This is a genomic window from Acidovorax sp. SUPP3434 (genome assembly GCF_030159015.1).
Classification (GTDB): Bacteria; Pseudomonadota; Gammaproteobacteria; order Burkholderiales; family Burkholderiaceae_C; genus Paracidovorax.
Map to the genome: position 1 here is coordinate 396,682 of NZ_BQXL01000001.1, position 112,317 is coordinate 508,998.

The following is a 112,317-nucleotide window of genomic DNA, read 5'->3' on the forward strand; positions in this document are numbered from 1 at the left end:
CCGGTACACGGCCTTGCGCGCCTCGGCGATGCTGCCCATGGGCATGTGCTCGGGCAGGGCATGCCAGGGGTTGTAGGCCAGGTTTTCGCCGTAGCCCGACTGGCCGCGGGCGTCCAGGTCCTGCTGGGGCAGCTCCAGGATGCCGACTTCGATCGGCATGCTGGCCTGCTCGCTCCAGCGCACCGTGGCGGCGTCGAGCGGCATGTCGTGGTCGTTGGTCTGGAACTGCACCAGGAAGCGAAAGCGCGCCGGGCCCTTGCGCAGGCGGGCATGCAGGTCGGCCCGCAGGTAGAACGGGTCGTCGAAGTCCGGCGGCGCGTCGGCCGGCGGCGCCTGCACCGGCTCGATCTTGTATTTGACGAAGCGGCCCTGGCCGAAGCAGGAGGGCAGCACGCTCCAGTAGTCGGTGGCCAGCACGGAGTCCACCGTCTTTTCCATGTCGTTCAGGATCTGCGCGGTGACGGGATGTGCCTTCAGGTAGGCATCGCCCCGGCCGTGCAGCGATTCGCAGGTGAACTCGCACATGTCCCGCGCGGTGTCGGTGAAGAACACGTCGTGGTTCTGCAGGATGAAGTCCTGCGTGGTGGCGTCCTGATCGGGCTCCAGCAGCTTGCGCCCCTGCACCCCGAAAAGCTTGATCGCGATGCCCGTGGTGCCCTTGAGATCGGGGTTGCCGGGCTGCACGTCGGCCGAGAAGCGCACCCACACCGGGTACTGCGGCGCCTGTCCGAATACGCCGACCCGCAGCTCGGGCGGCAGGTTCGGATCGATGGTGAACTGGCCATGCGCCACGCCGTGCAGTCGCAGGAACACGGGCCGCGTGGCCGGGTCGCGGCCCGCCGCCATGCCCTTGCCCTGGAAATAGTCCACGAACAGCTGTTTGAGCCCGGCCACCGGATCGCTGTCGCAGCAGCAGGGGCTGGGCGGCAAGGTCGGGGGCAAGGTGATGGGTGTGCCGGCGCAGGTGCTGGTGGCGGCCGACGGCGCGGGTGGAACTGACGTGCTTTTCATCGCAACCCTCCTTTGTTTTATGGATCGTCCTGGACGATGTAACGCTCCCTCCCGAAAAGGCCGGCGTGAACGCCGTGCGCTTTGGGACCCGAACATTCTGCGGGGGAATGGCAGGAGGAATATTCAGGGTTTCCACCCGGTGGAAAAAGAGCGACACCACGGCGTGGCTTGCATGGCAGGCGCAAATCCCACAAAACCCTGCGCAAAACCGTGCCATCATTTTGGCGAATGAAAATAATTATCATTTCGAAAACCAGGGTTTTCTGGGCGGGCCGCCGTCCAGAGCCCGTTCCCAGGTCGCCCGGTCACCCGTTTCCGCTCCCTTTTTAGAAAGTGAAAACCATGCCCCATACGCTTCCCGCTCTGCCCTATGCCTACGACGCGCTCGAACCCCACATCGATGCGCAGACCATGGAAATCCACCACACCAAGCACCACCAGACCTACGTCAACAACCTGAATGCCGCGCTGGAAGGCACGCCGCAGGCCGACCTGTCCATCGAGGCGCTGGTGGCCCAGGTGCAGACGCTGCCCGAGAAGCTGCAGGCGCCCGTGCGCAACAACGGTGGCGGGCATGCCAACCACAGCCTGTTCTGGACCGTGATGGCACCGGCGGGCCAGGGCGGCGGCGGGCAGCCCTCCGGCGCGCTGGCGCAGGCCATCGATGCGGAGCTGGGCGGGTTCGACGCCTTCAAGGAGGCCTTCACCAAGGCCGCGCTCACGCGCTTCGGCAGCGGCTGGGCCTGGCTCTCCGTCACGCCCGGCGGCCAGCTTGCGGTGGAGAGCAGCGGCAACCAGGACAGCCCGCTCATGGCAGGCCTGCTGTCGGGCAACACGCCCATCCTGGGCCTGGACGTGTGGGAGCACGCCTACTACCTGAAGTACCAAAACCGCCGCCCGGAATACATCGCCGCGTTCTATAACGTCGTGGACTGGGCCGAAGTGGCCCGCCGCTACGCGAAGGCCCGCGGTTGACGCCCGGGGACGGCCGCAGCGATTCTTCGTTCTGACGGCGCTCCCCGTTTCCGACCCATCGATCCACCCTCCGACCAGGGCCTTGCACATGAACGCTGACGACACACTCACCGGACGCACCGGCTGGCGCATGCGCAGATGGCTGGGAGTGGCCATCGTGCTGGCCGGCGTCCTGGTGCTGGGCCGGCAGTTCTTCCAATTCCTGGCCGACAACCCGCGCGTGGAGCAGGCCTGGCACGGGGGGCTGGTGGCGGCCCTGGCGACCGCGCTGGGCACGCTGCCGGTGGTGTTCTCGCAGCGGCTGTCCGAGCGGGTGCAGGACACGCTGTTCGGCTTCGGCGCCGGGGTGATGCTGGCGGCCTGCTCGTTCTCGCTCATCATTCCCGGCATTGCCGCGGCCCAGTCGGCGGGCGCGGGGGCCTGGGGCGCGGGCGGCATCATCGGCGCCTCGATCCTGCTGGGCGGCCTCGCGCTGCTGGTCATGGAACGGCTGCTGCCGCACGAGCATTTCATCAAGGGCGTGGAGGGCGGCCCGTCGCCGCGCACGCTGCGGCGCACCTGGCTGTTCGTCTTCGCGATCGCGCTGCACAACCTGCCCGAGGGCCTGGCCATCGGCGTGGCCTACGGCGGGGCCGATGCGCTGCGCGCTGGCACGCTCACGGCCGGCATCGCCATCCAGGACGTTCCAGAGGGGCTGGTGGTGGCCGTGGCCCTGCTGGCCGCCGGCTACAAGCGCTGGCTGGCCGTGGCGCTGGGCATGGCCTCGGGCCTGGTGGAGCCGCTGGGCGCGGTGCTGGGCGCCACGGTGATCGGCTTTTCCGCCAACCTGCTGCCGTGGGGCCTCGGCTTTGCGGCCGGTGCGATGCTGTTCGTCATCAGCCACGAGATCATTCCCGAGTCGCACCGCAAGGGACACGAAGCCTGGGCCACGGGCGGGCTGATGATCGGCTTCGTGATCATGATGATCCTGGACACCGCGCTGGGCTGACCCCGAGGGATTGAAGCCAAAAAGGCCTCCAGCGCAATATCCACTAGGGCATTGTGCTATTGATTTGGTAGCAATTGCTACCCGTGGCGGATCGCCACCGTCTTGAGGGTGGTGAAGCCGTACAGCGCCTCGAAGCCCTTTTCGCGCCCGTGGCCGCTCGATTTCACGCCACCGAAGGGCAGTTCCACCCCGCCGCCCGCGCCGTAGTTGTTGATGAAGACCTGGCCGCTGGCGATGCGCCTCGCCATGCGGAACTGGCGGGCGCCGTCGCGCGTCCACACACCCGCCACCAGGCCGAAGCGCGTGGCGTTGGCCAGCTCCACCGCGTGGTCCTCGTCCTCGAAGGCCATGGCCGAGAGCACCGGGCCGAACACCTCTTCCTGCGCCAGGCGGTGGTCCACCGGCACGTCGCGCAGCAGCGTGGGGGCCTGGTAGAAGCCGGTCTCGGGCGCCTCGTCCACCACCGTGCCCTGCGCCACCAGCGGGATGCCGGCCACCTGGGCATCGGAGAGGAAGTCCCACACGCGCTGCTGCTGGCTCTGGCGGATGAGTGGGCCCACGTCCAGGTCCATCGCCGCGGGGCCCACGCGCAGGGCCTCGAAGGCACGGCCCAGTCGCTCCAGCAGCGGCTCGTAGATGAGCGAGTCGATCATCACGCGCGAGCCGGCCGAGCAGGTCTGCCCGGCGTTCTGCACGATGGCGTTGATGACCACCGGCACCGCCGCATCCAGGTCGGCGTCGGCGAAGATCACCTGCGGGCTCTTGCCGCCCAGCTCCAGCGTGACGGGGCAGTGCCGCTCCGCCGCCGCCTGCTGGATCAGCGTGCCGATGCGCGGGCTGCCGGTGAAGCTGATGTGGTCGATGCCCGGGTGGCGGGCCAGCGCGTCGCCCGCCTCGTGGCCGTAGCCGGTGACGATGTTGATGGCCCCCGCCGGAAAGCCCGCCTGCGTGGCCAGCTGTGCCACGCGCAGCAGCGAAAGGCAGGCGTCCTCGGCCGGCTTGACCACGCACACGTTGCCCGCCGCCAGCGCGCCGCCCACGCAGCGCCCGAAGATCTGCATCGGGTAGTTCCACGGCACGATGTGCCCGGTCACGCCGTGCGGCTCGCGCCAGGTGAGCACGCTGTAGCCGTCCAGGTAGGGCAGGGTCTCGCCGTGCAGCTTGTCGCAGGCGCCGGCATAGAACTCGAAGTAGCGCGCCAGCGCCTGCGCATCGGCCCGGGCCTGCCTGGTGGGCTTGCCGCAGTCGCGCTGCTCGATGGCGGCCAGTTCCTCGGCATGCTCGGACACCAGCACCGACAGCCGCATCAGCAGGCGGCCCCGCTCGGCCGGCGCCAGCTTGCGCCACACGGCCTCGTGGCACTGTCGCGCCGCGTGGACCGCCGCGTCGATGTCCTCCTCGGTGCCGCGCTGGATCTCGTCGAAGGGCTGGCCGTCGGAGGGGTCGATCACGGCGATGGTGCGGCCGGAGGACGAGGCCACGGGCGCGTTGGCGATGTAGTGGAGCTGCATGGGCGGATTGTGCGCCAGCAGGGCCCGGGCGGCGCCCGCGAAGCCCGCAGGCTGGCAGCGGTCGAGGGGCCTGCGCTCAGCCGCCCGCCGCGCGCAGCGCCGGCAGGTCGCACACCTCGATCTCCCCGCGGTGCACCTGCAGCAGGCCGCGCGCCTGCAGGTCTTTCAGGATCTGGTTGATGGTCTGGCGCGACAGCGCCAGCATCAGCGACAGCTCCTCCTGCGACAGGGCGATCACGCGCCGCGACCGGCCCGCGTCCGTCCATTGGCCGTAGCCTTCGGCCATCAGCGCCAGCCGCCGCGCCACCCGCTGCGGTGCGGGCAGCAGGGCCATCTCTTCCATGGCGACCAGCGCGGTGCGCAGCTTGTCGGTCAACAGCAGGGCCAGCGCATGCCAGTGCTGCGGATTCCGCGCCAGGTAGGCCAGCAGCGGCTCCTGGGGCACGTGCAGCAGCGTGGCCTGGGTGGCGGCGTGCGCATCGTGCGTGCGCACCGAGCCGTCGAACAGCGCGATCTCGCCGAACCAGGCCGGCGCCTCCAGCCGCGTGAGCAGCGAGGCGCGCGCCTTGTCGCTCTGGCCGCCCACGCCCGAGATGTCGATGGCGCCGCGCACCACGGCGTAGAGCCCGCACGGTGCGTCGCCGCGCAGAAACAGGGCCTGCGCCGGGGCCAGCGACCGCAGCTCGGCCCGCGCCATCAGGGCCTGCGCCAGATCGGCGGGCAGCGCGGCGAACCAGCGGCCGGAGCGCAGGGTGGGCAGGTGGTCGGCGGGGGAGGTCATGAAAGAGGAGGAGGGCGGTGCCCGGAGCGTGTTCGCGGCCCCCAGCCGTGGCCCGTTGTGTCGGCTGGCCGACAGACGCCCTGGCCGCACTGGCGCGATTATTCCGTGCAGCGACGACGCACAGACCCCGGAGACACCCTATGAAAACCCTGATCGACCACCTGTCGGGCTATGCCGACTACCACCGCGACCCGCGCAACATCCAGACCCATTTCATCGGCGTGCCCATGATCATGCTGGCCGTGACGGTGCTGCTGTCTCGCCCCGCAGCGATGCTGGGCGGGCTGCCCGTGTCGCTCGCGCTGCTGGCGGCGCTGGCCGCGTGCGTCTTCTATTTTCGGCTCGATGCGCGCTACGGCGTGACCATGGCGCTCGTGCTTGCCGCCATGCTGGCCGTGGGCCAATGGCTGGCCGCGCAATCCACGGCGCTGTGGCTGGGCGCGGGGCTCGGTCTGTTCGTGGTGGGCTGGGTCATCCAGTTCGTGGGCCACTACTACGAAGGCCGCAAGCCGGCATTCGTGGACGACCTGGCGGGCCTGATCGTCGGGCCGCTGTTCGTGGCGGCCGAACTGGGCTTTGCGATGGGCTTGCGGCGTGAGGTGCAGGCGGCCATCGAGGCGCGCTCGGGCCCGGTGCGTTTGCGCCCGCACGGGCAAGGCACCGCTGCCTGACGCGCCGTTGGGGTTTCTTTTTATGCAAGGTTGTGATTCTCTATTTGTTGGGCATACGCCATGCCCAAGTAAAAAATAGAAGCACTAATGCATTTTTAGAGAAATTGCCAATTGATTTCAATGGCGTTTGGGTTTTGTTGCGCTGAATGGCATAAAGGTGTAACTGAGTGAAATTGCTCCAGTCATTGGTTGCGCCTCGCATAGGCTACGGGCCTTTCCAAAACCTGCGCGCAACCATGAATCGTCCAGAAACCAAAAATCTTTCCAACATCTCTGGCTCTTTCGGAATTTCCAAAACCACCACCAAGGTATTCGGGGTCATCGCCCTGTGCGTTTTATCGGCCTGCGGAGGCGGAGGGGGTGGCGACAGCAGCACCGGCACCACGGGTGGCACCACCCCCGTGACGCCCGCCCCAGGCGATACGGCACCCGCAACGCCCACCACCCCTTCGACCGTCGCCAGCGATTGCGGCGAGGACGGCCATGTCCTCACGGTGGCCGGCAATACCGCCCAGATCGACGCCAACGTGTATTACACCGACGGCACCACGGTCATTTCCACCCAGCAACGCAAATTCGCCACGTCGAATGGCGCGAGCTTTCGCGGCAGGACCGGGCTATTCCTGGTGAACCAGGTCAATACCACCACTTACAGCAACGCCGCCGTTAATGGATCCTTCGGCGGCAGCGTCATGACCACGACCGAAAACAATTATTCGAGCGTCGTCAGTGACGTGCGGCAGACCTACGGTTTGACCGTCTCCAATCTCTTTCAGGGTACGACCACCACGGCCAGCAGCTATTTCACGCCCTACGCCTATACGGGTGCGCCGCTGAACCCCGCCTTGGACACAGCCTACTCGGCCAGTTATTCCACCACGACGGAAAGCGGCGGGACCACGCAGCCCGCGCTGGCGCAGACCAGCATCACCACCTATTCGACAGAGTCGGTCAGCGTGCTGGCCGGGACGTTTCCCGCCTGCAAGGTCAAGATCGAGGTGACCGGCGGCGCGACGACGGCCAACGTCAGCTACACCTGGCTGGTCGCCTCGGGCCGGTACAAGGGTCTGGTCGTGCGCACGGCCAATGCCAGCGGCGTCAAGACGTCGGAGGCGACGCGCCTGCTGGTGAACGGGCAATAGGCCCCAAGCCGTTGGGCTCCAGGCCGCTTCCCAGCCGGGGCGGGCTCACCCTCCGTGAAACCGCACCACCAGCGGCACGATCAGCAGCGCCACGATGTTGATGATCTTGATGAGCGGGTTCACCGCCGGGCCGGCGGTGTCCTTGTAGGGGTCGCCCACGGTGTCGCCGGTGACGGCGGCCTTGTGCGCCTCGCTGCCCTTGCCGCCGTGGTGGCCGTCCTCGATGTATTTCTTGGCGTTGTCCCAGGCGCCGCCGCCGGTGCACATGCTGATCGCCACGAACAGGCCGGTCACGATGGTGCCCATCAGCAGCCCGCCCAGCGCCTTCGGCCCCAGCAGCAGGCCCACGGCGATGGGCACCACCACCGGCAGCAGGCTGGGGACCACCATCTCCTTGATGGCGGCGGTGGTCAGCATGTCCACCGCCTTGCCGTATTCGGGCTTGCCCGTGCCATCCATGATGCCGGGGATGGTCTGGAATTGGCGGCGCACCTCGACCACCACCGCGCCCGCCGCGCGGCCCACGGCCTCCATCGCCATGGCGCCGAACAGGTAGGGGATGAGCCCGCCGATGAACAGGCCCACGATCACCATCGGGTCCGACAGGTCGAAGCGGATGGCCTGGCCATAGGCCGAGAGCTTGTGCGTGTAGTCGGCGAACAGCACCAGCGCCGCCAGCCCTGCCGAGCCGATGGCGTAGCCCTTGGTGACGGCCTTGGTGGTATTGCCCACGGCGTCCAGCGGGTCGGTGATCTCGCGCACGCTGGCGGGCATTTCGGCCATCTCGGCGATGCCGCCGGCGTTGTCGGTGATGGGGCCGTAGGCATCCAGCGCCACGACGATGCCCGCCATGCTGAGCATGGCCGTGGCCGCCACCGCAACGCCGTACAGGCCCGCGAGCGCATACGACACCAGGATGGCCAGGCACACGCACAGCACCGGCCAGGCGGTCGAGCGCATCGATACGCCCAGCCCCGCGATGATGTTGGTACCGTGCCCCGTGGTGGAGGCCTGTGCGATGTGCTGCACGGGCGAATACTGCGTGCCGGTGTAGAACTCGGTGATCCACACCAGCGCGGCCGTGAGCACCAGGCCCGTCGCGCAGGCGCCGAAGAGCCGCATCTGGCTGCCGCTGGCCGCGATGGCGTTGTCCGGCACCAGCCACGCCGTGACGAACCAGAACGCGATGAGCGAGATCACGCCCGCGATCGCCAGGCCCTTGTACAGCGCCGGCATGACGTTCTTCATGCCGGGCGAGGCCTTGACGAAGAAGCAGCCCACGATGGACGCGAGGATGGACACCGCCCCCAGCGCCAGCGGGTAGGTCACCGCGGCCACCGGCGCGGCCGCCACCATGAGGGCGCCCAGCACCATGGTGGCAATCAGCGTGACGGCGTAGGTCTCGAACAGGTCGGCGGCCATGCCGGCGCAGTCACCCACGTTGTCGCCCACGTTGTCGGCGATCACGGCGGGGTTGCGCGGGTCGTCCTCGGGAATGCCGGCCTCCACCTTGCCCACCAGGTCGGCCCCCACGTCCGCGCCCTTGGTGAAGATCCCGCCGCCCAGCCGCGCGAAGATCGAGATCAGCGAGGAGCCGAAGGCAAAGCCGATCAGCGGGTTGAGCAGCGCTGACAGATCGGCGGTGGCGGTGAACTGCCCGCGCCCCACCAGCAGCCAGCAAAAGCCGGTCACGCCCAAAAGCCCCAGGCCCACCACCAGCATGCCGGTGATGGCCCCGCCGCGAAAGGCCACATCCAGCGCCGGGCCCATGCCCTGCGTGGCGGCCTGGGCGGTGCGCACGTTGGCGCGCACCGACACGTTCATGCCGATGAAGCCGCAGGCGCCCGACAGCACCGCGCCGGCCACGAAGCCGCCGGCCGTCATGGCATCGAGGAACAGGCCGATGAGCACGGCCAGCACCACGCCCACGATGGCGATGGTGCGGTACTGGCGCGCCAGGTAGGCGGCCGCGCCGGCCTGGATGGCGCCGGCGATCTCCTGCATGCGGGGGTTGCCCGGGTCTCTGGACAAGATCCAGTGGCGGGCCCAGAGGCCGTAGGCCACCGCGATCAATCCGCAGACCAGGGCCAGTATCAGGGGAGGGTTCAACGCTGCCGGGTTCGCCATGCTCTTTCTCCTTGGGGTGTCGATTGCACGGAAAGGAAACACAACGCATCGGTGGTGCTTCCGCTGCGTTGCTTCCTCGTGCCCCGGGGCTTGCGTGCGAGCAGGCGGAGACGATTGGCCAACGGACCCAATTTACTGCCAAGGGCGCGTGCGGGCAAGCACAGCCGGGCGTGCGCCTAAAATCGCGCCACCCCCGGCCCGGCGCGGGCTGGTCCCGCGGCCGCCGGAGCCCATCACCTCCTCAACCTTCAGAGATCCATGTCCCTCAACAACGTCACCCCCGGCAAGAACACCCCTGAAACCTTCAATGTGGTCATCGAGATTCCCATGGACTCGGACCCCATCAAGTACGAGGTGGACAAGGAATCGGGCGCCATCTTCGTGGACCGTTTCATGACCACGGCCATGTACTACCCCTCCAACTACGGCTACGTGCCGCAAACGCTGAGCGGCGACGGCGACCCGGTGGACGTGCTGGTGATCACCCCCTATCCGCTGCTGCCCGGCGTGGTCGTGCCCTGCCGCGCGCTCGGCATCCTGAAGATGGAAGACGAAGCGGGCGTTGATGGCAAGGTGCTGGCCGTGCCCACCACCAAGGTCCTCAAGATGTACGAGAACTGGAAGACCGTGGACGACGTGAACCCGATGCGCCTGAAGGCCATCAGCCACTTCTTCGAGCACTACAAGGACCTGGAAGAAGGCAAGTGGGTCAAGGTGCTGGGCTGGGAAGGCATCGAGGCGGCCCACCAGGAAATCGTGGAAGGCCTGGCCAACTACAAGAAGTGAGAGAGGGCGCTTCCCTTTCGCTCCTTTTCCCCAGGTTCCTCAGTTCCGGCCGCCACCCTGGTGCCCGGGGCCGAAACTTCCAAAAGCCTGCCGGCCTGCGTGCCCGCAGGCTTTTTTCATGGGGCGGTATCTGCGGATGGCACTGGGCCGCAACGGATTCGAATACTGTATATTTAAACAGTCTTCGATGCCCACCCCATGTCCCGCCTTGCCCTTGCCTCCCTCCCGCCGGACGCCACCGCCCGCAGGGAAAGCGCCGCCCGCCTGGAACTGCCCGGCGTGTGGCAGGGCGATGCGCTCACGGCGCAGCACGGGCGCGTGCAGCCTTCCGGCCATGCGCTGCTGGATGCGGCGCTGCCCGGTGGCGGATGGCCGCTGGGGGCCATGACCGAGGTGCTGCAGCCGCCGCAGGGCGGGGCGGAGTGGCCCCTGGTGCTGCCGGCGCTGGCCCGGGCGGCGGCGCAGCGGGGCGGGCAGGTGGTGCTGGTGGCGCCGCCCGCCGAGCCCTTCGCCCCCGCGCTGCAGGCCGCGGGCCTGCCGGCCGACCGGCTGTGCCGCGTGCGCCCCCTGCCTTCGCGGCACGACCAGTCGGCCGCCTGGGCCAGCGAGCAGGCCCTGCGCTGCCGCGACGTGCTGGCCGTGCTGGCCTGGCTGCCCCAGGCGCCGCCCGAAGCGCTGCGCCGCCTGCAGCTGGCTGCGGCCCAGCAGGCGGCGCTGCTCTGGGTGTTCCGCCCGCAGGATCTTCGCCGGCAAGCCTCGCCCGCGCCGCTGCGGCTGTGGGTGGTGCAGGGCGTTCCAGCGATCCAGAAGATTCAGGGGGCCGAAGGTTCGCCAGCGCTGGGGCGCGCGCAGGGGCTTGCGGCCCCGGCGCAAGTCCCGGGATGGCCGGACGGGGGCAGGGCGCCCGGTGTGCTTCAGGTGCATGTTCTCAAACGGCGCGGGCCGCCGTTGATGCAGCCGGTGCCGGTCTGTGCGCATGCGTCCGCGCTGTCCGCCGTGCTGGCGGCGATGCGCGCATTGAAGGCGCGCCGGTTTCCGGGCGATGCCTCCGCGCCGGCTGCGCAGCGGCCGGTGCCCGTCGCGCCACAGGGGGTGGCGGTCCATCAGGAGCGGGTCCATGCACTGGATCGCCGTGCCTTCGTCGCTGGATGAGCTGCCGCCCGGCGCCCCGGCCGCCTCGGCGGGCTGGTGGGCGCTGCGCTTCACGCCCCGGGTGGCGCTGCTCGACGAAGCCCTGCTGCTGGAGGTGGCCAGCACCGAGCGCCTCTGGGGCGGCCGGGCCCGGCTGCTTTCGCTGATCCGGCAGCACCGGCCGGGGTTCTGCGGGCATGCCGAACCGGCAGAGACCGCTGCAGCGCAGAAGGCGCCAGAGCCCGAACGGTCCGGACCAGGATCAGGGCCAGGCGCAGAAAAAGACAGGGACAAGGCCGCCGGTCGCCCGCCGCAGCCCTCCGGCGGCGACCCGGCACTGGCCCAAGGCGCCACGGCCTTCGAAGCCCTGGCCCTGCTGCGGCTGGCCCAGGCCGACCCTCCGCATCGCCCGCCGCGCCGGTTGCCGCACGACCTGCCCCTGCGCACCCTGGCGGCCCTGCGCCCGCACGCCGCCAGCCTGGAGCGCATGGGCTGCCGCACGCTGGGCGCGCTGCGGGCCTTGCCGCGGGCGGGCGTGGCGCGCCGGTTCGGGGCCGATGTGCTGAGGGCGCTGGACCAGGCCTTTGGCGACGTGCCCCATCCCTTGCCCTGGATCGAGCTGCCCGAGCGCTTTTCGCTGTCGGCCGAGCTGCCCGCGCTGGCCGAATCGGCCGGCACCTTGCTGTGGTCCGCCAACCGGCTGCTCGGGGTGCTGCACGGCTGGCTGCAGGCGCGCCAGCAGGGCGTGCTGGCGCTGGAGCTGGCCTGGCGACACGACCTGCGCCGCATCGACGGCGTGGACCTGCCGGCCCAGCAAAGCCTGACGGTGCGAACGGCCGAGCCCACGCAGGACCTGGCCCATCTGCGCCGCCTGCTCGCCGAGCACCTGGGCCGCCAGCGCCTGGCCGCGCCGGTGAACCAGATCACCCTGAGCGGCACCGACACCCGGCCCTGGGCCGAGGCCAGCGCCAGCCTGCTGCCGCCCAGCCCCGAAGACGCACGGCGCGCGCAGGGCGAGCCCTGGCACCAGTGGGTGGAGCGGGTTTCGGCCCGGCTCGGTGCGCAGCAGGTGCAGGTGGTCGTGCTGCAGGCGGACCACCGGCCGGAATGCATGCTGCGCTGGGAGCCGGCCGCGGGCCAGGCTGTCCCGGCGCAGGAGCCTGCCGGCACGCGCTCCCCCCGGGCGCGCTCTGGAGGGGGGGCCGCGACCACGGCGGGGGCGGGCAGGGCGGTCGATGGCCGTGCCACGGGGTCGGCCCGCCACGACGGCGGCGCAGGGAGTGCTGGCAGCGTCAGCACTGCCAGCCACCGCGACCCCCGGCCCGCCGCCGTGGCCGCCGATGCCGCGCTGTGGCCCGGCTGGCTGCTGCGCCCGCCCCAGCGCCTGGCTCTGCAGGGCAGCCGCCCGCTGTGGCACGGCCCGCTGCGCCTGCTGGCCGGTCCCCACCGCTTCGATGGCGGTTGGTGGGACGCCTCGCAGCACCTGGAGCGGCGCGACTATTTCGTGGCCCACAACGACACCGTGGGCACGGTGTGGATCTTTCGGCAATGGGCGGGGACGCGTGAAGCGGGCCGGCACGATTGGTTCCTGCACGGGGTGTTCGGATGAGCGGCGTCACCGCCTTCCCATCCCCGGGTGGGCCACCGACCCGGCCCACGCATGCCCTGCCGGACTATGCCGAGCTGCATTGCCTCACCAACTTCAGCTTCCAGCGCGGCGCCTCGCACCCCGCCGAACTGGTGCAGCGCGCGGCGGAGCTGGGCTACGCGGCGCTGGCGATCACCGACGAATGCTCGGTGGCCGGCGTGGTGCGGGCGCACACCGTGGCCAAGCGGCTCGGCCTGAAACTCATCGTGGGCAGCGAGTTCGCCTGGGGCGATCTGCGCCTGGTGGCGCTGGCGCGCGACGCCGAGGGCTGGGGCAACCTGTGCGAGTTCATCACCGCAGCGCGGCAGGCCGCCCCCAAGGGCGAATACCGCCTGCACGCCGGCACCGACTTCGCGATGCTGCGCGGCTGCGAGGTGTTGCTGGCGCCGCGCCGCGATCGCCTGAATGCTACTGATTTGATAGCTATCGAGGCATGTTTTTCTAGGGCATTGGCCCAATTGAACCCGTGGGGCATCGCCCCCTGGCTGGCCGTGGAGCAACCCCTGGCCCCCGACGACAGCCTGTGGCTGACCACGCTGGAGCAGGTGGGGCAGACGCTCGGACTGCCGCTGGTGGCGGCGGGCGACGTGCACATGCACGTGCGCGGCCGCAAGCGCCTGCAGGACGTGGTCACCGCCGTGCGCCTGGGGCGGCCCGTGGCCGAATGCGGCTTCGCGCTGCAGCCCAATGCCGAGCGACACCTGCGCGCGCGCATGCGGCTGGCCGCCATCTACCCGCCTGCGCTGCTGGCGGCCACGCTCGCCGTGGCGGCGCGCTGCACCTTCAGCCTCGACGAGATCCGCTACCGTTACCCGAAGGAAACCGTGCCGCCCGGCATGACCCCGGGCGAAGCCCTGGCCTGGTACACCGAGCAGGGTGCCCAGGGCCGCTACCCTATGGGCGTGCCCGACGCCGTGCGCACGCAGATCGCCAGGGAACTCGATCTCATCGCCCACTGCCGCTACGAGATGTACTTCCTCACCGTGCACGACATCGTGCGCTACGCCCGCAGCCGGGGCATCCTGTGCCAGGGGCGGGGCTCCGCCGCCAATTCGGCGGTGTGCTTTTGCCTCGGGGTCACGGCGGTCGATCCGACCAAGACGCGGCTGCTGTTCGAGCGCTTCATCAGCAAGGAGCGCGACGAGCCGCCCGACATCGACGTGGACTTCGAGCACGACCGGCGCGAAGAGGTCATCCAGTACATCTACGACAAGTACGGCCGCGAGCGGGCGGCCATCGCGGCCGTGGTCATCAGCTACCGCACGCGCAGCGCGCTGCGCGACGTGGGCAAGGCCCTGGGCGTGGCGCCCGCGCTCATCGATGCCTTCGCCAAGGACCACCACTGGTTCGACGAGGCCATCGCCACCGAACGCCTGCAGGAACTGGCCGAGGCCGTGGACGAGCCGCTGGCGCCACACATCGCCGACCTGTGGCTCAAGCTGGCGCGCGATCTGAAGGGCTTTCCGCGCCACCTGAGCCAGCACGTCGGCGGCTTCGTGCTCACCGAGGGCAAGCTCACGCGGCTGGTGCCCGTGGAGCCCGCCAGCATGGATGGCCGATCCATCATCCAGTGGGACAAGGACGACCTGGACGACATGCACCTCATGAAGGTGGACGTGCTCGCCCTGGGCATGCTGAGCGCGCTGCGCCGCGCCCTGGACCTGCGCGCCCTGCTGCGTGGCGAGCACTGGGACCTGGCCGGCATCCCGCGCGAGGACGGCGCCACCTACGACATGATCTGCGCGGCCGACACCGTGGGCGTGTTCCAGATCGAAAGCCGGGCGCAGATGAGCATGCTGCCGCGACTGCGCCCGCGCGAGCTGTACGACCTGGTGGTCGAGGTGGCCATCGTGCGGCCGGGGCCGATCCAGGGCGGCATGGTGCACCCGTACCTGCAGGCCCGGGAGCGGCGGTTGCGCGGCGAGCCGCTGGAACTGGAGCACGAAGAATTGACAGAGGCCCTGGAGCGCACGCTGGGCGTTCCCATCTTCCAGGAGCAGGTCATGCAGATCGCCATGATCGCTGCCCGCTTCACGCCTGGCATGGCCGATGAACTGCGCCGCTCCATGGCCGCATGGAAGCGCACCGGTGGCGTCCACCATTTCGAACAGCCGTTCATGGAAGGCATGGCTGCCAACGGCTATCGCGAAGATTTTGCCCGGCGCATTTTTCAGCAGATCAAAGGGTTCGGCGAATACGGCTTCCCGGAGAGCCATGCCTACAGCTTCGCCATGCTGGCTTATGCGAGCAGCTGGTTCAAGTGCCACGAACCCGCCTGCTTCTTGGTGGCGCTGCTCAATTCGCAGCCCATGGGTTTCTACACGCCTTCGCAACTGGTGCAGGACGCCGTGCGCCACGGCGTGCGCGTGCTGCCCATCGATGCGGTGCACAGCGACTGGGACGCGACCCTGGAGGGCGAGCCCCAGCCCGTGCGTGGCGTGGCCGACCCGCAGCCGGCCGTGCGCATGGGCCTGCGGCTGGTGGCTGGGCTGGCCCAGTCCACGGCCGAGCGGCTGGTCGCGGCGCGCGCGGTCCAGGCGTTCGCCGGCACCGAAGACCTGGCCCTGCGCGCCCGGCTGGACCGCCCCGCGCTGCAGGCATTGGCCGCAGCCGATGCGCTGCGCTCCCTGTCGGGCCACCGGCGCCAGCAGGCCTGGGACGCCGCGGCGCAATGGCGCGCGCCGGCCTTGCTGCAGGACGCGGCGGTGAACGAGGCGCCCCTGGCCCTGCCCGAGGCACCCGAAGGCGAGGAGATCCTGTTCGACTACGCGGCCACGGGCCTCACGCTGCGCCGCCATCCGCTGGCGCTGCTGCGCGGCCGGCTGGAGCGCTGGCGGCTGCTGACCGCCCTGGCGCTGCGCGACATGCCCAACGGCCGCCGCGTGCGCGCCTGCGGCATCGTCACCGTGCGCCAGCGGCCGGGATCGGCCAACGGCACCATGTTCATCACGCTGGAGGACGAGACCGGGCCGGTCAACGTCATCGTCTGGCCGTCGCTCGTGGAGACCTGGCGCAATGCGCTGTTGCGCTCGCGCCTGCTGGCGGTGGAAGGCCTGTGGCAGTCCAGCCCGAACCCGCCGGGAACGCCGCCAGGGCAGGGCGCGGTGCGGCACCTGGTCGCCCAGCGCTGCAAGGACATGACCCCCTTGCTCGGCCGCCTGGCCCAGGCGCTGGACGGCAGCCGCGATTTCCACTGAGGCGTGGGCGAGGTTCCCGGGGATGGGTGTGGTGCAGCACCTCGGCCTGCCTCGCTACCACTGCTGCGCGGTGTGCCGATGCCAACAGGCGCCGCTTTTCAGGCACCACCACGGCGCTCTCTCTCACGCAGGGTAGCGCGACAGGTCCGGCTCGTCGAGCTGGCGGTTCATCAGCTTGGCGAACGCATCGCGCACTCCTGGCAGGCTGGCCAGATGCAGCGCGCCGTGAAGCAGGTGAATGCCCAGCCGGCTGTGGGGGTTCATCAGGCGGGGACCGATCTTGGGCACGTTCTGGCCCTGTTCGACCATCGGCCGCATGGCTTTTTCATAGGCGGCGAAAACCTCTTCGAGCCTGCCACCGTCGCCAGCCCGTGCGATTTCACCGGCCAGCACATAGGCGCCCGTGAGGGCCAGCGTCGTGCCGATGCCTGCCAGCGGGGTGGCGCACCAGGCGGCGTCGCCCGTCAGCACCACACGCCCACGGTGCCAGCGCGCAAGGCGCACCTGACGCAACGCGTCGAAGTAGAAATCGCTGGTCGTCTCCATGCCCGCCAGCACGCGCGGGGCCTGCCATCCGGCATCGGCAAACTGTTCGCGCAGAAAGCGCTTTTGCCTGTCCATGTCCCAGTCCTGCTCGCCCTCCGTGGGGCGCTGGATCGTCAGCATGGCGCGCGTGGTGCCGTGCCGGTCGGGCCGCAGCGAGACGCTTCGACCGCCGGTGGTGTGATACCAGCGCCACATCCGGTCGTCGTCCGGTGCACGGGCGATGGTGAAGTAGGCGAGCGTCAGGCCCATCCAGCGCGGTTCGTTTTCGCCGGAAAACACCCGTTCGCGCGTGGTTGAACCCACGCCCTCGGCGACGACGACCGCATCGAAGCGCTCCTGCTGCCCGCCAGCGAAGCGCACGGTCGCCGCCGTGCCATCGTCTTCGATGGCCGCCACATGGTCTCCGAACCGGTAATCGGCCCGCTTGCGCGATGCGTCGTACAGCAGCCGGGCGAGGTCGCCGCGCAGGATTTCCATCTCGGCGGCGGGCCCGTCGCTGGACAGTTCGTTGGTCTTGAACTCGGCGACGGCATGGCCATCCTCGTCGATCCAGGCCGTGCCTTCCTCGCCCGTGCCCTGGTCCAGCGCTGCCTGCTCCAGTCCCATCCGGCGTAGCACCTCGCGGCCTGCACCGCGCACGTCGATGTTCTGCCCGCCGTCGCGAAATGCCGGCGCCCGTTCGACCACGGTGACCTTGCAGCCGGACCGCGCCAGGGCCCAGGCGGCGGTGTTGCCGGCGACGCTCGCGCCGGTGATCAGGATGTGCCGTGGCATGGGGTTCTTTCCAGATGGATTTCTCGAGACCGCTGTGCGCAGGGAAAGCGCGCTTATGGGATGCGGGTCAAAAATGGCTTCGGCGCATATTGATCTAAGGGGTTATGCTATTAAAAATATAGCAATCATGCCCGCCTTGGAGCGCTTCAACGAACTTGAGCCTCCCTTTGCACGTCTCAGCGCGCCTTGGCCGGCGTGGAGACCGGCGGCTTCGGGGCTGCCCCTGCGGCACCGCCCTGCACCTTGTCCCCGGCGTGGGCCAGCAGCACCGCGCAGTTCTCGTCGTCGTCCGCCGCAGGCACCGTGATGGGGGCCAGCGCCAGCGCCACCGGCGCGACCACGGCGGCCGCCACGGCGGCGCCCGCGCGCAGCAGCAGCGGGCCGGCTTCCAGGCCCACCTTGGGATCGGCGAACGGGCCCTTCACATACAGCGGCGTGCGCAGGGAGAAGAACTTCCACTGCAGCGATTCGGGCTTGATGCGCAGGTCGATGTGCTCGCGGCCCAGGTCGGCCGTGCCGGTGGCTTCCACCGTGGCCTCGTTGGTGCTCAGCTTCACCGAGCGGGTCTGTGCGATGCCGTCCTTCACCGCAAAGTCGGCCACGGCGCAGCGCAGCTGCACTTCCTTGTCGTCGCCGAAGAGCTTGGCCACCACCACGCTGCCCACGTTGAGCGCCGCCAGGTCCAGCATCTGCTTGCTGAAACGGCCATCCCGGATGTACAGGCGGGTTTCGCCGCTGGCGCTGCCCAGCATGCTGGCCACCGACTGGCCGCTGCCGTTCAGGGCCACGGCACCGTCGAGCCGGCCGAAGCTCTTTTCCATCAGCTCGACCTTGGGAAACAGGCCCGACAGCCGCAGCCCTTCCACGCTGCCGCGCAACTGGGCCTTGAGCGGCTTGGTGCGGCTGTCCAGCACCACGGTGGAATCGATCTTGCCCTGCGCCACGCCGAACTGCAGGGGCGAGAGAGTGAGCATCGCGTTGTCCATCACCGCATGCACGCGCAGGTTTTCGATCGGCAGGCTCTCGTCGCGCACGATCTGCTGGCCGCTGAAGGTCAGGTCCAGGTCCATCGCGTTCCAGCGGTCGGTGGCGAACGCCACGTCGGGCAGCACCTTGCCGGGGCGCTTGGAGGTGCCTTTTTCCGCCTTGCCTTCGCCCGTCGGCGCGCCCAGCACGGGCCCCAAGTCGGCCAGGCGCAGCTTCCTGGAGGTCATCGTGCCCTTGAGGCGGGGGCGTGGCTTGGCCGACGTGTAGGTCAGGCTGCCGTGCAGGTCGCTGCCCCCCACGGTGCCGTCGAAATCGCGGTACTCCCACACCGCGTTGTCCGGCTCCAGGCTGCCCACCAGCCGGCCGCTCGTGCGAAACGGCGGGGTGTTCGGCAGCACCAGGCCGGTGAGGTCGTACAGGTCGGCCATGCTCTCGGCCTTGAGCATCACCTTCAGGTCCATGCCCGACAGCGCGGCCGGGTTGGACAGGATGCCTTCCACCTCGGCTTCCACCGTGCCGGCCTTCGCCTTGAACCGCAGCGGGTAGTCCACGACCTTTTCCCGCAGGTCCATCACGTGCCCGCCTTCGCCCCGGCCCTGGATGCGGGCCTTGGCGTAGCGGCCCCGCACCTCGAAGCGCACGCCGTACGGGCCGGGCGCCTGTCCGGCGGGCGTGTCGATGGTTCCGAGCTTGGCGGTGAAGGCCAGGTCTTTCACGGCATCGGCATAGGCCAGTTGGCCATCGCGCACCACGAGCCGTCCCACGCTCACGCTCCAGGGATTGGGCTTCGCCGGCCCGCCGTCCTTGGCGGGGCGGTCGAAGGTCCAGTTGTTGCTGCCGTCGGCCTTGCGGGCCAGCGCCACGTCGGGCACGGTGAGCACCAGCGTGTCGATGGCCACATGGCGAGACAGCAGCGGCAGCAGCCTGAGCGATGCGCTCACGCTGCCCAGGGTGGCCATGGGTTGGCCGGTCGCGGGCACGGAGGCCGTGCTGTCGGCCGGTGCAGTCTGGGCGGGTGCGGAAGGCGCCGATGCTGTGGATGCCGAGGGCGTGGCCGATGCGGCCGCTTTTTCGGCACGCGCCTGCACCGTGGCGGTGGAGGCATCGTCCGTCTGCACATCCAGGGCCCCGAAGTGGCCGAAGTCCGCCCGGTTGTCCATCACCAGACGGTCCGCCTGCACCGTGACGCCCGGCACCCAGCGGCGCCAGCCGGTCTCCACGGGCTGCGGCCACTGCCAGTGGGCGGTCAGATCGCCCTCGATGGCAAAGCGCCGACCGGTGGCCTCGCTGACCTGCTGGTTGATCCAGGGCTTGGCCCGGTTCCAGTCGAACCACGCCACGAAGGCCAGCAACAGCAGCAGCACGACGAGCAGCCCGGCCACCGCGGCAAGGGGCAGCCGCGACCGCCGCCGAGGGGGGACGGGCGCCGCAGGGGTGGGCGAAACGGAAGGAGGCGAGGTCTCAGGGGGCATGGTCATAGGCGTTTTCTTCGGGCCATGCTAGCCCGCGCCTGCGCTACCGGGACTCGCCGATGCTCGTTTACCGTTGTTGTCCTACAGGTCCCGGAAGGCTCGATCAAGCCTCTCCAAACCCTCTCATCTGATCTGGAACGCTTCGTGAACGGATGAGCGAAGCATTACCCAATCGACATTGACGATGGACGTTCATCCATGACGTCGGTGGTGCCGTGATCAAAATGCAGGATCGGCGTGCACATTCGTCGTGGAATTCATCAAAGACTGAATCTTCAGACCAAAAACTTCCAACTGAAAAGGTTTCGTCAACACCTGCATCCCTGACGGAAGTTGACCGTGGCTGAGAACGGCATTTTCGGCATAGCCAGTCACAAACAGAACCCGCATGGACGGATGGATCTTGCGAGCAGCATCCGCCAGCTGCCTTCCATTCATACCCCCAGGAAGACCAACATCGGTGACCAGCAGTGCGATGGACGCATTGTTCTGAAGCACTTGAATTGCACTGGAACCGGCTTCTGCTTCCAACACGTGGTAGCCCAGTTCCTGCAACATCTCCACCATGAACATTCGAACCGAAGCTTCATCATCGACCACGAGAATGGTCTCACCCAAGCCGACGGTGGAGATAGCAGGGGCACGATCCAGCGCATCCTCCGCCAAGATATCCTTGCCTGCGTACCGCGGGAGAAACATGCGGATCGTTGTTCCCGCGCCCATTTCGGAATGGATCCGCGCTTGTCCTCCGGATTGGCGCGCAAAGCCATAGACCATCGAAAGCCCCAGGCCCGTGCCTACGCCAATCGGTTTCGTCGTGAAAAACGGGTCGAATGCCCGGGCCACCACATCTGCAGTCATGCCGGTGCCGTTGTCGCTCACGGAAATGCACACGTATTGGCCAGGCGACATCTGCTCCTCACCGGCTGCTCGCTCATCGAGCGTTCGATTGGCAGTCTCGACCACCAGCTTGCCACCATCGGACATGGCATCGCGGGCATTGATGCACAAATTCAAGAGTGCATTTTCAAGCTGACTTGGATCGGCATGAATGGGCCAAACGTCGATTCCGCATTTCACTTCCAACATGACGTGGGGGCCGATCGTGCGGCGCACCAGGTCTTCGAATCCACTGATCAACTGGTTGACTTTCACCACTTTGGGTTCCAGCGTCTGCTGGCGTGAAAACGCCAGCAGACGGTGTGTCAAAGCCGCCGCGCGCTTCGTGGCCGTCTGTCCGACAGTGACGTAACGCATCGCCCCAGAATCCTCGCCGAACCGCCGCTTGAGTAACTCCAGACTGCCTGAAATGGCTCCGAGAAGATTGTTGAAATCATGTGCCAAGCCACCCGTCAATTGGCCGACAGCCTCCATCTTCTGGGACTGCCGCAGCGCGGCTTCCGACTTCATCAACGCCGTGGTTCTCTCTTGCACTTGTTGTTCAAGCGAGTTTGCAAGGGCGTGCAAATTCTGCTCGGCGCGGCGGCGTTCCACTGCGTGCCAGGTTCTGTGCGCCACTTCACGAACAAGGTTCAGTTCCTCTGCGGTCCAATGGCGCGGGGCCGCATGGTGCAGGTAAAGCATCGCCACCTGATTTCGATCTTCGCCGACCGGCACATTGATAAGCGACTGGGCATGGATTGCAATAAATGCATCCGCATGATCGCGCGTGCGCGGATCGGTACGCACATCTGCCAGCACGAGGGCGTCGCCTCGCTGTAGGTTCTCGGTGTAACTGCCGAAATCGCGGCAGTTCAGGGTTCCCGCCAATGTGGAGATTCCCGGCGCATTCCAGTCGCGCTCGATGGCGATGGTTTGGGTGTTACGGTCCAGCAGTCCGTAGCCTGCACGGCTCACATCCAGAGCGCGGCCCAGGGCCTCTGCTGCGTGATAAGCGATATCACCAGGCTCACGGGTCGGTCCGTAGACCTCGCGATCCAGCAGTTCCAGCAATTCAGCGCGCCGCCTGCCCAGCATGGCATGGGTGATTTCTTGAGAGATGCCTGCAATGTAGGAGGGGCGGCCTGCCGCGTCATATTCCAGGCGCCCTAGTATCCTGACCCATGCCAATTGTCCATCCGGGCGAAGGATGCGATATTCGATTCGGTAGTCTTTGCCAGTCGCAATGGTTTGAGCCACCGCCTCACGCATCCGCATCAGATCATCGGGATGTACTGCGTTCTGCAACTCCTCGTAAGTGAAAGGCAAAGACTCATCACGTCCGAAATTGCTCTTGCAATGGTTGGACGCAATCAGCTCTTGCGCAGTCAGATCGAGTTGCCAGACACCCAAGCCTCCTGCATCGGTTGCTGCCCGCAGGCGGGCTTGTCCCGTCTCTATTTCTCGAACACGCTCGGCAAGCTCTATCGTCAATTGCTCGGCTTTTTCCTTCGCGTCTCGCAGTTCTGTCTCTGCCGCAATTCGAGCCGATCGCTCTGCCACTTCCCTTAAAGCGCGTTCCAGCACAGACGCCAATCGAGACAGGCGGCCCTTGCTCACATAGTCAGTCGCTCCCTGCTTGAGCAGTTCGACGGCATTGTCTTCGCCGATGACTCCGGACACGAAGATGAAAGGAATCATCGGTACCCGTTGGTGCGCCAGGCGAAGCGCATCGGTGCCGCTGTAGCTTCCCAAATCATGGTCTGACAAGATCAGATCGAATCCACCTCGCCCTAACGCTTCTGAAAAACTCTCTGCGTCCCTGACCCATTGCAAATTGGCATGCGGATAACTATGCAGCAAGGACTCTTGAAGCAGTTCTGCATCGAAAGCGGAGTCCTCCAGCAGTAGCACACTCAAAGGCCGCTCTGCGAGCGGGATGGACTCTGCGAGTTCACTCATACCGGCGGGTCGCACGCAGGGAGCCGGGCGGCGGTTCGTTGAGAACGGCCCAGAACACTCCCAAATCGGCAATCGCGGAAACGAATTGCTTGAATTCCACAGGCTTGACGACATAAGCGTTGACGCCCAACTCGTAGCTGCGCAGCAAATCGCTCTCTTCCTGGGATGAGGTCAGCATCACCACAGGAATACTGCGTAGCACCGGACTCTTTCGCACGGCCTCCAGTACCTCCAGTCCATTGACCTTCGGCAGCTTCAAATCGAGCAGGATCACGGCCGGATTGCCCTCGTCACGGCTGGCGTGGGCTTCTTCGCGACGCAAGTAGTCCAATGCCTCGGCACCATCGCGAAGCACTACCACGTCGTTGGCGAGTTGGCTTCGTTCCAGGGCAAGCAGCGTCAATTCCTGGTCGCGTAGATCGTCCTCGACGAGAAGAATAGGTTTAAGCATGATCGGATGTATTTCCGATGGGTGAAGTAAGAAGCGCATTTTGCCCGGACTCGGGCAAGACGAAACCGAACGACGCACCTTGGCCTGGCTCGCCATGGGCCCACACCTTCCCGCCGTGCCGCTCCACGATCCGCTTGACGTTGGCCAGCCCGATGCCGGTACCTTCGAACTGCTCTGTCTGGTGCAAACGCTGAAAAACCTGGAACAGTTTGGTCACGTACTGCATCTGGAAGCCGACACCATTGTCTTGTACCTCCAGGCCTTCGCCTTCGGCGTTTCTCACGGCCTTTACCGTGACAACAGCTGGATTGCGATCACGGCTGTATTTGACGGCATTCGCAATCAGATTGCGTACCGCCACTTGCAACAACAATGGGTCTGCAACCAATACAGGCAGATTGGCTTCCACCTGCCATTCGATTTTGCGATCGCGCTCATGCCGAGAGATCTCGCGCACCAAGCCTTCAACCAGGCCGTTGCTATCTACCCGTTTGAGTTTCAGCGCCGTCCGACCCATGCGTGAAAAATCCAGCAGGGCGTCCACCAGTTGCCCAGCGAAAGCCGCTGCGTCTTTGACATGTCCCATGTAGCGGTGGGCACGCTGGCTCAGAACCTTGCCCTCCGTGTCCATCACCAAGTCCACATAACCTGCGATATGGCGCATTGGAGCGCGCAGGTCATGGGACACGGTGTATGAAAAAGCCTCCAACTCCTTGTTGACCCGGCCCAATTCGCTTGCGATGGCCGCCAATTCTTCGGCGCGCCGTAGCACGATACCGATCAGGGCTTGGCGCAATTCGCCAGCAGCGCTGACTTGCGCCCCGGACCATGGCAGGCATCGGCCGCTGATCTGTTCAACCCAGTTGTCGAAACTGCGGCGCGGATGGATCCGTCCTGCCGCATCAGGATGCAGGTCCTTGCGCGGGTCTCCGGCCCAGGTGACGGTCTGCACGATCTCCGGCCGGAACCACAGAATCACATGGCGATGCACTTGGGAAATGGAAATGGCCAATACGCCCGCTGCGGTGGACTGCCACTGGGCTGCCATTGGGAAATGGGCCGCCAACTCACTGCTCTCGTAGACGTCGCGGCCCATCCCTGCGATCCACCCTGCCAACTCAAGCAGCATATCCGTCGCAGGCGTATCGCCGGCAATCCATGCTTGGTCGTCCAGCACCACTGCAGCACCTGTGGCCCGGGACATGCGCAGCAGCAGGGCCGGCTCGTGCACGATGCTGCGCAGGCTGGCATCGCTGTCAGACAATTGAGAGACGAGTTGCAGGGTGAGCTTGCGTAACTCCAATCGTGCCGCCACCTCGGCATTGGCCTGTTTTCCTTCGATTTGCATCGACAGCAACTGCCCCAGATGGCTGCACGCAGCCCGCATGCCCGCATCCAGATTGCGGGGCTCATGGTGATGGCAAGACGCCAATCCCCACAGCTTGCCATCGACCACGATGGATAACGACATGGACGCAAGCGTGCCCATGTTTCGCATGTACTCGAGATGCACTGGCGATACGCTGCGCAGAAACGCATACGACAAGTCGATGCCTTGTGCAATCGAACCCTCTTCAGCTGCCAGCAGCGGCACTGCCTCATAGTTGGCATCCGGGATCAGCCTGAAGCGGTTGGCCAGGTAGAGAGCGCGGGCTTGCTGCGGAATGTCGGTTGCCGGAAAGCGCAGACCCAGGTAGCTGTCGTAACCGGGCAGTACGACTTCCGCGAGTACCTCTCCATGTCCTTGGTGATCAAACCGATAGATCAGGCTGCGGCCAAACCCCGTCAATCGCTGAAGCTCTTGCGCAGCCAACTGGGTTAGATCATCTACCGTTTCAGCCGCTTGAAGTTTTGGAAGAAAATCACGCGCCACACCGTAGATCGGCTCTTCCGGACGCATCACTTTGGACTGCGGCTCGCACTCCACGATCAACTGCGTGGCGTGTCGGTGGGCCCAGCAGATGTGTCTTTCCTGTGCAAATTCCAGCATCCCGACCTGCACTGAAGTGCCATCCGGCGGAACCGAACGAAGCGCTTCTCGTTCGAGTTGTGCCAAGGCTGCCACAGCAAGGCCTGTCCAGTTTGCACTCCACGCCCGCAGGGCCAAAGTGTCTCCGTCCAGTACCAGCATATGGCCATGAGACTGTATGGCGCCTGGGATTTGGATGGGCTCTCGGTCGCAAAGCGTAAGGTCAGGGCTTGAATTCAAGGCGTCATCAAGGTCAGCTGAAACGTTGGGAAAGCAGAACGCAGCGCGATGGGCCCTGGGTTTGCCTGTCAAAGAATATTTCTACCACGAGAAGGCATTCCATGCCTGAATTCGTCATCGATCGATGCTGGCCTGCAGGCGGTACGGGCTTCGATCGTTGACTGGTCATTTGCGATGACACAGTGATACGCGGGCGGGATGGAAGGAAAGAGCGCGCTTCGTTCGAAGCGCTGAACAAGCGGATGCCGATGATTGGCATGTGGAGACTTCACTCGCCAATTTCCAACCGATGAATGAAGACTGAGCGGAAGTCAGACTTTTACATCGATGGAATCGCGATGGATCAGCAGGTAGCCAGAAGTGGAGCGGGTGAAGGGAATCGAACCCTCGTATGAAGCTTGGGAAGCTGCCGTTCTACCATTGAACTACACCCGCAGCGGTGCGGATTATAGGCACGGCGGGGCGCGGTTCGATCAATCCACCCCTCCGTCCAGCGGCCGCAGTTCGCGGGCGCTGTCGAAACGCCGCGCGGCGCCCGTCACCGGATCGTCGAACGCCAGCGACCGCGCCAGCAACTGCAGCGGCTGCGAAAAGTCGCCCTCGGGCGGATCGTTGACCACGGGATAGAACGCGTCGCCGCGCAGCGGCAGCCCCAGCGCGGCCATGTGCACGCGCAACTGGTGGCGCTTGCCCGTCACGGGCGACAGGTGGTAGCGGGCCCAGGCGCCGGCCACCTGCAGCACCTCGATGCGCGTGAGCGTGTTGGGTTCTCCCGGCACTTCCTGCATGCGAAAGAACTGCGGGCTTTCCTCCATGCGGCTGGCGTGCTCGCGGGGAAAGGCCAGGTCGTCGCGCCACGGCGCGACGGCTTCATAAGTCTTGGCGATGCGGCGGTCACGGAAGAGGGCCTGGTAGGCGCCGCGCGTTTCGCGCTGCACCGAAAACAGCACCAGCCCGGCCGTGTCGCGGTCGATGCGGTGTACGGGCGTGAGGTCGGGCAGGTTCAGGCGGCGCTTGAGCCGCACCAGCAGCGTGTGCTGCAGGTAACGGCCCGTGGGCACCACGGGCAGGAAATGCGGCTTGTCGGCCACGAGGATGTGGTCGTCCCGGTAGAGCACGGCTTCCTCGAAGGGGATGGCGGTTTCCTGCTCCAGGGCCCGGTAGTAGTACAGCCGGATGCCGGGGGCGAAGGGCCGCTCGGCCGTGGCCGGCACGCCGAACTCATCCACCACCTCGCGTGCGGCCATGCGTTGCAGCCAGCCTTCACGGCCCACGGCGGGCAAGCGCTCCACCAGGAAGTCCAGCAGGCTGCCTTCGCCAGTCGAGGGCAGTGCCACGCAACTGGGGCTCACCCCGTCGCGCATGGGCAGGACGCGGGGATCGTGGCGGTTGTGCATGGCGGGCCGATTGTAGTGAGCCGCTCCGCCTGGGCCCGGTGCCGCCGCGCCATGCCGATTTCGTGGCGCCCCCACCGAAGGGGGGTTGGCTGGAATGGCCCGGCATGGTCCATTAGGGGCCCGAAATCTCTCACCCGAAGGAACCGCCATGCCAGCCAGCGCGACGCCACTCCGTTGCAGGATGCGATGGCCCGCGATGGGCGTGGCGGCCGGTCTGGCCTGCGTGCTGTCAGGCTGCGCGCTGACCGGCACGGCCGGCTATCCGCCGAGCGCATCGCGGGTTCTGGCCGTGCCCGCCGACCTCTCCAACCCGCAACTTTTCGACTGCGCCGCGGCCAGCCTGGCGCGCATGTCCGAGACCAGCAGTGCGTGGCCGGGGATCACGCGCAGGGACGATGCACAGGGCCTGCTGGAGTCGGGCCACTTTCAGGAGTGGAACCGCAGCGGCTTTCGCGTGCGCATAGAGCGCCCGCCCGGGGGCGGCGAGGCCACGCTGGCCCTCAAGGCCGGCGGTGCCTACCTCGCCGACCTGGGCGCGGCGCAGGCGATGAACGACTTCGAGGCGGTGTTGAGGCCCTGCATTGACGCCGCAGGCGGCGGCAGAACTCAAGGCTGAAAGCTTGAAGCCTTTTGGGCCAGATGCCCTAGGGTTTCATGCCTGTAATGCTATCAATTGAATAGCAAATCCTTCAGGCGACCGCAAAGCCGTGCGTGCCGTCGCGCGCCAGTTGCTCCACCAGCCCGAACTCCCAGTCCAGATAGCCCTGCATGGCTTCGCGCGGGGCGTCGGTGCCTTCATAGGGGCGGCGGTAGCGGTCGATGCGTGGGGAGGCCAGGCGCGTTTCGCCTTGTTCCAGCGGCAGGCCTTCAGTGATCCAGGCCTGCGTGCCCCCCTGCAGCACGGCGGTGGGCGCACCGGTCAGCCGGGCGACGGCTTCGGCTGCATGGCGGGCGAGGGCGCTGGTGCCACAGGTCAGCACGTAGCGGCTGCCGGCCGGTATGTGCGCCAGCGCCTGGGCCAGTTGCGACCGCAGGACGAACCAGGCGCCCGGAATGTGGCGCCGCACATAGGCGGCACTCGCGGTGAAGTCCAGCACCACCGTGTGTCCCTCGGGCTCCTCGCGCAGCCAGCGGGCGAGCTGCCGCGGCGCGACCCAGGTCAGCGGCCCGTGCGGCTCGGGCGCGAGCGGCGGGGGCTGGCCCGTCTCCAGCGCGGCGGCAGGATCGGCGCCGTCCAGCACCCACACGTCCCAACCCATCTGGGCGAGCCAGGAGGCGGTCATGTTGGCGCGGGCACCGTCGTCGTCGGCCAGGACGATGCGGGCGCCGCGCACGGGCGCCGCATGGTCGGTTTCCTGCACGAGCTGGCCGCCCGGCGCGCTGCGAAAACCGGGCAGGTGCCCGGCCTCGTACTCCTCGGGCGTGCGCACGTCGAAGCGGTAGGTGGTGCGGCCGGCCTCGGCGGCGAAGCGGGTGAGATCGGCCGGGCTGGCCCGGCGCACGCCAGCGCGGTCCGCCACCGCACGGGCGCGGGCGGCGGCAGCAGCGCGCTGCTCCGGCGGCACCGGCAGGAAGCGGCGGTCGGCGCCATGCTCCAGCGTCTGGCCGGCCAGCAGCCAGCCGATGGTGCCGTTGCGCAGCGCGGCCACGGGGTTGGGCAGGCCCGCGTTCACCAGCGACTGCGTGCCGATGATGCTGCGCGTGCGCCCGGCGCAGTTCACGATGATGCGGGTGGCCGGATCGGGCGCGAGCGCCTGGGCGCGCAGCACCAGCTCCGCGCCGGGCACGCTGATGCCGCCCGGGATGTTCATGGTCTGGTATTCGTCGAAGCGGCGCGCATCCAGCACCACCACGTCGGCCTTGGCCTGCAGAAGCGCCTGCACCTCCTCGGCCGGCAGCGAGGGCGTGTGGCGTTCGCTCTCCACCAGTTCGCCGAAGGCCTTGCTGGGCACGTTCACGTCGATAAAGAGCTCGCCGCCGGCCTCCTTCCAGCCCTGCAGGCCGCCTTCCAGCAGCGACACGTCGGTGTAGCCCAGCGCGCGCAGGGTGCGCGCCGCGGGCTCGGCCAGGCCTTCGCCATGGTCGTACACCACGATGGGCGTGGTCCGGCGGGGAATGCGGGTCCAGGCGTCCAGCTCGATCCGCCCGGCGGGCAGGTTGGCGGCGAAGAGCGGGTGGCCTTCGGCGAACGGGGCCTCTTCGCGCACGTCGAGCAGTGCGATCTCCTGCTGGTCGAGCAGGGCCTGGCGGACCTGTTGGGGGCGGGTGGTGGCAAAGGCGGTGGTATCGGTCATGGCACTCATGGGGCGGCGGAGGCGGAGGGAGCGGTGTGGGAGGCCGGGCCGGCGAGCGGCTGGTTCCAGAGGTTGGGCAGGGTGGCGTTGCTGTAGCCGGAGACGAAGGGGCGCACGGATCCGTCCTCGCGGTACACCGACCGCTGCACGGCCCCGATGTTGGCGCCGTACACGTGGATGCTGATGGATGTCTCGTCGGCCAGCGCGTTGCTCACGCGGTGCACGTCGCCGATGGTGGGCGAGACGGCCTCGGTGTCGCCCGGCTGCAGCCGGTGGGGGGCGCCGCGGGGCTGCCACCGGCCATCGCCGTCCTGCCCGTAGGCCTGAGACAGTTCCGCGCCGCGCAGCATGCCCACCAGGCCCCACACCGTGTGGTCGTGGATGGGCGTGGCCTGGCCCGGCCCCCACACAAAGCTCACCACCGAAAAACGCCCCAGCGCATCGGCATGCAGCAGGTATTGCTGGTAACGCTCGGGATCAGGCTGGGCATATTCCGGCGGCAGCCAGTCGTCGTGCGAGACCAGGTCGGCCAGCAGGGCACTCCCGCGCGCGAGGAGGTCGGGCTCGGCCGGTCGGGGCTCCAGCAGGGCGGCGATCTGCTGCACGAAGTGGCGCAGGCGGGCCGTGTTGGGCGGGTTGTTCACGGGGGCGGTGGGCGAGGGGGCGGTTGGCATGCCGCCATTGCACCAGCCCGGCCACCGGCAAGGGAAGCGGGTTTTTCATATGCATGCATGTTTTTCTTCTTTCCTCCAGCGCCCCGGACCGACAGCGCCCCCCGGCAGAAACCGAATGACCACAGGCGTTTTTCTTCGTTGGCGCGGGTGGGCGCGGTGCCCATCATCGGTGGCTCGCTGTCTGTCTCACGTTCCTTCAAGGAGTCTCCATGGGTGTCCAGTTCATCGGCATGATCCAGCCGCACGAGGTGTCAGAAACCATCGCCCGCAAGGGCCCGGCCGTGGACCCGGCGTACGTGCGGGCCTTTGCCCAGGCGCATGAGCACGCGGGCTTCGACCGCATCCTGGTGCCGGCCAGCGGCACCGGCCCCGACACGCTGCTGACCGTGGCCTACGCCGCCTGGGCGACGCAGAAAATCGCCTTCCTGCTGGCGCACCGCCCCGGCTTTGTGGCGCCGACCCTGGCCGCGCGCCAACTGGCCACGCTGGACCACTACACCGGCGGCCGTGTGGCGGTGCACTACATCTCGGGCGGCTCCGATGCCGACCAGCAGCGCGACGGCGATTTCCTGGGCCATGACGAGCGCTATGCCCGCACCGACGAATACCTCACGCTGCTGCGGCGCGTGTGGACCGAGGACCGCCCCTTCGACCACCACGGCACCTACTACCAGGTGAAGGGCGCCGCGTCCGAGGTCAAGCCGCTGCAGGCGCCCTATGTGCCCATCTACTTCGGCGGCGCCTCCGCGCCCGCGCTGAAGGTGGCCGGCAAGCATGCCGACGTGTATGCCCTGTGGGGCGAGTCGCTCGCCCAGGCCGGCGACCTGGTGCGCCAGGTGCGCGCCGAGGCCGCGCAGCATGGCCGGCACATCGAATTCAGCATCTCGTTCCGTCCCATCCTGGGCCGCACCGAGGAAGAGGCCTGGGCCCGCGCAGACCAGATATTGGAAACCACCCGCCGCCTGGGCGTGCCCCAGGGCCACGCGCGCGGCACCGGCCCGCAGCAGAGCGAGGGCGCGCAGCGCCTGCTGGCCGATGCAGCCAAGGGCGACCGCGTGGACGAGCGGCTGTGGACGGCCATCGCGCGCGAAACCGGCGGGCGGTCCAACTCCACCTCGCTCGTGGGCACGCCCGAGCAGGTGGCCGACGCGCTGCTCAGGTACTACGACTTGGGGATCACCACGTTCCTGATCCGGGGCTTCGACCCCCTGGTGGATGCGATCGAGTACGGCCGCGAACTGTTGCCGCTGGTGCGTGCGAAGGTGGCCGAGCGGGATCGGGTGAATGCGAACCGGGCGGCGTTGAAGGTGGCCTGATTCCGTTGTGTCCCGTTTCCCCGAGCGCGGTGTGCTCGGGGCAGCCCACCGCGCTCGCCGTTCTGGATCACCAGCTGTAGCGCGCCGTCAGATAGACGCTGCGCCGCTCGCCGTAGTAGCACCCCGTGGATGCGATGCACGAGGCCACGTAGCGCTTGTCGGTGAGGTTGGCCACGTTCAGTGCCAGCCGTACGCCCTTGAGCGATGCCTGCACCCGGCCCAGGTCCCAGCGGATGGCGGCGTCGAACAGCGTGACGCTGGGCACGAGGAAGAGGTTGGCGTTGTCCCCATAGCTGCTGCCCGTGTGCCGCGCACCCGCGCCCACCGACAAGCCGGCGAAGTCTTCGCTTTGCAGCGCATAGTCCAGCCACAGCGCCGCCTGCTGCCGCGGCACGAAGGCGAACCGATGGTTCTGGATGCTGTTGCCGGCCGCGTTGGCGTTGGCGCGTGTCACGCGGCTGTCGGTGTAGGCATAGGACGCAATGGCGTCCAGGCCCCGGGCGAGGGGGCCACGCGCCTCCAGCTCCAGTCCGCGCACCCGCACCTCGCCCGTCTGCTCGTTGAACGACCGGCTCAGCGGATCCGGCGTGAGCACATTGCGCTGGGTCAGCTCGTAAACGGAGGCCGTGAACAGGGCGGACGATCCCTGCGGCTGGTACTTCACGCCCACTTCGGCCTGGCGCCCGGTCGTGGGATCGAAGACCCCGCCGAGGCGGTCGGTGCCGGCCGCGGGCTGAAACGAGGTGGAGTAGCTGATGTAGGGCACCACGCCGCTGTCCAGCGTGTACATGAGCGCGGCGCGGCCGGTCCATTGGCCGTCTTCCTGGTCCGTGGCCACCGACCGGCCGGTGGCCGTGGTCAGCGTGCGGGTGGCCGTGTCTGCCCGGTCGTATCGGCCGGCGAACACGCCGGTCCAGCGCTGCCACCGCATCTGGTCCTGCGCATAAACACCCACCTGGCGACGCTTTTGTTCGATATGGGTGCCTACCGTCGGCACCACGCCGCTGTCGGTGCCGTACACCGGCTGGTAGGCGTTGAAAGGCTTGGCAAGCACCCGCAGGTTGCTCTCGTCATAGGTCGCCCGCTCGTCCGAAAAGTCGATGCCGGCCAGCACGGTGTGCGCGACCGAGCCGGTGCGGAAATCGGCCTGCGCCTGCGTGTCCACCGTCCACAGGTCCACCGCTTCCGGAAAAGCCCAGGCATAGCGTGCCAGGGCCGCGGGGTTGCAGGCGCTCTGGCAAAAGGCCTGGATGCGGCGCGTTTCTGCGGTGACCTTGCCGTAACGCAGGTTCTGCCGCAGCGTGAGGTCGCTTGCAAGGCGGTGCTCCACTTCGTAGCCGACGAAGCGCTGCCGATTCTGGTAGCGGTCGAAGCCTGGCTCGCCGACGAAGGTGCGGGTCGGCAGCGCGGCATACCTGCTGGTATCCAACGTGCCCGCAGCGGGCAGGGCGGGTGCCCCGCCTCCGCCGGGCGAATCGAGGGACTGCCACTGGCCCAGCAGGGTGACCTGGGTCGCATCCGCCGGGCGAAACGTCAGTGACGGGGCGAAGTAGGTCTTCTTCTCCGATACCGCATCGAACGAGGTGTCGGCTTCGCGGCGCAGGCCCACCAGCCGATAGCTCCAGACGCCGTCGGCGTCCAATGCCCCGCCGAGGTCGAAGGCGGCCTGCTTGCGCTCGTGGCTGCCCGCCTGCAGTTCGATCTCGCGCACCGGCACCACGGTCGGGCGCTTGCTGACCATGTTGATGAGCCCGCCTGGCGCGGCTTGCCCGTACAGAACGGACGACGGTCCCTTGACAACTTCGGTGCGCTCCAGTCCCCAGGGTTCGATGCGGGGCTGCGAATAGCCACGCGCACCGAAGGGAAGGCGCAGGTTGTCGAGGTAGCGCGCCGGCGGGGTGAAGCCGCGCAGGGTGAACCAGTCGTAGCGCAAATCGGTGTTTCCGTACTGCGCGACGATCCCCGGCGTGTAGCGCAGGCTTTCCACCAGCGTGGTGGCCCCCTGGGATTCCATCTGGCCGCGCGTGACGACCGAGATGGACTGGGGTGTTTCCATCAGCGGCGTGTCGGTCTTGGTACCGCCGGTGGCCCGGCGTGCGACGAAACCGGTGCCTGGCCCCTTGCCCGACTCCACCTCTGCGGCAGCGGTGACGGTCACCGGCGCCAGGGTCGCAGCGCTCGCTGCCGGACGTTGGCCTGTGACGCGGACTTCGGGCATGGCAGCAGTGGGTGCGCTGCGTTGCAAGGTGTAGATCCCGCCGGGGGCCGCCACAGCCCGCAGGCCGGTGCCTTCCAAAGCGAGGGCCAGGCCCTCGTCCACGGTCAGGCGCCCGCGCACGCCCGCGCTGGCAATGCCCTCGGTGAGCGCTGCGTTCGACGACAGCAAGATACCGGACTGGCCCGCGAACTGGCTCAGCACTGTGCTCAATGGACCGGCGGCGATGGCGTAGTCCCGTGCGGCAGGCGCCGCGGTTTGGGACTGCACCGGCATGGCCGCGATGCAGGCCGCGAGAGGCACCGCCGCGACTGCGGCGAACCGCAGCGCACGGGGGCGCACTGGGCGCAGCAGGGGTGAAACCGAAAGACGGCGTGGCAAGGTCGGGTAGGCAGGCATGGTGGCGGTGGGTTCAGAAAAAAGTTGGGTCGGCATGGGGTATGCCAATCCAACCCGCGAAAGGGGAACCCCGCTGCCCAAAAAAATCAACGCGCGGCAGCTCCTGCGGCCGGACTGGCGCGGGCCTCGACCACGGTCCACCAGGGCATGGGCTGGCGGACTTGCACCGGCAAGGTGGCCTGCAGGGCCGACAGGATGCGGTCGGTATCCGCGAGCGGGTAGGAGCCGACGATGCGCAAATCCGCCACCTCCGGCGCGCAGGCCAGGTAACCGCGCCGGTAGCGGCGCAGCTCGGCAATGAAGTCGCCCAGCCGCATGCCGTCAGCCACCAACATGCCGCGCTGCCAGTCCGGTAGCGCGCCTGCCTGTCCTGGCGTCAGGTCCACCCGGTCGTGAAGCAGCAGCGCGCCACGCCCTGCAGGGACGACGACCGGCTCGCCTCGGCCTCGGGGCGCCACGCGTACCGCGCCCTCGAACACATCCATGCTGACACCGCCGTCATCTTGGTAACGCACGGAAAAACGGGTGCCCAGCGCCGTGAGCCTTCCGGGTGCCACGTCCACCACCAAGGGTCTTGGCGGACTGGAAGGGTCATGGCCGGAGGTGATGAGCACCTCCCCCTGATGAAGCACAAGGCGGCGCAGCGTGGCGGAGTAATCAACATCCAGGGCCGTCGCCGTGTTGAGCCACAGTTCGCTGCCGTCGGACAAGGCGACGGCGCGCTGCTCTCCCGTGTCGGTCCGATAGGCAGCGACCCATCCGCGCCAAGGGCCAAACTGCGACAGCGTCCAGCCGGCAAGGACCGCTGCGGGCGCCACCAGCAGGGCGCGTCGCACGGTGCGCCGTTGCCGCGATACGGCAGGGCGGCGCTCCAGCACCTGCCGCGCCAAAGGGTTGGCAGCGCCGGCGAAGACGTCCGACACGGCCAGCACCTGGTCCCAGGCCGCACGTTGGCGGGGCCCGATGTCCAGCCAGCGCTGCCATTCCTGCCGTTCCTCTTCGCTGACTGCGCCGCCCTGCAGCACGGCGAACCAATCTGCCGCCTGCTGCAGGTCCTCGAAGGAGGGGGACGCCTCCCCCGCCTCCGTCATTCGCCTGCCAGCAAAAGACACTGCAGCATCGCCTGGGCCATGTATTTCTTGACCATCCGCTCCGATACCCCGAGTTGCTCGCCGATCTGGGCATAGCCCAGGCCGTCGAGCTGCGATAGCAGGAAGGCGCTGCGCGCCTTGGGATTGAGCCGATCGAGCATTTCGTCGATGCGGCACAGCGTCTCGAGCGCCACCGCGCGCTCCTCCGGGGACGGGGTGACCGGCTCAGGCTGAGCCGAGACTGCCGCGGCCCAGGCACGCTCGATGTCGATCCGCCGCCAGTGGTTCACCACCACGCCATGCGCCAGGGTGCGCAGGAAAGCACCCGGTTCGCGCAACGCCGCCACATCGCGCGACGCCATCAGGCGAAGGAAGGTGTCGTGCGCAAGATCGGCCGCCTGGCACGCGCTGCCCAGCCGCCGCTGGAACCAACCGAGAAGCCAACCGTGGTGGGACCGATAGATCGCGTCAACGGTGGCGACGACCGCAGGGTGCAGTGAAGTGGGCATGTGGGCAAGCGAAGGCGGAGGGCAGGGATGCGAACTATTCGCATTCTATTCGTCCTGGTAGGCCGGCCCTGTCACCCGGCTCCGCCTGGCGCTCGCATGCCGGTCAAGGTTGGCAGGGTAGCGCGCATCGCATCCAGAAACCGCCGCAGCCGCGCCGGGTAGAACCGCGCATGTGGATACACCAGGTACACCGGCAACGGCGCCGCCTGCCACGCGGGCGCCAGGTGCCGCAGGCGGCCCTGGCGCAGGTCGGCCTCCACCGCCCAGGCGGAGGCAATCGCCGCGCCCAGGCCCGCCAGCGCCGCGCTGCGCAGGGCATAGAGGCTGTCGGTGCCCATGCGCGGGTGGATGGCGAAGCGCTCCACCGCGCCGTCCGGCACGCGGGTGAGGGACACCTCGCGCTGGTAGTAGGTGCGCAGGGCCAGCCAGGGAAGGTCGCGCAGCGCGCTCGCGTGCTCGGGCACGGCGCCGCCCGGCAACAGCTGCGGCGCCGCGACGACGATGCGCGGCACCTCGGCCAGGTGGATGGCGACGACCGAGGGGTCGTCCACCGCCCCGACCTGCACCGCGCAGTCGATGCCCTCGGCGATGAAGTCGGGCCGGCGGTCGTGCAGCAGCCACTCGACCGACACCTCGGGATACTGCCGCAGGTAGTCCACCAACGGCGCGATGAGCTGCTCCTGCCCGAAGGCGTGGGGCACCAGCACGCGCAGCGTGCCGCGCGGGGCATCGTGCGCGCCGCGCAGGTCGGCCTCCATCGCGCGCCAGTCGTCCAGCAGCGCCTTGGCATGCGCGAAGCAGCGCTCGCCGTCTTCGGTGAGCTTCATGACATGGGTGGAGCGCTGCAGCAGCCTGAGTCCCAGCGACCGCTCCAGCGCCTGCAGACGCCGGCTCACCGTGGGTTGTGTGGTGCCCAACTGCTGCGCGGCGGCCGACAGGTTGCCGGCCTCGACGATGCGCACGAAGGTCTGCATCAGTTCGATGCGGTCCACGCCGGCAAGGGGTGTGGCGGCAGATGGGGTGGCGGCTCGCTTCATGCGCCAAGCGTATAGCAGATCTGCGCCGCAGCCCACTACCCAGACGGGGTTGCATCGCACACACTCCGCCCCATCGCTTTTCATTCAAGGGTCTTCCCCATGTCTTCCATTCCCAACGCGCATGCAGCCCCCGGTGGTGGTTCCACGGGCGTGCCGGCTCCGCTGTTATTGCTGCTGGCCACGGCCGCAGGCCTGAGCGTGGCCTCGCTCTACTACAGCCAGCCCATGCTGGGCGTGCTGGGCGCGGACATCCACGCCGGCGACCGGGCGGTGGGCCTGGTGCCCACGCTCACGCAACTGGGCTATGCGCTGGGCATCCTGCTGCTGGCCCCGCTGGGCGACCGCTACGACCGCCGCCGCATCATCCTGGCCAAGGCGGCGGTCCTGGCCCTGGCCCTGCTGCTGAGCGGCTTCGCGCCGGGCATCGGCTGGCTGCTGGCCGCCAGCCTGGCCGTGGGACTGTCCGCCACACTGGCCCAGGACGTGGTGCCGGCCGCGGCCACCCTGGCGCCCGTGGCGCACCGCGGCAAGGTGGTGGGCACGGTGATGACCGGGCTGCTGCTGGGCAGCTTGCTGTCGCGCGTGGTGAGCGGTTTCGTGGCCGAGCATTTCGGCTGGCGTGCGGTGTATGTGGCGGCGGCGGGCGCCATCGCACTCGTGGGCGTGGCCGCATGGCGTGGCCTGCCGAAGTTCGAGCCCACGACCACGCTGCCCTACCGGGCGCTGATCGGTTCGATGGTGGCGCTTTGGCGCCGCCATGGAGCGCTGCGCCGCGCGGCCTGGGCGCAGGGGCTGCTGTCGATGGGGTTCAGCGCGTTCTGGTCCACGCTGGCGGTGATGCTGCACGGCTCGTTCCACCTGGGCAGCGCTGCGGCCGGGGCCTTCGGGCTGGCGGGGGCGGCGGGTGCCCTGGCCGCGCCGCTGGCCGGCCGCATCGCCGACCGCAGCGGCCCGGAGCGGGTGACGCGGCTCGGCGCCGGGCTGGCCGTGGTCTCGTTCGCTGCCATGGGCTTGGCCCACTGGCTGCCGCCGCAAGCCCAGTTGGGGCTGATCGTGGCGAGCGCCATCGGGTTCGACTTCGGGGTGCAGGCCACGCTGGTGGCGCACCAGACCATCGTGTACGGCATCGAGCCCGCCGCCCGCAGCCGCCTGAACGCGCTGCTGTTCACCGGCATGTTCGTGGGCATGTCGGCCGGTGCGGCGCTGGGCAGCCTGGCGCTGGCGCAGTGGGGCTGGCTGGGAGTGGTGGCGCTGGCCACCGCCGCATCGGCCACGGCCCTGGCCGTGCGGTGCCTGCCGGGCCGCGGGGCCGCCACCGCTGCGGCGGTCTGAGCGTGTGGAGCGCGGCGCTCAGGCGGCGGCGGGGTCCGCCCCCGCCAGCACCGGGCCGAAGCTGCGGTCCCACAGCGGCGCCACCTGCGCCTTGCCGTCCAGCACCCCCAGTTGCTGAAAGGCATCGGCCACGGATTGGTGGCCCTGCACCACGGCATCGGTCACGGGGCGCAGGTCGTAGTCGGTGCTGCGGTTGTTCCACAGCTCGATCAGATCGCCCACCGGCACCCGGGTTTCCGCGGCCTGGGCCCGTGCGTAGTCCAGGTAATTGCCGTTGGCCCACAGGTAGGCGCGGCGCAGCCGCTGCAGGTAGTCGGCCAGGGCCGCATGGCGCAGCGGATCGGCCACCGCGCGCGGGTTGGCATAGAGCGGAAAGTTGCCCGACAGGTATCCCACGCCGGTCTTAAGCACCCGTGCGCCGTAGCGCAGCCGGGCGATCTGGCCGTTGTAGCCGTAGATGGCCCAGGCATCCAGATCGCCCCGGTCGAAGGCCGACAGGCCATCGGACGGCGTGAGGCTGACCGGCGTGATGTCCGCAAACGACAGGCCCGCCTCGGCCAGCTGGCGGCTCAGGAAGTAATGCGAGGTGGTGGCCCGCACATAGCCCACGCGCTTGCCCTTCAGATCGGCGATGCGCTGGATGGATGCATCCTTTCGGGCGAGCGTGACCTGGTTGTTCAAATCCTCGCGCGTCACGGCCACGAAGCGCACCTGGGCCTTCTGCCGCGCCGCGAACAGCGCGGGAATCTCGCTGCCCGACCCCAGGTCCAGCGCATCACCGTTGATGGCCTCGATGTGCAGCACGCCGTTGTTCAACTCGCGCCACTCGATGCGGTAGTGCGTGTTGGCCAGGCCGGCCGCGCTGATCAGCGGGCGCCACAGGCCCTTGTAGGTGCCGATGCGCAAGGTGACGCCGGACAGGTCGGGCCCCGCGGCCGATGGCCGCGCCAGGGCCGGCAGGCCCAGCGCGGCGGCGGCACCGGCGGCCAGCGAGCGTTGCAGCAGCGCACGGCGCTGCGGGAACGGGGGATGGGTGGCGGTGTCGGGGCGCATGGAAGGTCCTCGCTTCGGGCGGTTGGATCGAAGGCCCGAGCGTGCGGCCGGCGGGTGCCGTCGCCAACGACGGATCCGTAGCAAGCTCATGCGGAAAAGCCGCGCCGGCCCCTGGGTGCGCCTCATGCCGAAACCGCATGTGTTCACGCGCTTTTCTTCGTTGGTGGGGGCGCCGCACGCTCCTAAGGTGGGCGCAGTTCCATCCCTCGTTCCCGACCGAAAGCCCATCCCACGATGTCTGCCGTTCTCTCGCTCCCGACCACCGCGCTGCAGCGCCGCCCCGATCCCCAGCGCAAGGACTGGTTCGACGCGCCGCCGCCGCGCCCCACGGTCGAGGCCGAGCGCCGCCACCGGCAGGAGCAGCTCGCGGTGGCGTTTCGCCTGTTCGCGCGGCATGGCTTCGACCACGGGCTGGCGGGCCACATCACGGCGCGCGATACCGAGTGGCACGACCACTTCTGGGTGAACCCGCTGGGCCTGCACTTCTCGCGCATCCGCGTGTCGGACCTGCTGCTGGTGAACGCGCGCGGCGAGATCGCCATCGGCGAGGGGCCGCTCAACCGCGCGGCGTTCGCCATCCACGCCGCGCTGCACGAGGCGCGGCCCGACATCGTGGCCGCCGCGCACACGCACTCCACGTACGGCAAGGCATGGTCCACGCTGGGGCGCACGCTCGATCCGCTGTCGCAGGACGCCTGCATCTTCTACGAAGACCATGCGCTGTTCGACGACTTCACGGGCGTGGTGTGGGAGACGGACGAGGGCTTTCGCATCAGCGAGGCGCTGGGCGCGCGCAAGGCGGTCATCCTGAAGAACCACGGCATCCTCACGGCCGGGCCCAGCGTGGAGTCGGCCGCGTGGTGGTACATCGCGCTGGAAAACGCCTGCCACACCCAGTTGCTGGCCGAGGCCGCGGGCACGCCGCAGTCCATCCGCCACGAGGTGGCGCGCCATACCCATGGCCAGATCGGCGGGCCGGGCGGGGCGCATTTCACGTTCAAGAGCCTGTTCGAGACCGTGGTGCGCGAAGACCCCGGGGTGCTGCAGTGAACGCACCGCTCACCGCCGGCCAGCGGGCCCGCACGCTGGCCGCCGAGTTCGGCGCGCGCGCGGCGGCGCACGACCGCGAGGCCAGTTTTCCGCACCAGAACTTCGCCGACCTGCAGCAGGCCGGGCTGCTGGCGCTCGCCGCACCCCGGTCCCTGGGCGGGCAGGGCGTGAGTGCCGCGCAACTGGGCGAAGTGATCGGCGCGGTGGCGCAAGGCTGCCCCGCCACGGCCCTGGTGCTGACGATGCAGTACATCCAGCACCGCGGCATGGGCCGGCCGGGCACCGCGTGGCCGGTGGAGCGGGCGCGCCAGCTGGTGCAGGAGGCGGTGCAGGGCGTGTCGCTCATCAACGCGCTGCGGGTGGAGCCCGAGCTGGGCTCGCCCGCGCGCGGCGGGCTGCCGGCCACCGTGGCGCGGCGCACGGCAGAGGGCTGGCGGCTCAGCGGGCACAAGGTGTACAGCACCGGCGCGCCGGCGCTGCGCTGGTACGTGGTGTGGGCGCGCACGGACGATGCCGAGCCGCGCACGGGCTCCTTCCTCGTGCGGGCCGGCCAGCCCGGTGTGCGCATCGAGGCCACATGGGACCACCTGGGCCTGCGGGCCAGTGGCAGCCACGATGTGCTGTTCGATGAGGTGGCGGTGCCCGCCGACCACGTGCTGGAGCTGCGGCTGCCCAAGGACTGGGCGCGAGGCGAGCCCGCCATGCAGGCCGAGATGGCGGTGATGCTGGGCTCGCTCTACACCGGTGTGGCCCGTGCGGCGCGCCACTGGCTGGTGGGTTTTCTGCAGGAGCGAAAGCCGGCCAGCCTGGGCGCGCCGCTGGCCACGCTGGCGCGCGCGCAGGAGGCGGTGGGCCGCATCGAAGGCCTGCTGTTCACCAACGACCGGCTCATCGCCGGGCTGGCCGCCGCGCTCGACACCGGCGCTCCGCTGCCCTCCGAGGAGAGCGGGCTGGTCAAGGCCACCACCACCCACAACGCCATCGAAGCGGTGCAGTCGGCCCTGGTGCTGACCAGCAACCACGGCCTGGCGCGCAAAAACCCGCTGGAGCGCCACCTGCGCGACGTGCTGTGCGGCCGCGTACACACCCCGCAGGACGACAGCGTTTATCTCGCCGCCGGGCGCCGCGTGCTGGGGCTGTGATCGCTGGCACGCCGGGCGCGGTGGCGCCGTCTCCTTCCTTTTCCTCTGCCTTTTTCTTCCCTTTCAGAACACGGAGCTTCCATGGCCTTGCAACGGCGACATTTCCACCGCTTCATGACGGCCTCGGTGGCCGCGGCGTCCTTTCTCTCGCCCGTGCTGGGGCACGCGCAGCAGCGGATCGCACTGCGCGCGGGCGACCAGAAAGGCGGGCTGCGCGCGTTGCTGGAGGCGGCGGGCGAGTTGAAGGGCCTGCCCTACGACATCCAGTGGAGCGAGTTCCCGGCCGCCGCCCCGCTGGCCGAGGCGCTGAACGCGAACGCGGTGGACTTCGGTCCCATCGGCGACGCGCCGCTGCTCTTCACCCTGGCGGCCGGCAGCCAGGTGCGGGCATTCGCCGCCAACCGCTCCGACCCGTACGGCACGGCGGTGCTGGTGCGGCCCGACTCGCCTTTGAAGACGTCGGCCGACCTCAAGGGCAAGCGCATCGCCACCAACCGCGGCTCCATCGGCCACTTCGTCACGCTCAAGGCGCTGGAGTCCGCGGGCCTGAAGGGTGCGGACGCCGACGTGCGGTTCATCCCGCCGGCCGACTCCAAGCTGGCGCTCACCCAGGGCTCGGTCGATGCCTGGGCCACCTGGGAACCGTACACGGCGCTGGCCGAAACAAGCGGGCACGCGCGGGTGCTGGTCAACGGGCGGGGGCTGTCGAGCGGGCTCAGCTTTCTCGCGGCCACGCAGGGGGCGCTGGACACCAAGCGCGAGGCCCTGCGCGACTTCAAGGAGCGCGTGGAGCGCGCGCAACTCTGGTCGTACCGCAACGCCCGGCCGTTCGCCGAATCGCTGTCGCGCATCATCGGCATCCCGGTGGAGGCGGCGCAGCTGCAGTTCGAGCGCCGCGCGACGAAATGGGTGGACATCGACGCCGCGGTGGTGGCCGACCAGCAGCGCACGGCCGACTTCTACCTGGGGGCCGGGCTGCTGCGCCAGCGGCTGGACGTGCGGCAGACCTTCGATACGGGGTTCAACCGGGGCCAGGCGTGAGCCGGGGCCTTGGCTGGAGTTTTGGATGAAATATGCCTCCAGCACAATATCCACTAGGGCATATTGCTATAAAATAAATAGCAATTGAATCCATCCGGTGTCGGGCGGGCGTGGTTCGAGGCCCGCTGCGACCCACCGCCCGGCCATCCCGAACGGCCCGAAACCCCAGCGCGGGAAAAGATCGTTTTGCCACGACTTCGGCGCGGCTACATAACCGCAATGTCTTAGCACCCAATTTCAGGGTCGTTGGCGTTTGGGGTGCAAGCCCGTACATTCCCGCATCCGCATTTTTCCTTTTCAGCGCCGCCGCGGCCTGCGGGCCCCGGTGGCGCCATGGCATTTTCATGATCGATTTACGGGGTATCACCCAGATTTACCAGGGCTCGCAGGGGCCGGTGGAGGCGCTGCGCGGCATCGACCTGCACATCACGCCGGGCGAAGTGTTCGGCATCATCGGGCGTAGCGGTGCGGGCAAGAGCTCGCTGGTGCGCGTCATCAACCTGCTGAACCGACCCACCCGGGGCGAGGTGATCGTGGCGGGTCGCGACCTGACCCGGCTCAATGATGCGCAACTGCGCGAGGCGCGGCGCGACATCGGCATGGTGTTCCAGCATTTCAACCTGCTGTCCTCGCGCACGGTGTTCGAGAACGCGGCCCTGCCGCTGGAACTGGCCGGCATGGACAAGGCCGCCATCCGCGGCCGGGTCGATCCGCTGCTGGAACTGGTGGGCCTGTCGGCCCTGCGCGACCGCTATCCAGCGCAGATCAGCGGTGGGCAAAAGCAGCGCGTGGGCATCGCCCGGGCACTGGCCAGCCGGCCCAAGGTGCTGCTGTCGGACGAGGCCACCTCGGCCCTCGACCCGGAAACCACCCGCTCCATCCTCGCGCTGCTGCGCCAGGTGAACCAGGAGCTGGGCCTGACGGTGGTGCTCATCACCCACCAGATGCAGGTCATCAAGCAGGTGGCCGACCGCGTGGCCGTGATCGATGCCGGCCGCATCGTGGAACAGGGCCCGGTGCTGGACGTGTTCACCCGGCCCCAGCAGCCCATCACCAAAAGCCTGATCGACGAGATCGTGCCGCAGGAACTGCCCGCCAGCGTGCTGGACCACGTGCGCCACCTGGCGTCGCAGCTGCGGGCTGCGGGCCAGGGCGGCGTGGGCCAGTTGCTGCGCCTGTCGTATGCCGGCGAGCGCGCCTACCAGCCCATCCTTTCGCGCCTGATCCGCGAGCACGGGCTGGACCTGTCGATCCTGCACGGGCAGATCGACGAGATCCAGGGCCAGACCTTCGGCTCGCTCGCGGTGTATGCCAGCGGCGATGCCGCGCGGCTGGCCACGGCGATCGCGCAGTTGCGCGCCGAAGGGGTGGTGGTGCAGGAAGTGCAAGCGAGCGAAGAGAGCGGGGTCTGAGATGTTCGAGAATTTTTCGGAAATGATGCTGGAGCTGTTTGCCACCTCGCTGTGGGAGACGGTCATCATGGTGGGCATCTCGGGGGTGGTCGGCGCGCTGCTGGGCATCCCGCTGGGCGTGTTCCTGCGGCTGACCGACCGCGGCGGCGTGCTGGAGAACGGCCCGCTGAACAAGACGGTGGGCTGGATCGTGAACGCCGTGCGCTCCACGCCGTTCATCATCCTGCTGGTGGCGATCATCCCGTTCACGCGGCTCATCACGGGCTCGTCCATCGGCACGGCAGCCGCCGTGGTGCCGCTGACCCTGGCCGCGGCGCCGTTCGTGGCGCGGCTGGTGGAAGCCTCGCTGCGCGAGGTGGACAACGGCCTGATCGAGGCGGCCCAGGCCATGGGCGCCACCACCGGGCAGATCGTCTGGAAGGTGCTGCTGCCCGAGGCGCTGCCCGGCATCGTCGCGGGCCTGACCATCACCTTCGTCAGCCTGACGGGCTACTCGGCCATGGCCGGCGCGATCGGCGGCGGCGGCCTGGGCGACCTGGGCATCCGCTACGGCTACCAGCGCTTCCTGCCCGACGTGATGCTGGCGGTGGTGGTCGTGTTGATCTTCTTCGTGCAGGCCGTGCAGAGCCTGGGCGACTGGGCGGTGCGCCGGCTGAGCCACCGCTGAGCGGCCCGCAGGGAGGGCGCGCGGGCCGGATTGCGTGGTCCGGCGGCCGCCCGCATCAAGGGGTGGATCCAGGGTGTGCCGGCACCCGGTAGTGGTAGCGGTAGGTGTCGGTGAACCCCAGCGCGGCGTACAGCCGCCGGGCCGTGGCATTCTCGCCGCGCACCTGCAGGTAGGCCGAACCCGCACCGCCCGCGCGGCCCCATTGCATCAGCGCCTGGACCAGCGCGCGGCCATGGCCCTGACCGCGGTGCGCGGGCGCCACCACGATGTCGAACAAACCGACGGTCCCGCGCTCGCGCACGCCCAGGCCGAAGCCCACGGCGCGGCCCTGCTGGCGCACGGTGGCGAAGGCGCAGGGCAGGGCGATCGACTGCACCATGGCATGGTGCGTGGCGTGGTGCGCCGCTGCCACGCCGTTGGCGGCGGCGAACCCGTCCAGCCATTCGGCCGTCGGCGCCTGCGCGATTTCCACCGAGGGCTGCAGCGGCGCGCCCTCCGGCAGAGGCGCCTGCATGACCCACGTGGGCTCGAAAAGCGCATAGCCCGCGTCCTGCAGCGACTGTTCGGCGCTGGCGCTCACCAGCGGCGAGATCCGGAACACGGGCCGCAGGCCCTGGCTGGCGTAGAGCGCTTGCGCTGCCTCGCGCACGCCGTCGAACGGCATTCCTGGCTCCAGCGCATTGACCGAATTGGCCCGCTTGGTGAAACCGCCGGACAGGCGGAACACCCAGCCCTGATGGAAAACGGTCTGCCGGGCGGGCCAGGCATTGAATGCGCGTTCTTCCAGGGCGCGCACGGTGGGCAAGTCGAAATCCGGAGCAGAGGTGGCATGGGAGGGCATGCAGGATTTATAGCAGCGCCATCTGCCCTTGTTTTTATGTCCACCCGTAGTAAGGAAATGAAAACGTATTCTTATGGGTTTTATAAGGCAAACCCTAAGATGCCGACATCTCTTCTCAAAAGGTGTTTTCCGTGAACAAGCGTTTCCTGCTGCAATCGACCCTCGCTTTGGCCCTGGCCGTTGGCTTTCAAACCGGCGCGCTGGCCCAGGACAAGCCGCTGAAGATCGGCGTCACCGCCGGCCCGCACGCGCAGATCTTCGAGCAGGTCAAGAAAGTCGCTGAAAAGGACGGTCTCAAGCTCCAGATCGTCGAGTTCAGCGACTACGTGCAGCCCAATGCGGCGCTGGCTTCCGGCGACCTGGATGCCAACAGCTACCAGCACAAGCCCTACCTGGACGCGCAGGTCAAGGACCGTGGCTACAAGCTCGTGTCGGCGGGCTACACGGTCAACTTCCCGATCGGCCTGTATTCCAAGAAGGTCAAGAAGCTCGAAGACCTGAAGGAAGGCGCCAAGTTCGGCATTCCCAACGACCCGACCAACGGCGGTCGCGTGCTGCTGGTGCTGCAGGACAAGGGGCTCATCAAGCTCAAGGAAGGCGCCGGCCTGAAGGCCACGCCGCTGGACGTCGTCTCCAACCCCAAGAAGCTGAAGTTCGTCGAACTCGATGCGGCGCAACTGGCCCGCTCGCTGGACGATCTGGACGCCGCCGCGGTCAACACCAACTTCGCGCTGTCCGCCGGCCTGAACCCCGCCAAGGACGCCATCGCGCAGGAAAGCGCCAAGAGCCCCTACGTCAACCTGATCGCCGTGCGCGAGGCCGACAAGGACAAGCCCTGGGTCGCCAAGCTCGTGAAGGCCTACCAGTCGGAAGAAATCCGCCAGTACATCCAGACGGAATTCACGGGCGCCGTGCTGCCGGGCTTCTGATCGGCCCGCGTTCGATCAAGCCGCCAGCGCCTTCCCGGGTGCTGGCGGCTTTTTTCATGGCTGCGGGGCGCCGAGGTGGGCCGTCAACGAGTCAACGGGCTGCTTAGATGTTTTTCGATGGAGAAACCGATTTTTTATTCGTTGGATTCGCGCCGGAGCGGTTCTACATTGGCTTGGACGGCCAGGCCCCGCCAAACGGACGGCTGCAGCCACCCATTCACACAGGTTCAAAGGAACGATCCATGTCCACCGCTGTGCAAGACACCGAACTGCCCTCCGCACTGCAAGCCGCCCACAACGACGCCCAGGCCTCGGGCCTGGCCCACGCCGGCGGCGTGCCGCCCACGGTTGCGTGGGACCTCTTCACCGCGGGCCAGGCCCTCCTGGTGGATGTCCGGTCAGGCGAAGAGCGCAAGTTCGTCGGCCATGTGCCGGGCAGCCTGCACGTGGCCTGGGCCACCGGCACGGCGCTCACCCGCAACCCCCGCTTCGTGCGCGAACTGGAGGCCGCCATCGCCAAGGCCGCCACGCGCGATGCCCCCGTGCTGCTGCTGTGCCGCAGCGGCAAGCGCTCGGTGCTGGCGGCCGAGGCCGCGGCCAAGGCGGGCCTGCAGAATGTCTTCAATGTGACCGAGGGCTTCGAAGGCGAGATCGACGACCGCCAGCAGCGCGGCGCGTCGGACGGCTGGCGCCATCACCGCCTGCCCTGGGTGCAGGACTGACGGCGGCCTCGCGGCCCCACCGGCGGCCCGCTGAGGGCCGCCATTTTTTCATCCCAGGCAGGAGGCCTTGATGGCTGTCTTCGAGATCGATCACATCGTGCAGTCGCTGCACGCCGTCCGCCGCGAATGGCGCGATTCCCAAAAGCGCTCCCAGGAACTCGGCGGGCGCGAATTTCCGTCGCGCGATGCGCTGGCACAGGCGCTGGAGCAGCTGAAGGGCGCGCTCTTTCCCATGCGTCTGGGGCCGCACGACCTGCGCCAGGAAAGCGAGGACTGGTACGTGGGCCACACGCTCGACCTGGCGCTGCACACCTTGCTGGCGCAGATCCGGCTGGAGCTGCGCTACGTCGCGCGCCAGCAGGGCTCGGGCGACGGCACGGCCATCGAGCCGCAGGCGCTGGAGGCCGCGCAGGCGTTCGCCGCATCGCTGCCGGACATCCGCCGACTGCTGGACAGCGACGTTCTCGCCGCCTACCAGGGCGACCCCGCCGCGCGCAGCGTGGACGAGGTGCTGCTGTGCTATCCAGGCGTGCTGGCCATGATCCACCACCGCATCGCGCACCGCCTCTACACGCTGGGCCTGCCGTTGCTGGCGCGCATCGTGGCCGAACTGGCGCACGGCCAGACCGGCATCGACATCCATCCGGGCGCGCAGATCGGCGCGGGTTTTTTCATCGACCACGGTACAGGCGTCGTGATCGGCGAGACGGCGGTAATCGGCGAGCGCGTGCGCCTGTACCAGGCCGTCACGCTGGGCGCCAAGCGCTTTCCCACGGATGCCGACGGGACTTTGCAGAAAGGTTTGCCGCGCCATCCGATCGTGGAGGACGACGTGGTCATCTATGCGGGCGCGACCGTGCTGGGCCGGGTCACTCTGGGGCGTGGGGCGGTCATCGGCGGCAACGTGTGGGTCACCCACGATGTGCCGCCGGGCGGCAACGTCACGCAGGCGGTGTCGCGAGAAGGGTAGGTGCGGCGCAGCCCCCGAAAACAGGGCGCAGCGCTGTAAAAGTATCAGCAAAAAGAAACAGGGAAACGCATGTCTGTACTGATCAAGAACTTCGGGGTCGCGGTGCGCCAGTCGCGTGAGGCGCAAGGCTGGTCGCAGGAACGGCTGGCCGAGCATTCGGACCTGAACCGCTCCTACGTCGGGGAGATCGAGCGGGGCGCCGCCATCGCCTCGCTGCTCACGGTGGAAAAGCTGGCCGGCGCCCTGGGCGTGCGGCCCTCGGCGCTAGTCACGCGGGGCAAGTCGATCGGCCATGCGAATCTCGTGCGGGGACTGCAATTGACGGCTATAGCCTGTTGAGCGATGCGTTGGAAGCTTTGACACTGCCCAGGCTTTCTTTAACAACGCACGGAGTTTTCCATGTCTGCAACTGTGGGCGGTACGACCGCCTTGGGTGACAACGCCGCACGGCAATTGGCCAACGCGACCAAGACGGTCCCCCAACTCGAAACCATCAGCCCCCGCTGGCTCACGCACCTGCTGCAATGGGTGCCGGTGGAGGCGGGCATCTACCGCCTGAACAAGGTCAAGAACCCGGAATCCATCCGCGTCACCTGCACGGCCAAGGAAGAAGAAAACCAGCTGCCGCGCACCTTCGTCGACTACGAAGAAAACCCGCGCGAATTCTTCCTGAACGCCGTGAGCACGGTGCTGGACGTGCACACCCGCGTGTCGGACCTGTACAGCAGCCCGCACGACCAGATCAAGGAGCAGCTGCGCCTGACGATCGAGACGATCAAGGAAAACCAGGAAAGCGAGCTGATCAACAACCCCGACTACGGCCTGCTGGCCCAGGTGACCGATGCGCAGCGCATCTTCCCGCTCACCGGTGCCCCCACGCCGGACGATCTGGACGAGCTACTCACCAAGGTATGGAAGGAGCCCGCATTCTTCCTCACCCACCCGCTCGCCATTGCCGCCTTCGGCCGCGAAGCCACGCGCCGCGGCACGCCGCCGCCCACGGTGAGCCTGTTCGGCTCGCAGTTCATCACGTGGCGCGGCATTCCGCTCATCCCGTCCGACAAGGTGCCGGTGGCCGACGGCAAGAGCAAGATCCTGCTGCTGCGCGTGGGCGACAAGCGCCAGGGCGTGGTGGGCCTGTTCCAGCCGGGCCTGGCGGGCGAGCAGGGGCCGGGCCTGTCGGTGCGCTTCATGGGCATCAACAACCACGCCATCGCGTCCTACCTGATCTCGCAGTACTGCTCGCTGGCCGTGCTCACCAGCGATGCGCTGGCCGTGCTGGACGATGTCGAGGTGAACAAGTACCACGACTACCCGGACACCTACAAGTGAAGCGCAAGGAGCGGCCATGACCCTCGCTTCCTTCTCGCCGGGCGCCGACGCGTCCGGCGCCCCCATCGACCCGGCGCTGATCGCGCGCATGGCCAATGCCCTGTTCTCGGCGCTGCCGGGCGAGGCGGCATCGCCTGCGGGCGTGCATTCAGCGGGCGGCCTGCCTTCGGTGCCGCCTTCGTCCGTGCCAGGCCTGGGCGCCGTGCCGCCGGGCGTGCAGGCGCCGGCCAACATCGCGCCGCCCGGCTCGCCCCTGGCCAGCCCCGCCGGCTTCGGGCCCAGCGTGCCCGGAACGCCGATCCCGCAGGGCCAGGTGCCCGGCACCAACCTGCTGCCGGCTTCGCCCACGCAGGTGCTGTCGCTCGGCCACCGCGCCCCCGCGCTGCTGCCGCACGCCACGGCGGCCAACGGCCTGCCCGACACGGTGGTGAGCACGCTGCCGGCCTACGAGCCGCGCCTTGGCAGCGGGGTGCTGGGCGTGCCCGAGGCCTCGGGCGCGAGCGCGTCGCAGGCCGCCGCCCATCCGGCAGCGCCTGCCTCTCCTGCCTCGCCGTACTACTTCGTCGGCGAGCGCCAGGCGCAGCCATCGCCCCGGGGCGCGCCGGTGCCCACGGCGCCGTCCGGCGACCGGCTGGATGCACTGGCGCGCCTGCCGTTCGCGCAGCCGCAGGCAGCGCAGGCGGGCCAGGCACCGGCCGCACCGGCCGGCCTGGCGGCTGCGCCGTCGTCCGATCCGAAGTTCTACTTCGTCGACGCGGTGGTGCTGCCCAGCGGCTACGTCACCCCGGCCAAGCCCGCGCCGCACGGTACCGTGCCGCTGGCGGGCCAGGGGCAGCACCCGCCGTTCGACGTGCACGCCATCCGGCGCGACTTTCCCGTGCTGTCCGAGCGCGTGAACGGCCGCCAGCTGGTGTGGTTCGACAACGCGGCCACCACGCACAAGCCGAAGGCGGTGATCGACCGCATCAGCCACTTCTACGCGCACGAGAATTCGAACATTCACCGCGCGGCGCATGAACTCGCCGCCCGCGCCACGGATGCCTACGAAGGCGCCCGCCAGCGCGTGAAGACGTTCATCAACGCGCCCGACGTGAACGAGGTGATCTTCGTGCGCGGCACCACCGAGGCCATCAACCTGGTGGCCAAGAGTTGGGGCGGCCAGCACGTGGGCGAGGGCGACGAGATCATCGTCAGCCATCTGGAGCACCACGCCAACATCGTGCCCTGGCAGCAGCTCGCTGCCGCCAAGGGGGCGAGGCTGCGCGTGATTCCGGTGGACGACTCCGGCCAGGTGCTGCTCGATGAATACCAGAAGCTCCTGAACGACCGCACGAAGATCGTCGCCGTCACGCAGGTCTCCAACGCGCTGGGCACCGTGGTGCCAGTCAAGGAGATCGTGGCGCTGGCCCACCGTGCGGGCGCGAAGGCGCTGGTCGATGGCGCGCAGTCGGTCTCGCACATGCGGGTGGACGTGCAGGACATCGGCGCGGACTTCTTCGTGTTCTCGGGCCACAAGGTGTTCGGGCCGACCGGCATCGGCGTGGTCTGGGGCAAGCGCGAAGTGCTCGAAGACATGCCCCCCTGGCAGGGCGGCGGCAACATGATTGCCGACGTGACGTTCGAGAAGACCGTGTTCCAGCCGATTCCGAACAAGTTCGAGGCCGGCACGGGCAACATCGCCGACGCGGTGGGCCTGGGCGCGGCGATCGACTACGTGAACCGCGTGGGGATCGAGAACATCGCGCGCTACGAGCACGAGTTGCTGGTGTACGGCATGCAGCAGCTGCGCGCCATCCCGGGCGTGCGGCTGATCGGCACGGCCGACGACAAGGCCAGCGTGATGTCGTTCGTGCTGGCCGGCTACTCGACCGAGGAAGTGGGCAAGGCGCTGAACGACGAAGGCATCGCCGTGCGCACCGGGCACCACTGCGCGCAGCCCATCCTGCGGCGATTCGGCGTGGAGACCACCGTGCGGCCGTCGCTCGCGTTCTACAACACGTTCGACGAGATCGACCGGCTGGTGCATGTGGTGCGCCGCCTCGCCGGCCAGCGCCGCGCCGGGTAGGACAAGCGCGCGTTTGCGCCAGGCCCCGCACCCCCGGATGCTGCGCTGCAGCGCCGGGGGTGTTTTGCTTGAAAAGGGCGCCAGCGCAATTAATACTAGGGCATGTAGCTACAAAAATAATAGCAAATGGCGTTTTGGCGTTCCTCGAAAGCGGGCCCTGAAGGCGCCGCGCGCAGCGCTGGAACGCCGCAGGCCGTGTCTATCATGGCCCGTTGCGGCCCCGCGCCGTTCCGTCTTTTTGGCTGTTTCACAAGGAGTGCTCATGGACCAATACCAGATCGCCGTCATCGTCGGCAGTCTCCGCAAGGACTCGTTCAACCGCAAGCTGGCCACGGCGCTGGCGCGGCTCGCGCCGCCGGACTTTCACTTCACGCAGCTGCGCATCGACGACCTGCCCCTGTACAACCAGGACGACGACGCCCATCCCGCTCCCGCCGTGCTGCGCCTGAAGACCGAGATCGCCCAGTCGCAGGGCCTGCTGTTCGTCACGCCCGAATACAACCGGTCGATTCCCGGCGTGCTCAAGAACGCGCTGGACCACGCCTCCCGCCCCTATGGGCAGAGCGCCTGGGGCGGCAAGCCGGCTGGCGTGATCGGGGCGTCGATCGGCGCCATCGGCACGGCCATGGCCCAGCAGCACCTGCGCAACGTGCTGGCCTACCTAGACGTGCCCACGCTGGGCCAGCCCGAAGCCTTCGTTCAGGCCAAGGATGGCTTGTTCGATGACGACGGCAACATCGGCGAGGCCAGCCGCCAGTTCCTGCAGGGCTGGGTCGAGAAGTACGTGGCCTGGGTCAAGCAGCACGCCAAGCTCTGACCAGCCCCTGGTTTTCAGCGCCTCCAGTCCGGCCGCCCCGCCATGGGCGGCCGGACTTTTTTATTTGCCTTTCGTGTTTTTAATTGCTAAAGTCAATCAATTGTTTGATGAAGGCAAATGAACATGGCGTCAGATCCCCAGGTCGCTCCCGTGCCCGCGCCCGTCCCCGCAGCAGCGGTCAAGGCGCTTCGGCAGTTCAACCGGTTCTTCACGCGCCGCATCGGCGTGCTCGATGCCTATCTGGGCAGCGACCTATCTCTGACCGACGTGCGCGTGCTCTACGAGCTGGCCCACCGCACCGAGCCCGTCGCCACCGACATCGCCAGGGACCTGGGCCTGGACGCCGGCTATCTGAGCCGCATCCTGCGCCGGTTCGAGAAGGCCGGCTGGCTGGAGCGCCGCCCGGGCAAACGGGATGCGCGCCAGAGCCTGCTGCGCCTGACCGATGCCGGACACGCCGCGTTTGCCCCGCTGCAGCAGCGCTCGCGCGACGAGGCGGCGGCCATCCTGGCGCGCTTGTCGCCCGTGCAGCAGGCCGATGCGCTGGCCGCCATGCAGCGCCTGGAGACGCTGCTGTCTCCCGAGCCGTCCGGCCGCCCCCGCCTCGTGGTGCTGCGCGACCCGGTGCCCGGTGACATGGGCTGGGTGGTGCAGATGCATGGCGAAATCTACTGGCGCGAATACGGCTGGAACCAGGCGTTCGAGGCCATGGTGGCCGAGATCGCCGCGCGGTTCGTGCGCGAATTCCAGCCCGGGTTCGACCGGTGCTGGATCGCCGAGGTGGATGGCGAGCGCATGGGGGCGGCCTTCGTGGTGCGCGAGTCCGACACCACCGCCCGGCTGCGCATGCTGATCCTGGCGCCCCAGGCGCGGGGCATGGGGCTGGGCGGCCGGCTGGTGGACGAGTGCATCGCCTTCGCGCGGGGCCAGGGCTACGCGGAGATGACGTTGTGGACCAACAGCTGCCTGGTCGCGGCCCGCCACCTGTATGCGCAGCGCGGCTTCACGCTCGTGGCCTCGGAGCCTTATACCGCCTACGGCCAGTCCCTGGTGGGCGAGACCTGGACGCGTGCGCTGTAGGCGCCTTGCGGCGCACGCAAAAAAGCCGGCGCAAGGCCGGGTTTCTGGGGACAGTACAGTCCTTCGGTGGATCAGGCGGCTTCGGCCACCGCTTCCTGGCGGGATTGCGCCACGTGGGCCCGGATGTCGGAATCCGCGCTGTCCAGGGCCTTGGACTTGGCGTCCGGGCCCATGGCCACGCCTTCGGCGCGCACGAAGCGCACGTCGGTGATGCCGAAGAAGGCGAACACGGTCTGCAGGTAGCTCTCCTGGTGTTCCATAGCGCGGCCGGCATCGCTCGTCGAATACACACCGCCGCGGCTGGAGGCGACGATCACCGTCTTGCCCTTGGCCAGGCCCTGCGGGCCCGTGGCGGTGTAGGTGAACGTGCGGCCCGGCTGGGCGATGCGGTCGATCCAGGCCTTGAGCTGCGTGGGAATGCCGAAGTTGTAGAGCGGCGCGCCGACCACGACCACATCGGCCGCCAGGAACTGGCTCACCAGCTGTTCGGACACGGCGTTTTCGCGGCGCTGTGTTTCACTCAGGCCTTCGGTCTGGCCGGTGCGCGGCGCCATGGCCTCCATCGTGAAATGGGCCGGTGCCTGGGCGACCAGGTCCAGGTGCTGCACTTGCGTGCCGGGATGGGCCTCGACCCACGCCGCCACGGTGCGGGCGGTGAGTTGGCGCGAGACGGACTGGTCGCCGGTGATGGCGGAATCGATGTGCAGCAGTTGCATGGAAGGTTCTCCTCGGGATGGGGGCCGCACCCGGTGTGCAGCGTTGGATAGATTGTGCAGATGAGCGCATTGATTGATAAGCCAGCCACTTTGCGATAGATTGTTCTATGGGTGGAACAATCTGCGAGGGATGACGGTGCAAGATCTCAACGACATGCTGTATTTCGCCGAGGTGGTCGAGCGCGGCGGGTTCGCCGCCGCGGGCCGGGCGCTCGGTATCCCCAAGTCGCGCCTGTCGCGCCGCGTCTCCGATCTGGAGGCGCAACTGGGCGTGCGGCTGCTGCAGCGCACCACGCGCAAGCTGTCGCTCACCGAGGTGGGCGAGGCCTATCTGCGCCACTGCCAGGCCATGCGCGAGTCCGCGCAGGCGGCGGCCGACACGGTGGCCCACGTCCAGGCTGAGCCGCGCGGCACGATCCGCGTGGTGTGCCCCGTCACGATCGCGCAGACCCTGCTGGGCGAGATGATGCCGGTGTTCATGGCGCGCTACCCCCTCGTGCGGGTGGAGATCCAGGTGAGCAACCGCGTGGTCAACCTGGTGGAGGAGGGCATCGATGTGGCGCTGCGCGTACGGGCCAAGCTGGACGACAGCGGCAGCATGGTCATCAAGCGGCTGAGCGAGGGCGACCTGCTGCTGGTCGCCAGCCCTACCCAACTGGCGCGCCAGGGCACGCCGCACACCCTGGAGGAACTGGCGCGCATGGACAGCATCGCCATGTCGGCCGCCGACGGCCGTGCTTCGCTGCGGCTGGTCGGCCCCGGAGGGCAGGAGGCGGTGTGGCAGCACAGCCCGCGCTACGTGGCCGACGACCTGCTCACGCTCAAGCTGGCCGCGGAAGGCGGCGTGGGCATCTGCTGGCTGCCCGACTACATGTGCCAGGACGAATTGCGCAGCGGCCGATTGGTGCACCTGCTGCCCGAATGGGCCCCGGAGCGTGGGGTGATGCACGCGGTGTTCCCCTCCCGCCGCGGTCTGACGCCCGCGGTCCGACGGTTTCTGGACTTTCTGGGCGAGACGCTGCAAGGCGCGACGACGGCGGTGCTGGCATCCGAGACCGAGGGCCTGGGCAGCGCGGCGTCGGTCGCTTCTTAAGATCAATTCGTGATTAATTCAAAAGAATATATTCGTTTGGGTTTTAAGGGCGGAATCGCAGAATGGGCCGCATCCACCGTTGAGGAGCCTGTTCCATGGCCACTGCACTGTCGTTCCGCACCTCCCGTGGGGTTCGAATCTTTCCCTTGTTCCATGCCCTGGCCACCGTGCCTTGCCGGCCATGAGCAGTAGCGCACCCACGCCTTTGTCCGAATCCGGGCGGCCGGTCGGCCGGCTCGAGGGCGCAGCGCCGCAGGCGGCCCCGCCCGCACGCACCGCTGCGGGCGGCCCGGTCTCGGTGGTCATCGTCCCGGGCTGGCGCGATTCCGGACCCGGCCACTGGCAGAGCCTGTGGGCGGAGCGGCTGCCCGGCGCACGGCGCGTGGTGCAGGACGACTGGGTCACGCCCGCGCGGGCGCCCTGGGTGGCGGCGCTGGAGCGCACCGTGCTGGAGGCGCCGCACCCGGTCGTGCTGGTGGCGCACAGCCTGGGCTGCATCACCGCGACGCACATGGGCGAGCCGGCCGCGGCCCGGGTGCAGGGCGCCTTGCTGGTCGCCCCGGCCGATCCGGAACGCCGGGCGGTGCTGAGCGACTTCGCCCCCGTGCCTTATGCGCCGCTGCCTTACCGCAGCATCCTGGTGGCGAGCAGCAACGATCCCTACTGCCCCATCCGCCTGGCCGGCGCCTACGCGAGGGCCTGGGGCAGCGAGTTCGTTCGCCTGCCGCAGGCGGGGCATGTGAACGTGGACTCGGGCCATGGCGAATGGCCCCTGGGCTGGGCACTGCTGCATTCGCTGGTGGATGGCGCGGAGTGGGGCCTCGGCCAGGGTGCCACGGAGACCCGTTCCGCCGCCTGATAGGTTTGCTATTGTTTTTGTAGCTATGCGCCCTGGTATCCATTGCACTAGGGGCCTTTTTGGCTGAAACCTGCTGCACCGCCCCTTGTTTTTGCCGGGGTTCTATATTCTGGAAGTCGATTAATTAACAAGAATATATTCTTTTGAGTTTTAAGCGCTGCCGCCCACAATCGGTTTCACTTTTTCAGTAACGAGGGCGCAGACATGACTTCCCGGACAAAACTCAAGACTTTCCTGGCCGTAGTGGCCCTGGTGGCCGGCGGCGTCGCGTCGGCACAGACGTCCACGCTGCTGAACGCTTCCTACGACGTGGCCCGCGAGTTCTACAAGGACTACAACCCCGCCTTCGCCGCCCATTACAAGAAGACCACCGGCAAGGACGTGAAGATCGACCAGGCCCATGGCGGCTCCAGCGCCCAGGCCCGCGCGGTCAACGACGGCCTCGACGCCGACGTGGTCACGATGAACACCACCACCGACATCGACTTCCTCGCCACCAACGGCGTGGTCGCCAAGGACTGGGCCAAGCGCTTCCCCAACGATGCATCGCCCACCACCTCGACCATGCTGTTCCTGGTACGCAAGGGCAACCCCAAGAACATCAAGGACTGGGACGATCTCGCCAAGCCCGGCGTGCAGGTCGTGGTGGTGAACCCCAAGACCGGCGGCAACGGCCGCTACGCCTACCTGGCGGCCTGGGGCAGCGTGCGCGAGAAGGGCGGCACCGACGCCCAGGCCGCTGAGTTCGTGGGCCAGGTGTTCAAGAACGTGCCCGTGCTGGGCAAGGGCGGCCGCGACGCCACCAGCATCTTCCTGCAGCGCAACACCGGCGATGTGTTGATCACGTTCGAATCCGAGGTGCTGTCCATCGAGCGCGAATTCGGCAAGGGCAAGGTCGATGCCGTTTACCCGTCCAGCAGCGTGCTGGCCGAAAACCCCGTCGCGGTGGTCGAGCGCACCGTCGCCAAGAAGGGCACGGGCGAGCTGGCCAAGGCCTATCTGGACTACCTCTACTCCGATGAGGCGCAGGAGATCGCGGCCCGCCACGCGCTGCGTCCGCGTTCCGAAGCGGTGCTGAAAAAGCACGCCGACCTGTTCAAGCCCGTCAAGCTGTTCACCGTGGCCAAGTACTTCGGCTCGCTCGGCGAGGCACAGAAGGTGCACTTCAACGATGGCGGCCAGTTCGACAAGCTCTACACCCCCGGCGCCAAGTAAGACATGAACGCTGCGACCTCTGCCTTGCCCGGCGCCGCCGTGGCGTCCACGGGCGGGGCCCGGCGCAGCCCGAAGCGGGTTCTGCCCGGCTTCGGCCTGACGCTGGGCTACACCATCTTTTACCTGAGCATCATCGTGCTCATCCCGCTGTCGGCGCTGGTCTTCAAGACCTTCACGCTGACCTGGGACCAGTTCTGGACCGCCATCAGCGCGCCGCGCGTGCTGGCGTCCTACCGTCTCACCTTCGGCGCGTCGTTCATCGCCGCAGTGGTCAACCTCGTGTTCGGGCTGCTGATCGCCTGGGTGCTGGTGCGCTACCGCTTTCCGGGCAAGAAGATCGTCGATGCCCTGGTGGACCTGCCGTTCGCGCTGCCCACGGCGGTGGCGGGCATTTCGCTCACCGCCTTGCTGGCCGGCAACGGCTGGGTGGGGCAGTACCTGGAGCCGCTGGGCATCCAGCTGGCCTTCAAGCCCGCCGGTGTGGTGATCGCGCTGATCTTCATCGGGCTGCCCTTCGTGGTGCGCACGGTGCAGCCGGTGCTGGAAGACGCCGAGAAGGAACTGGAAGAAGCCGCCACCAGCCTGGGCGCCACGCGCTGGCAGATCTTCACGCGCGTCATCCTGCCCGCGATCACCCCGGCGCTGCTCACGGGCTTTGCCATGGCGTTCGCGCGGGCGGTGGGTGAATACGGCTCGGTCATCTTCATCGCGGGCAACATGCCCATGATCTCCGAGATCACGCCCCTCATCATCATCGGCAAGCTGGAGCAGTACGACTACGCGGGCGCCACGGCGGTCGCGGTGGTGATGCTGGTGATCTCCTTCGCGCTGCTGCTCGTCATCAACGCATTGCAGGCCTGGCAGCGCCGCCACGCAGGAGCCCCGGCATGACTTCCACCGCTTCCAACTCCGGCGGGCGCAACGTGGTGCGACGCGCCCAGGCCGGCACGACCGAGGCCCCCTGGGTGCGCTGGACGCTGATCGGCATCGCGCTCGCGTTCCTGCTGCTGTTCCTCGTGCTGCCGCTGGCCGCCGTGTTCACCGAGGCGCTGCGCAAGGGCTTCGGCGCCTACGTGGCGGCGCTCAAGGAGCCCGATGCCTGGGCCGCCATCCGGCTGACTCTCATCACCGCGGCCATCGCGGTGCCGCTGAACCTGGTGTTCGGCGTGGCGGCGGCCTGGGCCATCGCCAAGTACGAGTTCCGGGGCAAGGCGTTCCTGACCACGCTGGTGGACCTGCCGTTTTCCGTCTCGCCCGTGGTGGCGGGCCTGGTGTACGTGCTGATGTTCGGCGCCAACGGATGGTTCGGCCCCTGGCTGGCGGCGCACGACGTCAAGATCATCTTCGCCGTGCCGGGCATCGTGCTGGCGACGATCTTCGTGACCTTCCCGTTCATCGCGCGCGAGCTGATTCCGCTCATGCAGGCCCAGGGCAGCGACGAGGAGCAGGCGGCCATCGTGCTGGGCGCGAGCGGCTGGCAGACCTTCTGGTACGTGACGCTGCCCAACATCAAGTGGGGCCTGCTGTACGGCGTGATCCTGTGCAATGCGCGCGCCATGGGCGAGTTCGGCGCGGTGTCGGTCGTCTCGGGCCACATCCGCGGGCAGACCAACACCATTCCGCTGCACGTGGAGATTCTCTACAACGAATACCAGTCCGTGGCGGCGTTCGCTGCGGCCTCGCTGCTGGCCCTGCTGGCACTGGTCACGCTGGTCATCAAGTCCATTGCCGAATGGCGCAACGAGCAGGAGCGCAAGGCCGCGGCCGCGCTGCCGCCCGAGCGCCCCGCACCCGCCGCCGTGGGCGCGCGCTGAACGAAAGCACACCATGAGCATTGAAATCCGCAACATCAGCAAGCAGTTCGGCAGCTTCCAGGCACTGCGCGACGTGAGCCTGGACATCCAGTCCGGCGAACTCATCGCGCTGCTCGGCCCCTCGGGCTGCGGCAAGACCACGCTGCTGCGCATCATCGCGGGGTTGGAGACGCCCGACTTGGGCACCATCCATTTCTCGGGCGAGGACACCACCGACGTGCACGTGCGCGACCGCGGCGTGGGCTTCGTCTTCCAGCACTATGCGCTGTTCCGGCACATGACGGTGTTCGAGAACGTCGCCTTCGGCCTGCGCGTGAAGCCGCGCGGCGAGCGCCCGAGCGATGCGCAGATCAAGCAGAAGGTGACCGACCTGCTCAAGCTCGTGCAGCTCGACTGGCTGGCCGACCGCTATCCGTCGCAATTGTCCGGCGGCCAGCGCCAGCGCATCGCCCTGGCGCGCGCCCTGGCGGTGGAGCCCAAGGTGCTGCTGCTGGACGAGCCCTTCGGCGCGCTCGATGCCAAGGTGCGCAAGGAGCTGCGCCGGTGGCTGCGCCGCCTGCACGACGAACTGCACGTGACCAGCATCTTCGTGACCCACGATCAGGAGGAAGCCCTGGAAGTGGCCGACCGCGTGGTGGTCATCAACCAGGGCCGCATCGAGCAGAGCGGCTCGCCCCAGGAAGTATGGGACCAGCCGGCCAGCCCGTTCGTCTATGGCTTCCTGGGCGACGTGAACCTGTTCCGGGGCCGCGCCCACGAGGGGCTGGTGCATGTGGAAGGCATGGCCATCGATTCGCCCGAGCATGCGGGCGCCCAGAACGCCAGTGCCTTTGCCTATGTGCGTCCGCACGACCTGGACGTGCAGCGCTACTCGCCCGGCGAAGGCGTGGACGCCGACGGGCGACCGCGCGGCATCGTCGCGCAGCTCAGCCGTGCCATCGTCGTGGGGCCGATCGCGCGCCTGGAACTTATTCCCGATGCCGACCACAAACCAGCGGACAATGCGAGCCCCGACTCGGTGATCGAGGCGCAGATTCCTGCGCAGCAGTACCGGGAGATGGGTTTCAGGGAGGGTGAAACGCTGGTGGTCACACCGCGCCGCGCCCGCGTTTTTCTGGACCACGCCGCCGGTATCTGATGCAGCCTTCGAGGGCTGCCGACCGCGGCCTTCAAGGACAAGAACAATGGTGTTGAACTGGTTGGATGCCGCGCCCCGCCGCGTGCTGGGCCTCATCGCGGCGGCCTGCGTGGCCATGCTGGCTTTTGGCATGTACCTGCAGCATGTCGTGGGGCTCGAGCCCTGCCCGATGTGCATCGTGCAGCGCTATGCGCTCATTGGGGTCGCGGTGTTTGCGGCCCTGGCCAGCGCCCGGGGCACCCGGGGCTGGTGGATGTCGTGGGCCTTCCTGGCGCTGCTGTCGTCGGGATTCGGCGCCTTCGTGGCGGCGCGGCAAAGCTGGCTGCAGTGGTACCCGCCCGAGATTGCCACCTGCGGGCGCGACTTCTACGGAATGATCGAGCACTTCCCCATCGGCCGCGCGATCCCCATGATCTTCCGCGGTTCGGGCGACTGCGCTGCGGTGGACTGGACCTTCCTCGGCGGCTCCATCGCCAACTGGTCGTTCATCTGCTTCGTGCTCATGGCCGTCGTGCTGCTGGTGCTGCTGGCCCGTGGCGGGCGAGGGGGCGCCAACCGCCGCTCTCTGGCTGCGGCTTGAAACCCGCCTGAACCCCGTTGAATGAAAAAGGCGCCCTGAACAGGCGCCTTTTTCTTGGGCGTTGCAAATCCTTCAGATCGGTGCCGGCGCTGCCACGGGCTCCTGGGCGGGAAACACCGGGCCCCGGGTTCCGGGCACCCAGGGCGCCCTCTTGTCCATCACCTGCGTGAACGCCGTGCTGGCCTCCCACGCTGTCAGCCACTTTCGCACATGGGGCCAGGGGCCCGCCTGCCAAGCCATGGCGTCGATGCCCGCAAACTGGCGCACGAACGGCATGATGGCCACGTCGGCCAGCGTGGGCTGCGGACCGCACAGGAAGGCGTTTTGCGCCAGCCGCGCATCCCACTGGGCCAGGAACGCGGTGGCGGTGGCCTGGGGCATTGGTGCGTCATTCGCGCCGTTTACCGTGCCGGTCTGCTGCGGATAGCGGTTCGGGTACTTGCAGCGGTCCAGGGCCTGTTTGAAGGTGCCGTCGCAGGCCGCGATGAGCGCATCGGCGTCCCGGGCCGTTGCGGCATCTTCGGCCATCCAGCCCTGTGGATCGTGGCGAGCGAGCGCCCAGCGCATGATCTCCAGGCTTTGTTCCAGCACCCGGCCATCGGGCAGCACCAGCACGGGCACCGTGGCTTTGGGCGATGCGTCCCGCAACGCCTGCGGCTTGTCGCGCAGCACCACCTCGCGCAATTCACAGGCCTGTCCGCTGGCCGCGATCGCCATGCGGGCGCGCATGGCGTAGGGGCAGCGGCGAAAGGAATACAGCACGGGCAGGCCGTTGGACGTGTCTGAGGGTTGATCATCGTCGGACTGCGCCACACCTGAGGAGGAGCCCAGGCGCGCACCGATGTGGTCCTGCCCGCGCTGCCGCGCGAGCACCATCTGTTGCTCGCGCTCGGCCAGGGCGCGCTCCTGCTCGGGCGTGCGCGTGCCATGGCAATAGGGGCAGCTCACGCCGGGGCGGTACTGGGGCGATGCGAGCTCGGCCTCGCCCAGCGGCATGCGGCAGGACCGGCACAGCTGGTGCCGGCCTGTGGACAGGCCGTGGCCGACCGACACGCGTTCATCGAACACGAAACAATCGCCGTGCCAGCGGCTGTCTTCGGCGGGCACGTCTTCCAGGTACTGCAGGATGCCGCCGTCCAGGTGGAACACCTCGTCGAAGCCCTGCGACTTGAGCAGGGCGGTGGACTTCTCGCACCGGATGCCGCCCGTGCAGAACATGGCCACCTTGGGCCGGTGTGCCAGCACGCCGCCCGGCGCGCGCTGCTGCTCCACCCAGGCCGGAAACTCCGTGAAGCTGCGCGTGCGCGGGTTGATCGCCCGGGCGAAGCTGCCGATGCCCACTTCATAGTCGTTGCGCACGTCGATCACCACCACCTCGGGGTCGTCGATCAGGGCGTTCCATTGCGCCGGCGGCACGTGCGTGCCGGCATTGCGTGCCGGGTCCAGTCCGGTCACGCCCAGGGTGACGATCTCGCGCTTGAGCCGCACCCGCATGCGGTAGAACGGCATGCGGTCGCCCAGCGCCTCCTTGTGGCGCAGGCCGGCCAGCCGCTCATCGGCACGAAGCCAGGCCAGCACGGCCCGCACGCCTGCGGGCTCCCCTGCGATCGTGCCGTTGATCCCCTCTGGCGCCAGCAGCAGCAGGCCCCGCACGCCATGGGCCTCGCACACGGATTGCAGTGGTGGCTGCAGTGCGGCGCAGTCGGGCAGATCGACGAAATGGTAGAGGGCGGCGGTGAGGATCTCGGGCATGGGGTGGCGATGATAGCGGGGCATCTGGAACGGCCGGGGCGCGGGCGGCCGATCAGGCCGGGTTGCTCGATGCACTGCCGCAGCCGGCCAGCAGCCAGCCGCGAAAGGCCTGCAGCGCAGCACTGGGCGGGCGGGATTTCAAGCGCGTGAGCCAGTAGGCACCCAATGCGATGTGCGTGCCAAAGGGCTGCACGAGCCGCCCCTGTTGCAACTCCCTTTGAAAAAGCCGCACCGGCAGCAGCGCCACGCCCGCGCCCTGCGCGGCGGCCTCGGCCAAGGCCAGGGAGGAGTCGAACACCGTGCCCCGCACGAGCGGGCAGGGCACACCGGCCGCGCTGAACCAGGCGGCCCACTCGTCCGCGCGGTACGAACGCAGCAGCGATTCGTGCGCCAGGTCGGCCGGCGCTCGCAGCCGCGGGGCGATGGAGGGCGCGCACATGGCGGACAGCGGCGCTTCCAGCAGGCGGTCGGCCTCGGTGCCATGCCAGGCGCCGTCCCCGAACCGGATGGCGCAGTCCAGTCCCTCGCCCGCGATGTCCACCCGGTTGTTGTGCGTGAGCAGGCGCAGGTCCACGAAGGGACATGCCTGCTGGAACTCGCGCAGCCGCGGCAGCAGCCACCCCACGGCGAAGGTGCCCACGGCGCCGACGGTGAGCACTTCGCGGGGGCGGGTGTCGCTGAACTGCTCCAGGGCACCGGCAATGCGGCCGAACGCGTCGGCCAGCACCGGCAGCAGGGCCAGGCCTTCGTCCGTCAATGCCAGCCCACGCGGCAGGCGCCGAAACAGCGGTTTGCCCAGGCGCTCTTCGAGGTTGCGGATGTGCTGGCTCACCGCGGTCTGGGTCACGCACAGTTCCTGGGCCGCACGGGTGAGATTGAGGTGGCGCGCCGAGACCTCGAAGGCGCGCAGGGCATTGAGGGGCAAGTGCATGGCGTCGGAATCAGGCGGGCAAGTAGCAAGCAGTTTTTCTTGGGGCTCTTCCCGATTATTGTCGATGGTGCTCTGGCCGACATGTCTCTATCGTTCGGGTCTTCTTGCTTTCAACGACAGGTTCATTCCATGCAAAGACGCCAGTTTTCCTTTGATCTCTTCGCCGCCGTGGCCGCCGCTTCGACGGCCGCCTTGTGGGCCGGCCCGGCCCATGCCGCCGCGCCTGCGGGCCAGCGCAACGCGCGGGAGGTGGCCTGGCAGGCCGCCATGCAGCGGCTCGAATCGGCACTGGACGGCCACCCCAACGCGCGGCTCGGGGTCGCCATGCTCGACACCGGCTCCGGGCTGTCGCTGGGCTGGCGCCAGGACGAGCGCTTTCCCATGGCCAGCACCTTCAAGCTGCTGCTGGCCGCGTGGATGCTGGAGCGGGTCGACCGGGGCCAGGAGGCGTTGGACCGCCGGGTGCATTTCGACGCGTCGGCGCTCGTCGCCTATTCGCCGGTGACGGAAAAGCGGGTGGGCGACGTCGGCATCACGGTCGGCGAGCTGTGCGAAGGCACCGTCACGCTGAGCGACAACACCGCGGCCAACCTGCTGCTGTCGCGCCACGGCGGCCCGCAGGGCTTCACCGCCTTCGCGCGGAGCCTGGGCGACACGGTGACGCGGCTGGATCGCACCGAGCCCACGCTGAACGAGGCCATCGCGGGCGATCCGCGCGACACCACCACGCCGCAGGCCATGCTGCAGTCGCTGCGCAAGGTGGCCTTGGGCGATGCGCTGAGCCCGGCCTCGCGCGCCCAGCTGGTCGAATGGATCGTGGCCACGAAGACGGGCGACAAGCGGCTGCGTTCCGGCGTGCCGGGCTGGCAGGTGGGCGACAAGACGGGCACGGGCAACCAGGGTTCGTCCAACGACATCGGCGTGCTGTGGCCGCCCGGCGGCGGTGCGCCCATCGTGGTCACCTGCTACATCACCCAGACCACCGCCACGCCGGAAAAGCGCGATGCCACCATCGCCGAGGTGGCGCGCCAGGTGGCCCGGGCGGTCGCCGCCTGAGCGGTGTGGCCGCAGGCCGGGCCGCCGCCTACAGTTTCTTGACGAGCACCTGGCTGCGGCGGTCCCAGTTGTACTTGCGCTTGCGGGCCTCGGGCAGCCACTCGGGGTCCACGGGCTGGAAGCCGCGCTTGATGAACCAGTGCATGGTGCGCGTGGTGAGCACGAAGAGGCTGGTCAGGCCCATGCCCCGCGCCCGCTGCTCGATGCGCTTGAGCAGCTTTTCGCCGTCGCCCGTGCCCTGGCTGTGCGGCGACACGGTCACGGCCGCCATCTCGGCCGTGCTGCCCTCCGGATAGGGGTAGAGCGCCGCGCAGCCGAAGATCACGCCGTCGTGTTCGATGATGGTGTAGTTGGCGATGTCGCGTTCGATCTCGGTGCGGTCGCGCTTGACGAGCGTGCCATCCTTCTCGAACGGCTCGATCAACTGCAGGATGCCGCCCACGTCGTCCGGCGTGGCCTCGCGCAGTTCTTCCAGCTTCTCATCGACCACCATGGTGCCGATGCCGTCGTGCACGTAGATCTCCAGCAGCAGCGCACCGTCCACCGCGAAAGGAATGATGTGGCTGCGCTCCACGCCGTTCTGGCAGGCCTTCACGCAGTGCTGCAGATAGAACGCGGTGTCGGTCGGCCGCTGGCTGGGCGGCACGCGGGCCAGCATCTGCCGGGCCTGGGCCAGCGGCAGTTCCGTGTCGATCGGGTTGTCGTCGCTCTCGGGCTCGTCGGGGTTCATGCGGATGCCGGGCACCTCGCACACGAAGACCAGCTTGTCGGCCTTGAGCGCGATCGCCACCGAGGTCGCGACCTCTTCCATCGTCAGGTTGAAGGCCTCGCCGGTGGGCGAGAAGCCGAAGGGCGACAGCAGCACCAGCGCGTCCATGTCGAGCGAGCGCCGGATGCCCGCCACATCCACCTTGCGCACCAGGCCCGAATGCTGGAAATCCACCCCTTCCACGATGCCCACGGGCCGCGCCGTCAGAAAGTTGCCGGAGATCACGCGCACCGTGGAGCCCGCCATCGGCGTGTTGGGCAGGCCCTGGCTGAAGGCGGCCTCGATCTCGTAGCGCAACTGGCCCGCGGCCTCCTGCGCGCAGTCGAGCGCTACCGAATCGGTGACGCGGATGCCGTGCGAATATTTCTCGGCATGCCCCTTGGCCGCAAGCTGCTCGTTCACCTGCGGGCGAAAGCCATGCACGAGCACGATCTTCACGCCCATCGCCTGGATCATGGCCAGGTCCTGCGCGATGGCCTGGAGCTTGCCGGCCGCGATGGCCTCCCCCGTGAGCCCGATCACGAAGGTCTGGTGGCGGAACTTGTGGATGTACGGCGCAACCGAGCGGAACCAGGGGACAAAGGTGAAGTTGAAGACGGCGGACATGGCGAAAGGGTGAAGGGAGCGGGGACTGCACCCTGCGGGGTGGCGCAGGTTGCGTGGGGAGGGCGGGTCGTTTTCCGCTGCGGCCGAATTATCGTCGCCATCGCTGCGGACGGAACGGCGCCAGGTCGATCTCGGGAAGCTGCCCGTCCATGCACTGCGCCACCACCCGTCCCGTGCGGGCCGAAGCGCCCAGGCCCACATGGCCGTGGCCATAGGCATGGATGACGTCAGCACAGGCGCTGGCGGGGCCGATGCAGGGCAGTCCGTCGCTGGTGCTCGGACGCCGGCCCATCCAGAATCGGGCGCCGTCCTCCAGTGCGGCGCGGGGCAGCGAAGGGTACAGATCGAATACGTGTCCCAGCAGGATGCGGGCGCGGCGCCAGTCGGGTGCGGCGTGCAGGCCGGCGATCTCCACCTGGCCCGCCACCCGCAGGCCGTGCGCCATCTGGTGCACGATGAGTTTGCGGTCCATCACCATCGTGGAGGTACGGGGGCCGGCGGGCGGGCGCTCCCCGGCGCGGGCCTGCACGTCCAGCATCGCGTGGTACCCGCGCTCGGTGTCCAGCCACACACGGTCGCCGGCGGCTCGGGCCAGCGGCCGCGAATAGGCGCCCGCCGCGATGACCGCACCCTGGCAGGGCAGGTCGCCCTGGTCGGTCCGAACGGCGTGCAAGCGGCCTGCCTCGATGTGCAGCCCGGTGGCCTGGCCCGTGACCCATCGCGCGCCGAGGGATTGCGCATGGGCCACCAGGGCAGCGAGGTAGGCGCCGGGGTTGGCGCAGTGTCCGGCTTCGGCCACGCGCACGCCGAAGCCGTAAGCCGAGGCCAGGTCGGGCTCCTGCGCGCGCAGGCTGGCGCCTTCCACCGTCTCGAATGCGATGCCTTCCTCGCCGCGGAGCCGCCAGCCCAGCGCATCCGCTTCGAAGTCCGCCCGCGAGCGATAGGCGTGCAGCAGGCCGCGCTGGGCCACCAGATGCGGGACGCCGGCTTCGCCGGCCAGCCGGGCATGCAGCGCCGGCGCATCGCGCAGCAACTGGCGCAGGGCATGCGCGGTGCGGGCCACGTGCGCGGGCGTGCGGCCCGAGCGCAAGAAGCGCCACAGCCACGGCAGGGCGCGGGGCAGATAGCCCCAGCGCACGGTGAGCGGGCCCTGCGGGTCCAGCAGGTAGCCAGGCACCTGCTTCCACATGCCGGGCCCTGCGGGCGGAAGAATGGAATGGGAAGACAGCCAGCCCGCATTGCCATAGCTGGGGGCTTCTTCGCCGGCGGGGGCATGGGGGTTGAGCAGCGTGACCTGGCGGCCGGAGCGCAGCATCTCGATCGCGCACACCGTGCCCACGATGCCGGCCCCGATCACCACGACGTGCCGGCGCCGGTCGGCAGGCCCGGCCGCCCTGGCCTGGGTGGCGTGTTCGGCAAGGGCGGGAGTGGCGGAGGCTGTGGCGGGCATGTGTGCGGCTGCGCAGGGCAGCGAGGAGAAGAGGGGGGTGTGGGCCGGACCCGGTCGTGTCATTTTTCCACGAAAGGGTCCGGTCCACGGTGCCCTGCCGGCCTGGTGCCCGGTGAGCACCGGCGGATCAGCCTTCCGCGCCGCGGCGCACGGCACGCTGCAGCGCCATGCGGTCGGCGCGGCGCTGCGCGCCCTGGCTGCGGATGTGCTTGCCTGCCGCGGCGCTGGCGCCGCGCGCCGCCAGCGCGCGGGCCACCGGGTTGCGCGGCGGTGCGCTGGCTTCGAGGTGCAGCACCATCGGCTGCTTCATGCGGCGCAAGGCCTTGACCCGGCCTTGCTGGAAGGCGCGGGAACGTTTTTGAGCACTCATGTGCGATTCCTGAAAAACAAAAAGCCCCGGCTGAGCAAGCCAGGGCTTTTGTGCGGCGCACCCCGTTCGAATGGGGCGGGGGAGCGCAGCCACCTTGGCTGAACGGTGTGTGAGCGACACGGTTCAGCCGGGGCAAGGAACCGTGTTCAGTGAGGGGGGGTGAACAAATGAGGCATGGAAAAAAAGCTCCTGAAAGGTGCGCAGCAAGGGTGCTCGTTGCAGCGCTGGTGAAGCGAAGGCGCGATTATCGAAGCGGCTTCGCGGGCGTGGCAAGGCCTGCCGTGGCCCCTGGCGGCCCTTGTTGTGCAGGGCCAACGGCGGGCTCGGATAATGCAGCCCTTCATGACCGAATCCGCGCCTTCCTCTTCTTCCCCTTCTTCCTCCACCGCCGGTGCGCCCAGCGCGCCGTTGCGCATCACCTTCCCGCCGTCGCTGCCCGTCTCGGCGCGGCGCGACGAAATCATGGCGGCGATGCGGGAGCACCAGGTCATCATCGTGTGCGGGGAGACCGGCTCGGGCAAGACCACGCAACTGCCCAAGATCGCGCTGGCATTGGGGCGCGGCAAATGCAACGCCGCGCCGGGGCAGAAAGGCCAGCTCATCGGCCACACGCAGCCGCGCCGCATCGCCGCCAGCAGCGTGGCCAAGCGCATCGCCGAAGAGCTGCAGACACCGCTGGGCGACGTGGTGGGCTACAAGGTGCGGTTCCAGGACCGGCTGTCGCGCGACGCCTCGGTCAAGCTCATGACGGACGGCATCCTGCTGGCGGAGACCCAGACCGACCCCCTGCTCAAGGCCTACGACACGCTCATCATCGACGAGGCGCACGAGCGCAGCCTGAACATCGACTTCCTGCTGGGCTACCTGCGGCAGATCCTGCCGCGCCGGCCCGACCTGAAGGTGATCGTCACCTCGGCCACCATCGATGCCGACCGATTTGCCAAGCACTTCGCGCTGCCGCGGCGCCTGACCGGCCGCTCCAGGTCCGGCGAGGGGCCGCAGGGCGATGCGGCGCAGGCAGCCGGGCCGCAGGGCGCGGAGCTGATTCCGGCGCCCATCATCTACGTGTCAGGCCGGACCTTTCCGGTCGAGCAGCGCTGGCGCCCGTTCGAAGAGTCGCGCGACTACGGCCTGAACGAGGCCATCGCCGACGGCGTGGACGAGCTGTGGGCCGGCAACGCGGGCGGCGACATCCTCGTCTTCCTGCCCGGCGAGCGCGAGATCCGCGAGGCGGCCGATCACCTGCGCAAGCACCTGGCGCACCAGCCGGTGATGCGCAATGCCGAGGTGCTGCCCCTGTTCGCGCGGTTGTCGCAGGCCGAGCAGGACCGCATCTTCGACGGGCACACGGGCCGGCGCATCGTGCTGGCCACCAACGTGGCCGAGACCTCGCTCACCGTGCCCGGCGTCCGCTACGTGATCGATGCCGGCACCGCGCGCGTGAAGCGCTACAGCTTCCGCAGCAAGGTGGAACAGCTGATGGTCGAGCCCGTCAGCCAGGCCGCCGCCAACCAGCGCGCGGGCCGTTGCGGCCGCGTCGCCAACGGCATCTGCATCCGGCTCTACGACGAGGCCGACTTCAACGGCCGGCCCCGGTTCACCGACCCAGAAATTTTGCGGTCCTCGCTGGCCGGCGTCATCCTGCGCATGAAGTCGCTGCACCTGGGCGACGTGGCGCAGTTCCCTTTCATCGAGGCGCCTTCGGGCCGCGCGATCGCCGACGGCTACCAGTTGCTGGGCGAACTGGGCGCGGTGGACGAATCCAACGAACTCACGCCGATGGGCCAGGAGCTGTCGCGCCTGCCGCTCGACCCGCGCGTGGGCCGCATGATCCTGGAGGCGCGTGAGCGCCAGGCGCTGGACGAGGTGCTCATCATCGCCAGCGCCCTGAGCGTGCAGGACGTGCGCGACCGCCCCATGGATGCGCAGCAGCAGGCCGACCAGGCCCACGCCAAGTTCGACGACGAAAAGAGCGAGTTCAGCGGCTACCTCAAGCTGTGGAAATGGATCAACGAAGCGCGCGGCGGCGCGACCACCCTGCCGTCGGCGCGCATGCAAAAGCAGGCCGCACGCAAGGGCGCACCCTCGCAGGCCGTGCTGCCCGTGGCACAGCGCATGGCCGCGGCGGCCGTGATGCCGCCAGCGGCCACCGAGGCCGCAGCGGCTGCGCCCACCCACAAGCTCAGCAACCGCCAGTACGAATCGCTGCTGCGCCAGAACTTCATCAGCGTGCGCCGTCTGCGCGAGTGGCGCGACATCCACACGCAATTGCTGACCGTGGTGACCGAACACCGCTGGCGCATCAACGACCGCCCTGCCAGCTACGAGCAGATCCACCTGTCCATGCTGGCCGGGTTGCTGGGCAACATCGGCGTCAAGAGCGACGAGGACGACTGGTACCTGGGCGCACGCGGCATCAAGTTCTACAAGCACCCGGGCGCGCACCTGTCCAAGAAGCCCGGGCGCTGGATCGTCGCGGCCGAGCTGGTGGAGACCACGCGCCTCTTCGGCCGGGGCATCGCGGCCATCGAGCCGCAGTGGATCGAGCAACTGGGCGGGCACCTGCTCAAGAAGCAGCTGCTCGACCCGCATTGGGAAAAGAAGGCGGCCGAGGTCAATGCGCTGGAGCGCGCCACGCTGTACGGCATCGTCATCTACAACAACCGGCGGGTGAACTTCGGCAAGGTGGACCCGTACGCGGCGCGCGACATCTTCATCCGCGAGGCGCTGATCGGCGGGCAGTGGGAAACCCGGCTGCCCTTTCTGGCCGCCAACCACAAGCTCATCGCCAAGGTCGAAGAGCTCGAACACAAATCGCGCCGCCAGGACGTGCTGGTGGACGACGAACTGATCTATGCCTTCTACGACCAGCAGTTGCCGGCCGACGTGTGCAGCGGGTACAGCTTCGAGGCGTGGTACCGTGAGGCGAGCGCGTCGAACCCCGACCTGCTCAAGCTGACGCGCGAAGAACTCATGCGCCACGAGGCCGCGGGCATCACCGGCAATGCCTTCCCGCGCACGGTGCGGCTGGGCGGCGTGGATTGCGCGGCGAGCTACCTGCACGAGCCGGGCGATGCGCGCGACGGCATCACGGTCACCGTGCCGCTGTTCGTGCTCAACCAGGTGAGCGACGAGCGCTGCGAATGGCTGGTGCCCGGCATGCTGCAGTCCAAGATCCAGGCCCTGCTCAAGAGCCTGCCGCAACGCCCCCGCAGCCGGTTCGTGCCGCTGCCCGACAGCGCAACCCGGCTGGCCGGGCTGCTCGGCACGCCCGAACGCTTCGGCCTCGGCAGCCTGGTCGAGGTGCTGCTCAAGCAGGTGCGCGATGAGACCTCGCTCGACGTCAAGCGGGCCGATTTCAAGCTCGACATGCTGAGCCCGCACCTGTTCATGAACTTCCGCGTGGTGGACGAACACGGGCGCCAGCTCGGTCATGGGCGCAACCTGGGTGCCCTCAAGGCCGAATGGGGTGCGAAGGCGCGCGGCGCCTTCCAGGCCCTGGCGGGGCTCAAGCTGGGCGGCGATGCCAAGGGTTTTGAAGAAAAACAGGCTCCAGCACAAGAAGTACTAGGGCATTCTGCTATCAAAAGTGAAGCGCCTCCCGCTGCAGCGGGGCGCCGCGGCCCTGCAGTGGTGACGGCGCCGGCCGCTTCGGCCCGGCAGGCGCCCGCCGGTCAGCGCCACACCGCATGGACCTTTGGCGAGCTGCCCGAGCTGATGGAGATCCGCAAGGGCGGCCAGACGCTGATCGGTTTTCCCGCGCTCATCGACGGTGGCGATGCCGTCACCATCGAGGTGTTCGACGAGCCCGAACTGGCCGCCGCCCGGCACCGTGCGGGCCTGCGCCGCCTGTTCGCGCTGCAGATCAAGGACGCGCTCAAGTACCTGGAAAAGAACATTCCCGACCTGCAGAAGATGGCCGTGGCCTACATGCCGCTGGGCACGCAGGAAGAGCTGCGCAGCCAGATCATCGACGTGGCGCTGGACCGGGCCTTCCTGCTCGACCCGTTGCCCACCGATGAGGCCGCATTCAAGCGCCGGGTTGACGAGGGACGCGGCCGGCTGACCCTGATCGCCAACGAGGTCGCGCGGCTCGCCGGCACGATCTTGCTGGAGTACGCTGCCGCGGCCCGCAAGATCAAGGACACCAAGAACGCACCCGAAGCCGTGCAGGACGCGCAGCAGCAACTGCAGCGCCTCATGCCCAAGGCGTTCCTGGCCGCGGCACCGTGGGCGCAACTGGTGCACTTTGCCCGCTACCTCAAGGCGATCACGCTGCGGCTGGACAAATACCGTGCCGATCCGGCGCGCGACGCCGCCAAGCTTGCCGAACTGCGCCCGCAGGAGCAGCGCTACTGGCGCCTGGTGGCCGAACGCAAGGGCGCGGTGGATGCGCGCATGCAGGAACTGCGCTGGCTGCTGGAAGAGTTGCGGGTGAGCTTTTTCGCCCAGGAGTTGCGAACCCCGCAGCCGGTGAGCGTGAAGCGGCTGGACAAGCTCTGGGCGCAACTCAACAGCTGAGGCGGGCAGCCAGGCTGTGCCGCGCGGCGCTTCGCATCGACACCGGTACGGTGGGCGGCGGGGCACGGGACCCATGGTGGATGACTTGCCCAACGCTGCTTGTACCCATTCATCGCGGAGCGGCTTCTCCTGAGCACCCACCAAGCACCTCCGGGTGCTTCAGCGCTGCCGGGCTTTCGGTGCGGCCGGGATGTGCGGCCTCAATGGGGCGCCTGCAAGGCCGCCTCGGCCCGCACGAGGCGGTCCAGTTCCGCGCAGACATCGGCCATGCGGCCGGAGATCAGCACGCGCGCCGCCGCACCGGGACCGCGGCGATCCAGCACCCGCAGCGGGCGCACAGCGGGCCGGGGGCGGCTGCAACCCGCAAATGCCGCACTGTCATTGGCGCTGGTACTGGACCATGCCCGTGCAGACGGGGTGGCCGCCGGCGTGGGAGGCCATGCTGAAACGGGCTGGTCGGGCGGTACCTGCCGCGGCCGAACCACCACGAAGCGCCGGGGCAGCGGAGCAAGCGCTGGAGGACACGGCAGGCCCTCTGCCGCCGCACTTTCCAAGGCGGTGCATGGCAGCGGTTCGATGGCTGCCCGCCGCGTGGCGGACGGGCCGATGGCGTCGGCATGGAGGCCCGGGGCAACGGCATGCACCGTGCCTCTGCCGCTGGCGCCGCCGCCCGGCTGGCCTGCGGCGGCCCTGCGGTCCTGCTGCGGAGGGCGGCAGGCAGGGGCACGCAGCCACCGCGCCAACGCATTCAGCGGTTGCGAAAAGGAAGAAAAAGCGAGCAGGGCAAATCCCATGTGAAAACTCCAGCGAAGTGCGAGGGGGTTGAACACAGGCAGGATTGCCGAGGAAAAACACACTGCCGCAGGGTTGGCTGGCCAGGGCTTCATGCCCCTGGCCGCCAGACGCCCGCCACCTGCGGCGGTGTGCGCTGGGCTACATCAGCATGGTGTTGCGGATCAGGCCCACGGCGAGCCCTTCGATTTCGAAAGGCTCGCCCGGATGCACGGTGATGACGGGGTAGTCGGGGTTTTCGGGCAGCAACTCGATGGCCGTGGCCGTGCGGCGCAGGCGCTTGACGGTGACGTCATCGCCCAATCGGGCCACGATGATCTGGCCGTTGCGCGCCTCGCGGGTGGATTGCACGGCGAGCAGGTCGCCGTCCATGATGCCCGCATCGCGCATGGACATGCCGCGCACCTTGAGCAGGTAATCCGGCTTGTGCTGGAACAGGCTGCCCTCCACGCTGTAGGTCTGGTCGACATGTTCCTGCGCGAGAATGGGCGACCCTGCCGCCACCCGCCCCACCAGGGGAAGCGATAGCTGCGACAGGCCTGGAATGGGCAGGTTGAACTGCGTGCCGCGGGCGGCATTGATGGAGCGCACCGTGTCGCTGCGCAGCCGGATGCCGCGCGACGTGCCGCTGACCAGTTCGATGACGCCCTTGCGGGCCAGGGCCTGCAAGTGCTCTTCTGCCGCGTTGGCGGATTTGAAGCCGAACTCGGCGGCAATTTCCGCCCGGGTGGGGGGCGCGCCGGTGCGGGAGATGGCGGTCTGGATCAGATCGAGGATCTGCTGCTGGCGGGCGGTGAGCTTGGGACTGTCGAACATGAGTGACTCCGGTGCTGAACGGATAGGCAGAGAGAGGCCTGTTTTTTAATCCAGTCACTGTATTTTTAACCAGTTTTTTGGAGCGTGCAAGTGGGCACAGGAAAAATCGTGGTGCTGGGCACCGGCGGAACCATCGCGGGCAAGGCCGCCGAGGCCGGAGACAACATCGGCTATACCGCCGGGCAGGTGGGCGTGGGGCAGTTGCTGGAGGCGATTCCCGGGTTGGCGCAGGCGGCCCGTGGCCGGATCGAAGCCGAGCAGATCGCGCAGATCGACAGCAAGGACATGGATTTCGCCGTATGGCGGCAACTGGCCCACCGCTGCACGCAGTTGCTGGCCGATCCCGATGTGCGCGGGGTGGTGGTCACGCACGGAACCGACACGCTGGAGGAGACGGCGTGGTTCCTGGACTCGGTCCTGGACACTGCCGAACGCCCCGTGGTGCTGGCCTGCGCCATGCGGCCGGCAACGGCGATCGCGCCGGACGGTCCGCAGAATCTGCTCGATGCGGTGGCACTGGCGGCCACGCCCGGGGCGCGCGGGGTGCTGGCGGTGGTGGCAGGCACGATCCACACCGCGCGCGACGTGCAGAAAGTGCACCCCTATCGCGTGGATGCCTTCAGTTCAGGAGACGCCGGGCCGCTGGGCTGGGTGGAGGAGGGCGCGGTTCGCCTGGCCCATGGCTGGCCGGCCCCTTCGGTTGCGCGATTGGATGCGTTTCACCACATCGCCAACACTTACCTGTGGCCGCGGGTGGAGGTGCTCATGAACCATGTCGGCGCCGACGGCCGCATCGTCGACCTGCTGGTGCTCGACGGCGTGGATGGCCTCGTGGTGGCGGCGACGGGCAACGGCACGTTGCACCATGCCCTGGCCAAAGCGCTGGAGCGCGCGCACGAGAGCGGTGTGGAAGTGCGCGTGGCCACCCGCTGCCCGCTGGGCCGGGTGCTGCCCAAGCCGGGGGACGCCTTGCCCCACTCGGAGGGGTTGAGCCCGGTGAAGGCCCGCATCAGCCTGCTGCTCGATCTGCTCGCCCGGCCTCGGCGCCCCTGAAACGGAAACGCCCCGCAGAGCGGGGCGTTTCCGTTTCAGGCACGGCCGAGGTGCCGTGCGGGTTCAGCCAGCAATCAGCCGGCCAGTGCAGCCAGCGCGCGCTGGGTGATCTCTTCCACGCTGCCCGTGCCGCTGATGGCGCGGTATTTGGGAGCGCCGGCCGGATCGGCCTTGGCCCAGCTGGAGTAGTACTCCACCAGCGGACGGGTCTGGGCGCTGTACACATCCAGGCGCTTCTTGACGGTGGCTTCCTTGTCGTCTTCGCGCTGGATGAGGTCTTCGCCGGTCACGTCGTCCTTGCCTTCCACCTTGGGTGGGTTGAACTTGACGTGGTACGTGCGACCGCTGGCCGGGTGGGAGCGGCGGCCGCTCATGCGTTCGATGATGGCATCGAAGGGCACGTCGATCTCGAGCACATAGTCGAGCTTGACGCCCGCGGCCTTCATGGCGTCGGCCTGCGGGATCGTGCGGGGAAATCCGTCGAACAGGAAGCCGGACGCGCAGTCGGGCTGTGCAATGCGCTCTTTCACGAGATTGATGATGAGGTCGTCGCTGACCAGCGCACCCGCATCCATGACGGCCTTGGCCTGCTGCCCCAGTGGCGTGCCCGCCTTGACGGCAGCACGCAGCATGTCACCGGTGGAGATTTGCGGAATACCGTATTTCTGGCAAATGAATGCGGCCTGCGTGCCCTTTCCGGCGCCGGGTGCGCCCAAAAGAATCAGTCTCATGGATGTCCTCTAAGTGTTGAATTCGGCTGGCGCCACTGGCCACGGGCTTGCCTCCGGCCCGGGATGCGGCGCTCTGATCGCGGGCAAGGATAGCACGTGGGTCCACGCGCTTTCCTGACACGGCGGGGACTCTGAAAACGCTAGGAAAACAGCGCTCGCACGCGTTCCAGATCCTGGGGGGTGTCCACGCCGGGGCCGGGTGCCGAAGCGGTCACATGCACGGCGATGCGGTGGCCGTGCCACAGCGCCCGCAACTGCTCCAGTGCCTCGACCGCTTCGGTGGGCGCGGGCGGCAGGGCCGGAAACTGCCGAAGGAATGCGGCGCGGTAGCTGTAGAGGCCGATGTGGCGCAGCGGCGCATACCCTGGCGGCACGCCGGTGGCCGCGCCATCGGGCCCCTGCGTCCACCAGGCAGCGCCGGCATGGTCGCGTGCATGCGGAATGGGCGCCCGGCTGAAGTAGTGCGCCAGACCGCGCGCATCGAGCACGACCTTCACGACATTGGGGTTGGTGTAGTCGGCCAGCGTGTCGATGGCATGGGCGGCGGTCCCCATGCTGGCGTCCGTGCGGGCAGGCAGCAGGGCGGCCACCGCATCGATCAGCGCGGGGTCGATCAGCGGTTCGTCGCCCTGCACGTTCACCACGATGTCGTCGCCTGCCAGGCCCAGCTGTTCGCAAGCCTCGGCCAGGCGGTCGCTGCCGCTCGGATGGTCGGGCCGCGTGAGCAGGGCCTGCACGCCATGCGCCTGGCAGGCTGCAAGGATGCGGGCATCGTCCGTGGCCACGACCACGCGGGTGGCCTGGCTTTGCGCCGCGCGTTGCGCCACGCGCACCACCATGGGCAGTCCGGCGATGTCGGCCAGCGGCTTGTCGGGCAGCCGCGTGGAGGCCAGCCGCGCCGGTATCAGGATGGTGAAGGGCCTGGCGGATACGGTCACGCCTCCAGCTCCTCGTCCGTCAGGGTGCGTGCTTCGTTTTCGAGCAGCACCGGAATGCCGTCGCGCACCGGGTAGGCCAGGCGGGCGCTGCGCGACACCAGTTCCTGCCGCTCCCGGTTGAAAGTGAGCGAGCCCTTGGTGACGGGGCAGACCAGCAGTTCGAGCAGTTTGGGATCCATGGCGGTAGTGGCTTCGGGGTCAGTCGGAGGGCGATGATAGCGAGCGGCGTGCGGCAGCCCGCAACCGCTCGTCCAGCAGGGAGAAAAAAGCGCTGTCGATTTCCAGGTGCAGCGGCACGGCCAGCGCCTGGGGGTGGAGTCGCCACAGCTTGGTGGCGTCTTTTTCGGTGCAAACCAGCGTCATGCCGGCGTTTTGATTGTCTTTCCAGCTATCAAAATCATAGTGATCGGGCAAGGCGGTGGTCTGCTGCAGCGTGAGTCCTCTTGCCCGCAGCATGGCAAAGAATTCCTGTGGCCTGGCGATGGCGGCCACGGCATGCAAAGGCCGGCCGCGCCACTGCGCCAGGGGCTCGGTGCTGCCGTCCGCACGCATGGCGTCCGGCCCGAGCGAGCGTCTCAGGGAGAACGCCGGCGATGTGCCGGCCGGAGCCCGTCCGGCATGGAGCACGCAGTCGACCTGGCGTGGCCAGGGTTCGCGCAGTGGTCCGGCCGGCAGGAGGAATCCGTTGCCCACGCCGTCGTCGTTGAATACGCAGATTTCGATGTCGCGGGCCAGCGCCAGATGCTGCAGGCCGTCGTCGCAAACGATCACATCGGTGCGGGGATGCTGTGCCAGCAGTGCGCGCGCCGCCTGCGCCCGGTGCCGCGCCACGAACACGGGAACGCCCGTGCGCTTCGCGATCAGCAAAGGCTCGTCGCCCACTTCGGTCGCGCGGCTGTCCGCGCACACTTCGCGACAGTCGTCGGTGGACCGCCCGTAGCCGCGCGACACCACGCCAGGCTGCCATCCGCGCGCCACCAGATGTCGCACGATGGCCTGCGTGACCGGGGTCTTGCCCGCCCCTCCGGCGATCACGTTGCCCACGACGATCACCGGCACCGCCACGCGCTCGGCGCGCAGGACGCCCAGCCGATAAAGCGCTCGCCGAATGGCTACCGCGATCCGATACAGGCAGGACAACGGCCACAGCGCCCAAGCCAGCGGCCCACGCCGTTTCCAGGCCGCTTGCAGGGTGGATGCCTGGGTATGGGGGGCGGTGGAAGAGGGTGCAGAGGGCGGCTGCGGCCCGGCGGCAGCCATCGCGGCTACTTGCCGGCGCTGGCCGTGGACTGGGTGGCGAAGGTGATCTGCGACAAGCCCACGCGGCGCGCGGCTTCCATGACGGTGACCACCGCCTGGTGCGGCGAATTGGCGTCGGCACTGATGATGACGACGCTGTCCTTGCCGGCGCTGGCCGCCGCGGCCAATGCCTGGGCCACCACGTCCACGCTCTTGCCCTCGACCGCCAGCTTGTTGATGGCATAGCGGCCATCCGCGGCAACCGCCACGATCACTTCCTTGGGATGGTCGCGCTGCTGCTCGGCATCGGCCACGGGCAGGGTCAGTTGCAGTTCGGTGAACTTGCTGTAGGTGGTGGACAGCATCAGGAAGATGAGCACCACGAGCAGCACGTCGATGAACGGAATCAGGTTGATTTCCGGCGCTTCGGTGGGGCGGGAGCGAAAGTTCATGTCCGTTCAGCCGATGGGGTGTGGGCCATGATTCACTTGCGAAGCCGGCTGATGTGCCGCACGAACTGCTCGGAGGCCAATTCGAGGGTCAGCAGATAGGCGTCCACGCGGCTGCGGAAGTAGCGCCAGAAGATCAGCGCCGGAATGGCCACGATCAGGCCGAACGCCGTGTTGTACAGCGCAATGGAAATGCCCTGCGCCAATTGGGCCGGGTTGCCGCCGCCGGACTGGCCGGCCCCCGCTTGGGAGCCGAAAATCTCGATCATGCCGATCACCGTGCCCAGCAGGCCGAGCAACGGGGCAGCGGACGCGATGGTGGCGAGCGCACTGAGGTATTTTTCGAGGCGGTGCGCCACGGCCCGGCCGGAACTCTCCATCGCCGCGCGCACGTCGGCTTCGGTGCTTTGCGGATTGCTGTTGAGCGTGCGCAGGCCGCTGGCCAGCACCTCACCCAAGGCGGAGTTCTGCGCCAGCTGGTTCACCACATCGGGTGTGGGAACGGAGCGGGAAGACACGGTGATCGCTTCATCCAGCAGCTTGGGAGGTGCGACCCGCGCGGTTTTGAGGGCGATGAAGCGCTCCACGACGAGTGCCAGCGCCAGGACGGAGCAGGCTATCAAGGGCCAGATCGGCCAGCCTGCGGCTTGTATGATCGACAGCAATTCTCTCTCCGCGCAGATGGAAGCAATCCGCGATTATGGCCCAGTTGATGCGGTGGTCCGTGCCGAAAAACGGCCGGACGACCCGGCCCGTTCTGCGCCTTCCCATCCCCTGCCGTCACCCACATTTTCTGTGGATAACTTTGTGGGCAACCGGGCTGCGATGGCCCGCCAAGCGGCACCAGCCCTTGAATTTGACAGATTGATGAAAAATAACGCACCGAAAAAACGTTTGAAATCAATGGGTTGCACGTATCTGCTAGCGATGCGCGGGGATGTGTGCGTGGATGCCAGGCAAATAGGCCATCCTCACGCGCTGTGGACTAGTGCCCCTTGGCAATGGCCTGCAACCCCTTGCGCCATCGGTGTCTGACGGCATGAACCTCGCAACGGCGCCACGTATCTGGCAGGTTGGGGCGCTATGCCGCGCCATTGCTGACACCCTGGAGGCTCGCTTCAATCCCGTGGCCGTGCAGGGCGAGATCACGGGCTTTTCGCGCGCGTCCAGCGGGCATTGCTATTTCACGATCAAGGACGGCCAGGGCCAGATCCGCTGCGCCATGTTCCGCCGTGCCGCCCTGTTGCTCGACTTCGCCCCGCGGGACGGGGAACTGGTCGAGCTGCGCGGCCGCCTGGGGGTGTACGAGGCGCGCGGCGATCTGCAACTCATCGTCGAAAGCATGCAGCGGGCCGGCCAGGGTGCCTTGTTCGAGCAGTTCCTGCGGCTGAAGTCGCAACTGGAGGCCGAAGGGCTTTTCGACAGCGCGCGAAAGCGGCCCTTGCCTTTGATGCCGCGTGGCATCGGCGTGGTCACTTCCCCGGGCGCGGCGGCCCTGCACGACGTGGTGACCGCCCTGCGCCGGCGCGTGCCGCACATTCCGGTCACGCTGGTGCCCGCGCTGGTGCAGGGCGCCAATGCCCCGGCGTCGATGCGGGCCGCGCTGTCCAAGCTCTACGCACTGGTGGACGCGGGCAACGGGGCGCAGGGCACGGCGTCCCGCCAGCCCCCGTGCACCATCGATGTCATCCTTCTGGTGCGGGGCGGCGGGTCCATGGAGGACCTGTGGGCATTCAATGACGAGCAGTTGGCTCGCACCATCGTCCAGAGTCCGGTGCCGTTGGTTTGCGGTGTCGGGCACGAAACCGACTTCACGATTGCCGATTTTTGCGCCGATCTGCGCGCACCGACGCCGACCGCCGCCGCTGAACTCATCTCCCAGCCACGGGCCGTCTGGCTGGGCGCCATCGATCTGTTGGCCGATCGCTTGTCGGACGGTGTTCAGGCGCAGTTCGATGTGCGCCATCAACGCCTGGACCTGGTGGCCCAGCGCCTGGGCCGGCCTTCCGGCCTGGTGGCGCGCCAGCAGACGCGTCTGGCACGGCTGGCGGAGCGCATGCGCCACAGTGTGCTACTGAAAATGCAGCACCTGACTCAGCAGCAGCAAGCGCTGGAGGCACAGTTGCCGCAAATCCTCCAGCGGCGAATGGGCCGCCAGTCCGAGCGGCTGGACCGTGCGGCGCTGCGCCTGCAGTTGCTGGATCCGCATCTCGTCCTGCAGCGGGGCTATGCACTGCTCACCGATGCGCAAGGCCACCCGGTGACGAAGGTGGCTCAGGTGCGGCCAGGCGACGCCGTCCGGGCGGCGGTGACCGATGGTGAGATCGATCTGCAGGTGTCACCGCGACGGTTGCTGTGAATGGAGCGGTTGGGGCGCTTTTTCTGCCATTGGCCCTCGCCTACAGCAGGCGCTGCTATTACTTTCTACAATGCCCGTTCGGACCGCGCCAGCCCCTGGAGGGCAGCGGTCCCATTCCAAGAATTTCAACCCACGAAGGACTGCACCATGGAACATACCCTGCCACCGTTGCCCTATGCGATCGACGCACTGGCGCCTCACTACAGCCAGGAAACCCTGGAATACCATCACGGCAAGCACCACAACGCCTACGTGGTGAACCTGAACAATCTGCAAAAGGGCACGGAATTCGAGAGCATGACGCTTGAGGAAATCGTGAAGAAGTCCAGTGGCGGCATCTACAACAATGCAGCCCAGATCTGGAACCACACCTTCTTCTGGAGTTGCATGGCTCCCAGCGGCGGCGGCGAGCCGTCCGGCGCACTGGCCAATGCCATCAACGCCAAGTGGGGCAGCTATGCCGCCTTCAAGGAGGCTTTTGTGAAGAGTGCCGTGGGCAACTTCGGCTCCGGCTGGACGTGGCTCGTGAAAAAAGCCGACGGCAGCGTCGATATCGTGAACACCGGCGCGGCCGGCACCCCGTTGACCACGGCCGACAAGGCCCTGCTGACGGTCGACGTGTGGGAGCACGCGTACTACATCGATTACCGCAACCTGCGCCCCAAGTTCGTCGAAACCTTCTTCGACAAGCTGGTGAACTGGAAGTTTGCTGAAAGCAACTTCGCCTGAGCGTTCCGCGCCCAATCAAAAACGGCCCGTTGGGCCGTTTTTGTTTTTGGCATTCCTTCTGTCTCTAATGGAGGGCTTGTGAACGTGCTCAGCTGGTCAGCGGCGGGCGAAGGGCGTGCCGGACAGTTTGAAGCCCGCCTTGATCCCCTTTTTCGAGAACCAGCCCTGGTTCATTTCCAGCACGTAACGCACCGGCTTTTCGGAGCAGTGTGAATCTTCGGTCTGCGGCTTCATGTCCGCCAGATTGACGATGGTGCCGTCGTCCGCGACGAAAGCAGCGGTCAAGGGCAGGATCGTGTTTTTCATCCAGAAGCACTGGACGGCAGGCGCTTCGAACACGAACAGCATGCCTTCCTGCTGGGGCATCTCCTTGCGATGCATGAGGCCGATCTGCCGCTCTTGCGGAGACACCGCGACCTGGGCGTCGATGCGGTGCATGCCGGCACCCAGTTCGACGCGCTGCAGGTTCATCTGGGGTGATTCCTGGGCGCCTGCCGCCGTACAGACGGAGAGGACGAGCGCAGCCAAAAGCGGGGCAAGGGCTTTTTCAGAACCGTGCGCCCCGCGCACGAGAAGGGATTTCATCATCCGGCTTTCCATAAATGCAATGGGAATCGAAAGGGTAGCAGCCAAAGGCAAAAAAGCCCGCGGAGGCGGGCTTTTTTGGAGGGCGTCGGCACGGGCTGAAGGCCTTGCCGACGATGGTGCTTACTCTTTAGGCAGCCGTCTTGGCGTGCTTCTTGGTGGCCTTCTTGTGGGCGACCTTGTGGGCTGCAGGCTTCTTGGCCTTGGCCTTGGCGTGCGCCTTGGGGGCGGTGGCGGCTGGCTCGGCGCTGGGGGCGGAAGTCACGGCGGGGGTTGCCGGTGCGGCTGGCGTTGCGCCTTGTGCAAAAGCACCAGCGGCGAACAGACCAGCAACCAGGACAGCGAGGAGTTTTTTCATATATGCCAATTCCTTGAAGAGGTTCGGATGGGAGCCGCGCGAAGTGCCGCGAAGCACCTCCACAACGGCGTCGTCACGGAGGCCGTTGACAGGAAATATGTGATTTTTTAAAGGCTTAGAATCGCCGGCTGTACCGCGTTTGCCCAACCAGCTGAAGCCCCTTCATCGTTTCACCGGAGAGACCCGCTCAATGACCAGCTACCAGCACATCAAGGTGCCCGCCGAAGGCCAGAAAATCACCGTCAACGCCGACATGTCGTTGAACGTGCCGGATCAGCCCATCATCCCGTACATCGAGGGCGACGGCACTGGTTTCGATATCACTCCCGTGATGCTGAAGGTCGTGGACGCTGCGGTGGCGAAGGCCTATGGTGGCAAGAAGAAGATCCACTGGATGGAAGTGTTCGCTGGCGAAAAGTCGACCAAGGTCTACGGCCCCGACGTGTGGCTGCCGGAAGAAACGCTGCACGCCGTGCGCGACTACGTGGTTTCCATCAAGGGCCCGTTGACCACCCCCGTGGGCGGTGGCATCCGTTCGCTGAACGTTGCGCTGCGCCAGGAGCTGGACCTGTATGTCTGCCTGCGCCCCATCCAGTACTTCAAGGGCGTGCCCTCGCCGGTCAAGGAACCCGAAAAGACCAACATGGTGATCTTCCGCGAGAACTCGGAAGACATCTATGCCGGAATCGAGTTCGAAGCCGAGTCCGAAAAGGCCAAGAAACTCATCAAGATCCTGCAGGAAGAATTCGGCGTCAAGAAGATCCGCTTTCCCGACACTTCCGGCATTGGCGTCAAGCCCGTGTCCCGCCAAGGCACCGAGCGCCTGGTGCGCAAGGCGATCCAGTACGCCATCGACAATGACAAGCCCAGCGTGACCATCGTGCACAAGGGCAACATCATGAAGTTCACCGAGGGCGGCTTCCGTGACTGGGCCTACGCGCTGGCTGCGAAGGAGTTCGGTGCCGAGTTGATCGACGGTGGCCCCTGGATGAAGTTCAAGAACCCCAAGACGGGCAAGGACATCACCATCAAGGACAGCATTGCGGACGCCTTCCTGCAGCAGATCCTGCTGCGCCCCGCCGAGTACAGCGTGGTGGCCACGCTCAACCTGAACGGCGACTACATCTCGGACGCTCTGGCGGCCCAGGTGGGTGGCATTGGCATCGCTCCTGGCGCCAATCTGTCCGACACGGTGGCGATGTTCGAAGCCACGCACGGCACCGCGCCGAAGTATGCCGGCAAGGACTATGTGAACCCCGGCTCTGAAATCCTGTCGGCCGAAATGATGCTGCGCCACATGGGTTGGACGGAAGCCGCGGACCTGATCATCCGGTCCATCGAGAAATCGATCGCCAGCAAGAAGGTCACCTATGACTTCGCCCGACTGATGGAAGGCGCGACGCAAGTGAGCTGCTCTGGCTTTGGCCAGGTCATGATCGACAACATGTAATCACGTCAGCGGGTGCCGGGAGGCATCGGCTGGCTGGTGCGGAAACCCTCGAAGTCCTGTCCGGACTTGGAGGGTTTTCTTTTTGGCTAGAGCGCGTTTCTGGCAGATGGATGGATGGTTGGTTGGTGGCCGGTCAGCGTTTGGCCAGCCGCTGGCCTTGGTTCGGCAGGGATTCCAGCGCCCGCTCGGCATTGACCATCCATGGCTTGCCCACACTTTTTTCGCTGTCCAGCAGGAGGTTCTTGATCGTCGTGATGTCGAGTTGCGGGGCACTGGATTGGAGCAATGCAATCATCCCGCTCACGTGGGCCGCGGCCATCGAAGAGCCTGTGGCGAAGTCATAGCGCCCCTGGGGTTGCAGCGTGAGCACGTCTTTTCCGGGGGCAGCCAGAACCCCCTTGGCCGCCAGATTGGCGTTGTCGGCCATTCCCACGACGATCACACCGGGCACTCCGGCGGGAAAACCCGTGCGTTCTCCGCTGGACGGCAGCGCTGCGACCACCGCACGGCCTTGTTTGACCAGTTGGCCCAGCAGCGTGCTGAGCAACGGGTCCTCCGGGCCGCCCAGGCTCATGTTGATGGTGCGCGCATCGGACGACATCACGGCCACGAGCGCCTTGGCCAGGGTGAAGGAGTTGCAGCGTGCCCCGGCCGAAGGTTGATGCGCCGGATACCAGCAGGCTTTGTAGAGGCTTACCTTCGCCTCGGGCGCGACACCCACGATGCCCTGCAGGTTGTTGCCCACCGCAGCGATGATGCCCGCGACCTGGGTCCCGTGCTGATCTTGCTGAAAGCCCGCGGCATTTTCATCGACGAGGTTGTAGGCGGCATCGATCTGCCCGCGCAACTCCGGATGCTCCGTCTGGGCACCCGTGTCGATCACGGCAATGTGCGCTCCTTTGCCTGTGCTGAGCTTGTGCGCCCGTGCCACCTGCATGTCCACAAAGCCCTGTTGCAAGGGCATGTAGGGGTCGTTGTAGGCCACGGCCGAAGCCTCCGGCTCCGGGCCTGCATTGACCGAAAAATCCTGCAGGGGCTGCGCCAGTTGCACGCGGGCATCGCGCGAAAGCGCATGCAGCAGCGCTTCGCGGGACGTGGTGGCGCTGATCTCGAACACCACGCAGTGCGCATTCATCGGCGGGATCGGCCAGGCAGTCACTTCCCGCAGGCCGTAGTCCACGGCGATGGCCTGGACTGTCCTTGCCGCACGATTGCCCATGGTGTAGCGCGGCGGGGCGCCATAGCTGGACAGGCTGGTGCCCGCGCGGCCCGGCACATGTTCCAGTGGATTGGGAACCGCCACGATGATGTAGCGGGTGCTGTCGGCACGCATGCCCGCCTCACCGGAAGGCCGCATCGTCGTGGCGTCAGGAGGGAGTTCTGCCGGCACGCTGCTGCAACCAGCCAGCATGCATGCCAGCAGCAAGGCCGCAGTCAGAAGACGGGTGGTCATGGCGGGCCTCCGATGGGTTCGACCATCTGCATTCCCGGGGTGCTGCGCAGCCGCTCCAGGGCCTGGGTATTCGATTGGCGCATGTCTTTCGCGGACACCGCATAGGCCCCCATCGCGTTGGGGCCACTGACCACTTGCAGGTTCAACGAATCCAGCAACGCCTTCCAGTCTGCCAGGGTGATGCGTCCATCGGGAACGACACGGATGGCGTTTGGCTGACCGACGCCCGCAGCGCCCGGGGCGGGAGGGCTGCTCAATGTCTGGAACGCCGATGGTTCCTGTTCGGACAAGCGATGTCCCATGAAGGCCAAGGCAACGGCTTGCAAGACGGCGAAGGTGGCCAAGGCATAGGTGAGCCGGCCACCCTGCCGGCGTGCAACTGCGGCGGTTTTGGGCAGCGGTTGATCGCACAGGGCATCCAGTTCGATGCGCGCCAGCAGCTTGTCCAGGCCCGCCTGTTCATCGGGCACGCGTGTGGGCGGCAATGCCATGGCTGCCTGCACCTGCTGCTGTGTCTGGAGTTCGTCCCGGCAGTCGGCGCACTGGGCCAGGTGATTTTCCACTTCTGCGCGCTGTTCATCGCTGGCACGGCCGTTGACGATCCAGGGCAGGGCCTCCTGGGTGAGCAAATGTGAGCGGTCCTGGCTCGGGGAATCTGGGAAACGGGAGGGCATGGTGCAATCCTATTGAGCGATGCTGCGGGTGGCCAAGGCCGGCAGCAAGTTGCGCAGCTTCACGCGCGCGTGGAACATGCGCGCTTTGACCGTTCCGACGGGTGACTGGGTGATGACGGCGATTTCTTCCAGCGAATGCCCGCCCGTATAGGCCAGCTCCAGCACCAGACGCTGGTCCACCGAAAGCCGCTCCATGCCCTTGTCGAGCCAGTTGCGCAACTCCCTTGCCTCGCCAGGGTCGGTGGCCAGATCGGGCTGGACTTCCGGATCGTCGTCCGCAACGGACGGCATGTCCGCCCCTCCGTCCTGCCGCAGGGCCTTGAGCCCGCAGCGATAGGCGATGCCCATGATCCACGTGGAGACTTTCGACTCTTCACGGAAACTGCCCGCTTTCTGCCAGACGATCCAGAAGCAATCGTTGACGATCTCTTCGATCAGGTCGGACCGGCGGGTCAGGCGGGTCAGAAACTGACAGAGCCGGCGGTGGTATGCCCGGTACAACGCTGCCAGGGCTGCGCGATCGCCGGATGCGATGCCATGCAGCAGTTCGAGATCGGCTGAATCGTCAGGAAAGGAGAGGGCAGCCATGGCGTAGAAGCGGGCGGATGGACGTCTTGGAGGGTTGAATCTTGCGACGTGTGTGCCTGCAATGCACCAAAAGGTTGCGGATGCTTCAAAAAGAACGGGCCCACATGAACGACCAATGGCCGCCCGTGTTGCCCGGATACACCGACTGGGCCCGATCGTCGGTCGCCAGATAGCTGAGGGAGGCGCGCCAGGGTCCTTGGCGCCAGGCGGCGCCGACGCTGCCATACGCATACCGGCCTTCCGGGCGGACCTGGGCCAGGCCGATGGTGCCCGTCAAGGAAAATTGCTCGTCGATCGGTAGCCGGCCGCCCAGATCCACGGCCCAACGCATGGGCCGGGCGGCATCCTGGGTGTGGGGATAGCGAAACACCGAGGCCCCCGCCGTGATCAGATCGCGGTAGCTGAAGCTCAGCGCCGTTTCCAGCCGGTCCGTCAGTCGGGCGGTTGGATTGTCCGGATAGGCGTAGTACTGGGTGACGGCCTGATATTGCCAGTCATTGGAGAGTACGCCGTCATAGGCGAGGCGGACGATGGCCCGGCCGTAGCGGCGGCCGTTGGTCTGCATCCCCAGCACGGCACCTGCCGACCAGCCCGTCGCATCGTAGAGCGTGATCAGTCCCTGGACGATGGGGCGCCTGATGGGCGTCTGGAAACCACGTTCGGTCAGGTCGCTGCTGACGGCGATCTCACCGGTGACATCACGGGTCTGTGCGCCGCAGCCGGCTGTCGCTCCCAAAAGGATCCAGGGCAGCAGGCTCCGGGCGGTGCTGTCAGGCCATGCATGTGAAAAAGGCATGACAGCAGTTTAGGCCAGCCTGGCGGGTCAGCGAACGAGGCAAGGGCGCTTGGGATCGAACTTCCAGCCGGTGTGAAGGTACTGCATCGCGATGCTGTCGTCGCGCGCCCCCAGCCCGTGCTGCAGGTAGAGCTGGTGCGCGCGCTCCACGGCCGCCATGTCGAGCTGAACGCCCAGGCCCGGGGTGGCCGGCACGGTCACATGCCCGTTCACGATCTGCAGCGGCGATTGCGTCAGGCCCTGGCCGTCCTGCCAAATCCAGTGGGTATCGATGGCCGTGACCTTGCCGGGAGCCGCGGCCGCCACATGCGTGAACATTGCCAGCGACACGTCGAAATGGTTGTTGGAATGCGAACCCCAGGTCAGGCCCCAGTCGCGGCAGGTCTGGGCCACGCGCACCGAGCCCGCCATGGTCCAAAAGTGCGGGTCGGCCAGCGGAATGTCGACCGACTGGAGCGAGAGCGCATGCACCATCTGGCGCCAGTCGGTAGCCACCATGTTGGTGGCGGTGGGCAGCCCGGTGGCGCGGCGGAACTCGGCCATGATCTCGCGCCCCGAGAAGCCGTCTTCGGCACCGCAGGGGTCTTCCGCATAGGCGAGCACACCGTGCAGGTCTCGGCACAGGCGCACGGCGTCCTTGAGCAGCCAACCGCCGTTGGGGTCGAGGGTGACGCGCGCCTTGGGAAAGCGCTCGTGCAGCGCCCGAATGGCCAGCACTTCGTCCTCGCCGCGCAGCACGCCCCCCTTGAGCTTGAAGTCGTTGAAACCATAGCGTGCGTGCGCGGCCTCAGCCTGGCGCACGATGGTCTCGGGCGTGAGGGCCTGCAGATGGCGCACGCGGCTCCAGTCGCTTTCGGGGGCATCCACATCCTGGGCCCGCACGTAGGGCAGATCGGTTTGGCCGGCATCGCCCACGAAGAACAGATAGCCCAGCATTTCCACGCGGTCGCGCTGCTGGCCTTCTCCGAGCAGTGCGGCCACCGGCACGCCCAGGTGCTGGCCCAGCAAGTCGAGCAAGGCCGACTCCACGGCGGTGACGGCATGGATGGCGATGCGCAGGTCGAACGTCTGCAGTCCACGCCCGCCGCTGTCGCGCCCTGCGAGCGCGGCCTGCACCCGCTGCAGCAGCGCCAGATGGTTGCCCACCGGCTGCCCGACGAGCAGGGGCCGGACATCTTCCAGGGCCTGCCGGATCTTTTCGCCGCCCGGCACTTCGCCCACTCCGGTGCGCCCGGCACTGTCGGTGAGGATGAACAGGTTGCGGGTGAAGAACGGGGCGTGCGCGCCGCTCAGGTTGAGCAGCATGCCGTCGCGCCCGGCGACCGGAATGACACGGACTTCGGTGACGGTAGGGGTGTGCATGGCAGTGGGCATGGGTGTGGGCTTCGGAGAGTGGCGGAGCGAAATGGGTTCAAGCCGTGCCGGTGCCGGGCACCGGGGCGCGGACAGCACCTGTGGCATAGAAGGCGTGCAGGTTGTCCAGCACCATGTCGGCCATGGCGCGGCGGGTTTCATGGGTGGCGCTGGCGGTGTGCGGTGTCAGCACCACGTTGTCCAGCGCCAGCAGCGCGGCCGGCACCGACGGTTCGTTTTCGAACACGTCGAGGCCCGCACCCGCGATGCGGCGTTCCGCCAGGGCCTCGATCAGCGCCGCCTCATCGACCACGCTGCCCCGTGCCACGTTGATCAGAAAACCGCGGGGGCCGAGGGCCTCCAGCACGGCCCGATCGACCAGATGGCGGGTTTCCGCCCCTCCGGCCACGGTCAGCACCAGGTAGTCGGCCCATCGGGCCAGTTCAAGCAGCGAGTCGAAATAGGGCAGGGCGGACTGGGCGCTGGGCCGGCGGTTGTGGTAGCCGACCTCCATGCGAAAGCCCGAGGCCCGTTCGGCCACGGCCTGTCCGATGCGGCCCATGCCGACGAGCCCCAACCGCTTGCCGGATACCCGGGTCTGGGGCGCGAACCGGGCGGTGGTCCAGTCGCCGCGCCGCACGAAGCGGTCGCTGGCGCTGACGCCGCGCGACACATCCAGCAGCAGGGCAAAGGCCAGGTCTGCCACGCAATCGTTCAAGACGCCGGGCGTGTAGCCCACCTGGATCCTCCGCGCGCTGGCCGCCGGGATGTCCAGCGCGTCGAAGCCCACGCCGAAGCTGCTGATGACCTGCAAACGCGGCAAGGCGTCGATCACTTCGCGTTTCAGGCCAATGGAGGCGGAGGTGACCACGCCCGTGAAATCAGCGCCGCGTTCGGCAAGGAAAGCGGCGGGATCGGGTTGGTCGGACAGGCAAACGATGTCGAACTGCGCAGCCAGGTCGGCTTCGAGCGCCGGCAAGGGCAGGCGGGCGATTTGCAGAAGGCGGGGCCGGGGTGTGGTGCTCATGGGCGGGGATGGTACGGCGGCGCATCCAGGGCCTTGGGGTGCAGGCCGGTGTGAAAGCGGTCGCAGGGAGCAAAAAGATTCGAAGCCCCAAGAGAAAGCCGCTCGCGCGGCCCCCTCGTGGGCGGGAATCAGGGCGCTGCGCGGACGGCTTGGCGGGCCAGCAGCTTCCAGTCGGCGCCTTGCTTTTGCCAGACGCCCAGGATCTTGATCTGCACCTTGCCGGGCTTGCCCGAGTCGTTGGTGTCGGCCGTCAGGGTGTGGCGGACGATGGCCACGTCGCCGACCACCTTGATGGTCTGGTCGCTGATGACGATGGTGACGAAGTCCGACTTGCCGTCGAGCAGGTCGCTGATGAAGCTGGCCTTGGTGTCCACCCGGCCTCCCGAGTGGCCATAGCTCAGGTCGTCGGCCACGAGCTGATTCAATGCGGCGGGGGACGGGTCGATCATGGCGATCCGCAGGCGCTCGGCCGCGGTGGCGACCGACTGCGGCGCATCGGTGCCCGCGCCGGCCGGTGCCGTGGCGCAGCCACCCAGGGCCAGCAGGGTGACGGCCGTGGCCGCGGCCAGGAACAGTTTCTTGTACATCTCTTGTCTCCGTTGTGGTGTGGTTTTATGGATGCCCCGTGCGGATGGTTTGACCCACCGGCGCCCGTGCACGGCCGGGCGCCGGATCTTCAGCCGCGGCGCCTTATTGCGGGCCGAGCTTGTCGATGAGTGCCTTGAGTTCCTGCATTTCGCCGGGCTTGAGGTCCGTGAGCGGGGCGCGGACGGGGCCGGCGTCGTGGCCGACGATCTTCGCACCGGCCTTGACGATGCTGACGGCATAGCCGGCCATGCGGTTGCGCAGTTCGAGGTAAGGCATGAAGAACTCGCGCAGCAGGTGGTGCTGCGTCGCCAGATCGTCGTTGGCCACGGCCTTGTAGAAGTCCATCGCCGTCTTGGGGATGAAGTTGAACACGGCCGACGAATACACGGGCGTGCCCAGTGCCTTGTAGGCCGCGGCATACACCTCGGCAGTCGGCAGGCCGCCCAGGTAGGCGAAGCGGTCGCCCATCTTCATGTAGATGGAGTTCATCAGCTCGATGTCGCCCACGCCGTCCTTGAAGCCCACCAGATTGGCGTTGCGCTCGGCCAGGCGTGCCAGCGTTTCGGGGGTGAAGCGGCTCTGGCCGCGGTTGTAGACGATCACGCCGAACTTCACGCTCTTGCACACCTCTTCGACGTGCGCGGCCAAGCCTTCCTGGCCGGCTTCCGTGAGGTAGTGCGGCAGCAGCAGGATGCCGTGGGCGCCGGCCTTCTCGGCCGCCTGGGCGCACTGGATGGCAAAGCGGGTGGGGCCGCCGGCGCCGGCGATGATCGGCACCTTGCCGCGGCAGGTGTCCACGGCGGTCTTGATGATGCCGGGATACTCGTCTGCCGTGAGCGAGAAGAACTCACCCGTGCCGCCTGCCGCGAACAAAGCGCTGGCACCGTAGGGGGCCAGCCATTCCAGGCGCTCCGCGTAGCCCTTGGCGTTGAATTGGCCCTGGGCGTCGAAGTCCGTGAGCGGGAACGACAGGAGGCCGGAGCCCATGATGGTCTTGAGTTCTTGAGGTTGCATGGCGGTACGGGGTAGTGGGTGGAAAAAGGGAAAAGTGAAAAATCAGTCGAGCCGGATCTGCGCCGCCGACACCACACTGGCCCAGCGTGCGCGCTCCTTCTCGAAGAACTTGTCTTGCTCGGCGGAGGCCATGGTCACGACCTCGGCGCCCTGGCCCGCGAGGCGGGAGCGGATTTCCGGCGTGCGGATGACGGAGATGAGGGCCGTGTTCAGGCGCTGCACGATCGGATCGGGCGTGCCGCGCGGCACGAGGATGCCTTGCCAGGTGCCGGACTCGAAGCCGGGGATGCCCTGCTCGGCAATGGTGGGCACATCGGCCAGCAGCGGCATGCGCGTGGCCTTGGACAGCGCCAGCACCTTGAGCTTGCCGCTCTGCACGTGGGGCAGGGTGGCGAGCATGCCGTTCATCAGCACCTGTGTCTGGCCGGCCATCGTGTCCTGGATGGCGGTCACGCCGCCCTTGTAAGGCACATATTGCCAGCGGGCGCCACTGGCGCGCTCCAGCGCCACGCCGGCCAGGTGCGGTGCGCTGCCCGTGGCGGTGACGGCGAAATTCAGGTCGGCCGTCTTGGACAGGGCGATCAGTTCCTTCAGGTTGTTGGCGGGCACGGACGGGTGCACCACCAGCATGTGCGGCGAGTAGGCCAGCATGGTCGCGCCACGCAGGTCCTTGGAGGGGTTGAATGGCAGCTTTGTATAGACCGAGGGGCTGATGGCCAGCGCCCCCACGTCGCACAGCAGCATGGTGTAGCCGTCGGGCTGGGCCTTGGCGACGAAGTCAGCGCCCAGGTTGCCGTTGGCGCCGGGCTTGTTTTCCACGATGACGTTCTGCTTGAGCAGGTCCGACAGCGGCTGGCTGATGGCGCGCGCAATGATGTCCGAACTGCCGCCGGGCGGGTAGGGCACGATGAGGCGCAACGTTTTCGTGGGCCAATTGGCGGTCTGGCCCATGGCCGTGGTGCTGGCCAGGGCGGCGGCACCATAGACCATGGCGTGGCGGCGGTTCAAAGTCATTGCATGTCTCCTTGCTTGGGTTGGGTCACTTTTTGTTGTACGTCATCATACAACTTAAAAATGGCAAGACACAAGCGCCGGAGGATGCTTTTCCGCGGCTCTTCGGGTTAACGATGACCCGCGCTGCCCGGCCTTTGGGCGAGTGGCTGGGTTTCAGGCTTCGGGTGTGGCGGCGGGGGCTTGCACCGGAGCCGGCGGTGTTTTGGCCGCCTCCTGCGCCAAGCGCAGGCGCTCGCGGCTGTTGGTGAGGTGGATGCGCATGGCCGCGCGCGCCGACTCGGGGTCCTTGCGGGCGATGGCCGAATAGATCTCTTCGTGCTCGCGGTTCACCCGGCTCAGGTATTCGTGGCCCCGCACTGCGTTGCGGATGCCCGAGATGCGGGTGCGCGGAATCAGCGTGGTGCCCAGGTGGTTCATGATGTCGGCGAAGTACGGGTTGCCCGTCGCCTCGGCGATCTGCAGGTGAAAGCGGAAGTCGTGCCCCACCGTGTCGCCGCCCATGGCCACGTTGCGCTCGAAGTCGTCCAGCGCCTGGCGCATGGCCTGCAGGTGGGTCTCGCTGCGGCGCATGGCCGCAAGGCCGGCCGACTCGGTTTCCAGGCTGATGCGCAGTTCCAGCACGGCCAGAACGTCCACCGACGCCGTGAGTTCGGAGGGGTCCAGCCGGAACACGCCGCCGGCGCGCGGGGGCAGCACGAAGGTGCCGATGCCGTGCCGCGTTTCCACGAGGCCGGCGGCCTGCAGCTTGGACAGGGCCTCGCGCACCACGGTGCGGCTCACGTCGTGGGCGCGCATGATTTCCGATTCGGTGGGCAGCTTGTCGCCCGGCGTCAGCAGCCGGTCGCGGATCTTTCCAGAGAAGTCTTCCACCACGGCGTTGGCCAGTCCGCGGGCGCGCCGGACCGGCGCCGGGGACAGGACCGGGGCCGTTGATTCGGTGGGGACGGGGTATGCGGGTAATCCCTTTATCGGTGCGGCCATGGCGGTGATGATAATCGCTGAACGTTGTATGACAACATATGACAAATACTAGCCAGAGGAGCTTCATGAGCCAGCCGTCCCGTTTACCCCGTCTTCTTTTGACCGGCGCCGCAGGCGGCCTGGGCCAGGTATTGCGCGAAAGATTGCGCCCGTATGCCGAGGTGCTGCGGCTGTCCGACATCTCCACCCTGGCCCCGTCGCGCGGCCCCGATGAAGAAGTAGTGCCCTGCGATCTGGCCGACAAGGCTGCGGTGGACGCGCTGGTTGCTGGCTGCGACGCCATCGTGCACCTGGGCGGGGTATCGGTCGAGCGGCCCTTCGAGCAGATCCTGGAAGCCAACATCAAGGGCGTGTTCCACATCTACGAAGGCGCGCGTCGCCACGGCGTGCGCCGCGTGGTGTTCGCCAGCTCCAACCATGTGACGGGCTTTTACCGCCAGGACGAACGCATCGACGCCAACGCGCGCCGCCGGCCCGATGGCTATTACGGCCTGTCCAAGTCGTTCGGCGAAGACATGGCGAGCTTCTATTTCGACCGCTACGGCATCGAGACGGTGAGCCTGCGCATCGGCTCCTCGTTCCCTGCGCCGCGCGACCGCCGCATGATGAGCTCCTGGCTGAGCTACGACGACCTCACCCAGCTCGTCGAAAAGGCACTGTTCACTCCGGACGTGGGCCACACCGTGGTGTATGGCGCCTCCGCCAACCGCGATCTGTGGTGGGACAACCATGCGGCAGCGCACCTGGGATTCACGCCCAAGGACAGCTCCGAACCCTTCCGTGCCCAGGTCGAGGCCCAGCCCGCACCCGCGCCGACCGACCCGGCCGCCATCTACCAGGGCGGGGCCTTCACGGCCCAGGGCCCGTTCGAAGGATGACCGCCGTGAACGCCAGCGCGGAACTGGTGCTGGATGCGCGCTGCGCGACGGGCGAGAGCCCGGTGTGGCGCGCGGCCGGGCAGGCGCTGTACTGGGCTGACATTCCCCAGGGCGTGCTGCACCGCTGGTCCGCGCAGACCGGCGAGCAGACGCAGTGGAAGGCCCCCGAGATGGTCGCCTGCATCGCTCCCTGGGCCGGGCAGCCCGGCCGATGGCTTGCCGGTTTGGAAAGCGGCTGGTTCCAGCTCGACCTGCCGCAGGGCGGTGCCGCATCCGGCACGCTGCAGGCGCAGCGCCTGGCCACGGCCGACCACGCCCGGGCGGGCATGCGCTTCAACGACGGCCGCTGTGACCGCCAGGGTCGGTTCATCGCCGGCACCATGCTGCAGGACATGGGCGCCGCCGCCCGCGTGGGCAAGGTGTACCGGTTCGGTGCGCAGGAGCTGGCGGCCGGCGCAGGCACCGACCTGGCGCTGGGCGATTTGATCGTGCCCAACGGCATCGCTTTCAGTCCCGACGGGCGCACGATGTACCTGTCCGATTCGCACCCCCAGGTGCAGGCGATCTGGGCCTTCGATTACGACACCGAGACCGGTACGCCGAGCCGCCGGCGCCTGTTCGCCGACATGAATCCGCTGCCGGGGCGCCCCGATGGCGCGGCGATCGATGTGGATGGCGGCTACTGGATCTGTGGCAACGACGCGGGCCTGGTGCACCGCTTCACCCCCGATGGCCGGCTCGACCGGTCCCTGGCCGTGCCGGTGAAAAAGCCTGCCATGTGCGCCTTCGGCGGCCCGCAGCTCGACACGCTGTACGTCACCTCCATCCGCCCCGCAGGCGTGGACCTGTCGGACCAGCCGTTGGCCGGCGGTGTCTTCGCATTGCGCCCGGGTACGCAGGGCGTGCCGGAGCCAGAATTCACCGCCCCTGTCTGAACGGGGCCTGGGTCCCTCTACCGATTTCTCCCCCAAAACGTATTTCCAACAGCAAAAGAGACGAGGCAGACAAATGAAATTCCTGAAGACCACCCTGGCCACCCTGGCCGCGCTCACACTGGGCTTCGGCGCCGCGCAGGCGACCGAGCTGCGCTCCGCGGACATCCACCCTGACGACTACCCGACCGTGACGGCGGTCAAGTTCATGGGCGAGCGCCTGAAAGCCCTGTCGGGCGGCAAGCACACCATCAAGGTGTTCAACAACGGCGCCCTGGGCAGCGAGAAGGACACCATCGAGCAGGCCAAGATCGGCGCGCTGCAGCTGGTGCGCATCAACATCGGCGCGATGAACAACATCTGCCCTGAGACCGTGGTGCCCACGATGCCGTTCCTGTTCCGCTCGGTCGAGCATCTGCACAAGGTGCTGGACGGCCCGATCGGCGAGGAAATCCTCAAGGCCTGCGAAAAGCAGGGCTTCGTGGGCCTGGCTTACTACGACAGCGGCGCCCGCTCGATGTTCACCGCCAAGAAGCCCGTGCGCAGCTTCGCCGACATGAAGGGCCTGAAAGTGCGCGTGCAGCAGTCCGACCTGTGGGTGTCGATGCTGGAGGCCATGGGCGCCAACGCCACCCCCATGCCCATGGGCGAGGTGTACACGGGCCTCAAGACCGGCCTGATCGACGCGGCCGAGAACAACTACCCCACGTACGAGAGCTCGCGTTCGTTCGAAGTGTCCAAGTACTACACCAAGACCGAGCACTCCATGGCCCCCGAGATGCTGCTGTTCTCCAAGCGCGCCTGGGACCGCCTGTCGCCCGAAGAGCAGGGCTGGATCCGCCAGGCCGCCAAGGAGTCGGTGCCCTACATGCGCAAGCAATGGGCCGAGCGCGAGATCAAGTCGCTGGCGACGGTGAAGGCCGGCGGTGCCGAGATCATCGAAATCGACAAGGCCCCGTTCCAGGCCGCCATGAAGCCGGTGTACGACAAGTTCATCCCGGACGCCAAGCTCAAGGACCTGGTCAAGCGCGTTCAGGACACCCAGTAAGTCCCTTTCTGCCCACTTCTTGAAGTGGGCTTTTTTTGCTCTTAAATCAATAGCATGGTGCCCTAGTGAATATTGTGCCAGGGGCCTTTTTTACTCATAACAACATGTATACCCAAATTTGCCGCACGCTCGCCCGCGTCTGCATGTGGCTGGGCATCCTCGGCCTGGTCGCAGTGATCTGCGCCGTGAGCTGGCAGGTGTTCGGACGCTATGTGCTCAACAACACGCCCACCTGGGCCGAAAGCCTGGCCCTGCTGCTGGTGATCTACGTCACCATGTTCGGCGTGGCCGTGGGCGTGCGCGATGCCGGCCACATCGGGCTCGAATCGTTCCTGGTGCTGGCGCCCGACTGGCTGCGCCTCAAGATGGAATACCTCATCCACGCGCTGGTGCTCATGTTCGGCGCCGTGATGGCGTACAGCTGCGCGTCGCTCGCGCAGTCGGTGTGGGACTACCGGCTGCCCACGCTGTGGATCTCCGAAGGTTGGAAATACGTGCCGGCCGCGATCGCCGGCGTCCTGATCGTGATGTTCTCGATCGAACACATCATCGCGCTGGCCCAGGGCCGCGAAGTCGAACCCGCCTGGGGCTGAGAAAAACCATGACCGTGCCACTTTTGATCCTGAGCGTGTCGTTCACGCTGTTCCTGCTGCTGGGCGTGCCCGTGGCGTTTTCCATCGGCCTGTCGGCCCTGGCCACCCTGCTGTACGAAGGCCTGCCCCTGGAGGTCGGCTTCCAGCAGATGACCTCGGGCATGGGCATCTTCTCGTTCCTGGCGATTCCGTTCTTCATCTTCGCGGGCGAGCTGATGCTGTACGGCGGCATCGCCGACCGCATCGTCAACTTCGCGCGCAACCTGGTGGGCCACGTGCGCGGCGGGCTGGGCATGTCCAACGTGGTGGCCTGCACGCTGTTCGGCGGCGTCTCGGGCTCGCCGGTGGCGGACGTGTCGGCCATGGGCGCCGTGATGATCCCAATGATGAAGAAGGAGGGCTACCACGCCGACTACGCCGTCAACGTGACGACGCACGCGGCGCTGGTGGGGGCGCTCATGCCCACCAGCCACAACCTCATCATCTATTCGCTGGCGGCCGGCGGCAAGGTGTCCATCGCGGCGCTGATCCTCGCGGCGCTGATTCCCGCGCTGGTGCTCACCATCAGCAACCTGGCCGCGGCCTACCTCGTGGCTGTCAAGCGCGGCTACCCCGCGGGCACGTTCCCGGGCTGGCAGATCGTCGGGCGTTCGTTCGCCGCCGCGCTGCCGGGGCTGTTCATCGTCGTGCTGATCCTGGGGGGCATTCTTTCGGGCATCTTCACCGCCACTGAATCGGCGGCCGTGGCCGTGCTGTATGCGTTGGGCCTGACCGTGTTCCTGTACCGCACGCTGAAGTGGGAGCACTTCATCAAGGCGGCCTCGAAGGCGGTGCGCACCACAGGCGTGATCCTGCTGCTGATCGGCATCTCCAGCACGTTCGGCTACCTCATCAGCCTCTACGGCGTGGCCGAACTCACGGGCCAGATGCTGTCGCAGGTGACCAGCACGCCGTGGGTGATCTTCCTGCTGATCAACATCATCCTGTTCGTGCTGGGCACCTTCCTGGACATGGCGGCCACCATCTTGCTGTGCACGCCGATCTTCCTGCCCATCGCCCAGCACTACGGCATGAGCTCGGTGCAGTTCGGCATCGTCATGCTGATCAACTGCGCGCTGGGCCTGAACACGCCGCCCGTGGGCACCACCCAGTTCGTGGGCTGCGCGATCGGCGGCGTGTCGGTGGGCACGGTGATGCGCACGATCTGGCCGTTCTACGGCGCGCTGATCTTCGCGCTGGCCCTCGTGACCTTCGTGCCGGCCTTCTCGACCTGGCTGCCCAGCATGTTCATGGTGGTCAAGTGACCCCGGAAAGAGAGCGATCCATGGCGATTTCTTCTTCCTTTCTGCGCTCGGTGGCCCTGGCCCCCGTGGCCGCCGCCACGCTGATGGCGGCCAGCGGCGCGGCCTCGGCCGCCACCTGGGTCTATGTGTCGAACGCCGACAGCCAGGACGTGTCGGTGTACGAACTGGACCGCGCCGCCGGCAAACTCCAGCCGGTGGAGACCGTGCCCGTGGGCGGCCAGGCCATGCCCATGGCGGTCTCGCCCAACAAGCGCCAGCTGTACGTGGCGCTGCGCTCGCAGCCTTTCCGCGTGGTGACGCTGGCCATCGATCCGGCCAGCGGCCGCCTGAAGAAGCAGGGCGAGGCGGCCCTGGCGGACAGCATGGCCAACATCGACACCGATGCCACCGGCCGCTGGCTGTTCGCCGCGTCCTACCCGGGCCACAAGATCACCGTCAACAGCATCGACAAGGACGGGCTGGTGGGCGCGGTACAGCAGCTCATTCCCACGGCGCCCAACGCGCACGCCATCCATGCCGACGCGGCCAACCGCTACGTGTTCGCCACCAGCCTGGGCGGTGACCATCTGTCGAGCTGGCGCTTCGACGCCACCACCGGAAAGCTGACCGCCAACGAGCCGGCGCTGACCGCGGTGGCCCCGGAAAAGGCCGGCCCGCGCCACTTCGTCTGGGACAAGGCGCAGCGGTATATGTACGTGGTGGACGAGCTGGACGCGGCCCTGCACGTGATGGCGTACGACGCCGAGCGCGGCACGCTGCGCGAGGTGCAGCGCACCACCACCTTGCCGCCGGGCTTCACCGGCAAGCCCTGGGCGGCCGACCTGCACCTGTCGCCCGACGGGCGCACGCTGTATGCGTCCGAGCGCACGTCGAGCACGCTGTCCACCTTCCGTGTCGATGCGGCCACCGGGCAGCTCGAGCCGCTCGGCCAGGTGCCCACCGAGAAGTCGCCGCGCGGCTTTGCCGTCGATTCCTCGGGGCGCTTCCTGATCGCGGCGGGGCAGGACTCGCACAGCGTGTCGCTGCACCCCATCGATCCGGCCACCGGCGTGCCGGGCACGCCCACGCGCGTGGCGGCGGGCAAGAACCCCAACTGGGTCGAGATCGTCGATCTGCCTTGAGGCATTGACGCCTCGGTGCGTGGGCACGCATGCGCCTGCCCGCCCGCGCGGCCTCGGGGCATGTGGCCCGCCGCGCTTCCTGAAAACACGACCGGAGACAAAACCCATGCAAAGAGCGACACAAGACGCCGCCCCCCAGACCCCGCCATCGCGCCGCCGTTTCATGGCCGGCGCGCTAGCCGCCACGGCCACGGGCCTCGCGCAGGCCCAGGCGTTCGACTTCAAGCCGCAGCAGCGCTACCCCGATCCCTCGGTGCAGATCCTGGACCCGTCGTTCGCCAAGTACCGCCTGTTCAGCAGCAGCGTGGAGCAGATCGCCACGGGCTTTCGCTGGGTCGAAGGCCCGGTGTGGTTCGGCGATGGGCGCTACCTGCTGTTTTCCGACATCCCCAACAACCGCATCGTGCGCTGGGACGAGGCCACGGGGCAGACCGGCGTGTTCCGCCAGCCCTCCAACTTCTCCAACGGCCTGGGCCGTGACCGCCAGGGCCGGCTGCTGGCTTGCGAGCACCTGACCCGCCGCGTGACCCGCACCGAGTACGACGGCAGCATCACCGTGCTGGCCGACCGCTTCGAGGGCAAGCGCCTGAATTCACCCAACGACATCGTCTGCCCGAGCGACGGCTCGGTCTGGTTCACCGACCCGCCGTTCGGTATCGGCGGCCACTGGGAGGGCGACAAGGCCGTCTCCGAGCTCCCGCATGCGCTGTACCGCATCGATCCGTCCGGCCGGCTGGACCGCGTGCTGGAGGCGCGCTTTCCCAACGGGCTGGCGTTCACGCCGGACGAAAAGCAGCTCTACCTGGTGGCGCGCACCGCCGACAACCGCCGCCAGATCGTGCGCTACGACGTCACCGCCCGCCAGGGGCTGGCCAACCCGACCGTGCTGATTGAGGGCGGGGCGGGCGCGCTGGACGGATTCAAGGTCGATGAAGACGGCAACCTGTGGTGCGGCTGGGGCAGCACGGGCGCGGCCGACTCGGTCGCCGCGGACCTGGACGGCGTGATGGTGTTCAACCCGGCCGGCAAGGCCATCGGCCATATCCGCCTGCCCGAGCGCTGCCCGAACCTCGTCTTCGGCGGCCCCAAGAAAAACCGCCTCTTCATGGCCAGCAGCCACTCGATTTATTCGCTCTACGTGGAAACGCGCGGAGCAGTCTGATTTTTCAAAACCAGGAGACAACGCACATGCAACGCAGAACCTTCATTGCCGCCGCGGCCGCTGCGGCCGCCGCCGGCAGCTTCATCGGCCTGCCCGCCTTCGCGCAGGGCACCTGGCCCACCGGCAAGACCATCACCTACCTCGTGCCGTTCGCCGCCGGCGGCACCACCGACACGCTGGGACGGCTGATCAGCCAGCAACTGGGCACCGCCCTGGGCACGACCGTGGTGGTGGACAACAAGGGCGGGGCGGGCGGCAGCGTCGGCTCGGAAATCGCGGCCCGCGCGGCACCGGACGGTTACACGCTGCTGGGCGGCACCATCAGCTCGCACGCCATCAACGTGAGCCTGTACCCGAAGCTGGGCTACGACCCGGTGAAGTCGTTCGCGCCCGTCACGCTCATCGGCACCAATCCCGTGGTGCTGGTGGTGGCGGCCAGCAGCCCCTACAAAACGCTGAAGGACGTGCTGGACGCGGCCCGCGGCAAGTCGGGCGGCCTGTCGTCGGCCTCCGCCGGCACCGGCACCTCGCAGCATCTGGCGCTGGAGCTGCTGGCCTACAAGTCGGGCGTGAAGTTCACCCACGTGCCTTACAAGGGCAGCGGCCCGGCCATCCAGGACGTGATCGGCGGGCAGGTGGACATGATGTTCGACACCACTGTCGTGGCCGCGCCGCACATCCAGAGCGGCAAGCTGCGCGCCATTGCCGTCACCTCGGCCAAGCGCCTGGGCTCGATGCCTGATGTGCCCACCGTGGCCGAATCCGGCTTGAAGGGACTGGCCGATTTCGAGGTGCAGTCGTGGCAGGCCATCTTCGTGCCCGCCGGCACGCCCGAGCCGGTCGTGACCCGCCTGCACACCGAGATCCGCAAGATCCTCGCGCAGCCGGACATGCAGACCCGCCTCAAGAGCTTCGGCATGGAGCCTGCCGACATGACGACCGCGCAGATCGCCACCTTCCAGAAGGCTGAAGTCGCCAAGTGGGCGCAGGTGATCAAGGCCGCCAACATCAAGGTGGACTGACGCCGCGCGGTGGCATGCAGCAGGCCCGGTGCCCTGGCGCGCGGGCCCGCTGCATGCCGGGGAGGGGATGGGAGACACGTCCGGCGCGTTCGCGCCCATGGCTGACAGGGGCGGTGGTGCCAGCGCGGCACACTGGCCCGCATCGCGGCGCATCCGCCGCGATCGGCACCCCAACAGCACAGAAGGCAGGTTCTCCCATGCACGCGCAACGCTCCCATCTCCCCCCGTTTTCAATCGCCCGCTGGCCTGTCGCCGTCCTGGGCTGCGCGCTGGCCGGGGCCCTGGTCGGCTGCGGTGACACGGCACGGCTGCCGCCCGAGGCCGGCGTGGGCCCGTCGCCCACGCTGCCCGAACCCCACAAGACCCTGATCCCCACCGTTCACATCGCACCCGCCAAGGGGTGGCCCGATGGCATGCAGCCCACGCCCATGGCGGGCATGCAGGTCACCGCGCTGGCCAAGGGGCTGGACCATCCGCGCTGGGTGTACGTGCTGCCCAACGGCGACGTGCTGGTTGCGGAAAGCAACACGCCGGCCAAGCCCAAGGAAGACCAGGGGCTGGTGAAGAACGTGCGCAACTGGGTCATGGGCAAGGTCATGGGCCGCGCGGGCTCGGGCGCGCCGTCGGCCGACCGCATCACCTTGCTGCGCGACACCGACGGCGACGGCGTCGCGGAAACCCGCAGCGTGTTCCTGCAGGGCCTGCATTCCCCATTCGGCATGGCGCTGGTGGGGGGCGATTTCTACGTCGCCAACACCGATGCGGTGGTGCGCTTTCCGTACACGGCGGGCCAGACCACCATCACCGCGCCCGCCACCAAGGTGGTGGACCTGCCCGGCCTGCCGTTCAACCACCACTGGACCAAGAACCTCATCGCCAGCCCCGACGGCCGCAAGCTCTATGTGACCGTGGGCTCCAACAGCAACGTGGCCGAGAACGGCATCGAGGCCGAGCAAGGCCGCGCCGCCATTTGGGAGGTGGACCGCGCCAGCGGCGCCCACCGCATCTTCGCCAGCGGCCTGCGCAATCCGAACGGCCTGGGCTGGGCCCCCGGCAGCGGCGCGCTGTGGACGGTGGTGAACGAACGCGACGAGATCGGCAGCGACCTCGTGCCCGACTACCTCACCTCGGTGAAGGACGGCGCGTTCTACGGGTGGCCCTACAGCTACTACGGCCAGCATGTGGATGTGCGGGTGAAGCCGCCCCAGCCGGACCAGGTCGCCAAAGCCATCGCACCCGACTATGCGCTGGGCAGCCACGTGGCGCCCCTGGGGCTGGCCTTCTCGGGCCCGCCATCGGCCGGCAAGGGATTGCCGCAGCAACTGGCCCAGGGGGCTTTCGTGGGTCTGCACGGCTCGTGGAACCGCAAGCCGCGCAGTGGCTACAAGGTGGTCTTCGTGCACTTCGAAAACGGCCAGCCCAAGGGCCAGCCGATCGACGTGCTGACCGGGTTCCTCAGCCCCGAGGGCGATGCCTATGGCCGTCCCGTCGGCGTGGCGCTGGATGCGCGCGGCGGGCTGCTGGTGGCCGATGACGTGGGCAATGCCATCTGGCGGGTTTCGGGCACGCCCCGATAGGATGGTGGAGGCTGCTCAGCGCCAGATCGCATGAATCGGCACCTCGGCGGGCATCATGTTGATGTACTGGACCAGGCGGGGCCGCGCACCGCGGTTGGGGCTGGCGCCATGGGGCAGGGCTTGTTGCCAGATCACCAGGTCGCCGGCCCCCGCGCCGATGGGCCGGGCGCCCAGTTCCTGGAAATCCTGCCTGCGGGGATCGGCGTCCGGGGGCAGTCCGGCCAGCCACCCTTCCACCTGGCGGTGAAAGCCCGGCACCACGGTGAGCGCACCCTGTTCGGGCGGCGTGTCCGTGAGGTAGAGGATGCCCTGGGTGCAGAAGGGGATGGGTGGCTCCAGGCTCACATCCCAGTGCAGCCCCTGCGCCTGGTAAGGGTGGCCGGGGCGTTCCGGCACATTGAAACCACAGCGGTCCGTGCTGCGCCACAGGTCGGCGGTGCCCCACAGCTGCGCGAACGCCTTGTGAATGCGCAGCGCCCGGCGGTTCGCGTCGAACGCGGGGTGCTGGAACAGCTGCAACATGATATTGCGCGGGGCGTTGCGATACCACGACTCCACGTCGTCCGGCGTGGCGCCCACCGCCTCCCACACCACTTGCGCGGCGGCGGCGCTGTCGTCGGGCGCCACGGCCTGCCGCACGATCACGTAGCCGTGCTCGTCCCAGTGCGCCAGGTCGTCGACATTCAGCACGGGCGGCATGGCGTCGATCCGGGCGTGCAGCCGGGCCACGGCGTCGGGCACGGGCCCGCCGTCCACCAGCGCCTGGATGCGGGCGATGGTGGCGGCATCGGGCGCCCCGGCGGTGCGCACGATCCAGTCCTCGAAGTCCGCGAACTCCGGCGCATGCCACAGCACATGCTGCATGGTCTGCTCCAGGCCCAGGCCCAGTGCCGCGAGCACGATCTGCGTGCGATGGGATTCCGCGTTCTCGCCCGTGGGCAGGCCCTGGCGCGCCGCCATCCAGCGCGACCAGCAGCGCTTGAGGTAGGGCACCTGCAAGGCGCCGCGCTCGCCGGGCGGGCAAAGGGGATCGGCTCGGTTCAATGATGGGTTGGTCATGCTGGGAGTCATGCTTTCAGTTCCGTGTGAGCGCGACACCGCCTGCCAGGCGCTCCGCGACCGATCGGCGCATCGCAGGTGGCGCGTCGGCGATGCGCTCGGGCCATGCCTGCTGGGCCAGGCGCACCGAATCGCGCAGCAGCGCAAGATGGCGCGGCGCCCGCAGCAGGCCGGCGGCCTTGATCAGCCCCTCCATGTCGTCCCATGAAAAGGCGCGCAGGGTTTTGTCGATGGCCCGGTTCACCGCGTACTGGCTTTCGGGCACGCCCTCGAAGAACGCGGCGACGCACACCGGGTCGTACAGCGGTGACAACTGCGGCGCGCGCCCGTCAGGGTAGACCAGCGCCCAGTTCTTGAGGTGCGCATCGGTGTTGCCCATGAGGATGAAGGCGACCATGCGGGCGAGGAACTCGCGGGTGTCGTGCACGGGCTGGTGGCTCAGGCGGTCCAGCACGCGCAGCATGGTGGCGTAGTCCTGCAGGATGCCCTTGCCGTACTTCTGCCGCGGCGTATAACCCAGCACCTGGTTGAACTCTTCCATGTGCACCCGCTGGCCGCCGGGCAGGTGGTCGAATCGCTGCACGGCCAGGATCTCGTCGAAGGGCACGGCGTCGGGCAGGTCGGCCTCGGCGCGGGTGATGACATCCGCCTGGGCGCAGTCCAGGCCGAGCGACCGGCACAGCTGGTAGCCGGCGTGTTCGTTGGCCACCAGGTCGGGGTGGGCGGTGGTGGGCAGCTTCAGGATCACGCTGCCGGCCGCGCCCTTGCGGTGCACGGTGTAGCGCCGCCCCTCCTGCACCGCGCTGAACTTGGTGACCACGCCGGGCAGCGAGGCCGCGTCCTCCACGGGGTATTCGACGAAGCCCGGCTCCAGCACGTCCAGGCCCTGGGTGGTGTGCCAGTGGCGAACCACGTCGGGCACGCCGTCCTGTGCGGGCACGGGCTCCACCTCCAGCGCACCCATCAGGTCGTGGCCTGCGGCGGCCAGCAGCTCGAACTCGTCGTCGGGCGTGCAGCCGCGTTCGCGCGCGAGGCGCTCGCGGTTGTGGCCTTCGGGCAGCAGGTTCTGGAAGTACACCGGCCAGCGGCCATCGGTGCGCACCAGCCGGGCGTCGCGCGCCGAAGCCAGGATCTGCTGCGTGGCGGCCTCGTTCTCGCCCTGAAAGCTGAGCGACAGGGTGGGGCGGCCGGGGTCGTTGATGTAGCTGGCATCGAACGACACGCGCAGGATGTCGCCATACTGCGAGAGGTAGCCGATCGCCATGCGGCCGGCGCCCTGGCCGGCCGGGCGGTGCAGGTACAGGCGCAGGTAACGGATGGAGGTGCTCATGGCGGGTCAGCCGGCCGCGCTCAGCCTTCTTTGCGCAGGCTGTCGATCACCGAAGGCGGGGCATCCACGCCCTGGGGCTGTCCCAGGAATTTGCCGCCCGACTGGATGAAGGCCTGCAGGCTCGGCCGAAGGGTGCTGGGCACGGCGATGATGTCCATCCCCAGCACGCGGGCCATTTCCGTCAGGGTGGAATAGCGGGGATCGAGGTCGCCCCCTTCGGTGCGTTGCACCGTCATTCGCGAGAGGCCGGCCCGTTCGGCCAGCTCGGCCTGGGTGAGCTGGCTGGCCTTGCGGGCCACGGTCAGGCTGTGGATCAGATCGTTGGTCATGATCCTGTTTATACTCTTTTTTGGATAAAAGAGTATTCTAAGTTTCACCCTCTGATCGTTTGGGTGAATCAGACTGGGGGCTGTCGCCACGGTAGCGCTTCCCCGTGCAGACTCGCCCTCTCGGGGGCCGCCGACTCAGGCGAACGTGTTGACCTGGGTGCCCAGCGCGCCGGAGGTGGCCAGTGCCGGTTGGGGCATGGATTGCTTCATCGACTCGATCAGCAAGGTGGCGGAGGCCTCCTGCGTGTCCAGCGCCTTTTTCAGCACCCGGATGTTCAGGGCATCGGAATTCTTCTGGCTGGCCATGGCCGTTGCGGTGTTGACGACCGATTGGGAAAGCGCGACATCCATGGGGTGCTCCTGTTGGGGCCTCGGGGCGAGGCGAAGGCAAAGACCCCTCCCTTTTCGGCAACCCCGTCCGGAACTGAAGCCCGGGCGGAGGCGGAATATTCAATCGAGCGCGCTGGCCCCATAGGCGGAGCAGGCCGACAGGTCCGAGGCGCTGCCGCTGGGCAGGTGCGAAGCCGCATCGCGCAGCGCGGTGCGCAGGCCTTCCTCCAGGACCGGGTGGTAGAACGGCATGCGCAGCAGGTCCTGCACCGTGAGCGACCGGTCGATGGCCAGTGCCAGCAGATGCGCCAGGTGCTCTCCGCTGGGGGCGCACAGCTCCGAGCCCAGGATGCGGCCGCTTTCGCGCTCCGCATACACGTTCAGGCGGCCCTGGTTGTGCTGCGCCGCGCGTGCGCGGCCCTGGCGGGAGAAATCCACCGAGCCCGTCACGAATTCGCCCTCTTTCAGGTCCTTCCAGGCCTGGCCGATCACCGCCGCGTTGGGCTGGGTGAACACGATGGACAGCGGCGTGCGTCGGCGAAAGCACTGCGGCTCGGGTGCCATGGCGTTCAGGGCGGCTATGTGGCCCTCGTCGGAGGCCTCGTGCAGCAGCGGCCGGCGGTCGTCGGCATCGCCGGCCATGAACACGGGCAGGTCCGCGATCTGCATGGTGCGCGCATCCACGGGCGGCTTGCCGTGCGCGTCCAGGGGGATGCCCAGGGTATCGAGGCCGAGGTGTTCGATGTTCGGCCGCCGCCCCATGGCCGCCAGCACCTGGTCCACCACCACCGTGGTGCTGCCGTTGCTGACCTCGATCCCGCCCGGCACTTCGCGCAAGCGGGCCTCCTCGCCCACGCTGACCACGAATTCGTCTTTCAGCACGGCCTTCAGCGCGCCGAGGATGTCGGGGTCGGACAGCCCGGCCAGCGATGGCCCGGTCGAAAACGCCGCCACCTCCACGCCCAGCCGCGACAGGGCCTGCGCCAGTTCCGCGCCCAGCGGCCCCAGCCCGATGACCGCCATGCGCGGCCCCAGGGTGGGCTGCTCGAAGAGGGTGTCGGTGGTCAGGATGCGGTCGCCGAACGCCAGCCATTCCTCGGGAATGATGGGGCGCGAGCCGGTGGCGATGATGACGCTGCGGGCATGGTAGGTCTTGCCTCCCACTTCCACCGTGCCCGGGCCGCGCAGCCGCGCGTGGCCCGAAATGCCCTGGTCGCCGACCGCCGATGCCTTCTCGGTGCCCGCCACGAACTCGTCGCGCAGGGCGCGCACGCGCTCCAGCACGGCAGGCATGTCGACAGAGAGGCCGTCCCCGCCGCGCAGGCCGAAGGTGTCGAATGCGTGGCGCCGGTGGTAGGCGTTGGCCGCTTCGATCAGCATCTTGGAGGGCATGCAGCCCACCCGCGCGCAGGTGGTCCCCCAGGGGCCATCGTTGACGATCCGCACGCGGTCGGTGCGTTTGCGAACCTCGCGCAACGCGGCAAGGCCTGCCGATCCCGCGCCGATGATGATGGCGTCCAGGGGTGGGCTCATGGGTCGATCTCCTCAGGGGTGGCGAATGGCTGAGTGTCCCCGGGCCGCAGGGCGGGGCCTGTAGGTGCAGGGCACTTTCGGCGCAGGCGATGGCGGCGCTATGGCGCGATCCAGCCGATCCGGCCCTGGCAGGCGTCGTTCAGCCGCTGCACGAACGCCGCCTCCTGCGGCTGAGGCAGCTGGATGCGCACGGCCACCAGCGAGCCGTGGGCCACCTCGCCCAGCGTGGCGCCGGCCGCCTCGACCTCGCGGCGCACCAGGCCCTCCAGGGCATAGGGCACCTCGCACTGCAGCGCCACCATGCGCTGCAGCGGCACCTTCTCGGCCGGCAGCAGCGCCTGCGCGATGGTGTCGGTGTAGGCCCGCACCAGCCCGCCCGCACCCAGCTTGACGCCGCCGAAATAGCGCACCACGGTGGCCAGCACGCCTTCGAGGTCCTGGTGGCGCAGCACCTCCAGCATCGGCCGGCCCGCGGTGCCGCCGGGTTCGCCGTCGTCCACCGCGGCCGACTGGCCGCCCGCCAGCAGCGCCCAGCAGACGTGCGCGGCACCGGGGTGCTGCTGCCACAGCGCATCGACGGTGGCCTGGGCCGACGCGCGGTCCGCCATGGGCTGCACGCAGCCGATGAACCGGCTTTTCTTGATGACCAGTTCGCTGTGGGTGGGGGTTCGCACGGTGTAGGGCATGGGCGGCGGAGCTTAACTGCACGCCGGGTCTATGGACGGCGTTCGGCACAAGGCTTGATGCACCTCAAGGCGCTGCAGGGGCCCCGCGCATACGCTCCCTGCATCGCGCTGTTGCGTCGCCCGGCTGCATGGAGCAGCCCGGCAACGCCAGGCGCAAGCACCTGTTTTATGAAGAAGGAAGACCTCATGGCAAACCACTGGAAATTTGCGGCGCTGGCCCTGGTATTGGCGGCTGGCCCCACCTGGGCCGCCGACTGCACGGCCGAGATCGAAGGCAACGATGCGATGCAATTCAACAAGGCGACCCTCGCGGTGCCGCAAAGCTGCAAGCAATTCACCATCAAGCTCAAGCACGTGGGCAAGCTTCCCAAGACCGCCATGGGCCACAACTGGGTGCTGAGCAAGGCCGCCGACCTGCAGGCGGTGGCCACGGACGGCATCGCTGCCGGGGCCGCCAAGAACTACGTGAAGGACGCGGACGCCCGGGTGATCGCGCACACCAAGATCGTGGGCGGTGGCGAGAGCGATTCGGTGACGTTCTCCACCCAGGCGCTCAAGGCCGGCGAGTCCTATGCCTATTTCTGCTCCTTCCCCGGCCATTCCGCGCTGATGAAAGGCACGCTGGCCCTGGCGAAATAACCTCCCGCCACCCGGTGCTGTCGCCGGTTGCACACAGAGGGGCCCCTTTTCAGCGGCCCCTTTTTCGTTGACACGAAACAGTCACCCCGCCGCCATACGCTGGCGGCAACCCCGCATGAAAAGGACCCGCCATGCTTGCCGCTGCGCTGACCCACGTGATGAACGCCATGGTGTTTCCCGCTGCCCTGGCCGGCGCCAACGGGCCAGGCCGGGTGGAGGAGGGGGCCTTGGCCGCCACCCCTGCCGCCTGGACCGCAAGAGCCACCGAACTGCACTCGCCCTACGGCGAGCCACCCGCCCCGGATCTGGACCAGCGGGTGCGTGCCTCCGGCGAATGGTGACGGGCCGATCGGGGCCCGCCACGCCGCGCACCGAGGCCGCCGCCGGCCCGCTCGCCACCCGCGGCCAACCCCCTGCGGCGCAGGGCGCGTGAATGCGCCTTGGCCCTGGGTTTCGACAGGAAAGGCCTGAAAGCCTAAAATCGCGGCTTCCCCACGCCTTGCCCTCCATGAACGCCCCCGTCGACGTTTCCTTTTTCGCGCGCGCCGCGAAGCCGCTGACCAGCTATCGCCCGTATTGGGCGAAACGCTTCGGCACGGCCCCGTTCCTGCCCATGAGCCGCACCGAGATGGAGCGCCTCGGCTGGGACAGCTGCGACGTGATCCTGGTGACGGGCGATGCCTATGTCGACCACCCCAGCTTCGGCATGGCCGTGATCGGCCGCACGCTGGAGGCGCAGGGCTTTCGCGTGGGCATCATCGCGCAGCCCGACTGGCAGAGCGCCGAGGCCTTCAAGGCCCTGGGCCGCCCGAACCTGTTCTGGGGCGTGACGGCGGGCAACATGGATTCCATGATCAACCGGTACACCGCCGACCGGAAGATCCGCAGCGACGACGCCTACACCCCCGGCGACGTGGGCGGCAAGCGCCCCGACCGCGCGGCCATCGTGTACAGCCAGCGCTGCCGCGAAGCCTACAAGGACGTGCCCATCGTGCTGGGCGGCATCGAAGGCAGCCTGCGCCGCATCGCCCACTACGACTACTGGAGCGACAAGGTGCGCCGCTCCGTCGTGGTGGACGCCAAGTGCGATCTGCTGCTGTACGGCAACGCCGAACGCGCCTTGGTCGAAGTGGCCCACCGCCTGGCCGCGCGCGAGCCCGTGGAGCAGATCACCGACGTGCGCGGCACCGCCTTCGTGCGCCGCTCCGACGACGAAACCGGCCAGGGCTGGTTCGAGATCGACTCCACCAGCGTGGACGAGCCCGGCCGCGTCGAGGCGCACGTCAACCCCTACATGACGACCAGCGAGCAGGCCGCCGCGCAAGGCAGCACCTGCAGCAAGGAAGATGCTCCTGATTCAATAGCATCCATGCCAATGGATACTAAGGCACAAGGGCCAAATGGCTCGAAATCCGCCGAGCCCAACCCCGCCATCCAGCCGATGCTCTTCGTGGCCAACCCGAACCTCAAGGCCAAGCTCAAGGTGCCGCCGCGCGAACGCAGCGTGATCCGCCTGCCCAGCTACGAGCAGGTCAAGAGCGATCCGGTGCTCTATGCTCACGCCAACCGGGTGCTGCACCTGGAGACCAACCCCGGCAACGCCCGCGCCCTGGTGCAGGCCCACGGCGAGGGCCCGACGGCGCGCGACGTGTGGATCAACCCGCCGCCCATCCCGCTGACCACGGCCGAGATGGATTACGTGTTCGATCTGCCCTATGCGCGCGGCCCGCACCCGAGCTATGCCGACGAGAACGGCAGCCACGACGGCGCGACCAAGATCCCGGCGTGGGAGATGATCCGCTTCAGCGTGAACATCATGCGCGGCTGCTTCGGCGGCTGCACCTTCTGCTCGATCACCGAGCACGAGGGCCGCATCATCCAGAGCCGTTCCGAGGACTCGATCATCCAGGAGATCGAGGACATCCGCGACAAGGTGAGCGGCTTCACCGGCACCATCTCCGACTTAGGTGGCCCCACGGCCAACATGTACCGGTTGGGCTGCAAGAGCCCCGAGATCGAGGCCGCGTGCCGCAAGCCCAGCTGCGTGTACCCGGGCATCTGCCAGAACCTCACGACCGACCACGGCCCGCTCATCAAGATCTACCGCCGCGGCCGCGCGCTCAAGGGCATCAAGAAGATCCTGATCGGCTCCGGCCTGCGCTACGACCTGGCCGTGAAGTCGCCCGAGTACGTGAAGGAACTGGTGCAGCACCACGTGGGCGGCTACCTCAAGATCGCGCCCGAGCACACCGAGCAGGGACCGCTCACCAAGATGATGAAGCCGGGCATCGGCAGCTATGACAAGTTCAAGCAGATGTTCGAGCAGTTCAGCGAAGAGGCGGGCAAGAAGCAGTTCCTGATCCCGTACTTCATCGCCGCGCACCCGGGCACGAGCGACGAGGACATGATGCACCTGGCCATCTGGCTCAAGAAGAACGGCTTTCGCGCCGACCAGGTGCAGACCTTCTACCCGAGCCCCATGGCCACGGCCACGGCCATGTACCACTCGGGCAAGAACCCGCTGCGCAAGATCGGTCGCGACAGCGAGGCGGTGGACATCGTGCGCGGCGAAAAGCGCCGGCGCCTGCACAAGGCCTTCCTGCGCTACCACGATCCCAACAACTGGCCGCTGCTGCGCGAGGCGCTGAAGACCATGGGCCGGGCCGACCTGATCGGCAACGGCAAGCACCACCTGATTCCGACCTTCCAGCCGATGACGGACGGCAGCTACCAGAGCGCGCGCCGAAAGAACAGCACCGTGGCCCCGGTGGCGGCGCCGCGCAAGCCGGCACCCGCCAAGGGGGTGGCGTTCAACAAGGCCGCACAGCAGCCCGTGGCCGGCCGCATGCTGACCCAGCACACCGGCCTGCCGCCCCGCGCCGGCCTAGCCGGCAAGCCCGCCGGCGGGACCCCTTCCGGTAAAACGTTCCGCAAGGGGCGCTGAGCCCTCCGGCGCCGCCGCACCCGGCGCGGTGCCCTGGACGGCGGCCCGTGGCATCGGCTCCGGGCGGCTGATGGCATGGCCCTGTGCATGGTCCACGCCCATGGCGCGCAGCGCCTCCACGATGGCCGGCGTCTCGGCGAACTCGGCGATCGTCTGCTTGCCCATCACGTGGCCGATGTGGTTGATCATCTCCACCATCGCCCGGTTGGCCGGGTCCTCCAGCATGTCGCGCACCAGCGCGCCGTCGATCTTGAGGTAGTCCACCGGCAAGTGCCGCAGGTAAGTGAACGAAGACATGCCCGCGCCGAAGTCGTCCAGCGCGAAATGGCAGCCCTGCTGCTTGAGCTCGCGGATCAGGCGGATCGCGTTGGGCAGGTGGGCGATGGCCGCGGTCTCGGTCACCTCGAAGCACAGCTGGTTGGCCTGTACGCCGTAGCGGGCCATCTGATCGCGCAGGTACTCCAGCAGGCTTTCGTCGCCCACGCTGGTGCCGGACAGGTTGATGGCGCACAGCGTGATGGGCCGCTCCTGCGGTTGCCGGCGGCGCTCGGCCAGCGCGGCGAAGGTGTGCTCGACCACCCAGCGGTCCAAGGCCTGCGCGAGGCCGAAGCGTTCCGCGGCCGGCACGAATTCGCCGGGAAAGATCGCCTGGCCGCCTTCCCCCTGAAGGCGCAGCAGTACCTCCACATGCACGCCGCCATCGCCCGGTGCCCGCAGCGGGGCGATCTCCTGCGTGTAGAGCTGAAAGCGGTCCTGCTCCAGTGCCTGGCGGATGCGCTGCACCCAGTGCATGTCGTCCAGGTGGCGCGACATGGCTGCGTCCTGCGGCTGGTAGACGTAGACCGTGTTGCGCCCGCGCTCCTTGGCGCCGTAGCAGGCCATGTCGGCCACGCGCAGCACCTCCTGCAGGCTGGTGAGGTCGGCCGTCAGGTGCACCAGGCCGATGCTCAGGCCCGTGCGCAGGGTGCGGGCGCCCCAGGGCAGGCGCAACTCCTGCGCGTGGTGGCGGATCTGCTCGGCGATCCGCTCGGCCACCTCCTGGGGACAATCGTGCAGCAGCACGCCGAACTCGTCGCCGCCCAGCCGCGCCAGCGTGTCGCCCTCTCGCAGGCCGCGTTGCAGCATGCGGCAGACTTCGCGCAGCATCTCGTCGCCCGCGGGGTGGCCGCAGGTGTCGTTGATCACCTTGAACTGGTCCAGATCGATGTACAGCAGCGCGCCCGCCACCTCGGAGGGCCGCGGCCGCGCCAGCATCTGGCCCAGGCGCCGCTCGAACTCGCGCCGGTTCACCAGGCCGGTGAGCGTGTCGTGGCTGGCCTGCCAGGCGAGCTGCTCCAGGT

The 112,317-nt window shown here is 67.9% G+C and carries 101 protein-coding genes and 1 tRNA gene (2 of these 102 cut by a window edge); 50 read left to right on the forward strand and 52 right to left on the reverse strand.

The window, feature by feature from the left end:
• Positions 1–1,011 carry the 5' end (the start) of a LodA/GoxA family CTQ-dependent oxidase gene (locus AVKW3434_RS01760; RefSeq protein WP_284403847.1) on the reverse strand. The gene continues 2,088 nt to the left of window position 1, outside the view, so the window shows 1,011 of its 3,099 coding nt (coding positions 1–1,011); the start codon lies at positions 1,009–1,011; the stop codon falls past the left edge of the window.
• Between the two features lie 342 nt (positions 1,012–1,353).
• Between AVKW3434_RS01760 and AVKW3434_RS01765 the strand changes: the two genes are divergently transcribed.
• Both AVKW3434_RS01765 and AVKW3434_RS01770 read left to right on the forward strand, forming a co-directional pair.
• Entirely contained in the window at positions 1,354–1,986 is a 633-nt protein-coding gene (locus tag AVKW3434_RS01765; RefSeq protein WP_284400868.1) for a superoxide dismutase, read from the forward strand.
• Positions 1,987–2,074: 88 nt separating this feature from the next.
• Complete coding sequence (locus AVKW3434_RS01770; protein ID WP_284403849.1) at positions 2,075–2,974, forward strand: ZIP family metal transporter; 900 nt, start codon at positions 2,075–2,077, stop codon at positions 2,972–2,974.
• A gap of 77 nt (positions 2,975–3,051) precedes the next feature.
• Here AVKW3434_RS01770 and AVKW3434_RS01775 read toward each other — a convergent pair whose 3' ends face one another.
• Positions 3,052–4,485, reverse strand: a complete 1,434-nt coding sequence (locus AVKW3434_RS01775) for an aldehyde dehydrogenase family protein (protein ID WP_284403851.1) — start codon at positions 4,483–4,485, stop codon at positions 3,052–3,054.
• 76 nt (positions 4,486–4,561) lie between these two features.
• Positions 4,562–5,266, reverse strand: a complete 705-nt coding sequence (locus AVKW3434_RS01780; protein ID WP_284400860.1) for a Crp/Fnr family transcriptional regulator — start codon at positions 5,264–5,266, stop codon at positions 4,562–4,564.
• 140 nt (positions 5,267–5,406) lie between these two features.
• Between AVKW3434_RS01780 and AVKW3434_RS01785 the strand changes: the two genes are divergently transcribed.
• Positions 5,407–5,937, forward strand: coding sequence for an Mpo1 family 2-hydroxy fatty acid dioxygenase (locus tag AVKW3434_RS01785; RefSeq protein ID WP_284403853.1), 531 nt, complete (start codon positions 5,407–5,409; stop codon positions 5,935–5,937).
• Positions 5,938–6,173: 236 nt separating this feature from the next.
• Positions 6,174–7,079: a hypothetical protein gene (locus AVKW3434_RS01790; protein ID WP_284403854.1), complete on the forward strand. Its 906-nt coding sequence runs from the start codon at positions 6,174–6,176 to the stop codon at positions 7,077–7,079.
• A gap of 45 nt (positions 7,080–7,124) precedes the next feature.
• Here AVKW3434_RS01790 and AVKW3434_RS01795 read toward each other — a convergent pair whose 3' ends face one another.
• Positions 7,125–9,206: a sodium-translocating pyrophosphatase gene (locus AVKW3434_RS01795; protein ID WP_284403856.1), complete on the reverse strand. Its 2,082-nt coding sequence runs from the start codon at positions 9,204–9,206 to the stop codon at positions 7,125–7,127.
• A gap of 258 nt (positions 9,207–9,464) precedes the next feature.
• Between AVKW3434_RS01795 and ppa the strand changes: the two genes are divergently transcribed.
• The 4 genes from ppa to AVKW3434_RS01815 all read left to right on the forward strand — a co-directional run bounded on the left by ppa (position 9,465) and on the right by AVKW3434_RS01815 (position 15,968).
• The gene (ppa, locus tag AVKW3434_RS01800; protein WP_272569020.1) at positions 9,465–9,992 is read left to right on the forward strand and encodes an inorganic diphosphatase; all 528 of its coding nucleotides are present in this window, start codon (positions 9,465–9,467) and stop codon (positions 9,990–9,992) included.
• 198 nt (positions 9,993–10,190) lie between these two features.
• The gene (gene imuA / locus AVKW3434_RS01805) at positions 10,191–11,144 is read left to right on the forward strand and encodes a translesion DNA synthesis-associated protein ImuA (protein WP_284403858.1); all 954 of its coding nucleotides are present in this window, start codon (positions 10,191–10,193) and stop codon (positions 11,142–11,144) included.
• Positions 11,110–12,732 carry a DNA polymerase Y subunit UmuC family protein gene (locus AVKW3434_RS01810; RefSeq protein ID WP_284403860.1) on the forward strand — a complete coding sequence of 541 codons (1,623 nt, stop codon included), beginning with the start codon at positions 11,110–11,112 and terminating at the stop codon, positions 12,730–12,732. Before imuA ends, AVKW3434_RS01810 begins: the two co-directional genes overlap by 35 nt.
• A complete protein-coding gene (locus AVKW3434_RS01815; protein ID WP_284403862.1) occupies positions 12,729–15,968 on the forward strand; it encodes an error-prone DNA polymerase in 3,240 nt (1,079 codons plus the stop codon). The genes AVKW3434_RS01810 and AVKW3434_RS01815 overlap by 4 nt, the downstream gene beginning before the upstream one ends.
• A 123-nt stretch (positions 15,969–16,091) precedes the next feature.
• Here the strand turns inward: AVKW3434_RS01815 and AVKW3434_RS01820 are convergent, their stop codons facing one another.
• The 7 genes from AVKW3434_RS01820 to AVKW3434_RS01850 all read right to left on the reverse strand — a co-directional run bounded on the left by AVKW3434_RS01820 (position 16,092) and on the right by AVKW3434_RS01850 (position 26,645).
• On the reverse strand, positions 16,092–17,288 hold the full coding sequence (locus AVKW3434_RS01820; RefSeq protein WP_284403864.1) for an FAD-dependent monooxygenase: 1,197 nt from the start codon (positions 17,286–17,288) through the stop codon (positions 16,092–16,094).
• Positions 17,289–17,464: 176 nt separating this feature from the next.
• The gene (locus tag AVKW3434_RS01825) at positions 17,465–19,747 is read right to left on the reverse strand and encodes an AsmA family protein (RefSeq protein ID WP_502869028.1); all 2,283 of its coding nucleotides are present in this window, start codon (positions 19,745–19,747) and stop codon (positions 17,465–17,467) included.
• A gap of 219 nt (positions 19,748–19,966) precedes the next feature.
• Positions 19,967–22,588, reverse strand: a complete 2,622-nt coding sequence (locus AVKW3434_RS01830) for a response regulator (protein ID WP_284403868.1) — start codon at positions 22,586–22,588, stop codon at positions 19,967–19,969.
• On the reverse strand, positions 22,581–23,039 hold the full coding sequence (locus tag AVKW3434_RS01835; protein WP_272569024.1) for a response regulator: 459 nt from the start codon (positions 23,037–23,039) through the stop codon (positions 22,581–22,583). Before AVKW3434_RS01835 ends, AVKW3434_RS01830 begins: the two co-directional genes overlap by 8 nt.
• Positions 23,032–25,320, reverse strand: a complete 2,289-nt coding sequence (locus AVKW3434_RS01840; protein ID WP_502869010.1) for an ATP-binding protein — start codon at positions 25,318–25,320, stop codon at positions 23,032–23,034. The genes AVKW3434_RS01835 and AVKW3434_RS01840 overlap by 8 nt, the downstream gene beginning before the upstream one ends.
• A 289-nt stretch (positions 25,321–25,609) precedes the next feature.
• Positions 25,610–25,683: transfer RNA gene (locus AVKW3434_RS01845), tRNA-Gly, on the reverse strand.
• A gap of 38 nt (positions 25,684–25,721) precedes the next feature.
• Entirely contained in the window at positions 25,722–26,645 is a 924-nt protein-coding gene (locus AVKW3434_RS01850; protein ID WP_284403872.1) for a pseudouridine synthase, read from the reverse strand.
• 181 nt (positions 26,646–26,826) lie between these two features.
• On the opposite strand from AVKW3434_RS01850, the gene AVKW3434_RS01855 reads away from it, so the two are divergent.
• Positions 26,827–27,261 carry a hypothetical protein gene (locus AVKW3434_RS01855; protein WP_284403874.1) on the forward strand — a complete coding sequence of 145 codons (435 nt, stop codon included), beginning with the start codon at positions 26,827–26,829 and terminating at the stop codon, positions 27,259–27,261.
• A 73-nt stretch (positions 27,262–27,334) separates the two neighbouring features.
• On the opposite strand, the gene AVKW3434_RS01860 is transcribed toward AVKW3434_RS01855, so the two are convergent.
• Together AVKW3434_RS01860 and AVKW3434_RS01865 are read right to left on the reverse strand one after the other, a co-directional pair.
• Positions 27,335–28,948 (reverse strand): rhodanese-related sulfurtransferase, encoded by a 1,614-nt coding sequence (locus tag AVKW3434_RS01860; protein WP_284403876.1) that lies wholly within the window; start codon positions 28,946–28,948, stop codon positions 27,335–27,337.
• Positions 28,945–29,613, reverse strand: coding sequence for a cysteine dioxygenase family protein (locus AVKW3434_RS01865; RefSeq protein ID WP_284403878.1), 669 nt, complete (start codon positions 29,611–29,613; stop codon positions 28,945–28,947). The genes AVKW3434_RS01860 and AVKW3434_RS01865 overlap by 4 nt, the downstream gene beginning before the upstream one ends.
• A gap of 209 nt (positions 29,614–29,822) precedes the next feature.
• On the opposite strand from AVKW3434_RS01865, the gene AVKW3434_RS01870 reads away from it, so the two are divergent.
• Positions 29,823–30,929: an LLM class flavin-dependent oxidoreductase gene (locus AVKW3434_RS01870; protein ID WP_284403880.1), complete on the forward strand. Its 1,107-nt coding sequence runs from the start codon at positions 29,823–29,825 to the stop codon at positions 30,927–30,929.
• 67 nt (positions 30,930–30,996) lie between these two features.
• Here AVKW3434_RS01870 and AVKW3434_RS01875 read toward each other — a convergent pair whose 3' ends face one another.
• The 4 genes from AVKW3434_RS01875 to AVKW3434_RS01890 all read right to left on the reverse strand — a co-directional run bounded on the left by AVKW3434_RS01875 (position 30,997) and on the right by AVKW3434_RS01890 (position 36,180).
• Positions 30,997–33,543 (reverse strand): TonB-dependent siderophore receptor, encoded by a 2,547-nt coding sequence (locus AVKW3434_RS01875; RefSeq protein ID WP_284403882.1) that lies wholly within the window; start codon positions 33,541–33,543, stop codon positions 30,997–30,999.
• 86 nt (positions 33,544–33,629) lie between these two features.
• Positions 33,630–34,634: a FecR family protein gene (locus AVKW3434_RS01880; protein ID WP_284403883.1), complete on the reverse strand. Its 1,005-nt coding sequence runs from the start codon at positions 34,632–34,634 to the stop codon at positions 33,630–33,632.
• Positions 34,631–35,143, reverse strand: coding sequence for a sigma-70 family RNA polymerase sigma factor (locus AVKW3434_RS01885; RefSeq protein ID WP_284403885.1), 513 nt, complete (start codon positions 35,141–35,143; stop codon positions 34,631–34,633). The genes AVKW3434_RS01880 and AVKW3434_RS01885 overlap by 4 nt, the downstream gene beginning before the upstream one ends.
• Positions 35,144–35,214: 71 nt before the next feature.
• Positions 35,215–36,180 carry a LysR family transcriptional regulator gene (locus AVKW3434_RS01890; protein ID WP_284403887.1) on the reverse strand — a complete coding sequence of 322 codons (966 nt, stop codon included), beginning with the start codon at positions 36,178–36,180 and terminating at the stop codon, positions 35,215–35,217.
• A 99-nt stretch (positions 36,181–36,279) separates the two neighbouring features.
• Here AVKW3434_RS01890 and AVKW3434_RS01895 point away from each other — a divergent pair, with 99 nt between their 5' ends.
• Positions 36,280–37,512 (forward strand): MFS transporter, encoded by a 1,233-nt coding sequence (locus AVKW3434_RS01895; RefSeq protein WP_284403889.1) that lies wholly within the window; start codon positions 36,280–36,282, stop codon positions 37,510–37,512.
• Positions 37,513–37,530: 18 nt separating this feature from the next.
• Here the strand turns inward: AVKW3434_RS01895 and AVKW3434_RS01900 are convergent, their stop codons facing one another.
• Entirely contained in the window at positions 37,531–38,565 is a 1,035-nt protein-coding gene (locus tag AVKW3434_RS01900) for an ABC transporter substrate-binding protein (RefSeq protein WP_284403891.1), read from the reverse strand.
• Between the two features lie 234 nt (positions 38,566–38,799).
• On the opposite strand from AVKW3434_RS01900, the gene AVKW3434_RS01905 reads away from it, so the two are divergent.
• From AVKW3434_RS01905 to AVKW3434_RS01925, 5 genes are all read left to right on the forward strand, one after another.
• On the forward strand, positions 38,800–39,615 hold the full coding sequence (locus tag AVKW3434_RS01905; protein WP_284403893.1) for a class II aldolase/adducin family protein: 816 nt from the start codon (positions 38,800–38,802) through the stop codon (positions 39,613–39,615).
• Positions 39,612–40,757, forward strand: a complete 1,146-nt coding sequence (locus AVKW3434_RS01910; RefSeq protein ID WP_284403895.1) for an acyl-CoA dehydrogenase family protein — start codon at positions 39,612–39,614, stop codon at positions 40,755–40,757. Before AVKW3434_RS01905 ends, AVKW3434_RS01910 begins: the two co-directional genes overlap by 4 nt.
• Positions 40,758–40,838: 81 nt before the next feature.
• Complete coding sequence (locus AVKW3434_RS01915; protein WP_284403897.1) at positions 40,839–41,798, forward strand: ABC transporter substrate-binding protein; 960 nt, start codon at positions 40,839–40,841, stop codon at positions 41,796–41,798.
• 344 nt (positions 41,799–42,142) lie between these two features.
• Positions 42,143–43,210 (forward strand): methionine ABC transporter ATP-binding protein, encoded by a 1,068-nt coding sequence (locus tag AVKW3434_RS01920; protein ID WP_284403899.1) that lies wholly within the window; start codon positions 42,143–42,145, stop codon positions 43,208–43,210.
• A gap of 1 nt (position 43,211) precedes the next feature.
• Positions 43,212–43,877: a methionine ABC transporter permease gene (locus tag AVKW3434_RS01925; protein ID WP_272547794.1), complete on the forward strand. Its 666-nt coding sequence runs from the start codon at positions 43,212–43,214 to the stop codon at positions 43,875–43,877.
• Positions 43,878–43,932: 55 nt separating this feature from the next.
• On the opposite strand, the gene AVKW3434_RS01930 is transcribed toward AVKW3434_RS01925, so the two are convergent.
• Entirely contained in the window at positions 43,933–44,718 is a 786-nt protein-coding gene (locus tag AVKW3434_RS01930) for a GNAT family N-acetyltransferase (protein ID WP_284403901.1), read from the reverse strand.
• 131 nt (positions 44,719–44,849) lie between these two features.
• Here AVKW3434_RS01930 and AVKW3434_RS01935 point away from each other — a divergent pair, with 131 nt between their 5' ends.
• From AVKW3434_RS01935 to AVKW3434_RS01970, 8 genes are all read left to right on the forward strand, one after another.
• Positions 44,850–45,647: a MetQ/NlpA family ABC transporter substrate-binding protein gene (locus AVKW3434_RS01935; RefSeq protein WP_284403903.1), complete on the forward strand. Its 798-nt coding sequence runs from the start codon at positions 44,850–44,852 to the stop codon at positions 45,645–45,647.
• A gap of 242 nt (positions 45,648–45,889) precedes the next feature.
• Positions 45,890–46,369: a rhodanese-like domain-containing protein gene (locus AVKW3434_RS01940; RefSeq protein ID WP_284403906.1), complete on the forward strand. Its 480-nt coding sequence runs from the start codon at positions 45,890–45,892 to the stop codon at positions 46,367–46,369.
• Positions 46,370–46,439: 70 nt separating this feature from the next.
• The gene (epsC, locus tag AVKW3434_RS01945; protein ID WP_284403908.1) at positions 46,440–47,339 is read left to right on the forward strand and encodes a serine O-acetyltransferase EpsC; all 900 of its coding nucleotides are present in this window, start codon (positions 46,440–46,442) and stop codon (positions 47,337–47,339) included.
• A 69-nt stretch (positions 47,340–47,408) separates the two neighbouring features.
• Complete coding sequence (locus AVKW3434_RS01950) at positions 47,409–47,678, forward strand: helix-turn-helix domain-containing protein (protein WP_284403910.1); 270 nt, start codon at positions 47,409–47,411, stop codon at positions 47,676–47,678.
• Between the two features lie 60 nt (positions 47,679–47,738).
• Positions 47,739–48,671: a family 2A encapsulin nanocompartment shell protein gene (locus AVKW3434_RS01955; protein WP_272547788.1), complete on the forward strand. Its 933-nt coding sequence runs from the start codon at positions 47,739–47,741 to the stop codon at positions 48,669–48,671.
• A gap of 16 nt (positions 48,672–48,687) precedes the next feature.
• Complete coding sequence (locus AVKW3434_RS01960) at positions 48,688–50,736, forward strand: family 2A encapsulin nanocompartment cargo protein cysteine desulfurase (protein ID WP_284403912.1); 2,049 nt, start codon at positions 48,688–48,690, stop codon at positions 50,734–50,736.
• A 262-nt stretch (positions 50,737–50,998) separates the two neighbouring features.
• On the forward strand, positions 50,999–51,553 hold the full coding sequence (locus AVKW3434_RS01965) for an NADPH-dependent FMN reductase (protein ID WP_284403915.1): 555 nt from the start codon (positions 50,999–51,001) through the stop codon (positions 51,551–51,553).
• A gap of 123 nt (positions 51,554–51,676) precedes the next feature.
• The gene (locus tag AVKW3434_RS01970; RefSeq protein WP_502869011.1) at positions 51,677–52,633 is read left to right on the forward strand and encodes a bifunctional helix-turn-helix transcriptional regulator/GNAT family N-acetyltransferase; all 957 of its coding nucleotides are present in this window, start codon (positions 51,677–51,679) and stop codon (positions 52,631–52,633) included.
• A gap of 71 nt (positions 52,634–52,704) precedes the next feature.
• On the opposite strand, the gene AVKW3434_RS01975 is transcribed toward AVKW3434_RS01970, so the two are convergent.
• The gene (locus AVKW3434_RS01975) at positions 52,705–53,349 is read right to left on the reverse strand and encodes an FMN-dependent NADH-azoreductase (RefSeq protein WP_284403919.1); all 645 of its coding nucleotides are present in this window, start codon (positions 53,347–53,349) and stop codon (positions 52,705–52,707) included.
• A gap of 136 nt (positions 53,350–53,485) precedes the next feature.
• On the opposite strand from AVKW3434_RS01975, the gene AVKW3434_RS01980 reads away from it, so the two are divergent.
• The 7 genes from AVKW3434_RS01980 (at position 53,486) to AVKW3434_RS02010 (ending at position 60,048) form a co-directional block, all read left to right on the forward strand.
• Complete coding sequence (locus tag AVKW3434_RS01980) at positions 53,486–54,442, forward strand: LysR substrate-binding domain-containing protein (protein ID WP_284404586.1); 957 nt, start codon at positions 53,486–53,488, stop codon at positions 54,440–54,442.
• 181 nt (positions 54,443–54,623) lie between these two features.
• Positions 54,624–55,301 (forward strand): RBBP9/YdeN family alpha/beta hydrolase, encoded by a 678-nt coding sequence (locus AVKW3434_RS01985; protein WP_284403921.1) that lies wholly within the window; start codon positions 54,624–54,626, stop codon positions 55,299–55,301.
• A gap of 204 nt (positions 55,302–55,505) precedes the next feature.
• Positions 55,506–56,516: a sulfate ABC transporter substrate-binding protein gene (locus AVKW3434_RS01990; protein ID WP_272569056.1), complete on the forward strand. Its 1,011-nt coding sequence runs from the start codon at positions 55,506–55,508 to the stop codon at positions 56,514–56,516.
• A 3-nt stretch (positions 56,517–56,519) separates the two neighbouring features.
• Entirely contained in the window at positions 56,520–57,407 is an 888-nt protein-coding gene (gene cysT / locus AVKW3434_RS01995; RefSeq protein WP_272569058.1) for a sulfate ABC transporter permease subunit CysT, read from the forward strand.
• On the forward strand, positions 57,404–58,330 hold the full coding sequence (gene cysW / locus AVKW3434_RS02000) for a sulfate ABC transporter permease subunit CysW (RefSeq protein WP_284403923.1): 927 nt from the start codon (positions 57,404–57,406) through the stop codon (positions 58,328–58,330). The genes cysT and cysW overlap by 4 nt, the downstream gene beginning before the upstream one ends.
• A gap of 13 nt (positions 58,331–58,343) precedes the next feature.
• The gene (locus AVKW3434_RS02005) at positions 58,344–59,468 is read left to right on the forward strand and encodes a sulfate/molybdate ABC transporter ATP-binding protein (protein ID WP_284403925.1); all 1,125 of its coding nucleotides are present in this window, start codon (positions 58,344–58,346) and stop codon (positions 59,466–59,468) included.
• A gap of 46 nt (positions 59,469–59,514) precedes the next feature.
• Complete coding sequence (locus AVKW3434_RS02010) at positions 59,515–60,048, forward strand: disulfide bond formation protein B (protein ID WP_284403926.1); 534 nt, start codon at positions 59,515–59,517, stop codon at positions 60,046–60,048.
• A 72-nt stretch (positions 60,049–60,120) separates the two neighbouring features.
• On the opposite strand, the gene trhO is transcribed toward AVKW3434_RS02010, so the two are convergent.
• Positions 60,121–61,800, reverse strand: coding sequence for an oxygen-dependent tRNA uridine(34) hydroxylase TrhO (gene trhO, locus AVKW3434_RS24205; RefSeq protein WP_349816812.1), 1,680 nt, complete (start codon positions 61,798–61,800; stop codon positions 60,121–60,123).
• A gap of 52 nt (positions 61,801–61,852) precedes the next feature.
• Positions 61,853–62,731, reverse strand: a complete 879-nt coding sequence (locus AVKW3434_RS02025; RefSeq protein WP_284403928.1) for a LysR family transcriptional regulator — start codon at positions 62,729–62,731, stop codon at positions 61,853–61,855.
• 129 nt (positions 62,732–62,860) lie between these two features.
• Between AVKW3434_RS02025 and bla the strand changes: the two genes are divergently transcribed.
• Positions 62,861–63,787, forward strand: coding sequence for a class A beta-lactamase (gene bla, locus AVKW3434_RS02030; RefSeq protein ID WP_284403930.1), 927 nt, complete (start codon positions 62,861–62,863; stop codon positions 63,785–63,787).
• Positions 63,788–63,815: 28 nt separating this feature from the next.
• On the opposite strand, the gene argA is transcribed toward bla, so the two are convergent.
• From argA to AVKW3434_RS02045, 3 genes are all read right to left on the reverse strand, one after another.
• Positions 63,816–65,162, reverse strand: a complete 1,347-nt coding sequence (argA, locus tag AVKW3434_RS02035; RefSeq protein ID WP_284403932.1) for an amino-acid N-acetyltransferase — start codon at positions 65,160–65,162, stop codon at positions 63,816–63,818.
• An 88-nt stretch (positions 65,163–65,250) separates the two neighbouring features.
• The gene (locus tag AVKW3434_RS02040; RefSeq protein WP_284403935.1) at positions 65,251–66,612 is read right to left on the reverse strand and encodes an NAD(P)/FAD-dependent oxidoreductase; all 1,362 of its coding nucleotides are present in this window, start codon (positions 66,610–66,612) and stop codon (positions 65,251–65,253) included.
• Between the two features lie 127 nt (positions 66,613–66,739).
• Positions 66,740–66,982 (reverse strand): hypothetical protein, encoded by a 243-nt coding sequence (locus tag AVKW3434_RS02045; protein ID WP_284403937.1) that lies wholly within the window; start codon positions 66,980–66,982, stop codon positions 66,740–66,742.
• Between the two features lie 342 nt (positions 66,983–67,324).
• Between AVKW3434_RS02045 and hrpA the strand changes: the two genes are divergently transcribed.
• Complete coding sequence (gene hrpA / locus AVKW3434_RS02050; RefSeq protein ID WP_284403939.1) at positions 67,325–71,503, forward strand: ATP-dependent RNA helicase HrpA; 4,179 nt, start codon at positions 67,325–67,327, stop codon at positions 71,501–71,503.
• 200 nt (positions 71,504–71,703) lie between these two features.
• Here hrpA and AVKW3434_RS02055 read toward each other — a convergent pair whose 3' ends face one another.
• Positions 71,704–72,297: a hypothetical protein gene (locus AVKW3434_RS02055; RefSeq protein WP_284401199.1), complete on the reverse strand. Its 594-nt coding sequence runs from the start codon at positions 72,295–72,297 to the stop codon at positions 71,704–71,706.
• A 139-nt stretch (positions 72,298–72,436) separates the two neighbouring features.
• Entirely contained in the window at positions 72,437–73,111 is a 675-nt protein-coding gene (gene lexA, locus AVKW3434_RS02060; RefSeq protein WP_284401200.1) for a transcriptional repressor LexA, read from the reverse strand.
• A gap of 84 nt (positions 73,112–73,195) precedes the next feature.
• Between lexA and AVKW3434_RS02065 the strand changes: the two genes are divergently transcribed.
• Positions 73,196–74,164, forward strand: a complete 969-nt coding sequence (locus AVKW3434_RS02065) for an asparaginase (protein WP_284403941.1) — start codon at positions 73,196–73,198, stop codon at positions 74,162–74,164.
• A 74-nt stretch (positions 74,165–74,238) separates the two neighbouring features.
• Here AVKW3434_RS02065 and adk read toward each other — a convergent pair whose 3' ends face one another.
• The 6 genes from adk to AVKW3434_RS02095 all read right to left on the reverse strand — a co-directional run bounded on the left by adk (position 74,239) and on the right by AVKW3434_RS02095 (position 78,186).
• Complete coding sequence (gene adk, locus AVKW3434_RS02070; protein ID WP_272569073.1) at positions 74,239–74,895, reverse strand: adenylate kinase; 657 nt, start codon at positions 74,893–74,895, stop codon at positions 74,239–74,241.
• Between the two features lie 140 nt (positions 74,896–75,035).
• The gene (gene kdsB / locus AVKW3434_RS02075) at positions 75,036–75,833 is read right to left on the reverse strand and encodes a 3-deoxy-manno-octulosonate cytidylyltransferase (protein WP_284403943.1); all 798 of its coding nucleotides are present in this window, start codon (positions 75,831–75,833) and stop codon (positions 75,036–75,038) included.
• On the reverse strand, positions 75,830–76,012 hold the full coding sequence (locus AVKW3434_RS02080) for a Trm112 family protein (protein ID WP_272547767.1): 183 nt from the start codon (positions 76,010–76,012) through the stop codon (positions 75,830–75,832). Before AVKW3434_RS02080 ends, kdsB begins: the two co-directional genes overlap by 4 nt.
• A gap of 19 nt (positions 76,013–76,031) precedes the next feature.
• Positions 76,032–77,093 carry a tetraacyldisaccharide 4'-kinase gene (gene lpxK, locus AVKW3434_RS02085; RefSeq protein ID WP_284403945.1) on the reverse strand — a complete coding sequence of 354 codons (1,062 nt, stop codon included), beginning with the start codon at positions 77,091–77,093 and terminating at the stop codon, positions 76,032–76,034.
• A 5-nt stretch (positions 77,094–77,098) separates the two neighbouring features.
• The gene (locus AVKW3434_RS02090; RefSeq protein ID WP_284403947.1) at positions 77,099–77,524 is read right to left on the reverse strand and encodes an ExbD/TolR family protein; all 426 of its coding nucleotides are present in this window, start codon (positions 77,522–77,524) and stop codon (positions 77,099–77,101) included.
• 32 nt (positions 77,525–77,556) lie between these two features.
• Positions 77,557–78,186 carry a MotA/TolQ/ExbB proton channel family protein gene (locus AVKW3434_RS02095; protein WP_272569077.1) on the reverse strand — a complete coding sequence of 210 codons (630 nt, stop codon included), beginning with the start codon at positions 78,184–78,186 and terminating at the stop codon, positions 77,557–77,559.
• Between AVKW3434_RS02095 and AVKW3434_RS02100 the strand changes: the two genes are divergently transcribed.
• The 3 genes from AVKW3434_RS02100 (at position 78,173) to AVKW3434_RS02110 (ending at position 80,609) form a co-directional block, all read left to right on the forward strand.
• Complete coding sequence (locus AVKW3434_RS02100; RefSeq protein ID WP_284403949.1) at positions 78,173–78,556, forward strand: hypothetical protein; 384 nt, start codon at positions 78,173–78,175, stop codon at positions 78,554–78,556. The two genes, AVKW3434_RS02095 and AVKW3434_RS02100, sit on opposite strands and share 14 nt — an antisense overlap.
• A 4-nt stretch (positions 78,557–78,560) precedes the next feature.
• Positions 78,561–79,880 (forward strand): exodeoxyribonuclease VII large subunit, encoded by a 1,320-nt coding sequence (gene xseA, locus AVKW3434_RS02105; RefSeq protein WP_284403951.1) that lies wholly within the window; start codon positions 78,561–78,563, stop codon positions 79,878–79,880.
• A gap of 147 nt (positions 79,881–80,027) precedes the next feature.
• On the forward strand, positions 80,028–80,609 hold the full coding sequence (locus tag AVKW3434_RS02110) for a superoxide dismutase (RefSeq protein ID WP_284403953.1): 582 nt from the start codon (positions 80,028–80,030) through the stop codon (positions 80,607–80,609).
• Between the two features lie 96 nt (positions 80,610–80,705).
• On the opposite strand, the gene AVKW3434_RS02115 is transcribed toward AVKW3434_RS02110, so the two are convergent.
• Positions 80,706–81,194 carry a DUF192 domain-containing protein gene (locus AVKW3434_RS02115; protein WP_284403955.1) on the reverse strand — a complete coding sequence of 163 codons (489 nt, stop codon included), beginning with the start codon at positions 81,192–81,194 and terminating at the stop codon, positions 80,706–80,708.
• Positions 81,195–81,324: 130 nt separating this feature from the next.
• Positions 81,325–81,552: a hypothetical protein gene (locus tag AVKW3434_RS02120; protein WP_284401218.1), complete on the reverse strand. Its 228-nt coding sequence runs from the start codon at positions 81,550–81,552 to the stop codon at positions 81,325–81,327.
• 190 nt (positions 81,553–81,742) lie between these two features.
• Between AVKW3434_RS02120 and icd the strand changes: the two genes are divergently transcribed.
• On the forward strand, positions 81,743–83,002 hold the full coding sequence (icd, locus tag AVKW3434_RS02125) for an NADP-dependent isocitrate dehydrogenase (RefSeq protein WP_284401220.1): 1,260 nt from the start codon (positions 81,743–81,745) through the stop codon (positions 83,000–83,002).
• 133 nt (positions 83,003–83,135) lie between these two features.
• On the opposite strand, the gene AVKW3434_RS02130 is transcribed toward icd, so the two are convergent.
• From AVKW3434_RS02130 to AVKW3434_RS02175, 10 genes are all read right to left on the reverse strand, one after another.
• The gene (locus tag AVKW3434_RS02130) at positions 83,136–84,455 is read right to left on the reverse strand and encodes a S8 family serine peptidase (protein ID WP_284403956.1); all 1,320 of its coding nucleotides are present in this window, start codon (positions 84,453–84,455) and stop codon (positions 83,136–83,138) included.
• Positions 84,452–85,129, reverse strand: a complete 678-nt coding sequence (locus tag AVKW3434_RS02135; protein ID WP_284403957.1) for an anti-sigma factor family protein — start codon at positions 85,127–85,129, stop codon at positions 84,452–84,454. Before AVKW3434_RS02135 ends, AVKW3434_RS02130 begins: the two co-directional genes overlap by 4 nt.
• A gap of 9 nt (positions 85,130–85,138) precedes the next feature.
• Positions 85,139–85,717, reverse strand: a complete 579-nt coding sequence (locus AVKW3434_RS02140; RefSeq protein ID WP_284401226.1) for an RNA polymerase sigma factor — start codon at positions 85,715–85,717, stop codon at positions 85,139–85,141.
• A gap of 85 nt (positions 85,718–85,802) precedes the next feature.
• Positions 85,803–86,513, reverse strand: a complete 711-nt coding sequence (locus tag AVKW3434_RS02145) for a TorF family putative porin (RefSeq protein ID WP_284403959.1) — start codon at positions 86,511–86,513, stop codon at positions 85,803–85,805.
• Between the two features lie 27 nt (positions 86,514–86,540).
• The gene (locus tag AVKW3434_RS02150) at positions 86,541–87,875 is read right to left on the reverse strand and encodes an enolase C-terminal domain-like protein (RefSeq protein WP_284403961.1); all 1,335 of its coding nucleotides are present in this window, start codon (positions 87,873–87,875) and stop codon (positions 86,541–86,543) included.
• A 49-nt stretch (positions 87,876–87,924) separates the two neighbouring features.
• On the reverse strand, positions 87,925–88,893 hold the full coding sequence (locus AVKW3434_RS02155; protein WP_284403964.1) for a 2-hydroxyacid dehydrogenase: 969 nt from the start codon (positions 88,891–88,893) through the stop codon (positions 87,925–87,927).
• A gap of 128 nt (positions 88,894–89,021) precedes the next feature.
• Positions 89,022–89,480 carry a nuclear transport factor 2 family protein gene (locus AVKW3434_RS02160; RefSeq protein WP_284401235.1) on the reverse strand — a complete coding sequence of 153 codons (459 nt, stop codon included), beginning with the start codon at positions 89,478–89,480 and terminating at the stop codon, positions 89,022–89,024.
• Between the two features lie 103 nt (positions 89,481–89,583).
• Positions 89,584–90,495: a 5-dehydro-4-deoxyglucarate dehydratase gene (kdgD, locus tag AVKW3434_RS02165; protein ID WP_272569093.1), complete on the reverse strand. Its 912-nt coding sequence runs from the start codon at positions 90,493–90,495 to the stop codon at positions 89,584–89,586.
• A gap of 42 nt (positions 90,496–90,537) precedes the next feature.
• Complete coding sequence (locus AVKW3434_RS02170; protein ID WP_272547750.1) at positions 90,538–91,509, reverse strand: Bug family tripartite tricarboxylate transporter substrate binding protein; 972 nt, start codon at positions 91,507–91,509, stop codon at positions 90,538–90,540.
• Positions 91,510–91,662: 153 nt separating this feature from the next.
• Positions 91,663–92,490 carry a FadR/GntR family transcriptional regulator gene (locus AVKW3434_RS02175; protein WP_284403969.1) on the reverse strand — a complete coding sequence of 276 codons (828 nt, stop codon included), beginning with the start codon at positions 92,488–92,490 and terminating at the stop codon, positions 91,663–91,665.
• Between the two features lie 65 nt (positions 92,491–92,555).
• Here AVKW3434_RS02175 and AVKW3434_RS02180 point away from each other — a divergent pair, with 65 nt between their 5' ends.
• From AVKW3434_RS02180 to AVKW3434_RS02220, 9 genes are all read left to right on the forward strand, one after another.
• Positions 92,556–93,368: an NAD-dependent epimerase/dehydratase family protein gene (locus AVKW3434_RS02180; protein WP_272569096.1), complete on the forward strand. Its 813-nt coding sequence runs from the start codon at positions 92,556–92,558 to the stop codon at positions 93,366–93,368.
• Positions 93,369–93,373: 5 nt separating this feature from the next.
• A complete protein-coding gene (locus AVKW3434_RS02185) occupies positions 93,374–94,303 on the forward strand; it encodes an SMP-30/gluconolactonase/LRE family protein (protein ID WP_502869012.1) in 930 nt (309 codons plus the stop codon).
• A 73-nt stretch (positions 94,304–94,376) separates the two neighbouring features.
• Positions 94,377–95,348, forward strand: a complete 972-nt coding sequence (locus AVKW3434_RS02190; RefSeq protein WP_284403973.1) for a TRAP transporter substrate-binding protein — start codon at positions 94,377–94,379, stop codon at positions 95,346–95,348.
• A 104-nt stretch (positions 95,349–95,452) separates the two neighbouring features.
• The gene (locus AVKW3434_RS02195) at positions 95,453–95,941 is read left to right on the forward strand and encodes a TRAP transporter small permease (protein ID WP_284403975.1); all 489 of its coding nucleotides are present in this window, start codon (positions 95,453–95,455) and stop codon (positions 95,939–95,941) included.
• A gap of 8 nt (positions 95,942–95,949) precedes the next feature.
• Positions 95,950–97,245 (forward strand): TRAP transporter large permease, encoded by a 1,296-nt coding sequence (locus AVKW3434_RS02200; RefSeq protein WP_272569102.1) that lies wholly within the window; start codon positions 95,950–95,952, stop codon positions 97,243–97,245.
• A gap of 20 nt (positions 97,246–97,265) precedes the next feature.
• On the forward strand, positions 97,266–98,366 hold the full coding sequence (locus AVKW3434_RS02205) for a lactonase family protein (RefSeq protein ID WP_284403977.1): 1,101 nt from the start codon (positions 97,266–97,268) through the stop codon (positions 98,364–98,366).
• Between the two features lie 106 nt (positions 98,367–98,472).
• Positions 98,473–99,528, forward strand: a complete 1,056-nt coding sequence (locus AVKW3434_RS02210; protein ID WP_502869013.1) for an SMP-30/gluconolactonase/LRE family protein — start codon at positions 98,473–98,475, stop codon at positions 99,526–99,528.
• A gap of 26 nt (positions 99,529–99,554) precedes the next feature.
• A complete protein-coding gene (locus AVKW3434_RS02215; protein ID WP_284401267.1) occupies positions 99,555–100,550 on the forward strand; it encodes a Bug family tripartite tricarboxylate transporter substrate binding protein in 996 nt (331 codons plus the stop codon).
• Between the two features lie 197 nt (positions 100,551–100,747).
• Complete coding sequence (locus AVKW3434_RS02220) at positions 100,748–102,127, forward strand: PQQ-dependent sugar dehydrogenase (RefSeq protein WP_284403980.1); 1,380 nt, start codon at positions 100,748–100,750, stop codon at positions 102,125–102,127.
• A 15-nt stretch (positions 102,128–102,142) separates the two neighbouring features.
• On the opposite strand, the gene AVKW3434_RS02225 is transcribed toward AVKW3434_RS02220, so the two are convergent.
• The 6 genes from AVKW3434_RS02225 to AVKW3434_RS02250 all read right to left on the reverse strand — a co-directional run bounded on the left by AVKW3434_RS02225 (position 102,143) and on the right by AVKW3434_RS02250 (position 107,394).
• On the reverse strand, positions 102,143–103,198 hold the full coding sequence (locus AVKW3434_RS02225) for a phytanoyl-CoA dioxygenase family protein (RefSeq protein ID WP_284403982.1): 1,056 nt from the start codon (positions 103,196–103,198) through the stop codon (positions 102,143–102,145).
• A gap of 4 nt (positions 103,199–103,202) precedes the next feature.
• Positions 103,203–104,516 (reverse strand): type II toxin-antitoxin system HipA family toxin, encoded by a 1,314-nt coding sequence (locus AVKW3434_RS02230; RefSeq protein ID WP_284403984.1) that lies wholly within the window; start codon positions 104,514–104,516, stop codon positions 103,203–103,205.
• 20 nt (positions 104,517–104,536) lie between these two features.
• Positions 104,537–104,845, reverse strand: a complete 309-nt coding sequence (locus AVKW3434_RS02235) for a helix-turn-helix domain-containing protein (protein ID WP_272569110.1) — start codon at positions 104,843–104,845, stop codon at positions 104,537–104,539.
• A 135-nt stretch (positions 104,846–104,980) separates the two neighbouring features.
• Positions 104,981–105,196 carry a YjfB family protein gene (locus AVKW3434_RS02240; RefSeq protein ID WP_272569111.1) on the reverse strand — a complete coding sequence of 72 codons (216 nt, stop codon included), beginning with the start codon at positions 105,194–105,196 and terminating at the stop codon, positions 104,981–104,983.
• Between the two features lie 99 nt (positions 105,197–105,295).
• Complete coding sequence (locus tag AVKW3434_RS02245) at positions 105,296–106,708, reverse strand: dihydrolipoyl dehydrogenase (protein WP_284403988.1); 1,413 nt, start codon at positions 106,706–106,708, stop codon at positions 105,296–105,298.
• Between the two features lie 98 nt (positions 106,709–106,806).
• Positions 106,807–107,394 (reverse strand): IMPACT family protein, encoded by a 588-nt coding sequence (locus AVKW3434_RS02250; RefSeq protein ID WP_284403990.1) that lies wholly within the window; start codon positions 107,392–107,394, stop codon positions 106,807–106,809.
• Positions 107,395–107,580: 186 nt separating this feature from the next.
• Between AVKW3434_RS02250 and azu the strand changes: the two genes are divergently transcribed.
• The 3 genes from azu (at position 107,581) to AVKW3434_RS02265 (ending at position 110,977) form a co-directional block, all read left to right on the forward strand.
• The gene (azu, locus tag AVKW3434_RS02255; protein ID WP_284403992.1) at positions 107,581–108,033 is read left to right on the forward strand and encodes an azurin; all 453 of its coding nucleotides are present in this window, start codon (positions 107,581–107,583) and stop codon (positions 108,031–108,033) included.
• A 131-nt stretch (positions 108,034–108,164) separates the two neighbouring features.
• Positions 108,165–108,374 carry a hypothetical protein gene (locus tag AVKW3434_RS02260; RefSeq protein ID WP_284403994.1) on the forward strand — a complete coding sequence of 70 codons (210 nt, stop codon included), beginning with the start codon at positions 108,165–108,167 and terminating at the stop codon, positions 108,372–108,374.
• Between the two features lie 167 nt (positions 108,375–108,541).
• Complete coding sequence (locus AVKW3434_RS02265; RefSeq protein WP_284403996.1) at positions 108,542–110,977, forward strand: YgiQ family radical SAM protein; 2,436 nt, start codon at positions 108,542–108,544, stop codon at positions 110,975–110,977.
• Here AVKW3434_RS02265 and AVKW3434_RS02270 read toward each other — a convergent pair.
• Positions 110,918–112,317, reverse strand: partial view of an EAL domain-containing protein gene (locus AVKW3434_RS02270; RefSeq protein WP_284403998.1) — the 3' portion only. The gene runs 1,144 nt beyond the window's last position; 1,400 of the gene's 2,544 nt are visible here — the last part of the coding sequence; its start codon lies off the right edge, out of view — the gene reads right to left on this strand; its stop codon occupies positions 110,918–110,920. The two genes, AVKW3434_RS02265 and AVKW3434_RS02270, sit on opposite strands and share 60 nt — an antisense overlap.

Excerpts from the sequence above, each read along its gene's own strand:
- AVKW3434_RS01765 (WP_284400868.1), top strand. The coding sequence starts at position 1,354 with ATGCCCCATACGCTTCCCGCTCTGCCCTATGCCTACGACGCGCTCGAA.
- AVKW3434_RS01770 (WP_284403849.1), top strand. The coding sequence starts at position 2,075 with ATGAACGCTGACGACACACTCACCGGACGCACCGGCTGGCGCATGCGC.
- AVKW3434_RS01775 (WP_284403851.1), bottom strand. The coding sequence starts at position 4,485 with ATGCAGCTCCACTACATCGCCAACGCGCCCGTGGCCTCGTCCTCCGGC.
- AVKW3434_RS01780 (WP_284400860.1), bottom strand. The coding sequence starts at position 5,266 with ATGACCTCCCCCGCCGACCACCTGCCCACCCTGCGCTCCGGCCGCTGG.
- AVKW3434_RS01785 (WP_284403853.1), top strand. The coding sequence starts at position 5,407 with ATGAAAACCCTGATCGACCACCTGTCGGGCTATGCCGACTACCACCGC.
- AVKW3434_RS01790 (WP_284403854.1), top strand. The coding sequence starts at position 6,174 with ATGAATCGTCCAGAAACCAAAAATCTTTCCAACATCTCTGGCTCTTTC.
- AVKW3434_RS01795 (WP_284403856.1), bottom strand. The coding sequence starts at position 9,206 with ATGGCGAACCCGGCAGCGTTGAACCCTCCCCTGATACTGGCCCTGGTC.
- ppa (WP_272569020.1), top strand. The coding sequence starts at position 9,465 with ATGTCCCTCAACAACGTCACCCCCGGCAAGAACACCCCTGAAACCTTC.
- imuA (WP_284403858.1), top strand. The coding sequence starts at position 10,191 with ATGTCCCGCCTTGCCCTTGCCTCCCTCCCGCCGGACGCCACCGCCCGC.
- AVKW3434_RS01810 (WP_284403860.1), top strand. The coding sequence starts at position 11,110 with ATGCACTGGATCGCCGTGCCTTCGTCGCTGGATGAGCTGCCGCCCGGC.
- AVKW3434_RS01815 (WP_284403862.1), top strand. The coding sequence starts at position 12,729 with ATGAGCGGCGTCACCGCCTTCCCATCCCCGGGTGGGCCACCGACCCGG.
- AVKW3434_RS01820 (WP_284403864.1), bottom strand. The coding sequence starts at position 17,288 with ATGCCACGGCACATCCTGATCACCGGCGCGAGCGTCGCCGGCAACACC.
- AVKW3434_RS01825 (WP_502869028.1), bottom strand. The coding sequence starts at position 19,747 with ATGCCCCCTGAGACCTCGCCTCCTTCCGTTTCGCCCACCCCTGCGGCG.
- AVKW3434_RS01830 (WP_284403868.1), bottom strand. The coding sequence starts at position 22,588 with ATGAGTGAACTCGCAGAGTCCATCCCGCTCGCAGAGCGGCCTTTGAGT.
- AVKW3434_RS01835 (WP_272569024.1), bottom strand. The coding sequence starts at position 23,039 with ATGCTTAAACCTATTCTTCTCGTCGAGGACGATCTACGCGACCAGGAA.
- AVKW3434_RS01850 (WP_284403872.1), bottom strand. The coding sequence starts at position 26,645 with ATGCACAACCGCCACGATCCCCGCGTCCTGCCCATGCGCGACGGGGTG.
- AVKW3434_RS01855 (WP_284403874.1), top strand. The coding sequence starts at position 26,827 with ATGCGATGGCCCGCGATGGGCGTGGCGGCCGGTCTGGCCTGCGTGCTG.
- AVKW3434_RS01860 (WP_284403876.1), bottom strand. The coding sequence starts at position 28,948 with ATGAGTGCCATGACCGATACCACCGCCTTTGCCACCACCCGCCCCCAA.
- AVKW3434_RS01865 (WP_284403878.1), bottom strand. The coding sequence starts at position 29,613 with ATGCCAACCGCCCCCTCGCCCACCGCCCCCGTGAACAACCCGCCCAAC.
- AVKW3434_RS01870 (WP_284403880.1), top strand. The coding sequence starts at position 29,823 with ATGGGTGTCCAGTTCATCGGCATGATCCAGCCGCACGAGGTGTCAGAA.
- AVKW3434_RS01875 (WP_284403882.1), bottom strand. The coding sequence starts at position 33,543 with ATGCCTGCCTACCCGACCTTGCCACGCCGTCTTTCGGTTTCACCCCTG.
- AVKW3434_RS01880 (WP_284403883.1), bottom strand. The coding sequence starts at position 34,634 with ATGACGGAGGCGGGGGAGGCGTCCCCCTCCTTCGAGGACCTGCAGCAG.
- AVKW3434_RS01885 (WP_284403885.1), bottom strand. The coding sequence starts at position 35,143 with ATGCCCACTTCACTGCACCCTGCGGTCGTCGCCACCGTTGACGCGATC.
- AVKW3434_RS01890 (WP_284403887.1), bottom strand. The coding sequence starts at position 36,180 with ATGAAGCGAGCCGCCACCCCATCTGCCGCCACACCCCTTGCCGGCGTG.
- AVKW3434_RS01895 (WP_284403889.1), top strand. The coding sequence starts at position 36,280 with ATGTCTTCCATTCCCAACGCGCATGCAGCCCCCGGTGGTGGTTCCACG.
- AVKW3434_RS01900 (WP_284403891.1), bottom strand. The coding sequence starts at position 38,565 with ATGCGCCCCGACACCGCCACCCATCCCCCGTTCCCGCAGCGCCGTGCG.
- AVKW3434_RS01905 (WP_284403893.1), top strand. The coding sequence starts at position 38,800 with ATGTCTGCCGTTCTCTCGCTCCCGACCACCGCGCTGCAGCGCCGCCCC.
- AVKW3434_RS01915 (WP_284403897.1), top strand. The coding sequence starts at position 40,839 with ATGGCCTTGCAACGGCGACATTTCCACCGCTTCATGACGGCCTCGGTG.
- AVKW3434_RS01920 (WP_284403899.1), top strand. The coding sequence starts at position 42,143 with ATGATCGATTTACGGGGTATCACCCAGATTTACCAGGGCTCGCAGGGG.
- AVKW3434_RS01925 (WP_272547794.1), top strand. The coding sequence starts at position 43,212 with ATGTTCGAGAATTTTTCGGAAATGATGCTGGAGCTGTTTGCCACCTCG.
- AVKW3434_RS01930 (WP_284403901.1), bottom strand. The coding sequence starts at position 44,718 with ATGCCCTCCCATGCCACCTCTGCTCCGGATTTCGACTTGCCCACCGTG.
- AVKW3434_RS01940 (WP_284403906.1), top strand. The coding sequence starts at position 45,890 with ATGTCCACCGCTGTGCAAGACACCGAACTGCCCTCCGCACTGCAAGCC.
- epsC (WP_284403908.1), top strand. The coding sequence starts at position 46,440 with ATGGCTGTCTTCGAGATCGATCACATCGTGCAGTCGCTGCACGCCGTC.
- AVKW3434_RS01950 (WP_284403910.1), top strand. The coding sequence starts at position 47,409 with ATGTCTGTACTGATCAAGAACTTCGGGGTCGCGGTGCGCCAGTCGCGT.
- AVKW3434_RS01955 (WP_272547788.1), top strand. The coding sequence starts at position 47,739 with ATGTCTGCAACTGTGGGCGGTACGACCGCCTTGGGTGACAACGCCGCA.
- AVKW3434_RS01960 (WP_284403912.1), top strand. The coding sequence starts at position 48,688 with ATGACCCTCGCTTCCTTCTCGCCGGGCGCCGACGCGTCCGGCGCCCCC.
- AVKW3434_RS01965 (WP_284403915.1), top strand. The coding sequence starts at position 50,999 with ATGGACCAATACCAGATCGCCGTCATCGTCGGCAGTCTCCGCAAGGAC.
- AVKW3434_RS01970 (WP_502869011.1), top strand. The coding sequence starts at position 51,677 with ATGGCGTCAGATCCCCAGGTCGCTCCCGTGCCCGCGCCCGTCCCCGCA.
- AVKW3434_RS01975 (WP_284403919.1), bottom strand. The coding sequence starts at position 53,349 with ATGCAACTGCTGCACATCGATTCCGCCATCACCGGCGACCAGTCCGTC.
- AVKW3434_RS01985 (WP_284403921.1), top strand. The coding sequence starts at position 54,624 with ATGAGCAGTAGCGCACCCACGCCTTTGTCCGAATCCGGGCGGCCGGTC.
- AVKW3434_RS01990 (WP_272569056.1), top strand. The coding sequence starts at position 55,506 with ATGACTTCCCGGACAAAACTCAAGACTTTCCTGGCCGTAGTGGCCCTG.
- cysT (WP_272569058.1), top strand. The coding sequence starts at position 56,520 with ATGAACGCTGCGACCTCTGCCTTGCCCGGCGCCGCCGTGGCGTCCACG.
- cysW (WP_284403923.1), top strand. The coding sequence starts at position 57,404 with ATGACTTCCACCGCTTCCAACTCCGGCGGGCGCAACGTGGTGCGACGC.
- AVKW3434_RS02005 (WP_284403925.1), top strand. The coding sequence starts at position 58,344 with ATGAGCATTGAAATCCGCAACATCAGCAAGCAGTTCGGCAGCTTCCAG.
- AVKW3434_RS02010 (WP_284403926.1), top strand. The coding sequence starts at position 59,515 with ATGGTGTTGAACTGGTTGGATGCCGCGCCCCGCCGCGTGCTGGGCCTC.
- trhO (WP_349816812.1), bottom strand. The coding sequence starts at position 61,800 with ATGCCCGAGATCCTCACCGCCGCCCTCTACCATTTCGTCGATCTGCCC.
- AVKW3434_RS02025 (WP_284403928.1), bottom strand. The coding sequence starts at position 62,731 with ATGCACTTGCCCCTCAATGCCCTGCGCGCCTTCGAGGTCTCGGCGCGC.
- bla (WP_284403930.1), top strand. The coding sequence starts at position 62,861 with ATGCAAAGACGCCAGTTTTCCTTTGATCTCTTCGCCGCCGTGGCCGCC.
- argA (WP_284403932.1), bottom strand. The coding sequence starts at position 65,162 with ATGTCCGCCGTCTTCAACTTCACCTTTGTCCCCTGGTTCCGCTCGGTT.
- AVKW3434_RS02040 (WP_284403935.1), bottom strand. The coding sequence starts at position 66,612 with ATGCCCGCCACAGCCTCCGCCACTCCCGCCCTTGCCGAACACGCCACC.
- AVKW3434_RS02045 (WP_284403937.1), bottom strand. The coding sequence starts at position 66,982 with ATGAGTGCTCAAAAACGTTCCCGCGCCTTCCAGCAAGGCCGGGTCAAG.
- hrpA (WP_284403939.1), top strand. The coding sequence starts at position 67,325 with ATGACCGAATCCGCGCCTTCCTCTTCTTCCCCTTCTTCCTCCACCGCC.
- AVKW3434_RS02055 (WP_284401199.1), bottom strand. The coding sequence starts at position 72,297 with ATGGGATTTGCCCTGCTCGCTTTTTCTTCCTTTTCGCAACCGCTGAAT.
- lexA (WP_284401200.1), bottom strand. The coding sequence starts at position 73,111 with ATGTTCGACAGTCCCAAGCTCACCGCCCGCCAGCAGCAGATCCTCGAT.
- adk (WP_272569073.1), bottom strand. The coding sequence starts at position 74,895 with ATGAGACTGATTCTTTTGGGCGCACCCGGCGCCGGAAAGGGCACGCAG.
- AVKW3434_RS02080 (WP_272547767.1), bottom strand. The coding sequence starts at position 76,012 with ATGGATCCCAAACTGCTCGAACTGCTGGTCTGCCCCGTCACCAAGGGC.
- lpxK (WP_284403945.1), bottom strand. The coding sequence starts at position 77,093 with ATGGCTGCCGCCGGGCCGCAGCCGCCCTCTGCACCCTCTTCCACCGCC.
- AVKW3434_RS02090 (WP_284403947.1), bottom strand. The coding sequence starts at position 77,524 with ATGAACTTTCGCTCCCGCCCCACCGAAGCGCCGGAAATCAACCTGATT.
- AVKW3434_RS02100 (WP_284403949.1), top strand. The coding sequence starts at position 78,173 with ATGATCGACAGCAATTCTCTCTCCGCGCAGATGGAAGCAATCCGCGAT.
- xseA (WP_284403951.1), top strand. The coding sequence starts at position 78,561 with ATGAACCTCGCAACGGCGCCACGTATCTGGCAGGTTGGGGCGCTATGC.
- AVKW3434_RS02110 (WP_284403953.1), top strand. The coding sequence starts at position 80,028 with ATGGAACATACCCTGCCACCGTTGCCCTATGCGATCGACGCACTGGCG.
- AVKW3434_RS02115 (WP_284403955.1), bottom strand. The coding sequence starts at position 81,194 with ATGAAATCCCTTCTCGTGCGCGGGGCGCACGGTTCTGAAAAAGCCCTT.
- AVKW3434_RS02120 (WP_284401218.1), bottom strand. The coding sequence starts at position 81,552 with ATGAAAAAACTCCTCGCTGTCCTGGTTGCTGGTCTGTTCGCCGCTGGT.
- icd (WP_284401220.1), top strand. The coding sequence starts at position 81,743 with ATGACCAGCTACCAGCACATCAAGGTGCCCGCCGAAGGCCAGAAAATC.
- AVKW3434_RS02130 (WP_284403956.1), bottom strand. The coding sequence starts at position 84,455 with ATGACCACCCGTCTTCTGACTGCGGCCTTGCTGCTGGCATGCATGCTG.
- AVKW3434_RS02135 (WP_284403957.1), bottom strand. The coding sequence starts at position 85,129 with ATGCCCTCCCGTTTCCCAGATTCCCCGAGCCAGGACCGCTCACATTTG.
- AVKW3434_RS02140 (WP_284401226.1), bottom strand. The coding sequence starts at position 85,717 with ATGGCTGCCCTCTCCTTTCCTGACGATTCAGCCGATCTCGAACTGCTG.
- AVKW3434_RS02145 (WP_284403959.1), bottom strand. The coding sequence starts at position 86,513 with ATGCCTTTTTCACATGCATGGCCTGACAGCACCGCCCGGAGCCTGCTG.
- AVKW3434_RS02150 (WP_284403961.1), bottom strand. The coding sequence starts at position 87,875 with ATGCACACCCCTACCGTCACCGAAGTCCGTGTCATTCCGGTCGCCGGG.
- AVKW3434_RS02155 (WP_284403964.1), bottom strand. The coding sequence starts at position 88,893 with ATGAGCACCACACCCCGGCCCCGCCTTCTGCAAATCGCCCGCCTGCCC.
- AVKW3434_RS02160 (WP_284401235.1), bottom strand. The coding sequence starts at position 89,480 with ATGTACAAGAAACTGTTCCTGGCCGCGGCCACGGCCGTCACCCTGCTG.
- kdgD (WP_272569093.1), bottom strand. The coding sequence starts at position 90,495 with ATGCAACCTCAAGAACTCAAGACCATCATGGGCTCCGGCCTCCTGTCG.
- AVKW3434_RS02170 (WP_272547750.1), bottom strand. The coding sequence starts at position 91,509 with ATGACTTTGAACCGCCGCCACGCCATGGTCTATGGTGCCGCCGCCCTG.
- AVKW3434_RS02175 (WP_284403969.1), bottom strand. The coding sequence starts at position 92,490 with ATGGCCGCACCGATAAAGGGATTACCCGCATACCCCGTCCCCACCGAA.
- AVKW3434_RS02180 (WP_272569096.1), top strand. The coding sequence starts at position 92,556 with ATGAGCCAGCCGTCCCGTTTACCCCGTCTTCTTTTGACCGGCGCCGCA.
- AVKW3434_RS02190 (WP_284403973.1), top strand. The coding sequence starts at position 94,377 with ATGAAATTCCTGAAGACCACCCTGGCCACCCTGGCCGCGCTCACACTG.
- AVKW3434_RS02195 (WP_284403975.1), top strand. The coding sequence starts at position 95,453 with ATGTATACCCAAATTTGCCGCACGCTCGCCCGCGTCTGCATGTGGCTG.
- AVKW3434_RS02200 (WP_272569102.1), top strand. The coding sequence starts at position 95,950 with ATGACCGTGCCACTTTTGATCCTGAGCGTGTCGTTCACGCTGTTCCTG.
- AVKW3434_RS02205 (WP_284403977.1), top strand. The coding sequence starts at position 97,266 with ATGGCGATTTCTTCTTCCTTTCTGCGCTCGGTGGCCCTGGCCCCCGTG.
- AVKW3434_RS02210 (WP_502869013.1), top strand. The coding sequence starts at position 98,473 with ATGCAAAGAGCGACACAAGACGCCGCCCCCCAGACCCCGCCATCGCGC.
- AVKW3434_RS02215 (WP_284401267.1), top strand. The coding sequence starts at position 99,555 with ATGCAACGCAGAACCTTCATTGCCGCCGCGGCCGCTGCGGCCGCCGCC.
- AVKW3434_RS02220 (WP_284403980.1), top strand. The coding sequence starts at position 100,748 with ATGCACGCGCAACGCTCCCATCTCCCCCCGTTTTCAATCGCCCGCTGG.
- AVKW3434_RS02225 (WP_284403982.1), bottom strand. The coding sequence starts at position 103,198 with ATGACTCCCAGCATGACCAACCCATCATTGAACCGAGCCGATCCCCTT.
- AVKW3434_RS02230 (WP_284403984.1), bottom strand. The coding sequence starts at position 104,516 with ATGAGCACCTCCATCCGTTACCTGCGCCTGTACCTGCACCGCCCGGCC.
- AVKW3434_RS02235 (WP_272569110.1), bottom strand. The coding sequence starts at position 104,845 with ATGACCAACGATCTGATCCACAGCCTGACCGTGGCCCGCAAGGCCAGC.
- AVKW3434_RS02240 (WP_272569111.1), bottom strand. The coding sequence starts at position 105,196 with ATGGATGTCGCGCTTTCCCAATCGGTCGTCAACACCGCAACGGCCATG.
- AVKW3434_RS02245 (WP_284403988.1), bottom strand. The coding sequence starts at position 106,708 with ATGAGCCCACCCCTGGACGCCATCATCATCGGCGCGGGATCGGCAGGC.
- AVKW3434_RS02250 (WP_284403990.1), bottom strand. The coding sequence starts at position 107,394 with ATGCCCTACACCGTGCGAACCCCCACCCACAGCGAACTGGTCATCAAG.
- azu (WP_284403992.1), top strand. The coding sequence starts at position 107,581 with ATGGCAAACCACTGGAAATTTGCGGCGCTGGCCCTGGTATTGGCGGCT.
- AVKW3434_RS02260 (WP_284403994.1), top strand. The coding sequence starts at position 108,165 with ATGCTTGCCGCTGCGCTGACCCACGTGATGAACGCCATGGTGTTTCCC.
- AVKW3434_RS02265 (WP_284403996.1), top strand. The coding sequence starts at position 108,542 with ATGAACGCCCCCGTCGACGTTTCCTTTTTCGCGCGCGCCGCGAAGCCG.